Annotated in this window: 86 protein-coding genes and 5 pseudogenes (2 of these 91 running past the window's edge); 46 read left to right on the plus strand and 45 right to left on the minus strand. The window is 67.4% G+C overall.

What is annotated here, in order from left to right; all coding sequences use genetic code 11:
• From JNUCC0626_RS47105 to JNUCC0626_RS47160, 12 genes are all read left to right on the plus strand, one after another.
• Nucleotides 1-493: the end of an MFS transporter gene (locus tag JNUCC0626_RS47105; RefSeq protein ID WP_394617106.1), read on the plus strand. 797 nt of this gene lie to the left of the window's left edge; the window shows 493 of its 1,290 coding nt (coding positions 798-1,290); its start codon lies off the left edge, out of view; the stop codon is at nt 491-493.
• A gap of 305 nt (nt 494-798) precedes the next feature.
• Complete coding sequence (locus JNUCC0626_RS47110) at nt 799-3,321, plus strand: AMP-binding protein (RefSeq protein WP_394617107.1); 2,523 nt, start codon at nt 799-801, stop codon at nt 3,319-3,321.
• A complete protein-coding gene (locus tag JNUCC0626_RS47115) occupies nt 3,318-4,808 on the plus strand; it encodes an argininosuccinate lyase (protein ID WP_394617108.1) in 1,491 nt (496 codons plus the stop codon). Before JNUCC0626_RS47110 ends, JNUCC0626_RS47115 begins: the two co-directional genes overlap by 4 nt.
• Nucleotides 4,808-5,761: a kinase gene (locus JNUCC0626_RS47120; RefSeq protein WP_394617109.1), complete on the plus strand. Its 954-nt coding sequence runs from the start codon at nt 4,808-4,810 to the stop codon at nt 5,759-5,761. Before JNUCC0626_RS47115 ends, JNUCC0626_RS47120 begins: the two co-directional genes overlap by 1 nt.
• On the plus strand, nt 5,748-8,015 hold the full coding sequence (locus JNUCC0626_RS47125; RefSeq protein ID WP_394617110.1) for a pyridoxal-phosphate dependent enzyme: 2,268 nt from the start codon (nt 5,748-5,750) through the stop codon (nt 8,013-8,015). The genes JNUCC0626_RS47120 and JNUCC0626_RS47125 overlap by 14 nt, the downstream gene beginning before the upstream one ends.
• 17 nt (nt 8,016-8,032) lie before the next feature.
• Entirely contained in the window at nt 8,033-9,076 is a 1,044-nt protein-coding gene (ltaE, locus tag JNUCC0626_RS47130) for a low-specificity L-threonine aldolase (RefSeq protein ID WP_394617111.1), read from the plus strand.
• A 180-nt stretch (nt 9,077-9,256) separates the two neighbouring features.
• The gene (locus JNUCC0626_RS47135) at nt 9,257-12,337 is read left to right on the plus strand and encodes a non-ribosomal peptide synthetase (RefSeq protein WP_394617112.1); all 3,081 of its coding nucleotides are present in this window, start codon (nt 9,257-9,259) and stop codon (nt 12,335-12,337) included.
• A 498-nt stretch (nt 12,338-12,835) separates the two neighbouring features.
• Nucleotides 12,836-13,651: a hypothetical protein gene (locus JNUCC0626_RS47140; protein ID WP_394617113.1), complete on the plus strand. Its 816-nt coding sequence runs from the start codon at nt 12,836-12,838 to the stop codon at nt 13,649-13,651.
• 241 nt (nt 13,652-13,892) lie between these two features.
• Nucleotides 13,893-14,912, plus strand: a complete 1,020-nt coding sequence (locus tag JNUCC0626_RS47145; RefSeq protein ID WP_394617114.1) for an LLM class flavin-dependent oxidoreductase — start codon at nt 13,893-13,895, stop codon at nt 14,910-14,912.
• Nucleotides 14,913-15,158: 246 nt separating this feature from the next.
• Nucleotides 15,159-15,821 (plus strand): streptomycin biosynthesis regulator, encoded by a 663-nt coding sequence (locus JNUCC0626_RS47150; protein WP_394617115.1) that lies wholly within the window; start codon nt 15,159-15,161, stop codon nt 15,819-15,821.
• 66 nt (nt 15,822-15,887) lie between these two features.
• Nucleotides 15,888-17,363: a tryptophan 7-halogenase gene (locus JNUCC0626_RS47155; protein ID WP_394617116.1), complete on the plus strand. Its 1,476-nt coding sequence runs from the start codon at nt 15,888-15,890 to the stop codon at nt 17,361-17,363.
• A gap of 7 nt (nt 17,364-17,370) precedes the next feature.
• Nucleotides 17,371-18,600 carry a cation:proton antiporter gene (locus tag JNUCC0626_RS47160; RefSeq protein WP_394617117.1) on the plus strand — a complete coding sequence of 410 codons (1,230 nt, stop codon included), beginning with the start codon at nt 17,371-17,373 and terminating at the stop codon, nt 18,598-18,600.
• Between the two features lie 49 nt (nt 18,601-18,649).
• Here JNUCC0626_RS47160 and JNUCC0626_RS47165 read toward each other — a convergent pair whose 3' ends face one another.
• Together JNUCC0626_RS47165 and JNUCC0626_RS47170 are read right to left on the minus strand one after the other, a co-directional pair.
• Nucleotides 18,650-20,398 (minus strand): non-ribosomal peptide synthetase, encoded by a 1,749-nt coding sequence (locus JNUCC0626_RS47165; protein WP_394617118.1) that lies wholly within the window; start codon nt 20,396-20,398, stop codon nt 18,650-18,652.
• 315 nt (nt 20,399-20,713) lie between these two features.
• On the minus strand, nt 20,714-21,451 hold the full coding sequence (locus tag JNUCC0626_RS47170; protein ID WP_394617119.1) for a chitinase: 738 nt from the start codon (nt 21,449-21,451) through the stop codon (nt 20,714-20,716).
• Nucleotides 21,452-21,849: 398 nt separating this feature from the next.
• On the opposite strand from JNUCC0626_RS47170, the gene JNUCC0626_RS47175 reads away from it, so the two are divergent.
• Nucleotides 21,850-22,755: an aminoglycoside phosphotransferase family protein gene (locus JNUCC0626_RS47175; protein WP_394617120.1), complete on the plus strand. Its 906-nt coding sequence runs from the start codon at nt 21,850-21,852 to the stop codon at nt 22,753-22,755.
• A 62-nt stretch (nt 22,756-22,817) separates the two neighbouring features.
• On the opposite strand, the gene JNUCC0626_RS47180 is transcribed toward JNUCC0626_RS47175, so the two are convergent.
• The 10 genes from JNUCC0626_RS47180 to JNUCC0626_RS47225 all read right to left on the minus strand — a co-directional run bounded on the left by JNUCC0626_RS47180 (nt 22,818) and on the right by JNUCC0626_RS47225 (nt 43,058).
• Nucleotides 22,818-24,305, minus strand: coding sequence for a carboxymuconolactone decarboxylase family protein (locus JNUCC0626_RS47180; RefSeq protein WP_394617121.1), 1,488 nt, complete (start codon nt 24,303-24,305; stop codon nt 22,818-22,820).
• Nucleotides 24,302-36,061: an SDR family NAD(P)-dependent oxidoreductase gene (locus JNUCC0626_RS47185; RefSeq protein WP_394617122.1), complete on the minus strand. Its 11,760-nt coding sequence runs from the start codon at nt 36,059-36,061 to the stop codon at nt 24,302-24,304. Before JNUCC0626_RS47185 ends, JNUCC0626_RS47180 begins: the two co-directional genes overlap by 4 nt.
• A gap of 88 nt (nt 36,062-36,149) precedes the next feature.
• Nucleotides 36,150-37,226: an HAD-IIIC family phosphatase gene (locus JNUCC0626_RS47190; protein ID WP_394617123.1), complete on the minus strand. Its 1,077-nt coding sequence runs from the start codon at nt 37,224-37,226 to the stop codon at nt 36,150-36,152.
• The gene (locus tag JNUCC0626_RS47195; RefSeq protein WP_394617124.1) at nt 37,219-38,337 is read right to left on the minus strand and encodes an acyl-CoA dehydrogenase family protein; all 1,119 of its coding nucleotides are present in this window, start codon (nt 38,335-38,337) and stop codon (nt 37,219-37,221) included. The genes JNUCC0626_RS47190 and JNUCC0626_RS47195 overlap by 8 nt, the downstream gene beginning before the upstream one ends.
• Nucleotides 38,330-38,611 carry an acyl carrier protein gene (locus JNUCC0626_RS47200; protein ID WP_394617125.1) on the minus strand — a complete coding sequence of 94 codons (282 nt, stop codon included), beginning with the start codon at nt 38,609-38,611 and terminating at the stop codon, nt 38,330-38,332. The genes JNUCC0626_RS47195 and JNUCC0626_RS47200 overlap by 8 nt, the downstream gene beginning before the upstream one ends.
• The gene (locus JNUCC0626_RS47205) at nt 38,608-39,471 is read right to left on the minus strand and encodes a 3-hydroxyacyl-CoA dehydrogenase family protein (protein WP_394617126.1); all 864 of its coding nucleotides are present in this window, start codon (nt 39,469-39,471) and stop codon (nt 38,608-38,610) included. The genes JNUCC0626_RS47200 and JNUCC0626_RS47205 overlap by 4 nt, the downstream gene beginning before the upstream one ends.
• A 109-nt stretch (nt 39,472-39,580) precedes the next feature.
• A complete protein-coding gene (locus JNUCC0626_RS47210; RefSeq protein ID WP_394617127.1) occupies nt 39,581-40,264 on the minus strand; it encodes an O-methyltransferase in 684 nt (227 codons plus the stop codon).
• Nucleotides 40,265-40,355: 91 nt separating this feature from the next.
• Nucleotides 40,356-41,153 carry a CPBP family intramembrane glutamic endopeptidase gene (locus tag JNUCC0626_RS47215; protein ID WP_394617128.1) on the minus strand — a complete coding sequence of 266 codons (798 nt, stop codon included), beginning with the start codon at nt 41,151-41,153 and terminating at the stop codon, nt 40,356-40,358.
• Nucleotides 41,154-41,217: 64 nt separating this feature from the next.
• Complete coding sequence (locus JNUCC0626_RS47220; protein ID WP_394617129.1) at nt 41,218-42,144, minus strand: hypothetical protein; 927 nt, start codon at nt 42,142-42,144, stop codon at nt 41,218-41,220.
• 68 nt (nt 42,145-42,212) lie between these two features.
• A complete protein-coding gene (locus JNUCC0626_RS47225; RefSeq protein WP_394617130.1) occupies nt 42,213-43,058 on the minus strand; it encodes a helix-turn-helix transcriptional regulator in 846 nt (281 codons plus the stop codon).
• 102 nt (nt 43,059-43,160) lie between these two features.
• On the opposite strand from JNUCC0626_RS47225, the gene JNUCC0626_RS47230 reads away from it, so the two are divergent.
• Nucleotides 43,161-43,658, plus strand: a complete 498-nt coding sequence (locus JNUCC0626_RS47230) for an SRPBCC family protein (protein ID WP_394617131.1) — start codon at nt 43,161-43,163, stop codon at nt 43,656-43,658.
• Here JNUCC0626_RS47230 and JNUCC0626_RS47235 read toward each other — a convergent pair.
• Nucleotides 43,615-44,154, minus strand: coding sequence for a helix-turn-helix domain-containing protein (locus tag JNUCC0626_RS47235; protein ID WP_394617132.1), 540 nt, complete (start codon nt 44,152-44,154; stop codon nt 43,615-43,617). The two genes, JNUCC0626_RS47230 and JNUCC0626_RS47235, sit on opposite strands and share 44 nt — an antisense overlap.
• Before the next feature lie 88 nt (nt 44,155-44,242).
• On the opposite strand from JNUCC0626_RS47235, the gene JNUCC0626_RS47240 reads away from it, so the two are divergent.
• From JNUCC0626_RS47240 to JNUCC0626_RS47255, 4 genes are all read left to right on the plus strand, one after another.
• Nucleotides 44,243-45,124 carry an alpha/beta hydrolase gene (locus JNUCC0626_RS47240; RefSeq protein ID WP_394617133.1) on the plus strand — a complete coding sequence of 294 codons (882 nt, stop codon included), beginning with the start codon at nt 44,243-44,245 and terminating at the stop codon, nt 45,122-45,124.
• Between the two features lie 99 nt (nt 45,125-45,223).
• The gene (locus tag JNUCC0626_RS47245; protein ID WP_394617134.1) at nt 45,224-46,045 is read left to right on the plus strand and encodes a hypothetical protein; all 822 of its coding nucleotides are present in this window, start codon (nt 45,224-45,226) and stop codon (nt 46,043-46,045) included.
• Nucleotides 46,042-46,347, plus strand: a complete 306-nt coding sequence (locus tag JNUCC0626_RS47250; RefSeq protein WP_394617135.1) for a winged helix-turn-helix domain-containing protein — start codon at nt 46,042-46,044, stop codon at nt 46,345-46,347. The genes JNUCC0626_RS47245 and JNUCC0626_RS47250 overlap by 4 nt, the downstream gene beginning before the upstream one ends.
• A gap of 109 nt (nt 46,348-46,456) precedes the next feature.
• Complete coding sequence (locus JNUCC0626_RS47255) at nt 46,457-46,696, plus strand: hypothetical protein (protein WP_394617136.1); 240 nt, start codon at nt 46,457-46,459, stop codon at nt 46,694-46,696.
• Between the two features lie 83 nt (nt 46,697-46,779).
• On the opposite strand, the gene JNUCC0626_RS47260 is transcribed toward JNUCC0626_RS47255, so the two are convergent.
• The 4 genes from JNUCC0626_RS47260 to JNUCC0626_RS47275 all read right to left on the minus strand — a co-directional run bounded on the left by JNUCC0626_RS47260 (nt 46,780) and on the right by JNUCC0626_RS47275 (nt 49,087).
• Nucleotides 46,780-47,019, minus strand: coding sequence for a hypothetical protein (locus JNUCC0626_RS47260; RefSeq protein WP_394617137.1), 240 nt, complete (start codon nt 47,017-47,019; stop codon nt 46,780-46,782).
• 129 nt (nt 47,020-47,148) lie between these two features.
• A complete protein-coding gene (locus tag JNUCC0626_RS47265; RefSeq protein ID WP_394617138.1) occupies nt 47,149-47,367 on the minus strand; it encodes a hypothetical protein in 219 nt (72 codons plus the stop codon).
• A 518-nt stretch (nt 47,368-47,885) separates the two neighbouring features.
• Complete coding sequence (locus JNUCC0626_RS47270) at nt 47,886-48,218, minus strand: PadR family transcriptional regulator (protein ID WP_394617139.1); 333 nt, start codon at nt 48,216-48,218, stop codon at nt 47,886-47,888.
• Nucleotides 48,219-48,316: 98 nt separating this feature from the next.
• Complete coding sequence (locus JNUCC0626_RS47275) at nt 48,317-49,087, minus strand: hypothetical protein (RefSeq protein WP_394617140.1); 771 nt, start codon at nt 49,085-49,087, stop codon at nt 48,317-48,319.
• 261 nt (nt 49,088-49,348) lie between these two features.
• Here JNUCC0626_RS47275 and JNUCC0626_RS47280 point away from each other — a divergent pair, with 261 nt between their 5' ends.
• From JNUCC0626_RS47280 to JNUCC0626_RS47290, 3 genes are all read left to right on the plus strand, one after another.
• Nucleotides 49,349-49,657, plus strand: a complete 309-nt coding sequence (locus JNUCC0626_RS47280) for a hypothetical protein (RefSeq protein WP_394617141.1) — start codon at nt 49,349-49,351, stop codon at nt 49,655-49,657.
• Between the two features lie 469 nt (nt 49,658-50,126).
• A complete protein-coding gene (locus JNUCC0626_RS47285; protein WP_394617142.1) occupies nt 50,127-50,306 on the plus strand; it encodes a hypothetical protein in 180 nt (59 codons plus the stop codon).
• 115 nt (nt 50,307-50,421) lie between these two features.
• A complete protein-coding gene (locus tag JNUCC0626_RS47290) occupies nt 50,422-50,640 on the plus strand; it encodes a hypothetical protein (protein WP_394617143.1) in 219 nt (72 codons plus the stop codon).
• A 166-nt stretch (nt 50,641-50,806) separates the two neighbouring features.
• On the opposite strand, the gene JNUCC0626_RS47295 is transcribed toward JNUCC0626_RS47290, so the two are convergent.
• The 5 genes from JNUCC0626_RS47295 to JNUCC0626_RS47315 all read right to left on the minus strand — a co-directional run bounded on the left by JNUCC0626_RS47295 (nt 50,807) and on the right by JNUCC0626_RS47315 (nt 58,816).
• Nucleotides 50,807-51,016: a hypothetical protein gene (locus JNUCC0626_RS47295; protein ID WP_394617144.1), complete on the minus strand. Its 210-nt coding sequence runs from the start codon at nt 51,014-51,016 to the stop codon at nt 50,807-50,809.
• Nucleotides 51,017-51,729: 713 nt separating this feature from the next.
• Nucleotides 51,730-55,395 carry a hypothetical protein gene (locus tag JNUCC0626_RS47300; RefSeq protein WP_394617145.1) on the minus strand — a complete coding sequence of 1,222 codons (3,666 nt, stop codon included), beginning with the start codon at nt 55,393-55,395 and terminating at the stop codon, nt 51,730-51,732.
• 183 nt (nt 55,396-55,578) lie between these two features.
• Nucleotides 55,579-57,267: a DUF6119 family protein gene (locus JNUCC0626_RS47305; RefSeq protein WP_394617146.1), complete on the minus strand. Its 1,689-nt coding sequence runs from the start codon at nt 57,265-57,267 to the stop codon at nt 55,579-55,581.
• Nucleotides 57,268-57,572: 305 nt separating this feature from the next.
• On the minus strand, nt 57,573-58,502 hold the full coding sequence (locus tag JNUCC0626_RS47310) for a hypothetical protein (RefSeq protein WP_394617147.1): 930 nt from the start codon (nt 58,500-58,502) through the stop codon (nt 57,573-57,575).
• Nucleotides 58,503-58,681: 179 nt separating this feature from the next.
• Nucleotides 58,682-58,816 (minus strand): hypothetical protein, encoded by a 135-nt coding sequence (locus JNUCC0626_RS47315; protein ID WP_394617148.1) that lies wholly within the window; start codon nt 58,814-58,816, stop codon nt 58,682-58,684.
• Nucleotides 58,817-59,823: 1,007 nt separating this feature from the next.
• On the opposite strand from JNUCC0626_RS47315, the gene JNUCC0626_RS47320 reads away from it, so the two are divergent.
• Together JNUCC0626_RS47320 and JNUCC0626_RS50550 are read left to right on the plus strand one after the other, a co-directional pair.
• Complete coding sequence (locus JNUCC0626_RS47320; RefSeq protein WP_394617149.1) at nt 59,824-60,084, plus strand: hypothetical protein; 261 nt, start codon at nt 59,824-59,826, stop codon at nt 60,082-60,084.
• Between the two features lie 331 nt (nt 60,085-60,415).
• Nucleotides 60,416-60,559: pseudogene (locus JNUCC0626_RS50550) on the plus strand (IS701 family transposase); the annotation flags it as partial.
• A 215-nt stretch (nt 60,560-60,774) separates the two neighbouring features.
• On the opposite strand, the gene JNUCC0626_RS47325 reads toward JNUCC0626_RS50550, so the two are convergent.
• The 7 genes from JNUCC0626_RS47325 to JNUCC0626_RS47355 all read right to left on the minus strand — a co-directional run bounded on the left by JNUCC0626_RS47325 (nt 60,775) and on the right by JNUCC0626_RS47355 (nt 70,413).
• Nucleotides 60,775-61,470 (minus strand): hypothetical protein, encoded by a 696-nt coding sequence (locus tag JNUCC0626_RS47325; protein WP_394617150.1) that lies wholly within the window; start codon nt 61,468-61,470, stop codon nt 60,775-60,777.
• Nucleotides 61,471-61,878: 408 nt separating this feature from the next.
• The gene (locus JNUCC0626_RS47330) at nt 61,879-63,243 is read right to left on the minus strand and encodes a DUF6414 family protein (protein ID WP_394617151.1); all 1,365 of its coding nucleotides are present in this window, start codon (nt 63,241-63,243) and stop codon (nt 61,879-61,881) included.
• On the minus strand, nt 63,240-64,445 hold the full coding sequence (locus JNUCC0626_RS47335) for an ATP-binding protein (RefSeq protein ID WP_394617152.1): 1,206 nt from the start codon (nt 64,443-64,445) through the stop codon (nt 63,240-63,242). Before JNUCC0626_RS47335 ends, JNUCC0626_RS47330 begins: the two co-directional genes overlap by 4 nt.
• Nucleotides 64,446-64,691: 246 nt before the next feature.
• The gene (locus tag JNUCC0626_RS47340; protein ID WP_394622255.1) at nt 64,692-65,114 is read right to left on the minus strand and encodes an SDR family oxidoreductase; all 423 of its coding nucleotides are present in this window, start codon (nt 65,112-65,114) and stop codon (nt 64,692-64,694) included.
• Nucleotides 65,101-65,874, minus strand: a complete 774-nt coding sequence (locus JNUCC0626_RS47345) for a hypothetical protein (RefSeq protein WP_394617153.1) — start codon at nt 65,872-65,874, stop codon at nt 65,101-65,103. The genes JNUCC0626_RS47340 and JNUCC0626_RS47345 overlap by 14 nt, the downstream gene beginning before the upstream one ends.
• 203 nt (nt 65,875-66,077) lie before the next feature.
• Nucleotides 66,078-70,007, minus strand: coding sequence for a hypothetical protein (locus tag JNUCC0626_RS47350; protein ID WP_394617154.1), 3,930 nt, complete (start codon nt 70,005-70,007; stop codon nt 66,078-66,080).
• Nucleotides 70,008-70,122: 115 nt separating this feature from the next.
• Nucleotides 70,123-70,413: a hypothetical protein gene (locus JNUCC0626_RS47355; RefSeq protein WP_430623488.1), complete on the minus strand. Its 291-nt coding sequence runs from the start codon at nt 70,411-70,413 to the stop codon at nt 70,123-70,125.
• A gap of 269 nt (nt 70,414-70,682) precedes the next feature.
• Here JNUCC0626_RS47355 and JNUCC0626_RS47360 point away from each other — a divergent pair, with 269 nt between their 5' ends.
• A complete protein-coding gene (locus JNUCC0626_RS47360) occupies nt 70,683-71,474 on the plus strand; it encodes a hypothetical protein (RefSeq protein ID WP_394617155.1) in 792 nt (263 codons plus the stop codon).
• A gap of 69 nt (nt 71,475-71,543) precedes the next feature.
• Here the strand turns inward: JNUCC0626_RS47360 and JNUCC0626_RS47365 are convergent, their stop codons facing one another.
• From JNUCC0626_RS47365 to JNUCC0626_RS47375, 3 genes and pseudogenes are all read right to left on the minus strand, one after another.
• Nucleotides 71,544-72,722 (minus strand): hypothetical protein, encoded by a 1,179-nt coding sequence (locus JNUCC0626_RS47365; RefSeq protein ID WP_394617156.1) that lies wholly within the window; start codon nt 72,720-72,722, stop codon nt 71,544-71,546.
• A gap of 105 nt (nt 72,723-72,827) precedes the next feature.
• Nucleotides 72,828-73,294 (minus strand): annotated as a pseudogene (locus JNUCC0626_RS47370) (hypothetical protein).
• Between the two features lie 140 nt (nt 73,295-73,434).
• On the minus strand, nt 73,435-73,623 hold the full coding sequence (locus tag JNUCC0626_RS47375) for a hypothetical protein (protein WP_394617157.1): 189 nt from the start codon (nt 73,621-73,623) through the stop codon (nt 73,435-73,437).
• Between the two features lie 502 nt (nt 73,624-74,125).
• On the opposite strand from JNUCC0626_RS47375, the gene JNUCC0626_RS47380 reads away from it, so the two are divergent.
• Together JNUCC0626_RS47380 and JNUCC0626_RS47385 are read left to right on the plus strand one after the other, a co-directional pair.
• Entirely contained in the window at nt 74,126-74,398 is a 273-nt protein-coding gene (locus JNUCC0626_RS47380; RefSeq protein ID WP_394617158.1) for a hypothetical protein, read from the plus strand.
• 74 nt (nt 74,399-74,472) lie between these two features.
• A pseudogene (locus JNUCC0626_RS47385) lies at nt 74,473-74,559 on the plus strand (integrase core domain-containing protein); the annotation flags it as partial.
• 235 nt (nt 74,560-74,794) lie between these two features.
• Here JNUCC0626_RS47385 and JNUCC0626_RS47390 read toward each other — a convergent pair.
• Nucleotides 74,795-77,938, minus strand: a complete 3,144-nt coding sequence (locus tag JNUCC0626_RS47390) for an NACHT domain-containing protein (RefSeq protein WP_394617159.1) — start codon at nt 77,936-77,938, stop codon at nt 74,795-74,797.
• Nucleotides 77,939-78,437: 499 nt separating this feature from the next.
• Between JNUCC0626_RS47390 and JNUCC0626_RS47395 the strand changes: the two genes are divergently transcribed.
• From JNUCC0626_RS47395 to JNUCC0626_RS47405, 3 genes and pseudogenes are all read left to right on the plus strand, one after another.
• Nucleotides 78,438-78,857 carry a Scr1 family TA system antitoxin-like transcriptional regulator gene (locus JNUCC0626_RS47395; RefSeq protein WP_394622256.1) on the plus strand — a complete coding sequence of 140 codons (420 nt, stop codon included), beginning with the start codon at nt 78,438-78,440 and terminating at the stop codon, nt 78,855-78,857.
• Between the two features lie 1,523 nt (nt 78,858-80,380).
• A pseudogene (locus JNUCC0626_RS47400) lies at nt 80,381-80,740 on the plus strand (GNAT family N-acetyltransferase); the annotation flags it as partial.
• A gap of 142 nt (nt 80,741-80,882) precedes the next feature.
• Nucleotides 80,883-81,401: a hypothetical protein gene (locus JNUCC0626_RS47405; protein ID WP_394622279.1), complete on the plus strand. Its 519-nt coding sequence runs from the start codon at nt 80,883-80,885 to the stop codon at nt 81,399-81,401.
• A gap of 111 nt (nt 81,402-81,512) precedes the next feature.
• Here the strand turns inward: JNUCC0626_RS47405 and JNUCC0626_RS47410 are convergent, their stop codons facing one another.
• The gene (locus JNUCC0626_RS47410; RefSeq protein WP_394617160.1) at nt 81,513-81,926 is read right to left on the minus strand and encodes a hypothetical protein; all 414 of its coding nucleotides are present in this window, start codon (nt 81,924-81,926) and stop codon (nt 81,513-81,515) included.
• Nucleotides 81,927-82,699: 773 nt separating this feature from the next.
• On the opposite strand from JNUCC0626_RS47410, the gene JNUCC0626_RS47415 reads away from it, so the two are divergent.
• Nucleotides 82,700-83,116, plus strand: coding sequence for a phosphotransferase (locus tag JNUCC0626_RS47415; RefSeq protein ID WP_394622257.1), 417 nt, complete (start codon nt 82,700-82,702; stop codon nt 83,114-83,116).
• A 62-nt stretch (nt 83,117-83,178) separates the two neighbouring features.
• On the opposite strand, the gene JNUCC0626_RS47420 is transcribed toward JNUCC0626_RS47415, so the two are convergent.
• A complete protein-coding gene (locus tag JNUCC0626_RS47420; protein ID WP_394617161.1) occupies nt 83,179-83,655 on the minus strand; it encodes a hypothetical protein in 477 nt (158 codons plus the stop codon).
• Between the two features lie 194 nt (nt 83,656-83,849).
• Here JNUCC0626_RS47420 and JNUCC0626_RS47425 point away from each other — a divergent pair, with 194 nt between their 5' ends.
• From JNUCC0626_RS47425 to JNUCC0626_RS47450, 6 genes and pseudogenes are all read left to right on the plus strand, one after another.
• Entirely contained in the window at nt 83,850-84,377 is a 528-nt protein-coding gene (locus JNUCC0626_RS47425) for a histone-like nucleoid-structuring protein Lsr2 (RefSeq protein WP_394617162.1), read from the plus strand.
• Nucleotides 84,378-84,582: 205 nt separating this feature from the next.
• Nucleotides 84,583-85,062 (plus strand): hypothetical protein, encoded by a 480-nt coding sequence (locus tag JNUCC0626_RS47430; protein WP_394617163.1) that lies wholly within the window; start codon nt 84,583-84,585, stop codon nt 85,060-85,062.
• A 151-nt stretch (nt 85,063-85,213) separates the two neighbouring features.
• Nucleotides 85,214-87,526, plus strand: a complete 2,313-nt coding sequence (locus JNUCC0626_RS47435; protein ID WP_394617164.1) for an argonaute/piwi family protein — start codon at nt 85,214-85,216, stop codon at nt 87,524-87,526.
• Nucleotides 87,523-88,803: a hypothetical protein gene (locus tag JNUCC0626_RS47440; protein WP_394617165.1), complete on the plus strand. Its 1,281-nt coding sequence runs from the start codon at nt 87,523-87,525 to the stop codon at nt 88,801-88,803. Before JNUCC0626_RS47435 ends, JNUCC0626_RS47440 begins: the two co-directional genes overlap by 4 nt.
• A gap of 300 nt (nt 88,804-89,103) precedes the next feature.
• Nucleotides 89,104-89,964: pseudogene (locus JNUCC0626_RS47445) on the plus strand (GNAT family N-acetyltransferase); the annotation flags it as partial.
• A 478-nt stretch (nt 89,965-90,442) separates the two neighbouring features.
• Complete coding sequence (locus tag JNUCC0626_RS47450) at nt 90,443-91,966, plus strand: hypothetical protein (protein ID WP_394617166.1); 1,524 nt, start codon at nt 90,443-90,445, stop codon at nt 91,964-91,966.
• Nucleotides 91,967-92,639: 673 nt separating this feature from the next.
• Here the strand turns inward: JNUCC0626_RS47450 and JNUCC0626_RS47455 are convergent.
• On the minus strand, nt 92,640-93,134 hold the full coding sequence (locus JNUCC0626_RS47455) for a GNAT family N-acetyltransferase (protein ID WP_394617167.1): 495 nt from the start codon (nt 93,132-93,134) through the stop codon (nt 92,640-92,642).
• A 406-nt stretch (nt 93,135-93,540) separates the two neighbouring features.
• On the opposite strand from JNUCC0626_RS47455, the gene JNUCC0626_RS47460 reads away from it, so the two are divergent.
• Complete coding sequence (locus tag JNUCC0626_RS47460) at nt 93,541-95,649, plus strand: MMPL family transporter (RefSeq protein WP_394617168.1); 2,109 nt, start codon at nt 93,541-93,543, stop codon at nt 95,647-95,649.
• On the opposite strand, the gene JNUCC0626_RS47465 is transcribed toward JNUCC0626_RS47460, so the two are convergent.
• Nucleotides 95,624-95,908, minus strand: a complete 285-nt coding sequence (locus JNUCC0626_RS47465; RefSeq protein WP_394617169.1) for a hypothetical protein — start codon at nt 95,906-95,908, stop codon at nt 95,624-95,626. The two genes, JNUCC0626_RS47460 and JNUCC0626_RS47465, sit on opposite strands and share 26 nt — an antisense overlap.
• Nucleotides 95,909-96,358: 450 nt before the next feature.
• Here JNUCC0626_RS47465 and JNUCC0626_RS47470 point away from each other — a divergent pair, with 450 nt between their 5' ends.
• A complete protein-coding gene (locus JNUCC0626_RS47470) occupies nt 96,359-98,374 on the plus strand; it encodes a hypothetical protein (RefSeq protein WP_394617170.1) in 2,016 nt (671 codons plus the stop codon).
• On the opposite strand, the gene JNUCC0626_RS47475 is transcribed toward JNUCC0626_RS47470, so the two are convergent.
• Nucleotides 98,307-99,551, minus strand: a complete 1,245-nt coding sequence (locus JNUCC0626_RS47475; RefSeq protein ID WP_394617171.1) for a hypothetical protein — start codon at nt 99,549-99,551, stop codon at nt 98,307-98,309. The genes JNUCC0626_RS47470 and JNUCC0626_RS47475 overlap by 68 nt on opposite strands.
• A 14-nt stretch (nt 99,552-99,565) precedes the next feature.
• Nucleotides 99,566-99,985 carry a hypothetical protein gene (locus tag JNUCC0626_RS47480; protein ID WP_394617172.1) on the minus strand — a complete coding sequence of 140 codons (420 nt, stop codon included), beginning with the start codon at nt 99,983-99,985 and terminating at the stop codon, nt 99,566-99,568.
• A 151-nt stretch (nt 99,986-100,136) separates the two neighbouring features.
• On the opposite strand from JNUCC0626_RS47480, the gene JNUCC0626_RS47485 reads away from it, so the two are divergent.
• The 4 genes from JNUCC0626_RS47485 (at nt 100,137) to JNUCC0626_RS47500 (ending at nt 103,775) form a co-directional block, all read left to right on the plus strand.
• Nucleotides 100,137-100,601, plus strand: a complete 465-nt coding sequence (locus JNUCC0626_RS47485; protein ID WP_394617173.1) for a hypothetical protein — start codon at nt 100,137-100,139, stop codon at nt 100,599-100,601.
• A 118-nt stretch (nt 100,602-100,719) separates the two neighbouring features.
• Nucleotides 100,720-101,052: a hypothetical protein gene (locus tag JNUCC0626_RS47490; protein ID WP_394617174.1), complete on the plus strand. Its 333-nt coding sequence runs from the start codon at nt 100,720-100,722 to the stop codon at nt 101,050-101,052.
• 39 nt (nt 101,053-101,091) lie between these two features.
• A complete protein-coding gene (locus tag JNUCC0626_RS47495; RefSeq protein WP_394617175.1) occupies nt 101,092-103,515 on the plus strand; it encodes a hypothetical protein in 2,424 nt (807 codons plus the stop codon).
• Nucleotides 103,515-103,775 carry a nucleotide-binding domain-containing protein gene (locus JNUCC0626_RS47500; protein ID WP_394617176.1) on the plus strand — a complete coding sequence of 87 codons (261 nt, stop codon included), beginning with the start codon at nt 103,515-103,517 and terminating at the stop codon, nt 103,773-103,775. The genes JNUCC0626_RS47495 and JNUCC0626_RS47500 overlap by 1 nt, the downstream gene beginning before the upstream one ends.
• An 86-nt stretch (nt 103,776-103,861) precedes the next feature.
• On the opposite strand, the gene JNUCC0626_RS47505 is transcribed toward JNUCC0626_RS47500, so the two are convergent.
• The 4 genes from JNUCC0626_RS47505 to JNUCC0626_RS47520 all read right to left on the minus strand — a co-directional run bounded on the left by JNUCC0626_RS47505 (nt 103,862) and on the right by JNUCC0626_RS47520 (nt 107,569).
• Nucleotides 103,862-104,569, minus strand: a complete 708-nt coding sequence (locus JNUCC0626_RS47505; protein WP_394617177.1) for a hypothetical protein — start codon at nt 104,567-104,569, stop codon at nt 103,862-103,864.
• A 66-nt stretch (nt 104,570-104,635) separates the two neighbouring features.
• Nucleotides 104,636-104,836, minus strand: a complete 201-nt coding sequence (locus JNUCC0626_RS47510) for a ferredoxin (RefSeq protein ID WP_394617178.1) — start codon at nt 104,834-104,836, stop codon at nt 104,636-104,638.
• Entirely contained in the window at nt 104,824-106,032 is a 1,209-nt protein-coding gene (locus JNUCC0626_RS47515; RefSeq protein ID WP_394617179.1) for a cytochrome P450, read from the minus strand. Before JNUCC0626_RS47515 ends, JNUCC0626_RS47510 begins: the two co-directional genes overlap by 13 nt.
• 337 nt (nt 106,033-106,369) lie before the next feature.
• Entirely contained in the window at nt 106,370-107,569 is a 1,200-nt protein-coding gene (locus tag JNUCC0626_RS47520) for a PucR family transcriptional regulator (RefSeq protein ID WP_394617180.1), read from the minus strand.
• Between the two features lie 160 nt (nt 107,570-107,729).
• On the opposite strand from JNUCC0626_RS47520, the gene JNUCC0626_RS47525 reads away from it, so the two are divergent.
• From JNUCC0626_RS47525 to JNUCC0626_RS47540, 4 genes are all read left to right on the plus strand, one after another.
• Complete coding sequence (locus JNUCC0626_RS47525) at nt 107,730-108,647, plus strand: NAD(P)-dependent oxidoreductase (RefSeq protein WP_394617181.1); 918 nt, start codon at nt 107,730-107,732, stop codon at nt 108,645-108,647.
• On the plus strand, nt 108,644-110,101 hold the full coding sequence (locus tag JNUCC0626_RS47530) for an aldehyde dehydrogenase family protein (RefSeq protein WP_394617182.1): 1,458 nt from the start codon (nt 108,644-108,646) through the stop codon (nt 110,099-110,101). The genes JNUCC0626_RS47525 and JNUCC0626_RS47530 overlap by 4 nt, the downstream gene beginning before the upstream one ends.
• A gap of 151 nt (nt 110,102-110,252) precedes the next feature.
• The gene (locus tag JNUCC0626_RS47535; protein ID WP_394617183.1) at nt 110,253-111,683 is read left to right on the plus strand and encodes an amino acid permease; all 1,431 of its coding nucleotides are present in this window, start codon (nt 110,253-110,255) and stop codon (nt 111,681-111,683) included.
• A gap of 49 nt (nt 111,684-111,732) precedes the next feature.
• The gene (locus JNUCC0626_RS47540; protein ID WP_394617184.1) at nt 111,733-113,112 is read left to right on the plus strand and encodes a DegT/DnrJ/EryC1/StrS family aminotransferase; all 1,380 of its coding nucleotides are present in this window, start codon (nt 111,733-111,735) and stop codon (nt 113,110-113,112) included.
• Nucleotides 113,113-113,574: 462 nt separating this feature from the next.
• On the opposite strand, the gene JNUCC0626_RS47545 is transcribed toward JNUCC0626_RS47540, so the two are convergent.
• Nucleotides 113,575-115,083, minus strand: coding sequence for a non-canonical purine NTP pyrophosphatase (locus JNUCC0626_RS47545; protein WP_394617185.1), 1,509 nt, complete (start codon nt 115,081-115,083; stop codon nt 113,575-113,577).
• A protein-coding gene (locus JNUCC0626_RS47550; protein ID WP_394617186.1) for a beta-ribofuranosylaminobenzene 5'-phosphate synthase family protein crosses the window boundary here: on the minus strand, nt 115,080-115,343 show its end. It continues 714 nt past the right edge of the window; the window shows 264 of its 978 coding nt (coding positions 715-978); its start codon lies off the right edge, out of view; it ends in the stop codon at nt 115,080-115,082. Before JNUCC0626_RS47550 ends, JNUCC0626_RS47545 begins: the two co-directional genes overlap by 4 nt.

Genomic DNA, 115,343 nt, shown 5'->3' on the forward strand with positions numbered 1-115,343 from the left:
GCAGGTGAGTCCCGCGCTGACCGGCGTGGTGATGGCCGGTGGCGCCGTGGGAGGGATCGCGGGTGGCGCGTTCGCCGGGCGGCTTTCCGCGAAGATCGGCTCCGCGCGCATCATCTGGGTCTCGGCGCTGGTCTTCGGGGCGCCGTCGATCCTCGTCGTGCTCGCCTGGCCGGGCTGGGGAGTGCTGCTGGTGCCGCTGGGCTGGGGTGTCGGCTACTTCTCCATGATGGTCTACAACATCGCTCAGCTGAGTTACCGCCAGTCGGTGACGCCGCCGGACATGATGGGCAGGATGAACGCCGCTGTTCGCTGGGTGGTGTGGGGCACGATGCCGCTCGGGGGAATCCTCGGCGGTGCGCTCGGCACGGCGATCGGCGTGCGGCCCACGCTCTGTCTGGCGCTGGTCGGCACGTGGGCGGCCGGCTGGTTCGTGTTCTTCTCCCCGCTGCGCCGCCTGCGCGACATCCCCCAGGAAGTGTCCGAGCCCGCGTGATGTGATCCGGCACCGCGTTTCCGCGGAAAGGCCCGCGCCGGGAACGAGGCGCCGGTGTTCACCGCCGACGAGAACCCCTGTCCGATGTCAGTACGGACAGGGGTTCTCGCGCACTAGCGTGCAGATCATGAGTGGCCACCGCCGTCAGTCCGCAGAACTCCCCGAGGCCGAGAATCGCCGCGGCCGCCGGAACTGAGTTCCCGGCCGGCCATTTCGCGGCACCTCCCGAATTGTCGCCCGGCGAAATGTGCCGTTGCCGTTGCCGGAGACCGCCGGTGGCCCGTCGTACGGAAAGGCTGTGCACTGTGACGGACCACGTCGAGGCAGTCCGCGGTCAGGAGTCACGTGGAGCCGGTCCGAAGTGGACACTTCCGGATCGCCGCGCTCACGAGCTCTTCGAGGATCGCGCGCGCGACACGCCGTCGGCCGTGGCGGCGGTGCACCGGGGCACTCGCTGGACCTACGCGCGGCTCGACGCCGCCGCCGACCGCGTGGCAGGGGCACTGCTCGCGGCCGGACTCCAGCCGGAGGGCGTGGTCGCCGTCATCAGCCACCGCTCGCTCGACTGGCTGGCGTCGATCCTCGGCGTCTTCAAGGCGGGCGGGGTCTACCTCCCGATCGACCCCGCCTACCCCGACGAGCGCATCGCGGAACTGGTGCGGCGCAGCGGATGCCGGGTGGCGTTGGTGGAGGACGGGCTGTCGGCGGTCCGGATCGGGACAGCGGTCGACGTGCTCGCGATGCCGCCGGAGACGGCTGCGGGGGCACGGCCTGGCCGCGTGCCGGCCCGGGGTCTCGCCTGCGCGTACTTCACCTTCGAGTCCGCCGACGCGCCGAAGGGCGCCGCGTGCGAGCACGAGGGCGTGCTCAACCACCTCCTGGCGAAGGTGGACGTGTTCGGGCTCGAGCCGGGGGCCGTCGTCGCGCAGACCACTTCCCACTGCTCCAGCGATTCGTTGTGGCAGGCACTCGCACCGCTCGTCGCCGGTGGCACCGCGGTGATCATCGACCCGGAGGTGATGCTGGACGTGCCCGCGCTCCTGCGCCTGCTGGCGGAGGAGAACGTCGGCGTCCTGCAGCTCACCCCCAGCCACCTCGACGTCATCGTCACGAGGCTCGAGTCGGGGCACCGCGCGGCCGGCTCGCTGCGGATGATCGGCGTCACGGGAGCGGTGGTGGGCCACGGGTTGCTCGCCCGCTGGTTCGACCAGTGCCCCGAGGTGCCCGTGGTGAACGCCTACGGTGCTGTCGAAGCGTCGGGCGACACCACGCACGAGGTCATCCGCGCCGTGGTGGACGGGGAGCCCGTCGCCGTGGGCCTGCCCATCGCGAACGTCTTCGTCGACGTACTCGGCCCGGACGGGCTGCCGGTGGCCGGTGACGCGATCGGCGAGATCACCTTCTCCGGGGTCTGCGTCGGGCGCGGCTACCTCGACGACCCGGACGGCACGCCCGCGGCGTTCGGCACCGATCCGCTCCGGCCGGGACTGCGCCGCTACCGGACGGGAGACCGCGGGCACTGGTTACCGGGTGGACGGCTCAGGTTCGTCGGGCGGCGGGACGAACAGGCGACGATCGGCGGCGTCCGGATCGAGGTCGGCGAGGTCGAGTCGGCACTGCGCCAGGTACCGGGAGTCCGTTCGGCGTGCGTGATCGTGCTGCCCGACGGCCCCGGTGAGCGCCTGGCGGGGTTCTACGCCGGGCAGGCGCCGATTCCGCAGATCCGCGATCTCCTGGCGGAGCGGGTGCCGTCCCACCAACTCCCGGCCGTGCTGCGCTGGCTGCCCGAGCTCCCGTGCACCGACGAGGGCGAGGTCGACAGGCGGGAACTGGCGGATCTCGAGATCAGCAGTGCGAACGGCAACAGCCTGATGCCGCCGCGCACCGGCACTGAACGGAGGATCGCCACCGTGTGGGCGGAGGTGCTGGGTCTTCCGCTCGACGAGATCGGCCGCAACGACAACTTCTTCGCGCACGGCGGGGGTTCCTTGGAAGGACTTCTGCTGGTGGTGCGACTGCGCGGGCTCGTCTCGCTCGTGGACCTCATGGCGAACCCGTCGCTGGCCGACCTGGCGGCGGCGGTGGACGGTGCGTCCACTCGCGACTCGTCGTTGCTGCAACCGCTTTCGGTGCCGGAAGGGGCGAGCGTCGCCTTGGTCTGCGTGCCGTACGAGGCGGGCAACGCGCTCAACTTCGAGGCCATGGCACGCGAACTGTCCACATCGGACGTCGCGGTGTACGCGGTGGAGCTGCCGGGCCACGACGCCGCCCGGCCGGACGACGAACTGGCGAGCCTCGACCGGCTCGCCGGCCGGTTGAGCCAGGAGATCCTCGACCACGTCGACCTGCCGGTGGCGTTGTGGGGCCACGGAACGGGCGTCGCGCTCGCGCTGGAGACCTGCAGGTCGCTGCAGGCGGCGGGAGTCGTGCCGCGGCACCTGTTCCTGGCCGCGGCGGACCCGCGGGAGTCCTCGGGCCGGGAAGCGGCCGACATCGGCGCCTGGTTGCGCGACACCGGCGCGTTCACCGACGTGGACCAGTGGCGGTCGGCCAGGGGCGAACTGATCGAACGCGCCTACCGGCACGACCTCCGCGAGGCGGAGGGGTATCTCGCCTCCTGCACCACGACTCTCGACCTGCCGGCGACGATCATCACGATCCCCCGCGCGCCGGGGGAGAGCGACGCCGCGGCGCGCTGCGCGGCGATCCTCCCCGAAGCGCGGATCACGCGGTTCGAGAACGCGGGGCGTTACGTCGTCCGCAGTCATCCCGCCGTGACGGCGGAACTCGTCACCGCCACGGTCGCGGGGAAAGGCGGCATCCGGTGAAGCTGACCGGCAGACTGGCGGCGGCGCCGGACGACTTCATCAGGCAGGAGTTCCTCGAGCCGCAGTTCCGGCACGAGGTCGTCCATCTCCTGCGCTGGTACGTGCTGATCGAGAAAGCGCTGCTGGGTGAGTACCGCCGCCTCGGCGTCCTGTCGGACGCGCAGGCGGGCCGGCTCGCGGCCGCGCTCGACGGGCTGACCCCGGACCAGCTCACGGCCGGCGCCGCCGGTGCTCTTTCCGACATCGCGCTGGCGATGGAGGTCGAGGTCGGCAAGGCGCTGCCGGAGCCGGTGCCCGCCTGGCACGTGGACCGCAGCCGCAACGACCTGCAGGCGTGCGCTCAGCTGCTGCACGGCCGGGAACAGGTCAGCGACATCGCGGTGCTGGCCGGGCAACTGGCCGAGGTGGCGCTCGAACGCGCTTCTCACGACGTCACCTCTCCCATGCCGGGGTACACGCACCTGCAGGCCGCCCAGGTCGTCACGCCCGGCTTCTACCTCAGCGCCGTCGCCGAGCACGCGCTGCGCTTCTCGTCCAGACTGCTCGGCACCTACGACCGGATCAACCTCTCGCCGCTCGGCGCGGGACCGATGGCCGGCCAGGAACTCGCGTGGGATCGGAACCTGCTGGCGCGGGCGATCGGTTGCCAGGGCCCGGTTCCGCACGCGCTGGTCGCGGTGGCGTCGCGGGACTGGCTGCTCGACGTCGCGGCGGACATCGCGTCCGCGGGGACGGGGTTCAGCAGGTTCCTGACCGATCTCATGGCCTGGGGTTCGAGTGCCTACGGACTGGTCGAGCTGCCGGACGAACTGGCGGGGATCTCCGCCGCCATGCCCCAGAAGAAGAACTACCCGCTGCTGGAACGCCTGCGCGGCCGCACCGGCCACCTGACGGCCTTCTACGTCGACTTCGCGTCCTGCCAGCGGAACACGCCGTACAGCAACATGGTCGAGGTCTCGAAGGAGGCGGGCGTGCACGCGAGCACGATGTTCGCGGCGACCCGCTCGGTGCTCGCCGGGTTCACGCTGGTCGTGGAGAAGCTGCGGTGGCGCACCGACAGGATGCGTGCCGCGGCGGAAGAGGACCACTTCGGAGGCTTCAGTCTGGCCAACGAGCTGACGCTGCGCGCGGGCGTGCCGTGGCGGACCGCTCAGGTCGTCGCCGGGAGGTACGTCAGCGCTGTGCTGGCCGGAGGCAACGGTCACGCCGGTCACGGCGACCCGGCGGCACTCGTCGCGGCGGCACTGGAAGCGGGCCACGTGCTCGACGACCCCGGTTCGTACCTGACGAACTCGCTGGACGTGGACGCCCAGTTGCGCGCGAAGCTGTCGTCGGGCTCGACCAGTCCGTCTTCCGTGGCGGCACTGCTGGCGGAGCAGCGGGAGCGGCTCGGCGTGCTGAGGGAGCAGTGGGACGAGCGAAGGGCCGCGGTGCGGGACGCGATCGCCGCCACCGACGCCTCGCTGCTGCCGGGAGGAGCGGCGTGATGAGTCCGCAACTCTGCACGGAAGCCGCCGGGGGAGGCGGAGTTCCCGTCCGCGCGGTCGCCGTGAGCTCCGCCTTCGGCACGTTCGGCGAGCTGTTGCAGGGCGCTCTGCCCGACGACGGGCCGGACTTCCTGGTGACGCTGCCGATCGCCAGGTGGGCCACCGCCACGTTCGCCTACGAGAGCACGCTGGACGGCGTCGAGGTCTTTCCCGCCACGAAGACGAAGGCGCGCAGGGTCGCCGAGGCGGTGCTGGCCCGTTTCCGCGGGGGTGGGGGATCGCTGAGGCTGAGCGGGTCACTTCCCGAGGGCAAGGGCCTGGCGAGCTCCTCCGCCGATCTGGTCGCGACGGCACGAGCGGTCGCGGCCGCGCTCGGTGTGGACATGCCACCACGGCTCGTCGAGGACCTGTTGCGCGGCATCGAACCGACGGACGGCGTCATGTATCCGGGAGCGGTGGCCTTCGAGCACCGCAACGTCGCGCTGCTGGCCGAACTCGGCGACCTGCCGCCGATGACCATCGTGGGCATCGACGAGGGCGGATCCGTGGACACCGTCGCGTTCAACCGGATCCCCAAGAACTTCACGCCGCGGGAGCGCGACGAGTACGCCCGGTTGCTGGACGAGACGCGGATCGCCGTGGGATCCGGTGACGTGGCGGCGATAGGTCGCGTCGCGACCCGCAGCGCTCATCTCAACCAGCGCCTGTGCCGCAAGCGCACGCTGACCGCGATGACCGCCCTCAGCGCGGAGGTCGGCGGGGTCGGTGTGGTCGCCGCGCACAGCGGATCCGCGATCGGGTTGCTGATACCGAACGACGTCGCGAACTTCCGCGGCCGGCTGGCCGAGGCCATCAACCGATGTGGCCGGCTCGTGCACCGCGAGCGGGTGCAGTGCTACCAGAGCCTGGGTTTCGAACCGACCGGGAGCCGGACTGACAATGATCTTCAATGACCTGGTGGACGCCATCGGCCACACACCCCTGGTGCGGTTGAGGACGGGGCCACCCGACGTGACCGTGCTGGCCAAACTCGAGCTGCAGAACATGTTCGCGATGAAGGACCGGGTGGCCCGCGCGGTCGTCCGGGACGCCCGCGAGAACGGCGTGCTCGCGCCGGGCGCGCCGATCATCGAGAGTTCCTCGGGCACGATGGCGCTGGGGCTGGCGCTGGCGGGCAGCCTGCTCGGCCATCCGGTGCACATCGTGACGGATCCCCGCATCGACGCGATCACCCTCGCGAAGCTGAGGTCGCTCGGCTGCTCGGTGCACGTGGTCGAGGCGATGACCGCGAACGGCTGGCAGAGCGCCCGCCTGGAACGCCTGGAGAGTCTGCGGGAGGAGTACCCCGGCGCGTTCTGGCCGCGGCAGTACACCAACCCGAGGAACCCTCTCGCCTATGCGACGCTGGCGGACGAGCTGGTGGCCGACGCGGGCGGGGTCGACGTGCTCGTCGGCGCGGTCGGCAGCGGTGGATCCCTGTGCGGCACCGCTCGCGCTCTGCGCCGCGCGCTGAAGGCCGCGGGGAGGCCGGAACCGTTGCGAGTGGTCGGCGTCGACGCCGTGGGCAGTGTCCTCTTCGGACAGACGGATCGGCCGGGACGCAGGCAGAGCGGGATCGGCAACAGCCTCATCCCCGGGAACCTGGACTTCGGGCAGCTGGACGAGGTGCACTGGCTCAACGACCACGAGGCTTTCGCGGCGACCCGCGACCTCGCCCGCGACGAGTGCGTCTTCGCGGGCAACTCCTCGGGATCGGTGTACCAGGTGCTGAAGCACCTCGCCCGCACCTCCGCGCCCGGCACGACCATCGTCGGCATCCTCCCGGACCGGGGCGACCGCTACGTCGACTCGATCTACGACGACGAGTACTGGCGGCGGACAGGACTGAACGAGCTCCCCATCAGTGCGGAGCCGCGGCACGTCGCCTACGGCACCGAGGTCGGCGGTTGGTCGTGGGCACAGGTGCCGGCCTCACCGCGCAAACGCCTGGTGTTCGTGGAGTCGAACACCACGGGCACCGGCGTCCTCGCCCTCGCCCGCGCCAGGGATCTCGGTCTGGCACCGGTGCTGCTCACCGGCAACCCGAACCGGTACCCCGGAATCGGTGAGGCCGACTGCGAGATCATCCGCTGCGACACCAACAGCGCCGACGCCCTGGCGGCCGCCGTCCGTGCCCACTTCGACGCCGCCGAGGTCGGTGGAGTCACGACCACCAGCGAGTTCTACCTGGAGGCCGCCGCGACGCTGGCCGAATCGCTGGGGCTTCCCGGAAATCCGCCGGAGGCCGTCCGCGCGTGCCGCCACAAAACGGCGACCCGGCGCCTGCTCGCGGACGCGGGACTGCCGCAGCCGGTGGCGGTGCCGGTGACCTCGGTCGCCGAGGTACCCGCCGCGGTGGCGGCGACGGGCCTGCCCTGCGTGGTCAAGCCCGTCGCGGACTCGGCGTCGACCGGGGTGCTGTTGTGCACCTCCGCCGAACAGGTGCGCGACCAGGTCGCGAAGCTGCTTTCGATCACGCACAACGTCCGCGGGCAGGCCGTGCCGGAGGAGGTGCTCGTCGAGGAGTTCGTCCAGGGACCGGAGTTCAGCGTCGAGACGATCTTCGCGGACGGTGAACTCCGCGTCGTGGGCATCACCAGGAAGTCGGTGTCACCACCGCCCTCGTTCGTCGAGTTGCGGCACGCGTTCCCCGCGCCGCTGGACGAGGACACGACCGGCGAGATCGAGAAGGTCGTGCGCTCGGCCGTCGAGGCGGTCGGGCTGCACCACGGCGCCTGCCACACCGAGTTGCGCCTGACCCCGGCCGGACCGGTGATCATCGAGATCAACGCACGGCTCGCGGGCGGCATGATTCCCGAACTGGTCAGGCTGGCCGGTGGGCCCGACCTGCTGACGCAGCAACTGCGTGCGGCGGCCGGCATGGGCCTGGAACTCCTGCCCGAACCGCAGCGCACGGCTGGGGTCTGTTTCGTGACGAGTCCCGCCGGTGGCCGGATCACGGGCGTGCACGGGATCGAGGAGGCCCGCCTGATCGGGGGAGTGGCCGAGGTCAGGATCTCGCGCGGTCCTGGTGACCTGGTGCGGACCGCGACCGACGCCTACGACCGGATCGGGTACGTCATCGCGTCGGCCGGCTCGGTCGAGGAGCTCGACCGAGCACTCGACTCGGCGCTGGACCGCGTCACCGTCGAGCTGGCGAACGACTGAGGGGAAGACGAACCGACATGATCGAGATGCGCAGCGACACCTTCACGTTGCCCACGGCGCGGATGCTGTCGGAGATGACGCGGGCACCACTCGGCGACGACGTGTACGGGGAGGACCCGACCGTCAACGAGCTCGAGGAGCTGGCCGCGAAGAGCGTCGGCAAGCCCGCCGCGTGCCTGATGCCCAGCGGAACGATGGCGAACCTGGCCGCGATGCTCGTGCACGTGCCGCGAGGCGGGAAAGTCCTCGTCGGCAACGAGAGCGACATCTACCTGTACGAAGCCGGCGGGGCGAGCGTGTGCGGCGGGATCGTGTACGAACCGGTTCCCACGCAACCCGACGGCACGCTCGCGATCGACGACCTGGCGGCCGCTCTGCCGCCGGACCCGGACGATCCGCAGTTCGCGCTGCCCGGGCTCGTCTGCGTGGAGAACACCCACAACCGCATGGGCGGCCGGGTGTTGAGCCAGGGGTACCTCGACCAGCTCAGGAGCTTCGCGACAGACCACGGCGTTCCCGTGCACATGGACGGTGCCAGGATCTTCAACGCCGCGGTCGCGTCCGGCGTGCCCGCGGCCGAGATAGCCGCCCACGCCGACTCGCTCCAGTTCTGCCTGTCGAAAGGCCTGTCGGCGCCGATCGGCTCGATCCTGGCCGGGGAGACCGCTTTCGTCGACAGGGCACGGCGCGTCCGCAAGATGCTCGGCGGCGGGATGCGCCAGGCCGGGGTGTTCGCGGCCGCCGGTGTGGTCGCGCTGACGTCCATGGTCGACCGGCTCGCCGAGGACCACGCGCTCGCCGCGCAGCTGGCGGCGGGCCTCGCGGACGTGGACGGGATCGACGTCGACGCGAACTCGGTCACCACGAACATCGTCCTGTTCCGCGTTTCCGCCGACGGTCTGGACGAGAAGTCCTTCGTGGACGCTGCCGGGAAACGCGGTCTGGCCGTGGGCGAGTTCGGCCACGGCCGGATCAGGGCTGTCACGCATCGCGGTCTCGCCTCCGCGGACATCACCCGGGCAGTGGCGATCGTCGCGGACGTGGTGCGCGCCGCGAGCTGAACACCGCCGGAAACGCTCGTGTGCCGGGGAATGGCCGGGACCCTGCCGTCTGACGGGGTATCGCCACCGATCACGAGAGGTACGTTCGGTTCGCGCAAACCGTTGCGGCCGTGCGGTTTCGCTTTGGCGCGTCATCCCAGGCCCTTCCTGCCGCCCGGCGAGTGATCGGAGATGTGGTCGATGTTCGAGCTCTCGGCTTCGCAGCAGATCGTGTGGCTGCACGAGGAACTCTCCCCCGGCAGTCGGGCGTACAACTTCACGGCCACGGTCGACCTGCGTGGCTCCCTCGACGTTCCGGTGCTGCGCGACGCCTTGTCCGCGGCGCTCGAACGCCATGCCGGACTTCGGCTGGAACTGGTCGAGAGGCCTGGGCAGAACCCCGCACAACGGGTTCGCGAGCAGTGCCCGCCGCGGTGGCGCACCGCCGACCTCAGCGGCGAAACCGATCCCGAAACCGCGTTCGCGCACATGCTGATGGAGGAGGCGCGCACGCCGCTGGACACTTCCGAGGCGCCACTGCTGCGGTGGTGCGTCGTGCGTCTTTCCGAGCGGCACCACCGGATCATCCACGTCGAGCACCACCTGATCCACGACGGGTGGTCGTTCGCGGTGCTGCTGCGCGACGTGTTCGGCGGCTACCGGAGCCGGGTGCTGGGCGAGGACTTCTCCCCGCCGCCGGCGGGATCCTTCGAGGACCACGTGCGCTCGCGGCGTGCGCCCGGCGAGCAGAGCGTCGAGTTCTGGCGTGACGAACTGGCCGGCGCGGACTTCGACCTGCCGATGCCGGGAGTGAGCCAGGTGCGGGCCGAGCGCGCCCGCGACGGAATGCAGCTGCGACAGCCCATCGAACCGGGTGTGGCGACCGCGTTGCGCGCGTTGTGCCGCGAGCGCGGCCACACGCCGTTCACCGCGCTGCTGGGCCTGTTCGCCGAACTCCTGCGCCGGCACAGCGGACGGACCGACGTGGTGATCGGATCGGCGGTCGGCAACCGGCCCGAGGGGTTCGAGTCGACCATCGGCATGTTCGTCAACACCATCCCGTTGCGGTTGAAGCTCGATCCGGCTGCCACCGCGTCGGAGGCGGTGGACAACGCGATCGACACGCTGTTCGGATGCCTGCCGCACCAGGACGTCCCCGTGCAGACGATCACGCGTGCGCTGGAGCTGCGCACCGATGGCGTGAACAACCCGTTGTTCGACGTGGTGTTCAGCTCTCACGACGCGGTGCTGCCCGACGTCGAGGTGCCGGATCTGGACATCGCTCTCTTCGAGGGCGTCAACACCGGCACGGCGCGGTTCGACCTGAACGTCGTGCTCATCCCGGACGACCGGCGCGTCGTGGGCGCCAAAGCGGGACAGGGCGGCATGGTCGTCGTGTGGGAGTTCGACCAGAGCCGGTTCACCCGCGCGGCCGTTCTCCAGCTCCAGCAGCGCCTGCTCGGCCTGCTCGAGGCGTATCTCGCCGATCCCGACGCGATCGTCGCTTCTCTTGACGCCGTGCCGCTGATCGCGCCGGAGGACGCGGGGGAAGCCGGCTGCTCGGTCCTCGACGACTGGCGGCACCGGCCCGCGGACGGGTTGGCGATCATCGCGGGATCCGACCGGATCACCCGCGGCGAACTCGACCGGCGCGTCGCGGACCTGGTCTCCGAGCTGTCCGGCGCCGGGGTGCGGGCAGGGCAACCGGTGGCCTTCGTCCTCCCCAGAGGGGTCAGCTCCGTCGTCGCGCTGCTGGCCTGTCTGCGTCTGTCCGCCGTGTACTGCCCGCTCTCGGTCGACGATCCGCCGACGCGGCTGGAACTGTTGACGCGCAGGCTGAATCCCGCGCTCGTGGTGACGACGGAGAACCACGCGTCGGCGCTCGGCGACCAACCGCCCCCGGTCGCTCTGCTGGACCGGGGTTCCTTCCCCGCCGCCGCGCCGGTACCGGTGATCGAAGGCGACGCGGCCTACGTCCTGCACACGTCGGGGTCCACCGGGGTCCCCAAACCGGTCGTGGTGGGCAGGGCCGCTCTGGCCGGGTACGTCGAGCGGATCGCCGACCGCTTCGAGCTGACCGCGGACGATCGCGTGCTGCACTTCGCCCAGCCGGTGTTCGACGTGGCTCTGGGCGACATCCTGCCCACCCTCCACAAGGGAGCGACCATCGTCGTCCCGGACGTCGACTTCCCGGCGCCGGCGGAACTGGTCGGGCTGATGGCGGACCAGGGGGTCACGGCCGTGACCCTGACCACCAGCCACGTGCTGGCGGCGCAGGACGAGATGTGCGCCGCGCTCGCGGACGGGCGGTGGTCGCCCCGTCTGCTCGTGATGTTCGGCGAACGGCTGCTCGGTGGGGTCATCCGGTCGTTGCGAGATGCCTTCGACGGTGTGTTGCTGAACGCCTACGGCATCACGGAGGCCGCGGTCACGACCACGACGCACGAGATCACCGAGGCGGACCCGGACACCGACGACGTGCCGCTGGGCGTCGAACTGCCGGGCACGAGGATGTACGTGCTGGACAACGGCCACCGGCCGCTGCCGGACGGTGCCGTCGGTGAACTCGCGATCGCCGGGTGGGGCCTTGCCGACGGCTACCGCGGTGACGACGCGACGACCGCCGCCCGGTTCCCCGTGGTCGAGGGCGAACGGGTGTACCTCAGCGGTGACCTCGGCTACCGCGACGCCGCGGGCCGGCTGAACTTCCTCGGCCGGGCGGACAACCAGGTCAAGGTGCGCGGCTACCGCATCGAACTCGAGGAAGTCGAGGCGGTGGCCGCCGAGGCGCTGGACCTGCCCGGCTGCGTGGTCGTGGTGGACCGCTCCGGCGCCGAGCCCCGCCTGGTCGGGTTCTACGTGGGGGAGCAGGACGTCGACGGCGACCTGATGCGCGAGGCACTCGCGCGGCGTCTGCCCGCTCCGCTGGTGCCCGCCGACTGGGCGCGGCTGGAGGCCCTGCCGACGATGCCCGGAGGCAAGACGGACCGCGGCAAGCTGAAGAAGATGGCGGCCGACGTGCGGCCAGCCGAAGAACTGCCGTTCGCCGAGTCCGGTGACGAGGTGCGGAGCCTGGTGGCGCGAGGCTGGCAGGAAGTGCTCGGCCACGACCGCTTCACCGGCTCGTCGGACTTCTTCCGCGTCGGCGGTCACTCCATGCTGCTCGCACGGTTGGCCGCGTGGCTGGAGCTGGAGCTGGGCGGCAGGCCGCCGTTGCACCTGCTGTTCCAGCACACGGTGCTCGCGAAGCAGGCCGACGCGGTGCGGGAACTGGTGCTCTGAGCACGCGACACCCGCGGTGACAGCACTTCTGGTGGTGCGGACGACGTCCGCACCACCAGAAGTGCTGCCGATTTCCCCGCGGAGGCCGGCACCACGTTTCCTGGAATGGCGCCTGGGGCTTGATTGCACTTGTGTCCGCGCATGCGCTCAGCCGGATGAGATTTGAAAGACCACGTTTCAGGCCGTTGTTCACCCGTTCGGATCAGTGTGGGATGGCATTGACTTGTTAGTCTTCCTGCGCATCTGACAACCGTCTGGGGGCGGTGGTTCAATTGCCGGAAGGGTCACCACGCCTGGGTCGTCCTGGGCTTCGCCGTGCAGAGGTTGATCTTTGTCGGCAAATCGGGTGACGCTCTGGTTGAAGTCGCCTCCGCATCCCAGATGGATTGTCCGGAAACGCGGTTTTGGGCTGTTCCTGATAGGCCACGCGTTCCTGCGGTGGAGAGGACTGTCATTCGCAAGCGCATAATCTGAAATCGATCATCTGGGGGGATTTTCGTGCGCGTTGGTGGTTTCGCCCCGGTCGGGTTCGCCGACCGGGAGGTGGTGGACGCCGCATCCGACGGTGCGGCTGTGGTGATGTGGTCGAAAACCGCGCAAGGCGTTCAGGAGCCGGGCGACGTCGAGCAGGTGCGCCTTCGTCCCGAGCAGCAGCTGCGGTTCGGCATCTCGCGGCGGTCGAAGTCTTTCGAGCCGCTGGCCGCGCACGGCGTCGGGTCGTTCGAGGTCATCTCCGGCAACCTGTTCGTCTCGAACTTCACCTCGTCGACGACCTTCGCGGTCGAGAACCTGGAGGGCGGCGCCGAGCTGGTCAAGGTCCCTCCGCGCCGGCGGCGGATGGTGATCCCGTTCGAGATGTCGCGGGTGCTCATCCCGTCCTGGGCCGGGCTCGTCCAGGTCACGGTCTTCGGCAGGCCTCCGGACCAGGTCCAGGACACGGGCGTCGCGGACCACGCGGAGTCCCAGCCGTTCCAGCTCGACGAGAGCAGCAAGTACTTCCTCGTGCTGGTGGCGCTCTGCGAACCGCGGTTGCGCGGGTCGTCCATGGCCGCGGTGCCCTCCGTCCAGGAGGTCGTCGACCGGCTCCGGCAGAACCACCGGTTCCGGGACGCGAACCGCAGCAGCGTCAACTACCACATCGACTACCTGCGCGGCCGGAAACTGCAGGTGGAGCAGTGGGCGATGTACTCGGCCAACGGCCGGATGCACTCCAAGCGCGAGGCACTCGTGTCCTTCGCCCTGCGTTACGACCTCGTCCGGGAAGAGCACCTCAGCCTGCTCTCGTCACCGGTCAAGCCGCCTGCAGCCGCCTAGCGTCGGCTTTGTGAGCCGAGTTTGTTCTCGCGGTCAGGGATGGATCCGCCCTGGCCGCGAGACGTGCGACGTCCGCGGTGGGTCATTCGCGGTGAGCCACACGCTAGCGGTCATCGTGCTGCCCCGGTCCTAACACCTCGCAGGTGCGGAACGGGCGTGTCGTCCACGCCCTGACTTTCGCCAGGACGACTTCCCCACCCGAATCGATAGTCTTTTCCCATTTCGAAGCGAAAGCGGTGGCATGCGCAAATTCGAAGTCGAGGTGGCGATCAACCCGTCATCGGTGGACCAGGCCGTGCGCATCGCCCGGAAGGCCGAACTCCTGGGGGCGGAGCAGATCGGACTCTGGGATTCGCCCGCGCTCTATCTGGATCCGTGGGTGGCGTTGGGCGTGCTGTCCCGGGAGATCAGGTCCGTTCCGATCGGTGTGTGCGTGACGAATCCGGTCACCAGGCACGTCGTGGTGACCGCGAACGCCATCGCCTCCCTCAGCCAGGCGGCTGAGGGAGGGGTGTACCTCGGTGTCGGAACAGGGGACAGCGGGGTCTACAACCTCAACGGCTGTGCGAGCACGATCGCGGATCTGAAGGCGTTCGTGATCGCCGTTCGAGAACTCCTCGAGTCGGGTCGGACCGAGATCGACGGGAAGACCTATCGCATTTCCGTCCGGCCCCGCGGGAGGATTCCGATCTACCTCGCGGCCCACGGCCGGCGTTCCCTCGAACTGGGGGCCGAACTGGGTGACGGGCTGATCCTCGGCCTGGGCCACAGCGCGGACGTCGTGGAACCGGTGATGAACGTCATCGCCGACGTTCGCGCGCGCGTCGGCGGGCGGGTCGAGGACCTGCTGCTGACGTGGAATTCAGGTGGAATGTACGTCGACGACGTTCCCGGGGTGGCCGTGGACCAGGCTGAATGGCTGCTGGGATCGTTCGCCCACCACTTCTCCCGGTTCGGGATGAAGGGAAAGTTCGTCCCCGAGAAATATCAGCGCGGAATCTTCGAGTTGGGCCGGGCGTACGATCTGCGGAACCACGGGAGCTCGACCGCCGAGCAGGTGCGGGACTACCGCAGGCTGGCTTCGGACCTGGGGGTGCGCGACTACCTGATGGACAGGTTCGTCATCGCTGGAACGCCTGCGGAGGTGTCCTCGAGAATCGACGAACTCGCAGGTCGGGGCGTGCGCAGGTTCAACTCGTCCGCCAAGGACGTCGACGAGGTCGCGTCCGTGCTCGAGCTGAGCCGCGGCGTGCGCGTCTGACCTCGCCGGCCCGCGCTCCTGATGGTTATCAGTACGGGTGCGACCTGTCCTCACCTAATCTTCTGGCCGACGTCAAAAAGGGTGGGGGTCGTCCTTCGGCGGAGCAGCGCCGCGTTGCGAAGCGGACGGACAATTCGTCTCCTCGGCGCGCTCGTACCTGAACGGGAGTGGTTTCTCGTGCAAGAACCGCGTGATCCCGATGCCGAATTCGAGAAGCGCAGTGAGGTCGCCGGATCCAGGTGGCCGTTGTCCCCGGCCGAACGGGAGTCGGTCGTCGCGCGGATGGTGGCGGCGCAACCCACGCTGTCCGATCGTTCCATCGCCTCGTCGACCGGCGTCGCCGCCAGGACCGTGGCGGCGATCCGGCGCAGGTCGGTGGACCAGACGTCGCATTCCGCGGTGCGCGTGGGCAAGGACGGCAGGGTGCGTCCGCTGAACAGCGCTGAAGGCCGCAGGAAGGCCGGCGAGGTGTTCGCCCGGCACCCCGGTGCGACGCTGCGGCAAGCGGCGGAGGCGGCCGGCATCTCGGTCGGCACGGCGAGGGACGTGCGTGATCGGCTGCGGCGGGGTGAGGATCCCGTTCCCGAGGGAATGCGGAGCAGGTCGGAACCGGCGACGGTGCGGGAGCTGGTACCGCGGTGCGCGCTCCCACCGCGCCGGGAAGAGGCCGACGCGGCGCGGCTGCTGGAAGGCCTGCGCAGGGACCCGGCGGTCAACCTCACCGAAGCAGGCCGCGCGTTGCTGAGACTTCTCACCTTGCACGCGGTGAGCCACACCAACCAGAAGGACCTCGTGGAGGCCCTGCCCCCGCACTGCTTTCCCCTCGTCGCCCGCCTCGCCAGCAGCTGCGCCGAGAGCTGGACGCGGCTCGCCACGGACTTCGAGCGCCGGGCCGCCGGCATCGCCTGACGGCGGACGAGACCTCTTCGCGTTGAACACAGATCCCGTCTAGCAGAAGGCATCACGATGACCTCGATGCAGAACCCAGAGGACACCAAGGACTTCGACGTCGTGGTCGTCGGCGGCGGCCCCAGCGGGTCGACGCTCGCCACCATGGTCGCGATGCGCGGGCATCGCGTTCTGCTGCTGGAGAAGGAGACCTTTCCCCGCCACCAGATCGGTGAGTCGCTGTTGCCGGCCACGGTGCACGGCATCTGCGGACTTCTCGGCCTGACCGAGGAACTCGTGTCGGCCGGCTTCACGGTCAAACGCGGGGGGAGGTTCCGCTGGGGTGCCAACCCGGAACCGTGGAAGTTCTCGTTCGCGTTGTCGCCGCGCCTCGAAGGGCCGACCTCGTTCGCGTACCAGGTGGAGCGGATGAAGTTCGACCACATCCTGCTGAAGAACGCCGCGCGCAAGGGGGCCGACGTCCGGGAGAACTGCACCGTGCTCGACGTCGTCGACGACGAGACCGGCAGGGTGAGCGGCGTCCGGTACCGCGACGCCGCCGGAGCCGAACAGCAGGTGAGCGCGAAGTTCGTGGTGGACGCCTCCGGGAACCTCAGCAGGCTGCACAAGCGGGCGGGCGGTTCGCGGGAGTTCTCCGAGTTCTTCCAGAACATCGCGATCTACGGGTACTTCGAGGGTGGCAAGCGGCTCCCGGAACCGGAGTCGGGCAACATCTTCTCGATCGCGTTCGACGAAGGCTGGTTCTGGTACATCCCGTTGCGCGACGACCTCACCAGCGTCGGCGCCGTGGTGGCGAAGGAGTACGCGGCCGATCTGCAGGGCGATCCCGAAGCCGCGCTGCGGCATTTCCTCGAGCGGTGCCCGGAGGTGCAGGACCTGCTCGGCGACACGCCCCGGATCACCGAGGGACCGTACGGCAAGGTGCGGGTCCGCAAGGACTACTCCTACCTGAACACGAAGTTCTGGCGGGACGGCATGGTGCTGGTCGGCGACGCCGCCTGTTTCGTGGACCCGGTGTTCTCCTCCGGGGTGCACCTCGCCACCTACAGCGCGCTGCTCGCGGCCCGGTCGATCAACAGCGTGCTGGCCGGCGAGATCGAGGAAGCCGAGGCGTTCACGGAGTTCGAGCGGCGCTACCGGCACGAGTACTCGTTGTTCTACGAGTTCCTGGTGTCGTTCTACGACATGCACGTCGACGAGAACTCGTACTTCTGGCGTGCCAAGAAGGTCGTGAACGTGGGCGACAACGAGCTGCAGTCGTTCGCGACGCTCGTCGGTGGTGTCGCGTCCGACGACTCGGTGCTGTCCACCACGCGTGCCCGGATCGAGTCGGCGTCGAAGGAACTGGGCAACACCGCGAGCGCCGAGGCGGGGGAGGACGTCGGGCAGCTGTTCCACTCCGACGTCGTCGAGGACGTCATGCGCCAGGGCGCCCAGGTGCAGGCCCAGGCCCAGTTCGGCAGTGACTCCCTCGGCGAACTGCCGTTGTTCGACGACGGGTTGGTGCCGTCGGACGACGGTCTCGGCTGGGTGCGGGTCTGAAGTGGACGTGGCGGCCAAGTTCCTGCTGGGCGTCGCGTTGATCCTCGTCGCGGCGCACGGCGCCGGGGCGCTCGCGATCCGGCTGGGCCAGCCCAAGGTGGTCGGGGAGATCGTCGCCGGGCTGGCCATCGGCCCGTCGCTGCTCGGGGCGCTGAGCCCGGCCATCAGCGAATGGCTGCTGCCGGGCGGCGTGCGATCCATGATCAACGGCCTGGCCCAGTTGGGGCTCGTGCTCTTCATGTTCGGCGTGGGGCAGGAGATCGCCACGAGCAGGTCGGTGCAGGACAACCGGCAGGCCGTGCTGGTGAGCCAAGCGTCGCTGTTCGTCCCGTTCGCGGGTGGGGTGCTCCTCGCGCTCTCGTTCGCGGGCAGCTTCCAGGGCGCCGCGAGGAGCGAGCTCGCGCTGGTCCTGTTCGTCGGCGCGGCGTTCAGCATCACCGCGATGCCCGTGCTCGCCCGGATCCTGGAGGATCACGACCTCACCGGTTCCCCGGTGGGCAGGCTGAGCCTGCTCGCCGCGGCGATCGGTGACGTGGGCGGGTGGGCGCTGCTGGCCGCGGCGCTGACCGTGGCGCAGGGCACCGAGCAGGGCTGGTGGACCGCCGTGAGCGCGGTTGTCGTGGCTCTGCTCGTCGTGCTCGCGTTCGGGAAGACCCGCGCGAGGATCACGCGGGCGCTGTCCTCACGGCTGACCGGGACGATCACGCCGCTCGTGGTCGTGGTGACCGTGATGGCGTTCGTCACCGCCGCGCTCGGCGTGCATCAGCTGGTCGGTGCGCTGCTCGTGGGTCTGGTGTGGCCCACGAGTCGCACTCCGGCCGTGCAGGGGCTGATCGCCACGTCGCGCAGTGTCCTGCTGCCGTTCTTCTTCCTGTGCTTCGGTTTTCAGGTCGACCTGACGTCGTTGCGGTTGAACGGCGAGACCGTGCTGCTGCTCCTGGCGCTCTTCGTCGTCGCCGTGGTCACGAAGGTCGCGGGTGCCGGCCTGGCCGCGCGGCTCTCCGGTCTTCCCCGCCGGGAGTCCTTTGTGGTCGGTGTGCTGCTCAACGCCCGCGGTCTCACCGAGCTGGTGGTGCTGCAGGTCGGTTACGAGGCCGGGCTGATCGACCAGCGGTTGTTCTCGATGCTCACCATCGTCGCGCTCACGACCACGATGATGACGGCGCCGTTGCTGCGGCTCGCCGGGGTGCGTCTGGCGCCCGCGCACGAGGTCGTCGGCGCGCGACCGAAGTCCTGATCTCCGTGCCGCGCCCGGCTTCCCGGGCGCGGCACGGACTGTTCGCCGTTCAGCCGGCGAGCGCCGCCGCGAGGTCGCGCAGAGTGGGCTTGAGGAAGAGGTCGCGCGCCCGCACCTTGACTCCCATCGCCCGCTCGAGGTGCTGAGCGATCCTCATCGCGACGAGGGACGAGCCGCCGATGTCGACGAAGTTGACGTCCAGCGGGACGTGCTGGGCTCCCAGCACCGCCCGGCAGGCGCGCAGCACCGCCAGTTCCGCCTCGGTGGTGACGCCGGGCTCTTCGCCATCGGTGCCGTCCCGCAGCAGTGCGCGCAGGGCTTCGTGGTCGATCTTGCCGTTCTCCTTGTGTGGCAAGCCGTCGACGAACCGGATCACGCCAGGAACCGCGGCGGGGTGCAGGAACTCGGCGAGGTGGGCGCGCATCGCGTCGGCGGAGACCGTCCGGTCGTCGGCGAGGACGAACGCGGCGAGGCGGGTGTCCGCGCCGTTGCCCAGCGCGAGCACCACCGCGCGTCGCACACCGTTCACCCGTTCGGCAAGTGCCTCGACGCCGTCGAGCTCGACCCGGACACCGCTCACCTTGACCTGGTTGTCGTTGCGCCCCAGGTACTCCAGCACGCCATCCGGGCGCATGACCACCCAGTCGCCCGTGCGGTACCAGCGTTGCCCGGCGCCGTCGACGGTCGCCGTCACGAACCGGTCGGCCGTCAACTCCGGCCTGCCGAGATAGCCCGTGGCCAGGCAGGCGCCGCCGATCAGCAACTCGCCCGCGGTGCCCCGCGGCACCACCTGCCGGTCTCCGTCCACAACGCACAGATCGGCACCGGGCATCGCGGTGCCGATGGGCGGGGTGACGGCCGCCGAACGGTCAGCCGAACCCAGATCGCAGCTGGTCGCCATGACCGTGCACTCCGCCGGTCCGTAAGCGTTGTGCACCACGGCGGTGACGGTCTCGTGGGGCCACTCGCGCAGACGGTCACCGCCGATGAACAGGTGGCGCAGCGCCGTCTCTGCTGGCCACGGACGGGAGATCACCATCTCGCCCAGTGGGGTGGGCAGCACGCACGCCGTGATGCGGGAACGAACCAGCCACTCGAGCACCTGAGCGGGGTCCTCGAGATCCTCCGCCGCCGCGAGGCAGAGCGCGGCACCGGTCGTCAGCGCACCCCACAGGACCTTCAGGTGGGGATCGAACGCGACGTCGACCGCGAAGCCGACGCGGTTGCCCGCACCAGTCCCGTTGATGTCATGCCACCAGGCACAAAGGTTGCGCAGGGAGGGCTCCGCGACGGCGATCGGCTTCGGCACGCCGGTGGAACCGGACGTCAACACGACGTACGCCGTCTCGGGATCACCGGCCGCGGCATCGTGGAGGTGAACCGCCACCCCGTCGCCTGCCGGCACGGCGACCGTCGTGAACGGCTCCGCGAGCTCACCGAGCCTGCTCAGGACGGCACGTGGCCTGATGTCCGCGTCGGCCAGCGTGGACAAGCGCTTCGCGTCGCTCACCGCGAGATAGGTGGCGCCGAGCCGGCGAACGGCCAGCGCCGCCGCGACGAGTTCGGGACTGCGGCCCAGCGCCACCACGACCAGGTCGCCCGGTGCCACGTGATCGGCCAGCACCTGCACGAGCGCGTCCGATGCCGCGTCCAGCTGCGCGTAAGTCCAGTTCGCAGTCGCGTGCTCGACCGCCACCGCGGCCGGCTGATGCGACACCCAGTGGTCGAACGACTCCAACAACGGTGTGCGCGTGTCACCCGGCGTCGTCCGGACGACGGAGTTCTCCTGCTGCATCATCGAACTTGCTCAACCTTCCTGCGCGGAAACGGCCTCTCCGAGTCGACTGCTCGACCCCCCAGGTCAAAGGTCCGTCTGGCGGCGCTGCGAACTAGATCCCTTGGCGGACAAGGCAGTTCGCCAGGCAACCCGGCACAGAGCAGCGTATCCCCCGCCCGCTGGAACATCACGCTCGTGCAACTGCTGCTCGTTCTCCAGTTGAGCGGTGCCGGCTGCCTTCCAGGCCGCCAGCTGAGTGCTCGGCGGAGTTGCGAAGCCGTGCGGCGCGAGGGCCTGCCCCGGAAGACCGGGGCAGGCCCTCGCGCCGCGTTCGGGTCAGCAGGACAGGTTGTCACCGGTCGGGACACCGAGGATTCCGGTGATCTGGGTGTACTTGTCGATCCGGCTCTGCACCTGCGCCGGGTTGCCGCCGTTGCACTCGATGGAGCCGTTGATGCTGCGGATGGTCTCACCGAACCCGCGGCCGTTGACCATCGCGTCGTGCGGGGTCATCGTGCCGGGGCCGCTCTGGGTGTTCCAGTACCAGAGGCCGGTCTTCCACGCGACGGCCGCGTCCTGCTCGACGAGGTAGGGGTTGCCGAGAAGGTCGATGCCGAGGTTGTCTCCGGCCGCCTTGTAGTTGAAGTTCCAGCTCAGCTGGATCGGTCCGCGGCCGTAGTAGGCGGCCTGGCCCGCAGGACAGCCGTAGGGCTGGCCGGCGTCGCAGTAATGCGGGTAGTTGGCCTGGTTCTGCTCCACGATGTGGACGAGGCCGCCGGTCTCGTGGTTCACGTTGGCCAGGAAGGCCGCGGCTTCCTGCTTCTTCACCGTGTCGTCGCCGGTGTTGGCGAAGCCGGGGTAGGCGTCGAGCGCCGCCGTCAGGCCGCTGTAGGTGTAGAAGCTGTTGCGGCCGGGGAAGATCTGGTCGAACTGGGCCTCGCTCACCACGAAGGAAGCGTCCGCTGTGGACGGTTGGGCTGACGAGGTCGTGGCGGGCAGCACCAGTGCGCCGGTGGTGGCGACGAGCGCGGCCACGGCCACTCCGGCGCGCTTCAGGAACCGGGGTGTCGACATTCGGAACTCCTCTTGTCATGCCGGTCGTGCGCGATACGACCGATCCCGTGTGGACTACGGCAATAGGTATGGACCAATCGTCGAGGCGTGAAACCGCTCTCACGGCAAGTGACCGCGACTGGCCCAGTGATCGCCTCGGCATCTGGCGGTGAGTAGAGAACGAGTGGGCCGAACGGATGACGAACCGGGCCGACCGAAGGAGGTGTTGCTACTTTCTGTAGAGACATCCTGATCGATGCGACACCCGGTCGGACGGCCTTGTGAGCCGGTGGAGCTACCGCGCGGCAGTGCTCAGGGCGAACATTGCGGTGGTGGAGCGCATCGGTGGCTCCCTAGGCTGTGGCGTGGCCAAGCGCCCGTCCGCAGGGCAGCCCAGGACACCGCAGGGGAGTTCCCACTTGACGCGCATCGACGTCCCGGCCGATCTGGCCACCTCGTACCGCAAGAACGGCGGCGAGGCCGAGCGGGAGTGGATCGAGGCGCTGCCGGAACTGGTCGACCGCTTCCTGGACGAATGGGCGCTGAAGCCGGACGGGCAGCCGCGTTCCGGAGAAGCGGCACTGGTGCTGCCGGTCCTCGGCGCCGGCGGACGCGCCGCGCTGCGGTTGCAGATGCCCAAGACCGAGACGAGGGCCGCGTTGATCGGCCTGCGGGTCTGGGACGGCGCGGGCATCGTGCGGTTGCTCGACAGCGATCCGGAGACCTGCGCGATGCTGCTGGAACGGCTCGACGATGCGCGCACCCTCGCGGACGTCGAGAACGACGACGAAGCGATGACCGTGCTCGCAGGGCTGATGCGCAGGCTCACATCGGTGACCGCGCCACGCGATGTGCCGAAACTCGGTGAGATCGCGGCCGAGATGCTGGCGCAGACGCCCGAAGCGAGCGCCGCGCTGCCCAACCCGGCGGACCGGGCGCTGCTGAGCTCGTGTGCCGCGGCGGTTGCCGAACTGGCCGGCGAACCCGGCGATCGCCTCCTGCACTGGGACCTGCACTACGGCAACGTGCTCGCCGCGGAACGTGAGCCGTGGCTGGCGATCGACCCGGAACCGCTGGCCGGCGATCCGGGCTTCGACCTGTGGCCTGCGTTGAACAGCGAGTGGGATGCCGTGACCGCCGACCCGATTCGGGTGGTGCGGCGGCGCTTCGACCTGCTCACCGCCGAGCTGGGCCTCGACCGCGACCGGGCCGCCGGGTGGACGTTGGGACGGGTGCTGCAGAACTGCCTGTGGGACGTGGAGGACGGTGCCACCGCGCTGGAGCAGAGCCAGGTGACGATGGCGGCCGCCATGCGGTCTGTCTGAAGCCGGCGACCCGCTCCCGGCGGACGAGAACGACCGGTTCCGCTACCGCGATCGGCTCAGCCTCACCGGGGCCACCCGCTGGGCAGCCGGATCGGCCCCGCCCACGGCTCCTGCGACACGCGCCACGCGTTGATCTGGAACGAGATCTTGCGGTACTCGCCGCACAACGTGACCAGCTCGATCAGCTCCACCGGCGAGTAGTGCGCGGCCAGGTCCCGCCAGGTGGCGTCGCAGATGGTGGATTGCGCGTGCAACTCGTCCAGCGCGGTGATCAGCAGCTGCTCACGAGGCGACCACCTTCCAGCGCCGACCGGATGGGACAGGGCGTCGATCTCGGTGGCGGACAGGCCCGCGGCGGCGGCGATGGGCAGGTGGTGGTTCCACTGGTAGGCCGCGACGCAGTTCCAGGCGCCACGCAGGATCACGATCTCCCGGTCGCGCGCGGGCAGCACCCCGGTCACCACGCCTCGGGCGATCGGCACGGTCTGTTCGTAGAGGTGCGGGTGGCGCACCAGGGTCAGCAGGATGTTCGGGGTCTGCGCGCGGTGTTCGTCCCAGATCGCGCTCGCCCCCTCGGTGAGCGCCAGCCGTTCGTCGGTGACCGGGTCGCGGTCTGCGGGGGCGTACGGGCGCAGCCGCGGTGGGCGGCGCATGCCCTCGGCGATCTCGGCGGCCAGGGTGAGCGCCGAGGAGCGCGGGGTCGGGGCGCCGCCGAACTCCTGGTAAAGGTGCGCGACCGTGATCGCCAGGTGCTCCGGGCACGCCCAGTCCGCCCAGCGCCACATCGGCAGGTCGACGGCGGTTTCCTCCACCGGCATGCCGCGGTCGAAGCGGCGGCGGGTCTCGACCAGCAGGTGCTCCAGGTAGTTGCGGAAGTCGAGGATTCCGGCGACGGTGGTCACCGGGCCGCGGCCGGGCACCACGACGGCGGGGCGCATCGACGCGAGTTCCGCACACACCGCGTGCCAGCGGGCGGTGGAACCCGACCACTGCGCGGGGTGGGTGCCGGGGCAGAGCAGGTCGCCGGTGATCAGGGTTTCGTCGTCGGGCAACCACACGACGGTGTCGCCCGCGCTGTGGGCGGGGCCGAGGTCGATCAACTCGACCGGCACGGTGCCCAGCTTGACCGTCGTGCAGCTCTCGAAGGGCGTGCTGGGAGCGAAACCCGGCTCCGACAGGTCGAACCCGGCGAGCGTGCGGCGCAGATGGTTGTCCAGCAACGAGTTCGGCTCGGCGGTCACCGGGCCGGGGTCGGCGGCGATCTCGGCCGCGACGCGGGTGCTGACGTGCGCCTCGGCCCCGGCCACCGCGGCGTGCCCGCCGTGCCGGTGCACGGCGGCGTCGGTCACCACCAAGTGTCCGATGTGGACGTGCGGGAGGGCGGAACGAACGGCGTCCAGCAGTTGCTCGGTGTGCGCGCGGTCGCGGCGGGCGTTGACGAGCAACCCCTCGTCGCCGTCGTGCACGACGGCGCTGCTGCCGCGCGCCCAGCGTCCGTCGCCGTCGAGCGACACGAGGGTGTGCTTGCCGATGCGGTGCAGTGCGGTCATCGTGGGGTCCTCGCGTCGTCGGTCAGCGCGTCGAGCCGGTCCCGGATGACACCGACGGTGGCACTCAGGTGTTGCTCGACCATGGTGAAGTGGTCCCCGTCGACGTCGACGAACGCGGGAACGCCCGGCAGGTCGGTGCGCCAGTCCCCGGCGAGACCGCCGAGCGGCTCGCCCGCGCGGACCAGCACGGTGAGCAGACCTGGAGCGGGCCGCCAGTCGAGCAGCAGGCGCTCGGCCCAGGCGAATGCCGAGAGCCGGGTCCCGTCGAACCCGTCGACGACGTGCTCGCGCTCGAAGAGCCCGCGCCACAGGGCCGGGTGCAACGCCTTCTTGGCGGGACTGTCGAGCAGGTAGGTGTCGACCAGCACGACCGCCCGCACCTCCCGCCCGGCCGCGGCGAGGCGGTGCGCGACCTCGTGAGCGAGGACACCGCCGGAGGAGATCCCCAGCAGCACCAACGGTTCCGAGCCCGTCACCGCGTCGGCGAGAGCGGTGATCAGGGCGTCGCGGTCGGCAGGAAGCGGCTCGCCCTCGGCGAACCCCGGCGGGGTGAGCGAGTCGACCGCCCAGTCGTCCGGGAACGCCTCGGCCAGGCCGTAGTGGGCGTGCGGGCCGGTGATCGGCACGATCGGCGCGACGCACACCAGCCTGGGACCGCCGGAACCCGCGCGCAGCCGGTCGGCCGTCACGGTCCACTCGCCGCGGGCGAAGGTGGGCCGCAACGCCGCCACGGACAGCAGCAACGCCTCCGCGCCGTCGTGGTTTCCGGCCTCGACGGCCTGCCGGTGCAACGTCGCGACCAGGTCGGTGCGCGGCTCGGCGCCGCTGTCGACCAGGGTGAGCAGGTGCTCGGCGAGAGCCGACGGCGTCGGATGCGCGAGCACCGCCGCCGTGGGCAACGACACCCCGGTCGCGGCGACCAGCCGGGTGCGCAGGTCGATGGCGATCAACGAGTCGAACCCCAAGGCACGGAACGGAGTTGCCGCGTCGATCGACTCGGCGGTGGCGTGCCCCAACGCGGCAGCGGCTTCGGCGCGCACCAGTTCGACGAGGTGCCGCCTCCGCTCAGCCGGGCTGAGCTGCGGCAGTCGCACCTCGGCAACGGGCTCCTGTGCCTCAGCGAACGGAGAGAGCAGCGGGCTGGGCCGGGCCACGGTGAACGCGGGCAGATAGCGCTCCCAAGCCACGTCCGCGACCACCACCGCGGGATCACCCGAAGCGATAGCCCCGGCCAGACAGTCCAACGCCCGCTCGGCAGGCAGGAACCCGAGCCCACCCCGCACCAGCCGATCGTCCTCGGCACCCCCGGACCGCTGCACGTCCCACAGCCCCCACGCCACCGCAGTGGCCGCGAGCCCGCGCCCCCGCCGACTCTCGGCGAGCGCGACCAGTTCCGCGTCGGCCCCGGCGAGCACCGCGTGCCCACCCGCACCCCACACCCCGGTCGTGGACGTGAACACGACGAACGCATCCACCTCCCCGACGAGCCGATCAAGCGCGTGCGCCAGCTCGACCTTCGCGGCGACAGCCGCCTCGACACCGTCGGCAGCAACCTCCACCAACGGCCCGAGCGCGACCTCCCCGCCGACGTGGAACACCGACCGCACCGGCCGCCCCTCCTCCGACAACCGAGCGATCACGGCCTCAAGCCCACCGGCGTCCACGCCACTGACGATCTCGACGTGGTCCGCGCCGGCGTCGGCCAACCAGCGGTCGACCTCCAGGCCGAGCGCGCCGTCGCCGACCACCAACGCGGTTCCACCCGGCGACCAACGCCGGACGGGAGCAGGAGCGTGATGGAGCCGACGGGCCAGGACGCCGCGCGGCCGCACCGCGGTCTGGTCTTCGCCCGTGGCACCGGACAGCACGGCGGCGAGCAGGCCACCGACCTGGCTGTCCACGATCGGCGGGAGGTCGACTGTGCCACCCCACAACGCCGGGTGCTCCAGTGCCGCAGTCCACCCGACGCCCAGCACACGCGCCTGACGTGGGTCGCGCACCGGGTCGTCGGGGCCGGTGCCGACCGCGCCTCGGGTCAGCGCCCAGACCGGGGCACTCACGTCGAGACGCACGAGTTCCTGGATCAGAGCGATCGTCTGGTCAGCGGCGAGAGTCGAGGCGACGCCGGTGAGGTCGTCCGGGAGGTCCAACGCCTCGCCGGCTTCCAGGGTGGAGTGCCGCACCTTCGCGCCGTGGGCCAGCAGACTGGCCACCACCTCGTCGTCCGCGGGCCCGACCAGCAACCAGGTCCCGCTCAGTGCCACGTCATCGGGCGTGGGCACGGAAGTCCAGTGAGCCCGGTACCACCAATCGTCCACATCGGACCGACGCGGCGTGGCCACGGCCCAGAACCGCTCGCGCTGGAACGAATACGTGGGCAGATCGACCTTCCGCGCGCCCGGGAACACCGTTGCCCAGTCGACGTCGACGCCGTGCGCGTGGGCCTCGCCCAACGAGCGCAGGAACCGGTCCGGTCCGGCGTCGTCGCGGCGCACCGAGCCGATCGCGGTGACCTCGATCCCGGCGTCCTCGGCGATGTCGTGGATGCCCGCCGACAGCACCGGATGCGCACTCGACTCCACGAACGTCGTGTACCCGTCGGCCAGCAGCGCGGACACCGCGTCGGCGAACGCGACCGGCTGGCGCAGGTTGAGGTACCAGTAGCCGGCATCCAACGCAGCGGTGTCGACCGGACCACCGGACACCGTGGAGTAGAACGGAACCGAAGATGCGCGCGGCCGCACCCCGGCGAGCAGGTCCAGCAGTTCGCTTTCCAGTTCGGCGACGTGCGCGGAGTGCGCGGGGAAGTCGACCCCGGCCAGCCGCCAGCGCGGCACCCCGGCCTTCGACAGCCGCCGCTCCAACGCGTCCAGGTCGTCGGAGGACCCGGACACGGTGACCGTGCGCGGCCCGTTGACCGCCGCGACGTCCACCGGCCCGAGCAGCGGCCGCACCACGTCGACCGACTCCATCACCGACATCATGCCGCCGGTTCCCGACATCCGTCGCCGGATCAGCTTGCTGCGCAACGCCGAGATCCGCGCACCGTCCTCAAGGGACAGTGCTCCCGCCACGCAGGCCGCCGCGATCTCGCCTTGCGAATGTCCCACCACAGCAGCGGGTTCCACGCCGTGCGCACGCCACAGTTCCGCCATCGACACCATGACCGCCCACAGCAACGGCTGGAGGACGTCGACCCGCGTGGCAGGCGGCGCATCCTCGTCACCGCGCGCCACCGCCAGGAGTGACCAGTCCACCAACGGTGCCAACGCGGCGGCGCACTCGCTCATCCTCGCCGCGAACACCGGCGACGACGCCAGCAACTCGCGCGCCATCCCCACCCAGAACGCGTCCTGACCGGCGAAGACGAACACCGGCCCACCACGTTCGCGGGAAACGGCCCGCACCACCGAGGGATCAGCCTTCCCCTCGGCCAACGCCGCCAGCCCACGGCGCAACTCGGCCCGCTCGGTCCCGACGACGACCGCCCGGTGTTCGAACGCCGTCCGCGCCGCCGTCAACGACCACCCCAGGTCGGCAGCAGCCAACTCCGGCCGGGCATCGACGTGGGCGAGCAACGCCCCGGCCTGCTCCCGCAACGCCTCCGCCGTCCGCCCTGACACCGTCCACGCCACGGGTTCCGGTACAACTGGCTGCGGCACAACGGTTTCCGGCATGACCGGGGCCTGCTCGAGGACGGCGTGGGCGTTCGTGCCGCTGATCCCGAACGACGACACCGCGCAGCGACGCGGCGCCCCGGTCGCGGGCCACGAGCGTTCCTCGGTGAGCAGCGCGACCGTTCCCGCCGACCAGTCGACCTTCGCGGTGGGTTCGGTGGCGTGCAAGGTCCGGGGCAGGGTTCCGTGCCGCATCGCCAGCACCATCTTGATGACGCCCGCGACGCCCGCCGCGGACTGCGTGTGCCCGATGTTGGACTTCACCGACCCCAGCAGCAGCGGCCGTTCCCGCTCCCGCCCGTAGGTCGCGATCAGCGCGCCCGCCTCGATCGGGTCACCCAGCACCGTTCCGGTGCCGTGCGCCTCCACCGCGTCGACCTGCTCGGCGGCCAGGCCCGCGTCGGCCAGCGCCGCGCGGATCACCCGTTGCTGGGCTGGGCCGCTGGGCGCGGTGAGCCCGTTGGACGCGCCGTCGGAGTTCACCGCCGAACCGCGGACCACCGCCAGCACCGGATGCCCGTCGCGCACCGCGTCGGACAGGCGGGCCAGCAGGAGCACCCCGACGCCCTCGGCGAACGTCATGCCGTCGGCTTCGGCGGAGAACGCCTTGCACCGCCCGTCCGGAGCGAGCACGCGCTGCCGTCCGAAGGAGACGAACACGTCCGGGTCGGCCAGTACGGTCGCACCACCGGCCAGCGCCAGCGAACTCTCCCCGGAGCGCAGCGACCGGCACGCCAGGTGCAGTGCCACCAACGAAGACGAGCACGCCGTGTCCACGGTGAGCGCGGGTCCGTTCAGCCCGAGCGCGTAGGCGATGCGTCCGGACAGCAGACTCGGGTGGGTGCCGATGGTGCGGTACCCCTCCGCGCCGTCCTCGTTCCCGCCGTACGCCTGATGACTGGAGCCGATGTACGTTCCGACGCTGTTGCCGCGCACGGTCGCCGGGTCGATGCCCGCCCGCTCGAACGCCTCCCACGAGGTCTCCAGCAGCAACCGCTGCTGCGGGTCCATCGACAGCGCCTCCTTGGGGGAGATGCCGAAGAACGCCGCGTCGAACCCGGCGGCGTCGTCGAGGAAGCCACCGCCGGTCGTGTAGGTGGTGCCCGGCCGGTCGGGGTCGGGGTGGTGCAGCGCGGGGTTCCAGCCGCGATCGGTGGGGAACGGGCTGATCGCGTCCCCGCCCGCGGTGACCAGGTCCCACAGCTGTTCCGGAGTGCTGACGCCGCCGGGGAAGCGGCAGCTCATGCCGATGATCGCGATCGGCTCGTCGGCCGGAGCGTCGTGGTCGGCGACGATCTCCGCGTCGTCGCCCGCGAGCCGGGCGGCCAGGTGCTCGGCCAGGTCGCGCGGGCTCGGGTAGTCGTAGACGACCGAGCTGGGCAACGTCAGCCCGGTGCTCGCGGCCAGCCGGTTGCGCAGCTCCAACGCGGTGACGGACTGGAAACCCAAGTCGTGGAAGGACTTCCCGGCGGCGATCCCGTCGATCGAAGCGTGCCCGAGCACTGCGGCGGCCTCGCCACGCACGAGTTCGAGCAGCGCGGTGCGGTCGGTCACGCGCGCGGAGGCCGGTTCGGCACGGACGACGCCGCGTGCCGCAGCCAGCGCCACGGTGTCGACGCGCGCCGGGTAGGCGACGGCCGCGCCGGTGCCCAAAGCGGTGTCGAACAGGCGGAGGCCGAGGTCGGGCGACATCGGCAGCAGCCCGACCCTGGCCAGCCTGCCGACGTCGGCCGAGGCCACCATCCCGGCGTCCCACAGACCCCAGGCCAGCGACACGGCGGGCAGGCCGAGGCCGCGGCGGTGCTGCGCGAGTGCGTCGAGGAACGCGTTCGCGGCGGCGTAGTTCCCCTCGCCCGCCCCGCCGACCGTGCCCAGGAACGACGAGTACAGCACGAACGCGGACAGCTCGCGGTCCTTCGTCAGCTCGTGCAGGTGCCAGGCGGCGTCGGCCTTGGGGCGCAACACGGTGTCGAGCTTCGCCGGGGTCATCGACGAGACGACGCCGGCGTCGAGGGTTCCGGCGGTGTGCACAACTGCCGCGAGGTCAGGGATGTCGTCGATCAGTCGAGCGGCGGCGGCGCGGTCGGCGACGTCGCAGGCCACGACCCGCACGCGAGCTCCGAGGGCGGTCAGTTCGTCGGCGAGTGCGCCCGCCGACGGGGCGTCCAGGCCCCGCCTGCTGACCAGCACCAGGTCGCGGAGGCCGTGCCGGGTCACGAGGTGGCGGGCCAGCAGAGCGCCGAGCGCCCCCGTCCCACCGGTGATCAGCGTGGTACCCGACCACGTCACTGCACCTCGGGCGCGCGCCTCGACCAGGCGCAGCGCACGCGGTGCACCGTCACGCACGACGATCTCGGGTTCGCCGGTCAGCGGGGTGGGGCCGTCGGTGTCGATCAACGCGAACCGGCCTGGGTGCTCGTCCTGCGCGGCCCGCACCAGACCCCACGCCGCCGCAGCGGCGAGGTCCGTGGCGCCGTTGGTGCGGAACACCAGCTTCGAGCGCGCGGTCCTGGCGTCGTCGAGCCAGGTCTGGATTTGGGCGAGCACACGTGTGGTGACGGCCCGGACGGCCTGCAGCACCGGCAGCTCAGGCGAGTCCACCGGAACCAGCACGGCGTTCGGGAACGGACCGTCCTGCGCCAGCACGGCGTCGAAGTCGCTGACCGCCAGCTCCGGCCCGGACGGCACCGGCTGCCAGTCCTGGCGCAGCACCCTGCCGTCCACATCGGACGAATCGAACCAGTAGCGGTTGCGCTGGAACGGGTACGTGGGCAGCTCGATCCGCCTGCCGTTCGGCACGAGCGCGTCCCAACGCACGTCGACGCCGTCGGTGTGCAAGCGCGCGACCGCCGTCAGCAACGCCTCTTCCTCGCCGCGGTCCTTGCGCAGCGCGGGCACCACCAACGCCGTCGGTGCGCTGTCCTGGGTGTGTGCGGTGAGGCCGCCGTCCGGCCCGAGTTCGAGGAACCGGGTCACCCCGGCGTCTCCCATCGCGGTCACCGCGTCGGCGAACCGCACCGCCTCGCGCACCTGCCGCACCCAGTAGTCCGATGTGGACAGATCGCCGGGCTCGCCGGTGACCGTGGACACGACCGGGATGGCCGGTGGGTGGAACGTGCACCGGCCCGCCACCTCGGCGAACGCGTCGAGCATCCCGTCCATGGCGGGGGAGTGGAACGCGTGGCTGACCCGCAACCGTTGCGAACGGCCGGTGAAGCGCTCGGCGAGTGCCAGCACCTCCGCCTCGACCCCGGACACCACCACCGCGCCTGGCCCGTTCACCGCCGCGATGGCCACACCGGAAGTCAGCAGCGGGCGCACCTCGTCCTCGCTCGCCCGGATCGCCACCATCGCGCCCTGGGCGGGCAGCGCCTGCATCAGCCGGCCGCGCGCGGTGACCAGCGCACCCGCGTCCTCCAGGGACAGCACGCCGGCCACGTGCGCCGCCGCGATCTCGCCGACCGAATGCCCGACCACGACGTCGGCGCGCACGCCCCACCACTCGATCAGCCGGTACAGCGCCACCTCCACGGCGAACAGCGCGGGCTGGGCGAACTCCGTCCGATCCAGTCCCTCCCCGCTGACCACGGCGTCCCACACCGGCCTGCCCACGACGTCCAGCACCTGGTCGAGCGCTTCGGCGAAGACCGGAAAGCGGTTGCGCAGCTCCACGCCCATCCCGACGCGCTGCGCCCCCTGTCCGGCGAACACGACGCCGAGCAGTCCGTCCGCCCGTGCCACGCCCTCGATGACGCCCGGTGCCCCGTCGGCCACCGCCGCGAGCCCCGTTCGTGCGTCACCCACGACGACCGCGCGGTGCTCGAACCGGTGCCGCTTCGCCAACGACCACGCGAGATCCGCGGGTTCGACGGTCCCGACGAGCGGCAGCAACTCCCGTGCCAGGTCCCGCACGGCCGCCGCGTCCTTGCCGGAGAGCACCAACGGCGCGTCCACCAGGCTCGGCACCTCGGCAGGCAGTACCTCAGCGGGCGGAGCCTGTTCGATGATCGCGTGCGCGTTCGTGCCGCTGATCCCGAACGACGACACGCCCGCCCGTCGCGCCCGCCCGGTCTCCGGCCACGCCACCGCCTCCGTCAGCAGCGCCACCCCGCCCGCAGCCCAGTCCACCTTCGGCGTCGGCTCGCTGACGTGCACCGTCTTCGGCAGCAACCCGTGCCGCAACGCGAGCACCGTCTTGATCACGCCGACCACGCCCGCCGCGGCCTGCGCGTGCCCCAGGTTCGACTTCACCGACCCCAGCAGCAGCGGCTGCCCCTCGCGATCACGGCCGTAGGTCGCCAACAGCGCGTGAGCCTCGATCGGGTCGCCCAGCACCGTTCCGGTGCCGTGCGCCTCCACCGCGTCCACGTCGGCCGGGGACAACCCACCCGCCGCGAGCGCACGCCGGATCACCGCCTCCTGGGCGAGCCCGTTCGGCGCGGTCAGGCCGTTCGACGCGCCGTCGGAGTTCACCGCGCTGGACCGCACGACCGCCAGCACGTCCGACCCGAGTCGCCGCGCCTCCGACAGTCGTTGCAGCACCAGCACTCCGACGCCCTCGGACCACGCGGTGCCGTCGGCGTCGGCGGAGAACGAGCCGCACCGACCCGTCGGCGACAGCCCGCCCTGCCGGGCGAACTCGGCGAACAGGCTCGGCTCGGACATCACCGTCACGCCGCCGACCAACGCCGTGGCGCACTCGCCCGCCCGCAGCGCCAGCGCCGCCTGATGCAGCGCCACCAACGACGACGAGCACGCGGTGTCCACGGTCATCGTCGGTCCGCGGAACCCGAACTGGTAGGCCAACCGTCCGGAGAGGACACTCGCCGACGTCCCGGTCAGCGCGAACCCGCCGTCGTCCGCGCGCAGGCCCGGCCCGTAGTCCTGGTGCATCGCGCCGACGAACACGCCCACCTCGTCGCCGTCGACCACCGCCGGGTCGAGCCCGGCGCGTTCCATCGCCTCCCAGGAGGTCTCCAGCAGCAGTCGCTGCTGTGGGTCCATCGACCGCGCCTCCCGCGGGCTGATCCCGAAGAACCCGGCGTCGAAGTCGGCGGCGTCGTGCAGGAAACCGCCCCGTCCCGGCAGATCGCCGAGGTCCCAGCCCCGGTCGGCCGGGAACCCGGACAGCGCGTCGCCGCCGTCGAGGAGCAGCCGCCACAGGTCGTCGGGAGAGCGGACGTCGCCGGGAAGCCTGCACGCCATGCCGACGACGACCACCGGGTCGTCGTCCAGCGGCGCACTCGGCCGGGCGGTCACCTCGGGCTCGACGCCGCGCAGTTCCGCATCGAGGTGCGCGGCGAGCCGGTCGGGGGTCGGGTGGTTGAACGTGACCGTGGTGGGCAGCGCGAGTCCGGTGTCGGAGCTGAGCAGGTTGCGCAGCTCCGTCCCGGCCATCGAGTCGAAGCCCTGCTCCTTGAACGTCCGCGCCGGGTCGACCGGCCCGCCGAGCACTGCCGCGGCCTGCCCACGAACCCAGGCGGCGACGACGCGCCCGCGTTCGTGTTCGCCCAGGCCGGAAAGCTTGCGGGGCAACGCGGCCGCTGTGCCCTGAGCGGACTTCTCGCGACCGTGGAGAGTGCGTTGGAAGGCGTACGTGGGCAGGGCGACGCGGTGCGCGCCGGGGAAGGCCGGTGACCAGTCCACCGCCACGCCGTGCGCGTGCGCGGACGTCACCGACAGCAGCAGCCGTTCCAGGCCGCCCTGGTCCCGCCGCAGCGACCCGATCGCCACGCCACCGGACTCCTCGATGGAGCCTGCCAGCACCGCGTGCGGACTCATCTCCACGAACACCGCGTGCTCGTCCAGCAACCGCCGCACCACGCCGTGGAAACCGACCGGCTCGCGATTGTTGCGGTACCAGTAGTCCGCGTCCAGTTCTGCGGTTTCCAGCGCACTGCCGGTCACCGTCGAGTGGAACGGCACAGCCGAAATGGTCGGCCGGACCGGAGCGAACGCCGCCAGCAGCGGCTCGCGGGCGCGTTCCACCTGCGGCGAGTGCGATGCGTAGGCCGCACTCACCAGCCGTGCCTTGACCCCTGTCGCGGACACCGCCGCGACCAGGTCCTCCGTCGCCGCCACCTCACCGGTCACCACCACCGACGACGGCCCGTTCACCGCCGCGACCGTCACCCGTCCCTCGTAGCCGGTCAGCCACTCGGCGACCTGCTCCTCGCCCATCGCGAGGTGCGCCATGCGCCCGGAGTCGGCCAGCAGTTCCGCGGCGATCCGGCTGCGCTGCGTGATGAGCCGCGCCCCGTCGTCCAGGGACAGGGCGCCGATCGCGCACGCCGCCGCGATCTCGCCCTGCGAGTGCCCGACCACCGCCGCCGGTCGTACGCCGAACGACGACCACGCCGCCGCGAGCGACACCATCACCGCCCACAGCGCGGGTTGCAGCACCTCCACCTTGGCGAGTGCGTCCGCGTCGCCCAGCACGTCGGTCAGCGACCAGTCCACATAGGACGAGAGCGCCTGCTCGCACTCGGCCATCCGGTCCCGGAACGCCGGGCACGTGTCCAGCAGGTCCAGGCCCATCCCGACCCACTGCGAACCTTGGCCGGGGAAGACGAACACCGGCCGCGGTGACCCGGCGTCGGACCCGCGCGTCACGCCAGGCGCGGGGGTGCCGTCGACGATCGCCCGCAGGCCCGTCCGCAACGTCGCCAGGTCCGCTCCGACGACACCGGCGCGGTGCGTGAAGGCGGTCCGCGACCCGGCCAGCGAGAACCCGATGTCGGCGGGGGAGCCGTCCACCTCCAGCAGTGCCAACGCCTGCGCGCGCACCGCGGCCTCGCTCGTTCCGGACACCGTCCACGGCACCGGTCCATCCACAGAGGACTCTGGTTGCTCGGGCGCGGCCCACGAGGTCAGCACCACGTGGCAGTTCGTGCCGCCGACACCGAACGACGACACACCGGCCACCGCCGGCCCCTCAAGCTCGATCACCTCGCGCGCCACCCGCAGGTTCGTCGCGGCGAAGTCGATGTCGGGGGAGGGGCGTTCGAAGTTCAGGCTCGGCGGGACCTCCTGGTGCCGCAACGCCAGCACCGCCTTGAGCAGCCCGGCGACCCCCGCCGCACCCTCCAGGTGTCCGACGTTCGTCTTGACCGACCCGACCAGCAGCGGCCTGTCCGCGCCGCGCGCCGTTCCGAGCACCGCGCCCAGTGCCGCAGCCTCGACCGGGTCGCCCGCTTTCGTGCCGGTGCCGTGCAGTTCCACGAAGTCCACCGCGCCCGGAGCGATCCCCGCCCGTGCGTACGCCGCGCGCAGCACCGCTTCCTGCGCCCCGACGTCCGGAGAGGTCAGGGTGGCGCTCGCGCCGTCGTTGTTGACCGCGCTGCCCCGGATGACGCAGTACGGCACGTCGCCGTCGGCCAGCGCCCGTTCCAGCGGCTTGAGCACGACCACGCCGCCGCCCTCGCCTCGGACGAACCCGTTGGCACGCGCGTCGAAGGTGAAGCACCGCCCGTCCGGAGACAGGGCACCGAACCGGTCGGCGACCGTCGTTCCGTCCCGTCCCAGGTTCAGCTGCACCCCGCCGACCAGCGCGAGCTCGGACTCCCCGCGCAGCAGGGATTCCACCGCGAGGTGCACCGCCACCAGTGACGAAGACTGCCCGCTGTCCACCACCATGCTCGGGCCGCGCAACCCCAGGAAGTGCGACACGTTGTTGGCGATCAGGGCGCGGCTGGTGCCGGTCAGCGTGTGGCTGCCGATCTCGTGGCCCAGCTTCGCGTGGTCGTCGGCGATCGCGCCCACGAACACCCCGACCGCTTTCTCCCGCAGCGCAGCCGGAATCGTGCCCGCGTCCTCCAACGCCTCCCACGCCAGTTCCAGCAGGAGGCGTTGCTGCGGGTCCATCGCCTTCGCGCGGCGGGCGGGGACGGCGAAGAAGTCCGCGTCGAACCCGTCGACGTCGGCGAGGTAACCGCCCCTCGCACCCGGCCTGCCCGGCGGCGGGTCGGTGAGCGCGTCCCGGCCGCCGCGCAGCAGGTCCCACAGCGCACCGGGGCCGTCGGCGCCCGGCAGCCTGCAGGACAGTCCCACGACGGCGATCTCGATACCGGGCTGGTTCATCGACCCCTCCAGATGCGCGCGGGGTGTCGACCAGAGATCACCGCGCCTAGTCGAGCTTTGGCAGGTGGTGCGTTTGTCGGGGAGACCCCTAGACAGCGTCGGCGAACTCCGCGATGAGCCGCACCGTGTCCGGCAGATCCCGGTGTTCGGGCACCAGGTGCAGGTGCTGCACCTGCTGCTGCGCACCGAGGTCCGCTCCTGCCGTGCAGTCGCACGGGTCTGTGGTGAACCCGGCGAAGCGGTAGGCGATGTCCATCATGCGGTTGCGTTCGGTCGGCCTGAAGTCGGCGACCAGGTGCACCCCGGCCCGGGCCGCGCGGTCGACCAGCCAGTTCAGGATCGCGGCACCGGCGCCGAACTGCACCACCCGGCACGACGTGGCGAGCAGCTTGAGGTGCCAGAAATCGGTGTTCTTGGCCAGCAGCAACACGCCGACGGCACCGTGCGGGCCGAACCGGTCGGACATGCTGATCACCAGGACCTCGTGATCGGGGTCGGAGCACAACTCCCGCAACGTGCTGTCCGAGTAGTGCACCCCGGTCGCGTTCATCTGGCTGGTGCGCAGCGTGAGTTCCTCGACCCGGCCCAGGTCCTGCGGCTCCGCCTGGGCGATCCGCATCTCGAGTTCCAGCGTGCGCAGGAAGTTCTCGTCCGGACCGCTGAACTCGGTCTGCGCGGCGGCACGGCGGAAGTTCGCCTGGTACATCTGGCGCCGGCGGCGGGAGTCCTCGGTGATCGTCGCCGGGGTGAACTCGGGCAGGCCCGGCAGTTCGAGCACCTGCGTGTGCGAGTAGCACCGCACCTCCGGCAGGTGGTACTCGACCTCGGCGCGTTCGGTGGGCCGGTCGTCGATGAACGCGATCGCGGAGTGCGCGAACTTCAACTCGTCGGCGATCGCACGCACGGAGTCGGACTTGGGGCCCCAGTTGATCGCCGGCAGCACGAAGTACTCGGCGACGCCCAGTTCCTCCAGCCGTGCCCAGGCGTGGTCGTGATCGTTCTTGCTGGCGATCGACTGCAGGATGCCGCGCGAGTCCAAGGTCTTGATCACGTCGAGCACCTGCGGGGGCACGTGAACTTCGCCGTCCTCCAGCAAAGTGCCCTGCCACAACGTGTTGTCCAAGTCCCAGACAAGACATTTGACCTGCGACTGGAGTTCAGACATGCGTGCCTCCCGCGGCCATCGCCTGCTCTGCGAGCAACAGCTGACAAATCTCGCTGGTGCCTTCGATGATCTCCATGAGCTTCGCGTCCCGGTACGCGCGATCGATCACCGTGCCACCGTGCGCGGCCTTCGAAGCCAGCACCTGCATCGCGGAAGCGGCCGCCTGCGCGGCGTTGCCGGCACTGACGTGCTTGGCGAACACCGCCGCCATCGCCAGTTCGGGATCACCCGAATCCCAGCAACGGCTGGCGTGCGTGCAACTCAGGGTGGACACCTGCTCGCCGATGAAGAGTTCGGCCAACCGCTTGGCCACCAACTGGTGTTCGACGAGCCGCTTGCCGAACTGGGACCTGTTCCCCGCGTGCGCGGTCGCTTCACGCAGGCAGGCCCGGAGAATGCCGACACAGCCCCAGGCGACGGACATCCGTCCGTACGTCAGCGCGGTGGTGATCACCATCGACAGGTTCTGCCCACCCCCGCCGAGCACCGAGTCGGCCGGCAGCCGCACCGAATCGAGAAGGATCTCGGAGTGCCCGGCCGCCCGGCACCCGGCCGGATGGGGAACGGGTTCGACCCGCACACCAGGCGCGTCCCGAGGCACGACGACCACCGCGGCACCGTCACCGAACCTGCCGACGACCAGGAGCACGTCGGCGTACGCGGCCGCGGTGATCCACGACTTCGTGCCGGTCACCACGACCTCGTCACCGTCGGCCTCGATCACGGTGCCGATGCCCGACAGATCGCTGCCCGCGTCCGGTTCGCTGAAACAGATCGCGGCCAGCCCACCCGTTGCCAGCATCGGCAAATAGGTGCGGCGCTGAGCTTTGTCGCCGAGCCGTCCGATGGTCCAGGCGGACATCCCGTGCGAGGTCTGCACGCTGCGCACCGAACTGCACAGGCTGCCCGTGAAGGCGGTGAGCTCACCGTTCTCCAGGCTGCTCAGCCCAAGACCGCCGTACTCCGCGGACACCTGCGCGCACAACAGCCCACGCGAACTCAACTCGCGCAACAGCGGCATCGGCAGCGCGCCGGCCAGGTCCCAGGCGTCGGCCTGATCGCCGATGAGCTTGGCGATCAGCGCACGTGCGTCGGAGAGGTGATCAGCCATCGCTGTCGGCGCCCTGCAAGCGCTCCACCAGAGCGGTCATCGACCGCACGCTCCGGAAGTTGTCGAGCTTGAGGTCCGAACCGACCACCGCGACCCCGAACGTGCTCTCCAGGTACACCACCAACTGCATCGCGAACATGGACGAGACCAGCCCGCTGGCCATCAGGTCCTGGTCCGGCTCCACAGTGGACTTGAGCTTGGTCTCCAGATACGCCTGCACGGCGCTCTCGACGTTCTCGACGGTGGTGGTCGACATGCTCTGATCGATCGTCACGACAAAGTCTCCCTGTACTGGTAAAAGCCACTGCCCGACTTGTAACCGAGTTCGCCGTCGCGCACCTTCGCCAACAACTGCTCGCACGGCATGTACCGCTGCTCACCGGTTCGTTCGTAGAGCGCCACGAGCGAGTCGGCGAGGTTGTCCAACCCGATGAGATCGGCGGTGCGCAGCGGACCGGTCCGGTGCCCCAAACACCCCACCATCAACGCGTCCACGTCCTCAGCGGTGGCCACCTTCTCGCCCACCAGCCGCGCGGCGTCGTTGAGCATGGGGTGCAACAACCGACTGGTGACGAAGCCAGGTGAATCCCCGACCACAACAGCCCGCCGGTTCAGCCGCCCCAGCAACGCCTGCAGCCCGGCCACAGTCGCGTCACTGGTGTAACGACCCTTCACGACCTCGACCAGGTCGATCAGGTACGCCGGGTTCATGAAGTGCGTGCCCACCAACTGCTCCGGCCGCGGCAACGCCACGGCGAGCTCGTCGACGGGAATGCCGGAGGTGTTCGTGATCAGCGGGACGCCCTCACCGACGACCGTCGCCACCTCGGCCAGGACCTTCGTCTTCGTGTCCTTGTGCTCGAAGATCGCCTCGACCACGGCGTCCACTCCGGACAGTTCGTCCATCGAGGTGGTGGTCACCATCTCGCCGGGCACGCCGTCAGCCGGCAGAGCACCCATCATGCGTGCGTGCCGCAGCTGGAACTCGACCGTGTGCCGGGCCTTGTCGAGAGCGGCCAGATCGTTGTCCAGCACGACAACCCGCATGCCGCTGCCCACCGCGAGCGTGGTGATGCCGACCCCCATCACCCCGGCGCCGACAACAGCGAGCGATCGCTTCTCGGGATCAGCCACCAGCACACTCCTTCGTTTCACACAACCGGCTGCCGCTCATGAAACTCAACCGAAAAGTAGCGAAGGCCAGGGCGGAGCGGCATCGGCTAGCACGCCTCGACTAGCGGTCTCAACAGACATTTCGACCTGTTGAGACTTTGCGCGCCAAGGTGATCCCGTCGGCCATGGGCAGCATCGCCAACTCCACCCGATCGTCCTTGAGCAGGAACGAGTTGAGCTCGCGCACGGCAACGGTGTCCTCATCGTGAACGCCGTCGTCGATCACACGACCGAAGAACACCGTGTTGTCCAAGACGATCAGCCCACCCGGCCGCACCAGCCGCAACGCGTGCTCGTAGTAGCCCCGGTACCCAGCCTTGTCGGCATCCACGAACACCAGGTCGACCGTGCCGGCCCCGTCCTGCTCGACCATCTGGGCCAGCAACTCCTCGGCCGGCCCGACCCGCACCTCGATCAGCTCGGACACACCGGCCCGTTCCCAGTACGGCGCGGCGATCATCGGCCACTTCTCCGAGATGTCCATCGTGATCAGCCGCCCACCAGCCGGCAACGCCCGAGCCATGCAGAGCGTGCTGTACCCGGTGAACGTGCCGACCTCCACCACCGTCTTCGCCTGCGTCAGCGCGACGAGGAACGCGAGGAACTGGCCTTCCTCGGCCATGATCTGCATCGCCTGGCCCATCGGCAGTTCGACGGTCTCCCGTCGCAACTCCGCGAGGATGTCGTCGTCCCTCAGCGACACCGCCCTGACGTAGTCGAGCAATGCGGGTGAGAACTCTGTCTGCTGCGCCATTCTCCCGAGTTTGGGAAAGACCTCACCGATGTCCACCCGTCGTGCGGCAGGACAGGTGAAGACTGGCGGCAATCTCGAATGTGCCGGGAAATCATGTCCGCACGGGCCGGCGCGACGAGATCGCCGCGACCGCGACGAGGAGTTGCACCGCGAGGGCCACGGTCTGCGTCACCGGCGAGTAGGCGTTCAGCACGGCCGCCGTCGCGTTGACTCCGAAGTGGACGGCGATGGCCGAGGGCACCCCGCCCAGTTCGTAGGCGTACCCGGTCAGCATCGCCATCGGGAACACGCTGAGCGAGAACAACAACCCGCTCCAGCTCAGCAGCCCGAAGCCCGCCTGCACGGTTCCCGTCATGAAGAACAACGGCAGGTGCCAGACCGCCCACGCCGCACCGAGAACCAGTCCGACGCGGACGCGCCCCGTCCTCTCCAGCAGGCGCGGGTAGGCCGTGCCGCGCCAGCCCGGCTCCTCGGCGAGCGGGCCGCCGACGAGCATGCTGACGAAGAACGGCGCCGCGCCACCGGCGGTCGCGATCAGCGCCGTTCCCGCGTCCAGGCTCAGCGCCGGACCGCCGAGCGCCTGCGCGAGCGCCGCGCCACCGGCCACCGTCGCGACGGCCAGCGCCAGCAGGGGCAACGCCCAGAACAACCGGGCGTTCAGCCGGAACCTGACGGTGTGGACGGGAACCGGTCCGCGGCGCAGCCTGACCGCGATCGCGCCGAAGACCGGCCCGAACCCGCCGAGCAGGAACGGGATCACCGTCGGGAACGTCGTCGGCGGCTGCCCGAGCACGATCGCGACGAGCCAGCACCCCCACGTGGTGATGAAGGTGACCGCGAAGAACGTGGCGAGGCCACTCCCTCGACCGGCCCGCGCGCTGTCGCCCATCTCTGCTCCTCGGATCGATATCAGTTTCGGGAACATTATCAGATCTGATATCGATGTCGAGCCCTCAGCGCCCGAGGTGCGCCAGCAGCAGGTTCGGGTCCTGAGCGGTGAGGTAGGCGGCGCTCGGCACGTAGACGGTCCGGCCGCGCACCGCGATCGAGGTCGGGCCCTGCAGGCCGTCGGCGGCGGTCAGCACCACCTCGTGCCTGCCGTTCGGCCTGACCAGCGCGACCTCGTTCACGGTGTCCAGCGCGGCGATGATCTCGTCGCCCCTGCCGGTGAACGCGAAGTCGTCGATGCCGGTCAGACCGGTGGCGACGACCTCGACCGCGCTTCCGTTGGAGCGCAACGGGATACGCAGGACCGTTCCCCGGTCGAGGTTGGTCACCCACACCGCGCCGTCGTGCAGCTTGAGGCCGTTCGCGCCGAGGAAACCGTTCGGCTTGAGCTCCTGGCCGGACGACCAGACGGTCGCGCCACCGGTCGTCGGCACCTTCCACACGGCGCCGGTGGAGTCGGCGACGTAGAGGGTGCGGGTGCGCTGGTCGAGCGCGAGACCGTTCGGCAGGCTGTCGGCGGGCAACGGCGCGATGCGGCGCGGTGTCCCGCCCGGACGCAGGCTCCACACGCCGGTGAGGTCCGCGGTTCCGGTGGCGTACAGGAAGTACAGCGTGCCGTCGGACGCGACCGTCAACGGGAAGCCGAGTGCGGGCGTGCCGGTGCCGCCGTCCGCGGGTGCGGGGAGCGTGGCCAGGATCCGGACCTCGCCGCGCGGGGAGATCTCGGCGATCTGCCTCGCCTTGGCGAAGGTGACGTACGCGGTTCCGTTGGGAGACAACACGATGCCTTCGGGCGTCTGCCCCTTGCCCAGGTCGAAGTGCTGGACGATGTGCGGGGCGCACAACGCGGCGGCGTGGGCCGGGGTGGCGGCGAACGTTGTCGCAGCCAGGATCGCGGCGACGAACGCCTTGCGGACGTGCTTCGCGGACATGGTTTCCTCACTGTTTTCGGGCATGCGGCAGCGCCGCACCCTGCTGATGTTGTTGCTGTGCGGCGGTTCTACGCCTGGATGAGGTGAGCGAGCAGCGACAGCGCCGCGTCCGACGGCGAGCCCGGCCGCGCGGTGGCGACGACGATGTTCGGACTCGGTCCGTTGCTCAGGGTCTGCTGCGTGACGACCAGCGGGCCGACGAGCGGGTGGCGCATCTCGTACTCGGCCGTGGCACAGGCTTTCACGCGGTGGTCGGCCCACATCGAGGCGAAGTCGGTGCTCTTCGCGCTCAGCTGCCCGACGAGTTCGTGCAGCGCGGCGTCGTCGGGGTGCTGCCCCGCCACCAGGCGCAGGTTCCCGACCACCGCCTTGGCCTTGCCGTGCCAGTCCGCGTACAGCTCACGCGTGTGCGCGTCGAGGAACACGAGCTGGGCCATGTTCGGGCGTTCCGCGACCCGGTCCACGGCGGTGAAGTCGAGATGCCCCGCGAACAACGCGTGCCCGAGCCTGTTCCAGCTCAGCACGTCGCTGCGCCTGCCGAGCACGATCGCGGGAACGTCCGCCAGCGCGTGCAGCAACTGCCCGGTCGCCTCCGGCACGCGTTCGGGACCGGGCCGGCGCCGGCGGGCCTGCTTAGCGGGCTTCGCCAACGTGTGCAGGTGCTGCCGTTCCGCGTCGTCCAGCCGCAACGCGGTGGCGAGCGCGTCGAGCACCTCGGGTGAGGCGCTCGGGGAGTGTCCCTGTTCGAGCCGGGTGTAGTAGGACACGCTGACCCCGGCCAGCTGCGCCAGTTCCTCCCGCCGCAGCCCCGGCACGCGGCGCCGTTCGCCGTAGGTCGGGACGCCGACGTCCTCCGGGCGCAGCTGCGAGCGCCGCGTCTGGAGGAAGTCCCCGAACCGTGCCGTTCCGCTCATGGAATCGAGTATGGGCTCGGCCGGGTCGGGTTACCTCTCCCAGGCAGGGATACGCAGAGCTGGGAGTGGTCCACCTGGGAGCGTCCCGCTGAAGTGGGTTCCATGAGCATTGTCACCGAACTGGACCCGTCCGACTTCACCTTCACGCGGCACGCGTGGATCGATGCCGTTCCCGCCGACGTCTACCGCCTGATCAGCGACGTGTCCGCGATCAGTCGCTGGAGTCCCAACGCGAGCGACGTCGCGTTCGACGAGGGTTCCGGGCCCGAGGCGGGCGCGTGGTTCAGCGGCCGCAACCGCAGGGACGGCAACGAGTGGACCACCCGGTCACAGGTGGTGAAGGCAGAACCGGGAGCCGTGTTCGCCTACGTGGTCGACGGCATCGTCGAGTGGAGCTGGACGTTCCAGGCCCGCGACGGCGGGACCGTCGCGGAGCAGTCGTGGCGTTTGCTGCGGATGGATCCCGTGCTCGGCGCAAGCCGTGCGGACGTGGAGGCGTTGCGCGACTACATGGCGGCGAGCGCCGAGACCACGCTCACCGCGCTCGCCGACTGGGTCACGAGGAACCCTTCGGCTCGTCGGGCACCACGACGAGGCTGACGACCCTGCGCCGGCGTGCGCCGTCCCGCGCCCCGCCCGTCCGGGACATGACCGCGTGCTGGATCTCCGCGACCATCGCGGCGTGTTCCTCGTCGGTCAGCCACACCGCGGCCTGCTGGTAGACCACGCCGTCCACGTGCGGGTCCGCGTCGGCATGGGCGAGGTAGCGGTCGAAGTCGCCCATGAGCGAGGCGGCGAACGTCGAGTACGACCGCTGGTGGTCTTCCCTGGTCATCGTGGCGCGCGCGTCCTGGTCGACCGTGGCGGCCTCCTTGCGCACCCGGTAGCTGCGCTCGACCGTGCCGCGCACGCGCCGTTCGTCCGCGACCTCCAGGACACCGCTCTCCGCGAGGACCGCGACGTGCCGGTACATGGTCGCCGGCGCGATGTCGGGCAGGCGTTCCCTCAGCTGGGCCGTGGTCAGCGGGTCGGTTTCGAACAACGCCTGCAGGATGCGCATCCGCACGGGATGCAGGAGGAGGTCCGCGGTCGCCATGACCGCATCGTCTCACGTGCGGTAATGTTATCAGAGTCGATAATATTCGTGGCGCCGAGAGACGTGCGGAGCTGGGACTTTGCGGAACTTGGACCTGACGATCATTGCCCGTGACGGCGCAACGCTGGCGGGCACGCTGTCCGTGCCGGACGGACCCGGACCCCATCCGGCCGTCCTGCTGCTGCACGGATCCGGGCGGCTGGACCGCGACGGCAACGCCGGACGGCTGAAGCCGAACCTCGGCCCGGCACTCGCCGAATCGCTTGCCCGGCAAGGAATCGCGTCCTTCCGTTACGACCGGCGCGGAGTAGGGGCGTCCTCCGGCGACTGGCTGACGACCGGGTTCGTCGACAACCGGGAGGACGCCGTCGCGGCAGTCGAAGCTCTCGCGGCCCGCCCCGACATCAGCCGTGTCGGCGTCATCGGGCACAGCGAAGGCGCGTTGCACGCCATGGCGCTCGGTTCCCACCCCGATGTCGCGGCCGTCGTCCTGCTGGCGGGGTTCGCCCGCACCGGCGAGGACGCCATGCGCTGGCAGGCCGAGGCCGTCGCCCGCGGACTGCCCGCGCCGTTGCGACCGTTGGCCCGGCTGGCGATCCGGCGGATGATCCGCCTCAAGGCGCCCGGACCGGACGTAGTCCGCGTCGCCGGGAAGCGCGTGAACGCCCGGTGGACGCGCGAGATGCTGGGCCACGACACCAGGTCCGACCTCGCGCGCGTCCGCGTTCCGGTGCTGGCCGTGACCGGCGAGAAGGACATCCAGGTCGACCCCGACGACCTGCACCGGATCCACGCCCTCGTCCAGGGCGAGACGGAGGTCCAGAGGGTTCCCGAGCTGACGCACCTGCTCCGCCGAGACCCCGGCCGTGCGTCGATGTTGTTCTACCCCAGGCAGTTGCGGCGGCCGGTGGATGCCGAGCTGATCAGCACCACGACGTCCTGGCTCGCCCGCGCCCTCACCTCGGAGTGACGCACAACCCACTGGTTCGGCAGGCTTTCGTGCCCCGTTTGACAAGTCAGGTTTGCAATGCAAACCTGATTACATCTTAATCATGTTTGGGGGAACACGATGAGCGATCCTGGCGAGCTGCTAGACGAACTGGCCGACCTGCGCAAGCGGGCCCGCGACGACCGCCACGGCTACTGGTTTCCGTTGCTGCTACTGGGAATCCTGACCCTCGGGTCACTCCCTCTGTCCCGCACGGACCCGAACCCGACCGACCACCTGGTCGACGGCGGCCCCGGCCCGTGGATCAGCCCGCTGACCCACCTCAGGCTCAAGACCGAGGTGCAGCAGACCCTCGCGCTGGAGCTGTACTGGCTGGCGGCACTGCTGGTGGCCGTGCTCGCGACGGTGTGGTGGTACCGGTGGCGGGCTCAGCGCGTCGGCGTGGAAACCCCGACGGACGGCTACGCGCAGGTCGCGTTGCTGGGGCTGGCGGCTGTGCTGCTCGGGATTCCGTTGAGCAGCAGCGTGATGCACGAGTACACGTTGTTCTACCCGACCCCGTTGCTCGCCGCGATCGTCATGGTGGTGCTGCTGGTGCCGGCGGTGCTCGCGTTCCGCACGAGGAGGCCGTTGCTCGTCCCGGTCGGCTTGCTGCTGACGTCGGTCGCGCTGTCGATGCTGCAGGTGCCCGACGTCGACGTAGATCTCGGCACGGGCGGCGGCGCCCAGTTCATGGCGATCGCGCTCGGACTGCTGACACTGGCATGGGTAGAACGCAGCGTCCTGTGCGCGGTGATCGGGGTGGTGTTCACCGCCTTCGCACTGATCGTCAACAATCGGCCCGTGGAAAACGACGCTCTGGGTGGCGCCACGGGCGTCCTGGTGCTCGCGGCCGTGCTGGTGCTGGGCGGTCTGGGCGCACTGGTGGCGAGGCGAGCGTGACCGAGCACCCGACGGCGGCGCTGGACGACGTAGTCCACCAGCGGCACAGACTGGGCATCCTCACCATCGCGGGCGAGGTGAAGCGAGTGGAGTTCGCGTACCTGAGGACAACGCTGAACCTCACCGCCGGCAACCTCTCACGGCACATCGCGGTGCTGGAGGAGGCCGGCCTGCTGGTGGTCGAGAAGGGCTACGACGGCAAGCGACCGAAGACGTGGGTCAACATCACACCCGCCGGACGCAAGGCGCTCGCCGCCGAGATGGCCGCGTTGCGCGCGCTCCTGGACCGCCACGGCAAGTGACGCACTGGTCCAGTTCGACCGGCAGGAACGGCACGCACAAGGTCTGGGTGCCCGAGCAGTTGCGGCGCCTCCTGGAGGCGGCACGTGGAGAGCGACTGTTCGCGGGTGGGTGCTGGAAGTCGCCACGCGCGTCGTTGCGGGCGTCAAGGTCAGGGCGGGCGGCGGCAAAGGCCAGAAGAGCCGCCGTTCGATGGCGCCGGAGGCGTTCACCATCGCAGCTATCGGAGCCCGCGTCGCAATGATCTGTTTGACGCACGCGAAAACCGAAGGCCCCTCATCTGTGCAGATGAGGGGCCTTCGGTTTGAAATGGGCGATACTGGGATCGAACCAGTGACCTCTTCGGTGTGAACTATGGCACCGACATCGCGCTGACCTGCGGAAACAAGACTTTGCAGGTCAGCGCGGGTTCGTTCAAGTCCATTGAGGACCGTTCAGTCATGTTCAGCGCACGGAGTTGCTCCCTCATCGCGAACTGTTTCGGTGGTGGCTTCCAGCAGAGTCTCGGGGCCGGTGAGTCCCGCGTGCAGCCACGTCCCGGCGGGCACTTGCCGGCCGATTCGGGGGCGGATGGCGCGCAGCAGCACGAGCGCGGCGCACGCGAGCGGAACCGCGCGGTTCGACGTCGTCCAGCTCGACCGGCTCGGCTCGACGTCGACCAGCCCGGCCTGCACGATCGGTTCCCACCCCGCCCTGCGCGCGGCGGGCTACCCGACGAGTTGGGGCGCGACGCACGTTCGAGCGCGTCACCGCGTAACCGACGCACAGCAGAACCAGAGAAACCGATCTGGCCCGCGCACGGCTCAGTGTTCTGCCTGAGGTATGTCGATTGCGCGGCGGGACTTCGCGGCCACGGACCGCTGCTGCGCGGTGCCGCCATGGCGCCAGGTGGTGAGGAGCAAGGCGAGCCGGTGGGGCCTGTCAGGGTCGGCCAGAATCCAGCAGATTGCTGTGATGGGAACCACGATAGCGATGATCAGCAGCGCGGCGCCGATCCAACCGGCGTCGAGGGCGGCGGCCACGGCCCCACCGATGCCTCCAGCAGCACCGATCCTTCCCGCCGCGCGCTTCGTACCCGGTCTCATCAGTCCACCGCCCGATAGGCGGCGGTGCGCAGGGCGATCGCAAGCCGGGGCGCGGCCACCAAGATGATGCTGAGGAACTCCAGCCACCGTCGCATCCGAGGGGCTCCCTGTTCACGAAGATCCAGCATCCAGGCCGCCCACTCCTCCCGGTGCTCATCCCTGAACTCGGCGGGTAGCAGGCGGCTTGCACCTCGGATCGTTCGAGAAGGTCGCGAAGCAGGCTTTTTGGGTGGACGACCCATGGCTGCCCTAGCCGCGAGGAAAGAGGTGACAGCAGCAACAAGAGCGAAGGCGGAACTAACCATGGAAAGCACGTTCAAGACCCGATCATCACTGAAAACGCCGCCGCTAATGACGACCCCAGCAACACCGACGGCAAGAGCCACAAGCATCGAGGACAGGTTGTGCGTGCGGCGCTGTCGCCGTGTGCGCTTCGGCATGGTTCGTGGCTCCTTTCAGTGTCCGGGGTGAGGACGAAGCGACGCAGAGCTGGTGCTGGCAGCGGCGGCGTCGTGTCGTGCAACCGCCTGGTAGGCGAGGGTGGCGCCGCTGCCGGTGAAGCGGTAGTAGCGACGGCGAGGGCGGCCCTGGTCCTCATGGTCAGCAGGGTCTTCCCAGAAGCTTTCAATCAGTCCTGCCTGTTGGAGCCGGTTGAGGATCGGGTGCAGGGTGCCGGTCTTGAGGTTGGTCTCCCGGGCGATGTCGAGGCCGTAGCGCGGGGTCGTCGGGTCCTCCAGCATCGCGCGCAGGACGTTGATCGTTTGCGGTGTCATTCGAGGTCCAGCCATGCCCTAAGTCTACCTAACTAGAGTTGTTAACTCTAGTTAGGTAGATGTGGGCGGGTCTGTGGTGGTGGCTGGCCCTGGCCGGGGTTGATTTGTGCTGTTCAGGGCGTGTGTGGTGGGTGGTTGTTGGTTGAGTGGGGTGGTGGGCCAACGTCCTGCTTGCGTCCTTGCGCACAGGACCGGATGACCATCGCGGCACCGTCGGTCATCCCGGCCTCGAAGTTGAACCACGCCGGCTTGGCGATGCCGGAGTCGCACTTCGGCATGTCGGACGATCTGCGGCTCGTCCATTCGCCCGCAGCCTGGCTGATACCGGCGCCGATGGAAACCCAGTCCCAGGTCCAGAACTGCCAGGTGGAGAAGTGTTCGAGTCTGGCTTCGAGAACGTGGGTCTCGCGGTTGTAGGTCGCCGGGTGCTCGGTCCATCCCGACGGGTCGTCCGAGCGGTAGGCGACTTGCACCGAGCCCTGCGCAGCGGCCTCCCTCAACGCTTCCGGCACCTGGAGGCTCGGCACCGGTCGGCCGATGACCTCACCGCTCGTGCTGAAGTCGACCGGAGCGGACACCGGGCTGTGCCGATCCCAGGGTGACTGGTCGGCATAGGCGGCGGCGACCGGCTTGTCGCCGGTGATCGCGCCGACCGGAACGCTCAGGTGCATGCCGTCGCGCAGGCTGATCGCCTGACCACTGGTGGCTGTCATCCCGGCTGCCGGGGAGTGCTGTTCTCCCGTGTTCTGGAGGAACGCGAGCACCAGGACGGCGACGACGAGGAGTGCTCCGGCCACATACGCCGCTCGGCGCCCGGAGATCGGTGCTCCTCCGCGTTCGGCGGCGGCCAGTCGCCGTTTCTCCTCCGCGTCGATCCGGGCCATGGCGAGCTTCGCCTGCGACTCCGCGGCGTGAGTCAGAACCCGTTTCAGGAGGACCTACCTTGACGAGAGTGCCCGGATTGCTGTCGATCCCGAGTTCGGCGCTGCACGAGGTACGTGGGCAGAAGCTGGTTCTCGGGCCGCCGAAGACTCCGGCGAGTGTGCGCGACGTGCACCTGCCGCTGTTCCTCGTCAAGGAGTTGCTGGCGAATCGTGACCGCAACCCGGACTCTCTCGCTTCGTACTACCCGGTGCGAGGGTGCGTTGCGGAGGCGATCCAACTTCCGGCAGCGGGTCTGGTTGCCAGCGCTGGCGGGCAACGAAATGCAGGGCTGGGCGCCGCTGAAAGAGGGCATGGTTTTTCATGGCCTGCGTCACGCGCAGGAGACTTGGCTCATCGAGGACGACGTGCCGCATGTGCTGAGGCTGGGGCGCAAGCGGAAGCACACCGACGACCGTTACTCGCACGTGACCGAAGCCATGATCAGCAGGATGCTGGCCCAGCTGCAGCTGCGCTGGGAACTCGACGGCGGATGGTCGTGGATCATGGAAGGCAAGGACGAGACCTGGTGACCACTTAGGTGTGTGAAGTCTGATGAACACTTAGGTACAGCGAATGTGTTTTTGGGGCTGTGCTCCCGAATTGCTCCCACGCAACGCAAACGGCCCGCCGATGGAATCCATCGACAGGCCGTCTGAACTGGTAAAACACACAATGGGCGATACTGGGATCGAACCAGTGACCTCTTCGGTGTGAACGGATCCTGTTGGGTATCAGACGGCCTGGCTGGTCTCAGGGTTTGTGTCCTGAGCTGGGTGAATGATCTGATCTTGTCTCGGGGGTATCCCGGTATCTCGCTGGTAGCTGGCCGTCTTAGCTACCGGATCTACTACCGGTTTGGAGCGGGCGTTGGTCACGTCGGTTGCTAATATTGGTCTAGGTGTGCTGTTGCGGCAGGTCGGCGGTCCTTTCTGGGGTCTCCGTGGGTTGCGCTGCATGACCTTGGATTGAGGTTTCGGGATAGGGTCTTTGGTGATCAGCTTGCGGATCTTCGTCACGCAGTCCACGTTGAGGATTGCTGAACTTTTAATCGGTGCGACTTTGGCTGATCATTCAGGTGCTGCCGCGGGTTTCTTGGTTGGTGATGTGCGCTCGACTTCCGAATTGGAAGGGCATGGAGGTGAACTTGATGGCGGCTTCGGAACTCTCATCAGTTTGTGAGTCGAGCGCAGTTGTGGGCTGTGACCATCATTGGGGTTGCGGTTGTGGAGCTGACCTTATTGTTTGGCTTTGGTAAGGTTTTCAGCCTTGGACTGCGTTTGGGTGTGCCCATTGAGTGGCTCTGCTTGTGGCGTCTGCGGTGGGCTTTTCGATTCTCGGCCTGCTGTTGGGCATCAGGCATCTCGTTTTGATCGGTGCGCCTGCTGCGGTGCTGCGCCCGGCGCGGCGACTGCTGATGTTCGCCAGCGCGGTCACTCTCGCGTTGGACAGGGCGGACCCTGTGGTTGCTGGTCACTTCGGCAAGGCGGTGTCGACGTCGGCCCACTGCTCTTGAACAGCTGAGCTGAAGTGGGGCCTGTTTACCTGCAGGCGATCACTGTCAGGGCTATGACGCGACGTGTCGTAGTGGTTTATCTGGGCAGCTCGCTTGTCCGGGCCAAGACGTGGCGCGCGTGCATATCCTGATCTTGAAAGCCCGGCGGGTCGGTCCCACCGGGCTTTCAATTGCTATCGCGACATCGCGGGCAGATCTGGTTGACGATGAGGTCTCCGTGCACGGTGCCGATCTGGTTCACGTCACCGTGCACCCCGCCTGTCACCTGGTTCGTGGCGTCCGACGCGCGTTCCCGCTGGCGCAGAAGCAGCTTGGCGAGTCCGTAGGAGTACCGAACCGAGAAGGTGATCAGACCCGCCACCAGAGCGAGTACCACGCCGGAGACGAGGATCTCTGCCGGATTTGGGCACGCTGAGCTACTTGGTGGTGCTCGAGAAACTTTGGGCGGCTCCGGCGAAGGTCATGCGTGGTAGTCGACGTCGAACTGCTGGACGTTACACAGACCTCAGGGCACACAGACTCATCGACTGAGTCTGAGGGCGGAGCTGACATCGCTCCCACGCCGCCATCGCTCCCATCAGCGCCCCGATCGAAGCCGGCTCCTCGAGCCGTGAGAGCTCGGGGCTAGCGGGGCGACCGCCGGGCCGATGGCGCTGGGGTTCCGAGGCGATGTGCGTGTACGTGGTTACCGCAAGCGCGGGCGTGGGGTTGACGCGCAGGCGGACGTCATTCGTGGCGTGGAGATGTTACTGGTGCGTTCTGGCCTATAGACCGGCCAGAACTGCGTTGAGGGATCAGGACTGGCCGCAGATCTCGACCTCATCGATCAGCGTCCACGCCGTGCCGTGTCGACTTCGATCTTGCCGTACTGGCCGGAGGTGTTCGCCAGTTTGGTCGCCCGGTAGCGCTTGGTCTACATCTTCGCGCTGACTGTGGGGGCGACGAGTGCGAACCTTGCGAAGCGCCGAACTCCAGCACGACCTGACGCTCGGCTTCCGCGCATTGCCTTGGAAGGTCCTCGTATGCTGGCCGCTATCCGTGCGAGGCCTTCGGCGATGGCCGGGATGACTTGACCGTGAGCTTCCGGGCCTAGGTTGCGAGCTTCACATCGAACTTGCCGTTCCGCTTCCGCAGGAAATTGGTGACCACACCAGCCTTTCTGAGATGGCTGAGGATCGTTCGGTGGTCATCGTCCACCGGTAGATCGAACCTGACCTTGTTGCGGTTCGCGAAGTTGCTGTAGGGCTCTCCGAGCGGTGCCAACACGTCGACGGTCTCTGACGCCGGCGGCAACGGTGACATGGTGGCCAGCAGGCGAAGTGTGAGGGTGCGATCGCGGGTGCTGGCGGCAATCCGGTACAGCTGGTCGACGGTGACGGTTCGCTGTCCAGCAACTGCGTAGTTCCCGGCGATGGAGAGGACCCCCGCGTCTTCGTGCGGCAGGTAATGCTGGAGCTCGTCGATGATCTTGTCGCCGATGGGGCGAGGTACCACCTTGCTACCGAGTAGTTCGCCGATGAAGCCAGCGAGCAGTTCAGGGCTCATGAACTCGGGGAACGCTTTGGATTTCACGATCGCGGCCTCTAGGGCCGGCCAACCCGCGCTTCGGAAGTGGGCGAACGCCGCAGCCGAGTCTTCGATCAGCTCGTTCTCGAGCAGGAGCGCGAAAAGGCTGCCGGCAACAGGTTCGACCTCGTTGGGGGCGATGTCTTCCTGGAGGTTCAGGCTTACGGCCAAAGTGACCCGCTGCCGGGGGTCGGGGATCACGTCAGCGGCGTTCAACACCTTGACAGCGACGGTGGCTGCGAGGTCCGGGGTGGTGTCGTTGGTGATCCTTCCGGCCTCCACGAGCAAGCGTGCGAGGGCGCCGTCGATCGTGCCGACCGAGGTGCTGTAGGCCTGCACGTTCGTGGCGGTGGATTCGAAGAGGCGGTGTGCGGCGAGGTCTGGCCAGCACTCTTCGGGAGCGGCATCCAGCTGTTTCAGCCGGCTTTCGAGTGCGGCCATGGAGATGAAGGTCCGGAGTTCGTCGGTCGTCCAGCTGTTGACGACGGTGGTGAGAACCTCGACGACCGCGGTTTCGGTAAGGGCGACATAGGGGGTGAGGTCATCGTGCTTGACCGCTTCGAGGTACTCCCGTTGGCTCGTCAAGCAGTAGTCGGATACCGGCGAGTTCTCACGTACAGAGTCGAAGCTGACGTCTCCGGCGGTGCCGAGAGCGACCCGCAGGTTGTCCGCCGTGAGTGCGTAGAGATGCCAGCCGACGAGCGTGTCCCGCATCGCACTGTCCAGTCCGGCGAGGCGAGAGATGACGACGTCCGCCTTCGCGATCAGCCCCACGACCTCGTTCGTGACGGTCTGGGGCTGAGGAGCAGTGAAGGCTTCCATTTCGAGGTAGTGCTCGGCGATGTAGTCGCGGACTTCGGGCCCGAGCTCGTACTTGGTGCTGCTTGTGCACCCGCGGAGAGCGGCATCGACGAGCGATGGGCGGATGTCTGCTGGGATGCTGTCGTCGCTGATGAGATGTGTGAACACCTGCAGCCATGGGCGTCGACTCAGCAGGGTTGCGAACGCCGGTCGCTGAGCACCGGAGTTGAGGTATGCCTTCAGGAACTCTTGAGCCTCGGCGCCGAAAGCAGATGCGACGGTGGCGGCGATGTCCGCGGCACCGGGATGGTCTCGCTGGAGGAGGTCGTCGAGCACCGCGATGTTGTAGGCGCTGACCGTGTGCAGGAAATCGGGTGGTGCCTCGGTCAGCAGGTTCGCGATGGCCGCAGGGCCGGTAAACGAGTGGTCGATGCTCATCTTGTTGGGCTGCACGGTCTGTACGAGGAAGTTGGCCACGTCGACCCCGGTGAAGTCGCCGTAGAACTGTGCCGCGTAGAGAGTGAAGTTGCGGTCGAGGTACCCGCGGCCAACGAGCTCGCGGGCCAGCTCTGACTGCATGACCTCCTCCACCATCTGAGAGAAAGTCCGTTCACCGTCCTCGGTGGACGACGTGAACCGGTCCTTGCCGACGAGGTCCTGGAAGTCCGCTCCGCGGAGAAGAGCGATCTCGGCGTTGAGGGCCTCGAGTAGGCCTTGGCCTGCTCGTCGATCGAACTGGGTCCAGTCTTCTGGTTCGGCGACTTCGGGAAAGACCTCTGCGATCTGATCGCGGTTGAGCCGTGTTACGTCGACCGGTTGGTACCCCTGATGGGTGGCTTGGACTGTGATCTGGCCGGTTTCGGCTACCTGCGTCCAGAACACTCGCGAGCTCACGCTGTTCTGTTCGTAAAGATCTGAACCGACGACGAATCGAATGCCTGACCAGCCTGCGCTACCGGAGGCGCCTTTGGCGGCCAGACCAAGGGCGACGAGGCGCCTCCCCAGCTTGGTGGCCGCCCTTTCCACTGCTTTGGGCATCGCAGCCCTCGAAAGGAGGTCACGCTTGTGCTTCTCTCGTACATCGATGGCGTGGCGCACCAGGCGTTTGTGGTGTTCGTAGAGGGTGTCGAGGTTGCTCTCTCGCCGTGCGATCTTCTCGAAGTCTCGCAGGTGGAAGTTCTTGTAGGCGACGAGCGCGAAGAGGTTGGTCGCCGTCAGGCCTGGGGCGATCTTGGTCGGGGTGAGCAGGCGCTCGGCGAACACCGCGTACTCGTTGCAGATGTTCTTCAGCAAGCGCATGTCGGTGCCGTACTGGGCGACCAACGCGATGAGGGCTCGGTTGATGTTCTCCTGTACGCCGTGTTCCTTGAGCAGGCCGTCCAGCAGTTCCCGAGCGTTGCGGTGCGAGATGAACGGCACGACAGGGATGACGACGTCGAAGAACTTCGTGCGGTTGGTGCGGATGGTCTCGGCCGCGGCGGTGTCACCGGTTGCCTTCTTCGTGTCGGATCCCAGCTCCTCGAAGAGGCTGTCCTTGATCGCGTAGACGAACCGCAGGGGCACGTCCTTCCTCTGCCGCTTGGCCGTGGCGTTGAGCAGGGTGTTCAGCTCGCGTAGCGCCTCGAAGATGTGGGGGTCGTCGAACCGGTCGAGATCTTCGAAGAGGACGACGTCGTGTGGAGCGGTGTCGAAGAAGTAGACGATCTCTTCCAGGTACTCGTCGAAATACGTTGCGGTCTGCTGGGTCAACTTGACCGTGGCGCCGGCTGCTGAGACGTCTGAAACCGACCAACGGCCGTAGATGAGCCGGCGCAGCGTGGCCAGTACCAGCACGGCCAGGAGAGCGAAGCCCACCCATGCCAGCACACGGATCGTTGTGGGTTGATTAGCTCCCGTGGCCGCGACCTTCGGGAGCAGGTTTAGAAACGCTAGGATTCCGCCGACGACGGCGACCACCGCCACGGCTTCCGCAAGGGCGCGCTTCCAGGACAACGGGCTGATGCGCTTGAAACGGGAGAAGGGGAAGTCATGAGGTGCTGCGCGGTACAGCAGCTGCTTGACGAGCTCCTTCTGGATCCTGTTGGTGAGGGTGGTGGTCTCCGATGTCGGTCCGAGCGTGGAGATCGCCACCCGCAGAGTCTTGTCCTTCTCGCGCTTGTCAACGAACTCATCGAGCACGCTGGACTTGCCCGTTCCGTACCTGCCGGTGAGGGCGATGTTCAGGTTTCTCTTGTTCTGCACCGCTTCTTGGAGAAGGCGAAGATAGGTCCCGTGTTGCTCGGCGACGTACCGCGAGGTCAACGATTCGAGCGACGCCTGCTTGGCCGGTGCGACAGGCGTCGTCGAGGTGGAACCGTCCAGTGGCTTCCCGCCGACCGCGTTGCTCATTCTGGCTCCACCTCGACACGACCTGTCGTCGACTTGCTGATCTACGAGTGTGATCCGCCGGTTCCGGTTCGGTTGTGCGACTCGCCGATACGTTTCCGGCACCGCTCGTCAGCCGGTCTGATGCGAGCTCGCTTTGGTCACCGGTCGTGTGACTCGTGGAAGACCCGGTTGCCGGCTACTGGGTCATGGAATGACAGTCACGTGCGCCGGGAATCCGTAGGTCGTTAGCGTTGTCCACGCGGACACCAGGGTCGACCAGGCGAAGGTGAAGAGGTTGTCCGCCGTGAGTGCCTTGTCGCTGTGGTGGATGGCGAAGACCAGGCTTCCTGGACGTGTTCCCAGCCGACTTGCGCGCTCGGGGTCCCGCTGGGCAACGACTTCGCGGAACTTCTCCCACATCTCGGGGTCGGTGAAGCTCTCCGCCGCGATGAGACCCTGGGCGAAAAGGTGGCTCAGCGGGCTCGACCCGGTGGCCGTGCTCGTCTTCTTGACGTGCACGAGCGAATTGTCAGGGCCTAGCAAGTCGCAAGCTTCGAACCCCTTGCGGTGCGCACGGGTCTTGACGAGCTTCTTGTCCAGGCACAGAAATCTGGAGTCGACGACCGCCACGTGCTCGCTGTACGCGCCTTCGACGACGACGCCGTCTGCGTTCTTGGGGGCGTCTGACCAGGCGGGCAGTTGCCATGGCGGAGGGTTGTCGAACGCCTTGTGCACGACGCGGTCGACGTGGCGGACGTACTCGTCGCCGAGTTCGTACCAGTCGCCGTCGAGCAGGATGTACCGGCCGGACGGGTTGAGCACTTCCGCGGCGATCCACTGCACGGCGGGCATTCCGTCTGTCGCGCTGTGACTGGCTTCGTCGTAACCGTCGATCTGACCGCTGCGCAGCGCTTGCAGCCGTGCCGCCGCGGAGACGTGGCGCAGCGGAGACGCGAGGTGGTTCAGCGTAAGGTCTGCGGTGTCGATCGCCGTGCCGTTCAGGGTTCCTTTGTAACGATGCACCTCGGGGCCGTCGAAGTACTTGGCAGGGTAGGCGACGCCTACCTCGCCCAATGCGGGCTCCGGCTTGGCGAGCATCGCGACGACAGCGCTGTCGAGGACTTCTCGGCGTTCGTCGCGGTTGGACACCCGACGGACCCGGCGCAGCGGGCCGAGTTCCTCGGAAACGGGATGCTCGCGGAGCACACGGCTGATCTCGCGGAGATCGGAGATCAGGCCGTCGCCGTGGACGCTCAGTGGCAACTTGAGTGACTCACCGCATTCGAGCCACAGGCGTGGATTGCGCCGGTACCTCGTCTTGCGCATGTGCGTTAGGTTGACCGTGATGTCGACGCGGGCCATCGCGGTGAGCTGCCGCACGAGCTCGGCGTGCTCGCGCAGACCAAAGCTCCACAACCCCTGTCCACTCGGCACGACGTTGCGGTCCACGCGGGATTTGGCGCTGAGAGCCCACCTGGTGACGTGTCTGATCTCGTCGTCGTCCACGACCCGGACCGCGAAGTCGATGCCGAATCCGCGGTCGATCGTGCTCTCGCGCACCAAGCGCCAGCCCTGGTTGAACGTCACGGTGAACGTCTCGTCGTCGAGGTCTACGAATAGCGCTGCCGAGGCCACGGTGCTGGTGAACGGGAGTTCGACCGTCGTGAGCGTGCGGACCATGGAAGTCCATTCGAGAGGCTCATCGTCCGACCAGCCCTCGACCAGAAGCCCATTCAGGTCGCCCACCCGTACGTCGTGAAGGCGGAACCTGTGCTGGTCGTCTATCGCACGTGCGCTGACGTGGTCACGCAGGTTCTCGCCGCCGAGCAACCGGTACAGGTTCACTCGGCGTGTTTCGGTCGGCGGGTCGGCCAGAGGCTCACCAATCACCACAGCGAGATACTCCGTCCGTCACGACGGCATGTCGTGGTCCGAACGGGCGTTCTGCGCCACTCGATGGTGTGATGGTCGTTGCTGGGCAAGTAGTTCTCTGAGAATGGGACACCAAAGTGGACACAGGTCAGAATTCGGTTCCGCAGATTGCCGGACTCGGCCGTCCATGTCCAACGGTTGGAGGGCTGGCCCTGCGCCGACGTGCACTTCGTCCCTCGCAAACTGACCTTGAACATTGCTCGAATCTGATCAGATCGAGACTTGCCCGCCGCAGGAATTCTGTTTCTGGGTAAGCAAAAACCGGGTCAGGACGCCCGCCGCTTCGACCGCACTGCCATCGCTGCTCCCCAGCGCGCCCCGTACACGAGGCCGGGCAGCAGCCGCCGGAATCGCAGGTGGATCTCTCCCGCCCGGTCGACGGTCCGCTGTGCCCCGGTCGGCTCTACTTCGGACCGCAGCACCCCGTCGAACGCCCGCACCAAGCGCTTGTGGTCGTGTTCGAAGCGCACGCGCAGGTCGAACAGCTCGCAGGGCCGTTCGGGCAGGTACAGGAAGCAGGGGTGCATCGCGTCGCGGTGCGACAGTCGGTACCGCAACGCGAAGTCGTGTTTGACGCCGCGGGCCAGCGGTTCGGCCGGCACGAGCGTGAAGCCCGGCCGGTCGGTGTCGGAGCGGTCGCGGAGCGTGCCGCCGTAGAGCAGGTGCACGTCGACGTCGCGGCGGCGCACCGGGAAGACCGAGGTGAAGTTCAGCGTCTCGACGCCGTCCTGGTCCACGACGACCTGGTAGCGCTCGATCACCTCGGGCTGTCCCTGGTCGAGCACGACGGCGACGCTCAGCTCCGCAATGTGCCAGCTGCCGTCGGTGCGCGGGGCCGTCGTGGCCGCGAGTTCGGCGAGCTGGTCGACGGCCTCGTCTATGCGGCGGCGCACGGTGCGGGAGTCGCGGTCGATGCGCGCGGCCACCCACGTGACGCGTTCCTGGTAGAGCGGCTGGCGGACGTCGGGGATCAGGCCGAACGCGGCCCGCGCCGCGAACTGCAGGTCCTCGGGCAGCTGCTCGACGAGTTCGGTGAGCCGGGTGACGAGCTTCTGCTTCGCCGCGACCGACCCGTCCGCGCTCGTGATTCCGCAGGCGGCGGCGAGCAAGGGTCCGATGCGGTCGACAATCCGGTCCGCGTGCACACCCCGTCCCTTGCGCAGCGTCTTCAGCTCTCTGACCAGGTTCGTCAGCATCTGACCTCCTCTCGGCCTGATGGCTGTACCGAGCCGAGCGCCAGGGTGTTGGGTGTCGGCGTTAACGGCCGTACGCGGGAAGTCTTGCCCCGTGGTTAACACGAGCACTCACCATCCCGCGCACGGCCTTCTCAGTGGTGCGCGACAACACGATCAGGTTGCTAGCGCGGTGGCCTGAGTCAGGCGGCTCGTGACAGCGCGATCCGCCTGGCGTTGTACGCAATCAGAATGCTCGCGCACGCAGCGGCGAGCGACACCTCCAGCGGGTAACCGCGGATCGTCAAGAACGCGGCGAACACCTGGATGGTGATCACGATGACGACTGGAGAGTCAGCGAGCCAATGCCGCTGACCTCGCGGGTGTATGTCTGGCGTGCAGGCTCGATTACTGCCGGACTGATCCATCGTCGCAGACCCCTCATCTTCTTGGCCCAGGCGGGTTATGAGCGTTCAGACGAGCTGTGGCAGGAGTGACAGCTCCAGCCACCTGAACGCCATGAGTGTGCACGGGTTCGGGATCACGCGGTAGCCCCGCTACCCTCTGTAGTTGGCTCAAACGGGGCAAGGGGCCCACCGACTGTCATCGGAGGCCCCTTGGGTGAAACCCCGCCTGGACCAACAGGTCGCGGTTTCGGAGGCGAGCCAGCAGGCCCAACCTCGGCTCTGAGAGTAAGGCCGCCCTGAACGCAGGCCAAAGAGCCGGGTGAGAGTGACCACTTCTTGTCCACATTCGTGTCCACTTTTGGAAAGTGGACACGCCGTGCCGACGTTCGCCCTGGCCAGGCGGCATGTCGTGGGCTGAGCGAAATGGGCGTCGTGGTCGCCTGCTGGACGGTTTCGGGAGGCGAGGGTCACGGGATGCCTGTGCAGTAGCTGGAGGGTCAGGTTACTCGCCAATCGGCCATTGCGACATATGTGCTTGAGGGAGTGTGATTGCCGACTGCCGAGAGTTCAAGAACCTCGGTTGCCAATAATGATCTTCGACCAGGCGGGGTAGAGATCACGCAAAGTAGTTTCGAAGTCATGATCAATATGGCGTCGATACCTGGTGATGTGCGGGATATCGGCCCATGTCAACGATGTCTGCAGTGCGGTGGCTGGACGGCCTTGCGATGGCGATAGTGATGAGTGGTGACCCCGGTCGACCGGCGCACTAGGGCGATCCGGTTCGCTTTATTGGAGCTCATATGGAATTCCATAGGTGCTGAAGGGGTCAATATCGGTGTGCTGATCGCGCGCGTCGTGCCAAGGCCCGCGACGGAAGATTGGCATGGACGGCTGGTCTAGGGTTGCTCGCCTGCTGATGCTTGTGGCTAGGTAGCGTGGAATTGTTCCTCTCGGCGTGTGTGCCGCGTCTCTGTGAGCTGACTGGTCAGCGCCAGTGCATCCGCGACGCCAGCCGATACGCGACCATCGCGCTACGCACCGGCATCCACCCGAAGATTGTCAGCTCGCGGCTGGGGCATGCGACCGTGGCGTTCACCTTGGACACGTACTCGGCGGACATCGAGGACCTGGACCGCGACGCCGCCGAGGCAGTGATTGGTCTGTTCCTGCCGTCCTCGGCGAGGGGGCTGATCTGACGTGGAAAAACGCCGATCTGCTACCACTTCTGCTACCGAAGGCCCCAAAACCGGGTGGTCGCGGTATGCAAAAAACCGGAAAGCCCCCGACCTTCGCAGGTCAGAGGCTTTCCGGCTGTGTGGGCGATACTGGGATCGAACCAGTGACCTCTTCGGTGTGAACTATAGCGACGAGGATGCGCTGACCTGCGAAAACAAGCCTCTTGCGGGTCGGCGCGGTTCCGTTCGGGTCCATTGAGGACAGTTTGGGCACGTTCAATACACGGAGTTGCTCCCAATCTGCTCCCACTCCGTGCTCCCAAGGCTCATCGGCTCTGTCCGTCTGAGGTCGGCGTGCGAGCACGACTACCGCGAACTCAAAGATGGACTCGGCCTGGACCACTCCGAAGGCCGCGCCTGGCTCGGCTGGCACCACCACGTCACCCTCGCCGCCGTCGCCCAGGCCATCTGCACCCAGCTCCGCCGCACCCCCAAGCCCCTGCGGAGGCCTGAGCTTCTACGCGGTCCTGCGCGAACTCCAGGCCTTACTCGCGGTCTGGACAGGCGTCTGCCACACCTGCCGACAACCTGTCCAGACCCAGACGCCCACATCCGCAACGACCCAGGTCAACAACACCTACCAAAGCACTACTACTAGGTGTGCTGGTCTGGACGGTTGTGGCGTCGGAGCGGCAAGGCAAGGCGGCATCGTCAGCTTGAATGCCCGGTCTCGCCGAACTCGAACTGGGCCGACTTTCCAGCTGTGTAGGCGGCCTGAAGGCGCGGCGTTGCGTGGCCAAAGCTTGGGTACAGCAGGTGGTCCTTGGGTAGGTCGTCGCCGCGGTATGGGCACCACCCGATCTGGCCGTGGACCTTCAAGATGATCCGGCCGCAGAGGCCGCAATCCGTCCACCACCAGGGCGAGGTGCCGGGCTCTGCACCTTCTTGAGGGATGATCATGTAGGCAGTGGGTCCGAAGCCAAGTTCCCATTTGGCAGGCCCGGTGAGGAAAGGTGCCCACCCGATGTCGTCGACCCAGCGGTACTCCGGCACATGGTCCACGAACTCGTTGAGGCTCATGTTCGTCAAGCTGGCTGGGGCAGGCAAGTCCACCTCGCCGAAGTAGATGCAGGTCCGGAGACCCGTTCCAGTGCTTAGCGCCTGCGCTTTGCGGACCTCGACGTCGGTCGGGAACTCGCCCTTCACCTCGAACCACATCGCCAGCTCGGTGTTCGGGTAGAGCTGGAAGTCGGGTAGATACGCTCCGGCATCACCGAGACTGAAGCCCTCGGGCTCGTACCGCCATGGGATACCGAGGGTGTCGAAGAAGACCGCCCACCTGGCCTCCCGGCGGGACCTGAACCGGTAGCCGGCGTAGCGAGTCTTGATCGGGGTGATTCGCCCCATGGACCGTCTCCTCGAGATAGGTAAGAGGTCGCGCAGATTGGGTGGGGCGGCCTCACCCGCTATGAGGAGCAGGCACACCTATGGTGATCACGAAGCTGAATACGCTTCGTGATCACCATAGGTGTGCCTGCACGTTGCCATCATGGCTGACTGCCATACCGTGGGACCAGTTTGGCGCGCTGATCCCACTTCGACCGGTGATCGATCCCACCCGTCCGCTGGGATCTTGAGTCGGCGGACAGGATCGCCATGTGGTCGGGGGCGTCTGACGTCAGGTCTGGCTATGGCCTGCTGAAGTCCCGGCAACCGCGGCCTGAGCCCTTTGCTGCTATACCGGTCGGCCCCCACCCAGGACAAGTTGCTTTGACGAGGCCCGGGGCGAGAGTCCGAATGGACTCTCGCCCCCGGCTACCAGTAGATGGCGATGATCTCGGCGTCGATCAGGTTCTCCGCCACGCGTTCTTGAGGAGCGGAAAGGATGTTGCTCACCGGGTTCACCGCCGTTCCGTCGATCTCGAGCCCGTTCCGGTGGCATGCCGTCTGGCGGAGCTGTGCGTGCACCTCCGAGGACAGGAATCTGTCCGCCAGCTTCTCCACGTGCTCCCTGATCGGTTTGAAGGCACTCGAAGCGCTGCCGGCTGAGCGGAACGCGTGCTGGTTCTCGACGGCGAGGACCGACAGGGCGATCGTGTCGTCGGAGCTGAAGGCGAGGGCGAGCTCCTCGGCGATGAGCTCTCCGTAGGTGGTCAGCGCCGCTGTGCGGAGTTCGTCCGTCTTGGAGCCGGTGCTGGAGGTGCCGGAGAAGGCGCCGACCGCCACTGAGCCGAACTCGGCGATCTTCTGGCTCAGACTGGGGTCGATCCGGTTCAGCGAGTCTCCCAGCTTCAGCGGGTTCCACGTGGCGCTGATCCCTCGCCCGTTCAAGCGGCAGAGCACGCGATACCGGGACTGGGTGAACAGGATCCGCCGGATGTCCTTCCAGTACAGATCCCGCTGGGTGTCGCCGACGAGGTAGATCGGCTGAGCGGGGTAACCCGACCCGGCTTCGAGGTCGTCGTGGACGCTCCGGTGGATGATTTTGAGGCCGTGCTCGGTCTGCACGGCGACGTAGTCGACGACGCGGCACTTCAGCGGGATGAGGTTGACCATCATCTTCTCGATCAGGTTGTTGATCGAGATGAGGCCGTCCAACACCTCGGCTGATCCGAACTGGGCTCGCAGCTCTGCGTTCTCGTCGGCGAGCTCCTTCAGCGTGGCGAGGATGTTGCTGAGCTGGAAGATCGCGTCGGTGTCCAGCTCGACCTCAATCTCGGCGAGCTGGCCGCGGTCGAGGTCGGTGGCGGGCACGATCCAGTACTTCTCGGCGGGGTCGCGCTCGTGCGCGAGGATGCGCAACGCGTCGTTGCGGGACGGCCGGCTGGTGATGGGCAGGTTGGCGCGCAACGACATGTCGTTCTTCTCGAGGTCCCACAGGCGTTTGACCAACGCCTGGACGGTGGCCTTGCTGACCACCTGCGCGTTGGAACTGCGAGATGACTCGAAACGCGAGCCAAGACGGGCTTTGAACGGTGCGAAGCCCGCCTCGGCCTGTCCGTTCACCTCTCCCTTGTACGCGGAACCGTTGTTGTCCGTGAACTCGTGGGGAATCGCACCGTCCCGTGAGGACAGCAGGCTGGTGACACTGACCTCGTCGAGGTAGATGAACTCGCGCAGCTCGTTCTTCACCTGCTGTGTCTGTGCGTCGGCTTTCGCCTCGCGTCGCTTCGTCGTCATGGTGCGGTGTCCGCCTTCGGGGTATTGGTCGGCCGACTGGAGGCGATCAGGTTGCGGCGCTTGGCGGCCTGCTCGAACCCCGCGAGGTAGTCCTCTGTGGTGATCGCCTGACGGCCGTCCTTGACGGCGAACAACGCGGCATCGCTCCAGATGGCCGTGAGCTCGGCCGGTGACCAGCCGGACGTCCGGTCCGCCATCGCGCCGTGTGGAAGGTCGCCGGATGTGGCGAGTTTGCGCGCACTCGTCACGAGGATGGCCTCGCGGTCGTCTCGGGAAGGGTTCGGGAAGTGGATCTCCCAGTCGAACCGTCCTGGTCGGCGGAGCGCCACATCGATGTCCTGAGGGCGATTCGTCGTCGCGATCACGATGACGTTGTCGGACTTGTCGAAGCCGTCCATCAAGGTCAGGAACTGGCCGACGAGCCGACGCGACGATTCGTGCGACTCGTCGCCGCGCTGCGGTGCGACGCTGTCGATCTCGTCGAAGAAGATGATCGCCCGCGGTTGGGAGCGAGCGTCCTCGAAGATCGACCTGATCACGTCCTCGCTCTCGCCGACGTACTTGCTGATGATCTCCGGGCCGCTGATCTTGTAGAACACCGCGTCGGCCTGCTGGGCGATGATCCGCCCGAGCAGCGTCTTGCCTGTGCCGGAGGGGCCTGTGAACAGCACTCCCTTGATGGCGCGAGCGCCAATCATCTGCAACTCGTCGTGGTACTGCAGAGGCAATTCGATCAGGTCCTTGACTCGGTCCTTGACCTCCTCGTACCCGCCGAAGTCGTCGTAGGTGAGCGATCCGTCAGGGGTCTCGCGGAGCTTGTCGACGTCGAAGGCGTCGCCGAGGAAGATCTCGTGCTGTCGGATGGGCTTGTCGGCGAGCAGACGGGTGATGCCCAGCCTGTCGGTGCCCTCGACCGTGTTCCCCATGACGATCTCGAAGGCGGTCGGCAGCGGAACGTTCCTGAGGTTGCCGTTGATGTTGATGATCGCTTCGTCGGCGAGCACGGATCGAACGATCCCGATCCACGGGACCTCCGGCCACAGTGCTTGTGGCGCGCGATCGACGGAGTCGAGGTCCGGACTGACGAGAACGACGTCGCCCGCGGCCAGCGGTTCCTCGCCGCCTTCGTCGTCCTCCAACGTGAACAGGTACCCGGTCGGCAGTTCGAGATAGACCAGGCCTTGGTCGTCAACGTGCTTCACGCGCGCGACCGCACGGCGAAGATCGTTCTGCAAAGCTCCAGCGCCTTCCGTCCGACAGCAGGGACCACCTGATGTTAACTGTCAACGGGAGGTGTCGAGTTCGGAGTCCGGCAACGGCCTTGCGGCACAAGCACAGGCTCGTTAGGGCACTCAGGAAGTTCGATGTCCACGGGGGTGGTCACGTGGGCCGTGAAGTGCCGGAGCCCTCGCCGCCGTGGAGAGGGCTCCGGCACGTCTCCGCAGCGATCAACGCGCGAGTCCGCCTCCGTCGACTGGCAGGACCGCGCCGTAGACGCACTTCGCGGCGTCGGTCGTGAGGAACGCGGTCGCCGACACGATCTCGTCAGCCTGGCCGGGGCGGTCCGCCGCGATGCTGTCGATGATCTCCAGGACGCCAGGCTCCTGCGCGTCGGTGCCGAGGGTCACGATGACACCGGGGGAGACGGTGTTCACGCGGACGCCTGACGGGCCGAACTCGGTGGTCCAGGCTCGGGTCAACGACTCGATGGCGCACTTGCTTGAACTGTAGACCGAGGCATTGGGCAGGCCGCGCTGTGCGAGGCCGGTCGAGACTTTGACGATCGTTTCTCGCCTTGCGCGGGCGCCTGCGGCCCCTGGTACTCCATATGACGGCAGGAACTCGCGTGCGCTGGAGCTAGCGGGCGCCAGCTACGTGCAGGGAAGTCACCGACATCGCAATGCCTGCGAGGATCAGGACGCCTCCAGACACCCACAGGGTGACCGAATTGCATGGCGGCATGATGGACGTGATCAACGCCGTGGCGACGCTACTGAGAAAGCAGATCCCCAGGAACAGGCTTGAGTACCGCTTGATGCTGTTGGACCACTGGACGGCGTCGCTCATGCGCGTCCCGGTGTACCGCCATGAGATAAGTCCAAGGACGAGTTGTATACCCACGAGCACGAGGCCAAGTACGTCGATCGCTCCGAAGATGTCGGGGGTTCGGGCGTTGAGGCTCTGATGATCACGCGCTCCTGCATACAGGAACACGAGGACGATCACTGGTAGTACGACCACCATCGTGACTCGCAAGGTCTTTTCGACGCTCGTGTTCGTGGCGACGAGTCGACGCCCACCACTACGGGTCGCGATCAGCATCAACAGCACGGCATAGATCAACAACAGTGCAGAGGCCGCGAATCCGATCCCAGCAACGATTTCAAGCAGCGTGGAGCGGGCACCTTGGGTCTTGTCCCCTGCGATCGCCGCGTAGTTGAGGCTGGTGAGGACCAGGCCGAGAAAGCCGGAGATCAGGGGGCGCAAGGCGTTGTCGAAGGATCTTCCGCTCTTCTTGGCGGCGACTCGGACGGTGACCACCACGGTCACTGCGGTGAAGGCGAAGCCTGCGAGAACGCCCGCGAGCTGTGAGTACAGGGAAGCGATCTGACTGTTGTCCAGCTCGATCATGTGCTCGCACAGCACGGCCGCTCCCTTCGCCGGTGGTTCTCGGGTGTAAGCCGAGTCGGCGGATGAGCTCGTTCTGTTACGGCTCTGGGCTATGTGAGTGACGTGTCCGCTGCACGCGACTGTCCACTTCGAATGGAATAGCCTTGCTTAGATGATCTTGTGTTTGTGGCTGGGCAACGGCAAGTTGTTGTCGAGGATGCCGACTATGAGTCCATCCGCTCCTCAAAGTACCGAGCCTCGAACGCCTGTATTTCCTGAAGTGCGCTGACCAGCTCTTCGAGTTCCTCCTTCAACTCCTCGTCCCGCTCGACCGCAACGGCTTGCTCGGCCTGCAACTTGATTTGTGCGAGTTCAGGAGCGGTCCAATGTGCTGGCCGCATGGCGGTCGCTATGTAGCTGCGAACGTCCTCATGGTGCTCGCTGCCACGATTGACCGTCAGCATCTGTCGTGCAAGGTCCAGGTGAAAGACCGGCCAGGCGCTCACCGCGCTGAGCGCGGCTGCGAGCCCGACCAGTTTGTCCGCCGCCAGGCTTCTCACTTCAGCCCTGAGGCGGTCGGCCTGGCCTTGCGTCATGCCGTCGGCCATAACCAGCCGCATGACAGTCGCCCCAACGTTTTCCTCGTTGCTGACTTTGTCGATCATCCAGCGCACAAGCTCACGGGCGTTGTCACTGAACGTCGCGCTGAGACCTTCGATCTCAACGGGTAGCGCTCTGCCTGACGCGACCGTGGCTTTCAACCTTTCCAGCACGAGGTTCGGATGTGACCGTGCGATGCCGGTTGCGATCTGCTTGGTCGTGTAGTCAGACCATTCGGCTCGCTCGACCAGACTCAGCACCGCTGTCGCGTCCGTCTCGGAAAGGTTGCTGCCCCAAGGGTAACCGTCGTAGTTGCAGGCCCGTTCCAGAACGCCGGCAGCCACGTCTTTCGATACGTCGGCGGTCAGCAGCATGTCGGCCGTTTCGATCGGGAAGTCGTTGAGCAGGGCGTGCGCGCCGAGAAGGTACCGATCTCGAACATGAGGGTCTGGATCGTTGATGCCCTGCTGGAAGATGGTCGTGAACGAGCCTCCACGGTTCGCCCAGCCTGAGTTCGCCATTGCGTTGGCCGCTCCCAGCCGCACCTCTTTGCGCTGGCCGGTGATCTTCGCAAGCCACGCGAGCAGGGCGGTTTCGTTTTGGGTTGTCCAATGGATGAGCAGCCACGACAACTGCTCATCCAAGGGGCCCGGCTCATTCGCGGCGAGCGCGTCCGCGAGACTGGCGGCCAGCTCCGGTCGAGCGGTGACAAGTGCCGAAAGGAAGAACTGCGGCAAGCCGCCGTCCTGACCGAGCAACCGAACCTCGCGCGAGACCTCATCCAACGTCCGGATGATGGACACCGCGTCGCTGTCAAGCGTTGTGAGGCGTGCGACGATCCGAGCGGCCAAGGCGTTGTGTTCCGCGCGTTTGCGCTCGATGCGCTCCCCAATGCTCGCAAGCGAGCGCGCCTGCAGCTCTTCCTCGGAGAGCCCGCTCTTCGCAGCTGCTTCGGCTTCATCTGCGTCTTGCAGTTCGGTGAGCGTCGGGAGTGGCACGCCTGCGCGCGACATCGACGTGACCTGGCCGCGTCCGAGTGCGAACTCGGCCAGGTCGTCGCCGCGTTCATCGAGGTCGGTGATCAAGGTCAACGCTTGGTGTCGAAGAGGAAGAGACATCGCGTGATCTGCCGACCAGGTCACGGTGTGTCTGACCAACCGGCGGAGCACTGCGTGACTGGTGCTCGCAGCAACCTCGACCAAAACAGCGAGCGTGGCCAAATCGTCCTCTTGCCAGGCGAGCACCTCGTCGGGGCCTGGGCTGTGACCAAAGGTTCCCTGCTGCTCTCGCAACGCCTGACCGAGGAGGCCTACGGCGGGACCGGCTCGACGGGGTTCATCGCTGCACGCCTCAGTTCGCAGAATCTCCCGAATTCGATCCCGTGTCGGGCGCGCCCACTCCGCGGATACGGCGTAGGGCTTGAACGCCAGTGAGTTAAGAGCGTCCTGTTCCGTGCGGTAGCCGGCCTTCTCCAGAAGTGGCTTGAGCGCGAAAAGCGGACTCACAACGTCTTGGCTACCTGCGCTTTCGGCAAGCCACGCTTCCACACGCCGAACGATCCGCTCCGGGAAGCTGGGGTCGGGCAAGACCCCGATGTCCGCCAGCTTGTTGACGATAATCCGTTCCGGATGTTCCGGCTGCTGGTGCGGTGGCCTGTGATCGCGGCGCCGCAGCCACCACAGCGCGTCGAGTGCGGTCTCAAGCAACTCTGGATCATAGACAGCGCAACCGCCGTAGAGTTCGGCAAGGACAAAGCGGGTGCGTTCGGTGTTCTCGTCGTCGGACTCCTCAACCCTTGCAAGTACTTCGCCCAGGGCCTGGACCAGGAGACGCGGTTGGGTCGCGGTAAGCCCTTTAAGCGTACGGAGCTCGGCGGGAAGCTCCGCAAGCTCTGTGGCCCGCAGGTCGATGCGGACCGCCTCCCAGACGCCGGGAAACACGGACGGGCCATCCTGCTGAGCGAAGCGCCAATCGAGCTCCGCGATCTGCGAGATCAGTCTCGTCGCGAACCTGGAGCCAAAGATCGTCCACAGCTCGCGGACGAAGCCCGTGTCCGTCTTTCCCACCGCGGCCTCGCGCTCAAGGATCTCGTCGGCCAGCACGTCTGGCGTCACTCGCGTCTGGCCACTCCTCGTAATCAGTACGCCCCTGTCCTTCAGTTGCGCGATGAGCCGAAGAGCGTGAACCGGCTGAAGTTCGCAGAACTTCGCGATGTCTACTGCAAGCTGAGTGTCGTCGTCGTTGACGGAACCGAGTGCGGAGTAGACCGCCAACAACCGACGCGCCGGATTTTCCTCGACGTCGTCAAGGCTCAGTTCTTGGTACCGTGCAAGGATTTGCTCCCGCAGTCCAGCGTCCAGGCCGAGCGGAGTTGTGAGCTCGCCGCGGCGGAGGAGGTTCAAGGCCACCACCGCTACAAACGGGCTGTCGACCGCTTGATTTGCGAAGTACTCGCGTACTGGCCAGCGGATCTCCAGTCCGTCGGACAGCGACGTGACGAGCTCTCTGGCTTCGGGTTTCGAGAGCTGGCCAACGGCGACCTCATGTATCTGGGAGGACGAGTAACGCGCCGCAATCACCTGTGCCCGCAAGGGAACTGTCCCCGTCGGACGGGTCGCGAGCACAAGCTGTGTTCCTGGCACCGTTCGCGCGTACGTCAACAGCGGAGCCAGCGCGGCGGGATCGTGGTGAGCGTCGTCCACGACGACAACGGCCGGAATGTGTGGCAGTTCTGCCATGACGATCGGATTGAGCTGCATACCTGGCGACAGCAGCGTTACGGGAACAGCCGGGTTGAGTCGCTCGAACTCTTCAAGAGCCTCCAAGAGCAGTCGGGTCTTACCTCGGCCGCCCGGTCCGGACACGAGCAAGATCGGCGGCCGGTCGGCGCTGCGATCGATGGCGCGTTCGAACTGTTCGTACTCAGCACCTCGCCCCACCATCGGACCGAGATCGTTCAGCACGGTCTCGGGATTCCGGCGATCGGCCGCGAACGCCGCCAGGCTCAGGAATCCGTCCTCGCCGGGCATCTCCAGCAGCGACTTGCGTTCCGTCACACCCCAGGTGGCGTCGAGAACGTCACGGCGCTTGTGCAGCGGCAGGTCGTCGACGAGCCGGCCCAGACCGCGTCGATCGAGCAGCTGCCACTTCGGGTACTTCTTGATCTCGGCGCGGGCCGCGTCGGAGGCCTCTCCGGAGTAGACCAAGTAGTACTCGTCCGCTACGAAGGTGCATTCGGCTACCGCATCGCGCACTTTCGGTGCAGTGAGACGGTCGTGGCGCTTGCACTGCCAGCCGGCGGATTTGCCGTCGCTGAACGTGCCCTCGAAGTCGATGCCGTCCTGCTTGTCGCCCTTCCTGCCCCATCGCTCGACGCGCACGACCTTGCGCACGCCTGGGCCGCAGAACCTGTGAGCGCTCAGGACGCGCTCGGTGAAGTCCTCGAAGGTGTCCGGCGTCAAGGACTGAGTGGGGACGAGGGTCGGGTTCTTGTCGGGAACCGGCTCGGAGGCGCCATTGGTCGCGACGGGTGGTTCGGCGAAGCCCTCGGCCATTGGAAGAGGTTACGCCGCTTGGCTTCTCGAATGAGTGAACGACGCCGACCACCCTTTGAAGTGGCTTCCTTCCTGTGTGGCCCGTCCGCCTCGGCAAGCTGATGGCCGCAACGGCTCAGGGCTGGATGAGCTCCAAGTCCTCCAACAGGCTCCGGTGCTTCGGCTGCCAGCCGAGGACCTCGCGGGTGTGGGCGCTGGTGGCGGGCTGGTCCAGGGCGAAGATCGGGCCGAACGGTCCGAAGTTCTCCAGCGAGACGGACTGGACCGGCAGGCCCAGACGTACGCCGATGACCGAGGCGATGTCGCGGACCGCGTCGCCCTCGTCGGCGACGGCGTGCCAGGACGTGTCGGCCGGCGCCGATTCGAGGACCAACCGGAACAGGACCGCCGCGTCGAGCGCGTGCACCGCCGGCCAGCGCTGGGTACCGTCGCCGGGTAACCCTCCACGGCAGTGTGGCAGGCCTGGTCATATATGAGATATGAGGACCGTAGGTCGGAGTTGCGGCGATTTGGCCTGGTGAGATCCCTTCGCCCGCGACGCGCCTGCTTTGCCGAAGGTGGACTGCCTGGTCAGCGACCGAAAAGCGTTGGTCCAGATGGGCCTACGACGCATACCGTCAACTGGACGCCTGCGCTGGCGTTGAGCACGATCGCCGGCAATGGACGAAGGTGCACATGGCCACACCTCCATCAGACGAGCAAGGGCTTCAGGCGCCCCTGCAGGGTGAAGACCTCGCGCCGTTCAAGGTCGCGCCCACGGGGAAGTGCTGGTGGTGCGGAGACGTCGCGGACACCCGCGAGCACAAGTTCAAGCGCACCGACCTCGCACGGATGTGGCCGCAGGGCAGCCACCTCGTCTGGGGTGATGGCACACAGACGGCGAACGTCCGCTCGGCGCGCAAGTCCACCTTCGTGAAGTTCTCCGCGAACCTGTGCGGTGCGTGCAACAACACCCGCAGTCAGCCCTTCGACGTGGCGTACGACAAGTTTTCTTCGTACGTGTGGGAGCACCAGGACAGCCTGTGGTGGCGGCGCTACCTGGACATGACCAAGGTGTACGGCGCTCAGTGGGAGGACGGGGCGACGAACCTCGCCCGCTACTTCGTCAAGCACTTGGGTTGCCGCATGGCCCACGAGAACTATCCCGTTCCGGCCGTGCTCAAGCCGTTCCTGGACGGCGACCCGAAGGCCGACAGCGTGCACATGGCTCTGTACAAGGATCCCGCGCTGAGGGCACGCCGCCAGCAGGGCAAGCGGGACGGTATCGACGCGACGGGACTGTTTATCGAGCCGGCCGTCGGCGCGGCCAGCCGAAGTCGAAACCGCCTCACCCGGTACTTCAGCGGACTCACGATCGGGACCGTCGGCGTGGTTTACGTCTGGGACGAGGACGTCGTCGACACCGACCCGTTCTACGTGCACCGTCGTGCCCGGCTGCATCGCCGCGACCACCTCCCGTCGGCGTAGCGCCGTGCCGCAGGTCAACCGCGAGGTGCCTGAGAGGTGCGGTCTCGGGTGGCCACGAGGCTCCCGAGATCACCTCACAGGCGTTACGTGCGTGGGGAACGGCTCACCCGACGGCCATTGCGCTGGAAGACCGATCACGGTGTGAGGTTTCGCCGCGGGGAGTTCGCGCTCGATCCGGCCGTCCACCATCCGCACCGAATCCCAGGTCGGGAGCACGGGTGCGCTCATCGAGCTCGGGCTTGGGCTGTGCCACAGCGTTGGGGCGTTCCTCGGCCACGTCCAGGGCGCCGGGTTGTCCACGACGAGCACTCCGCTCACCCGCTCATGACCGTGGTCGTGTGGAAGCGTCCAATAGCCGTCCCGCAACCGGCCGTAGGTAGACGCCTTGCCTCGATCGACGTACTCCACCGTGTTTCCGTACAGCGCGGTCTCGATGTCCTCGTCGTCTGGGAAGAAGACCGCGAATCCGACCGCTACGACGAACGGCAGGTCGAGCTTGCCGTACCTGCTGCCCTTCTTCTTGACGGCACTGTGGACCAGGTCGCTCTCCCCACCGAACCGCGGCAACGCCGGGTAGAACCCGATCGTCGAGGCGGGGAGACCTCGGTTGCCGGGACTTCTGCGAATGGCGTGGAACGAGAAGGACCAGTCACCCTCCTCCCAGGTGTGACCGAATTTCGACCGGTTGTCCTGTGCACCGTCGGACTCGTCCGGATCCAGGCCTTCGAGCCAGCGCGCCAGGCCTGCCTTGAGCCGCTTCTCAGACGGCTTCGTCGTGCCGATCTTGTTGATCGTGATGTCCAGGCTGAAGTTCGGGCTGGGAACGGCGTTGACCGCGTCGAAGAGGGACATGGTCAACGCGCTGTAGGCGGTGCCCTTCAAACGCTGCGCCGTCCAGACCGCTTCCATGACGAACTGTCCGTCCGAATGACTCACGAGAAAGTCCGGGCGCTTGCCCCGGTCGCCAGCGGCTCGCTCTATCTCGACCGTGCAGCCGGAGCCGATCAGCATCTCGTGCAGGTACAACTCCCACAACGTCGAGCCGACGTTCGTGTCGGAGTTCCGATCTTGAAGCCGACTCCGGAAGCCCGGCCGCACGTCCGCAGGAAGGTGCGACCACCACTCGTTGATCGTCTCGCGCACCTGGTCCCAGAACGGCCCGGCGACCCGGTCGTAGAACTCGGCCTCGGACTCGCTCTCCCGCTTGGAACACGAGTCCGTCCGGCTCCGGTCCGCGTAGATCGCCATGAACCTGATGTTAGACGGGGGAGGAAATCAGGATCGATCGATACTTGGGTGGGGCGTCGTTCTCAACGGCCGCTGGGCGCTACCGGCGTTCCGCGAGAATACGCGTTAGCAGGTCGTTCTCCTTGTACAGCGCCATGTTCGCCTGCCCGATGGCCCACTCGATGTGGTCGCGGGGATGATCGAGACGCCGTCGGTGTCGGCGACGACGAGGTCGCCGGGGCGACGACGATTCCTCCCGCGGAGATGGGTTTTTCCGATGATGCCGGGGCCGTTCTTGAACGGGCCGGCCGGTGTGGCGTCGCGGGCGAAGACGACGAGTCCTTGAGTAGTCAGGGATTCGGCGTCGCGGATGGCCCCGTCGATGATCGCTCCTGCGACACGCTTGTTGACCATGATCTCGCCGATCAGGTCGCCGAGGTGTCGCCCTGGCCGTTGATGACGAGGACGTCGCAGGGCTGGGCGTCGCCGAGGGCGCGGTGGACAGCGAGGTTGTCACCGGCACGGGTGAGGATGGGAAGAGCGGGCCCGACCAGCCGCGTGCTGGCGGTGTTGGGGCGGATTCCGCCCTCCATGACGAGAAGGCGGTCGAAGACGTCGCCGGCGATGGCGGCTGGAACGTCGGCGAAGGTTTCACGAGGTCGGGGGCCGGACGTTCCCAAGGCTCGGCGAGAGTGAGCGCGTCGGTGGCGGTGTTGATGAACATGGAGCTCCTTCAGGTGACGCGGTCGGGGACGGGCTGCACGGCGTTGTCAGGGACCTCACCCGCGAGGGCTTGGCGGATGCAGACGGAAGCGGCATGCCCGACGTCGAGCAGCGATTCCTCGGTCTGAGCTTGTGCGTGCCGAAAAGTACGTCCGCGCAGGTTGTGAGCCTCATCGGATGGCTGGCGGTCGTCGGGCATGATCGCGTCCGTGCTGGTTCGCTTACCTTGCCGTCACCCACGCCTTCGCCGCGCTGCGGCTACTGCGATTGACTGATCGCGAGAAGGACGTCGAGATTCTCGCTCTTCGCCACCAACTCACTGTCTTACAACGACAACTCGGCGACCGAAGCCCACAACTCCGACCTGAGGACAGGGCGTTTCTCACCGCGCTCCTGACGCCGGTGGCCCGCGCAACTCTGCATCGACTCCGTCTGATGGTCAGCCCGGACACGGTGCTGCGATGGCGTCGTGACCTGGTGAAGCGTCGCCACGCCCAGGCGAGCCGGCGTCGAAGGTCTGGGCGTCCGCGCACCGTGGCGTCGATCCGCCGCCTTGTCTTGCGTCTGGCGGCGGAGAACTCGTCGTGGGGCTTATCGGCGCATCCATGGAGAACTTGCCCTGCTCGGTGTCGGGGTCGCTCCTTCGACCGTGGGAGATCCTCAACGCTGCTGGCGTCGACCCGGCGCTACACAGAGCGACCGTGACCTGGGCCGAGTTTCTGCGCTCCCAGGCCGGGGTGGTCCTGGTGATGGATTTCATCGAGACCGTCGCGCTGACCGGCGCACGTCAGTACATCCTCGCCGTTGTCTATCACGCCGGTAGGCGCGTGCGCATTCTCGGGACAACCGCGCACCCAACACATGCCTGGGTGACCAAGGCGGTCCGAAATCTCCTGATGGATCTTGGGGACGCTGGCGGCCTCGCACGGGGCAGGTTCCTCATTCGTGATCGTGACGGCAAGTACCCGGACTGATCGACGAGATCCTCAGGGGCGCCGGGATTGCGACGATCCTGACCGGCGTCCGGACGCCCCGCATGAACGCGATCATGGAACGCTGGGTCAAGACGCTGCGCGGCAAGCTCCTGGACCGCACACTGATCTGGAACGAGGCCCACCTCCGGCACACGCTGAGTGAGCACGAGCAGCACTACAACCAGCACCGCACCCACCGATCACTCGACGCCGCAGCACCCTTACGAGCCCGACTTCAACCCCTTGGGCCTGAACGGGTCGAACGCCTCGCGGTACTCCGACGGGACCGTCTCGGTGGAGTCCTCCACGAGTATCGGCATACCGCTTGACCTGTGCGGACGTAATTCTCGCCACGCACACCGTCGACGGCTGCTCGGAAGGGTAGGAGGTCGGCGTTCAGTCTTTGTCCGCCAGCCGCGCGAGCTCGTCGAGGGTGTCCTCGCCCACTTCGGTGACGCGTAACGTCGTCCAGCGGCCCAGTGGCCAGCTGTCTAGCAACCACTGCCGCGGTGGACGTTGGTGAGCGAGGCTCGGGCAGGCCGTGCGCAGTAGGAGCTCAGGTTGGTCCTGGGCCAGCACCTGTGCTCGTTCGATCTCTCCGACGAGGTTTTCGATCGTCTGCTTGGCTTCGGGGTCACGCGCGATGCGTTGCACGCCGAGACGGGCAATGACGGTGTCGAAGGCTGATGTGGTTCTGAGCTTGGCGATGAGGGAGAGGACGTCGTCCGCATTCTGTGCCGCCACGATGTCCCGCCGGAGAGGAATCGAGCCCATCAGAAAGGCGAGGATTATGAGCAGTGTTGTTCCGGTCACCACCAGGATGAGCGTCGTGACGGGAAGGTTCGTCAGCGCCTGATTGAGTGCCATCGCCCACGCGACAATGATTGCCAGGCCGACAACAACGTAACCGATCTTGTGCATGGAGGGGCGGATCAGCCGGCCGACGGCGAGCAACAGCTGCCATCCGGCCTTGGGCGTGCACTTGCCTTTCAACACCTGGCGGTGGTGACGCAGCCATCGTGTGGAACGCAAGCCACCCAGCACGATCATGATGACGGGGAGTAGCGGCCACAGCACCGCTTTGCTGCCCAAGCCGGTGCGTGCCGACCAGATGACGGCCACCGGCCAGAGCACGGCGTAGACCGTGAGCGCCATGTTGATCCAGATCCCGGTCGTGTTAATCGGGGCTAGGAAAACCACCGAGATGAAGCAGTAGAAGGCGTGCACCGTCAGGGCGGCCGCGATTCCAGCGGCGCGCAGCACCTTGTGCTCGACCAGTGTGCTGCTCGACATTGCCTCGACGAGGCGTCCGCCTCCGCGTCGAAGAGCTGCCAGCGAGAACGCGGCCGAAACAAGCATCACGGAGGTGCCGACGACGAAGGCGAGAACGAGAGAGCCGCCAACCGTTTGCGGGGAACTGAAGTCGTCTACAGCCACATGGCCGAGTGAGACGGCGAAACCTCCGGTCGCGAGGACGACGGCGACCGGAAACGCGATCGTCAGCAGGTGCAGCAGGGTCAGGAACTCCGCTGGGTGGGCGAGGCGCTTGATCTGGGCGACCGTCGAAGCGCGCTTGCGGTACAGGTCGATCGACGCGGCCAAGCCGAGCAGCATTCTCCTGATCTGGGCGCGCAGTGCGGGCGTGAGATCGGGCAGGGAACCCGCGCTGCGGAACGCTCCTTCACGCAGCAGTTCGTTGCGCGAGCGAAATGCCCCGGTCAGTAGTCTCTCGGCAACGGCGGCACTGGCCAGCGGAACGAAGTCGAGCGCGCGACGCTTGTCCAGCCGGTGTCCCCGTTCCCAGGCTCGCACGAGGATTCGGTCTACCAGGGGCTGAAGTGGCTTGCGTGTGGCGTCTTCGCAGCTTTCGAGTCCGGCCGCCAGGATACGCAGCAGGTGCAGGCAGCCGTCCGGCCACTCGAAGTCACCGGTCTCGGCGAGGAACGCGCACTTCGAGAGGCGGGTCGCCGCTTCGGTGAGCAGTGGCGTGGTTTCCCGCGGGCCTTGGATCTGGAGCAGCGTGACCGCTGTTTCCCGCCATTGGTCGTTGTCCAGCAACGACGTGACGGGAACACGATCTCCCGCGCGGATGACGACGCGAGTAGCGAAGTACTCCTGGAACCGCCGGTGGACGAACGAGAACGTGGCCTTGCCTACGGTGTTCACGTCGGTTCGCCCGAGTTTGCTGTATTCGAGTGCATCCAGCACCGTGCCGAGCCAGTGCGGCGTCAAGGTGTCCAATGTGGACGCGGAGGCGAGCAGGCTCTCCCTGGACGGTGTAAGTCCCATGCGCGGCACGGATCCCATCAGGAAGGCGATCTCCTCCGCTCCCGCCCGGACGAAACCGACGTCGATCGAGAAGCGGGACCTGATGCGTTGAGCATCTCGTTGCAGCCGGTGGTTCAGGTAGTCCTCGAAGACCGCGTGGGAGTTGGCGGGGAACTGGCCGCTCGTCCGCATGTGCTCGCACAGCAGACCGAGGAACATCGGGTTGCTCGCGAACGTGGTGATGTCCTGGGAGGCGGTGGCGAGCCCGGAACGCAGTGCCCGGTCGACGGAACGGTCGAGATCGGCGCGCCGGATCAGCCGGTGCTGCTGCCGCTGGGAGAGCCGCAGAATCCGGAAGCGGGTGAACTGGGACAGATCCGGACTGGTGAAGTCACGAGACGCGACGATGCCGCGGCATCGGGTGAACGGTCCGAGGAAGTCGGCGATCGCCTGTGCGTACAGCGGAGCGACCCGGCGAGTGTCCTTCGCGGACAACAGGTCGGGGATCTCGTCAAAGGAGTCGAACAGGAAGAGCCAGGTGCCCTCTTCCAGCCCGCGGTCGAACTCCGCGTCCAGGACCTCCTGGACGTCGCGGCTGTTGACCTCGTTGAGAGTGGCCAGCACGAACGTCCGGATCGCCGCCTCGGACACCTGTTCTGGGCGGAGGTCGAGCTGCTTGAGGTTGATGTATAGCGGGATGGTCGCGTCGACCTTCCTGCTCTTCGCTGCCCGCTTGGCGAGCACACGAGCGAGGTGCCGTAGGGCGATGCTCTTGCCCGCGCCTGGCTCGCCTTCGAGCAGAACCAGCCGGACACTGCTGCGCCGGAGCGCGTCGGAGAGCGAGCGAACGCGGCGCAAGGAGGACCGCCGGAAGGGCAGCATCCTGCGCATCCAGCGCTTGCCCCATGTCTGCTCGATCTCGACCTCAGCCTCGAGTTCCGCGTACTTCTCGTCTCTCCAGTCCTCTTGCAACTCGAGGTGGCGAAGCTGGTTGTCGACGTGCTCGGCGAACATCCGCCGCTTGCGCCGACGTCGGCGTTCGCTGGTCAGACGCCGACCGGCCAGCCATTTGAGGAAGTTCCACACCTCGTGGAAGAACGGCGTGACCGCGCGGCCCGCAGTGACCACCAGTCCGGCCACGAGCAGGCCGACGAAGATCTTCACCGGCCAGCTGGTGTTCGGGTCGGTGAGGTAGTCCCAGTACCTCTTCACCTCCGCGACCAGGTCACCTTTGCCGCCGGGGTCCTGGGCGAGGTCAACCCCAGTCGCCATGTGCGGCTCCGCTCTCCTCGTTCGGCCTGCAATCCGCCGAGCAGAGGAAGGTGGTTCTCACACATCGGGTTCTCGTGGGCCGGTGCCGGCTCGTTCTGTTCGTTCCTGGCCGTCGACCAGAGCTGGTGAACGATAACAGGGAACTGGCGCGAGAAACGTGTCAAAAAGGGGACAGTGGATTCCAAGGCCGGACTTCGTCGTCATTGGTGCTTGCGGGTGATGAGATGTCGGGACGAGTGTCCTTTGAGAACAATTCCGGCGCAGGTCCGCCGGCCTCCCGGTCGGCTCTCGACGTCGTAGCAACCGTCTCCGTCTCGTTGGCGAGCGGTCATGAAGTCGTGCAAACCACCGATTCCATGGCCCCAGTTCTGTCGCCTTCGGGTAACCGGCGAAGCAGACCGCGATCGGGCAGGAGACGCGGCTTGGCGGCAAAGATCCTCTGCTGGTGCAGGCGGCGTTCCCGGAAGTCTTGCTGTGGCGGGCGGTCGGGCCGCTGGCGATGAGGCTCAGCTGCTGCGCCTGGTCGAGACAGGTGCGCAGCCGCGGTGTCGCTGCAGGTAGTGCCGCTCGGTGCCGGGGCGTATCCGGCGATGGGTCGCCGTTCACGTTGCTGAGCTTTTCCCACTGCCAGCACGACGACGTGGCGTACCTAAAGACGTTTGTCCAAGGCGAGTACGTCGAGGATCTCCGGCTGATCGAGCAATACGGGCAGCGGTTCGAGGAGCTGCGGGCGCTCGCCCTCGGCTCCAGCGAGTCGCAAGAGAACCATCGCCGAGGCTGCGGTTGCCGTTCACCCGCGACCGTCAGCGGGCTGGGCGTGGTGTCCGAGTGCGCCTGTCGGACGACCAGCCGACCGGGCCGCGGGCGAGGACGCCTGTACCCGGCTCCCGTTGACGGAGCCGAGTACTCGGCGGCTTGAGCAACGACTACGAACCTGCAGTGACTTGATATGCGGGTCAGGCCTATCGGGTGTGTTTTGATACCCCACAGGATCGTCATGTCGCTTAAGGGATGGCGAGCGCGTTCAGAAACTCGAAACGCATGACGTCATCGTTTCGATGATCGCATTGCGGGACGTTGCGACACGGGGCTAAGGGCCTCGGCTCGAGGGTTAGAACGCTAGTCGGAGGTTTCCGAGCTGATGGTTGTGCCATGCATTGTCCGGAGGCGTTCTTTGCAACCTCAATCGGACTGTGCGGGACTTTATGACGTCCATGCTGTGCGAGCCAGCGCAGACCTCGGGAACGCGTTCGCCTCAGGTGGAGCTGGCCCAACTCCGTACACATTGAGGATCTTGAACGTGACGTTGCCAAGACAGTGATTGGTCTGCTCAAGCTGCCCTCGTCGACGAGGCTGATGTGACGTGCAGCGCGACAGGTTTACTACCACTTTTACTACCTGGGCACCCGGAGCAAGGTGTGATGAGCACCGAGAGATCTGCGATCTGCGCAGGTCAGGGGCTTCAGTTGTGGGGGATGGCGTCGAGAACGAACCTAGTGACCTCTTCGGTAGTGGCGAATGGATCACGGGCTGGAGGGGTGGCAAGTCGCTGACCTGCGGAATCGACGTCCGCAGACCTGAGGTTGGCAGGGTAGTTCTGCCCTGCCAACGCAGACGGCCTGTCGATGGAATCCATCGACAGGCCGTCTGATCAGGTAAAACACACTGTGGGCGATACTGGGATCGAACCAGTGACCTCTTCGGTGTGAACTATAGCCACGAGACCGCGCTGACCTGCGAAAATTAGACTCTCGCAGGTCAGTGCGCGTCCGTTCAGGTCCATTGAGGACCGTTCCGGCACGTTCAATGCACGGAGTTGCTCCCAAACTGCTCCCACCCTGTGCTCCCAAACTGCTCCCACCCTGTGCTCCCAAACTGCTCCCACCCTGTGCTCCCAGGGGCCACTCGCTCGGTCTCGTCTGCGGCCGATGTGCACACTCTGCAGCGCGAGCGAGTGTTCTCGGAACTGCAGGAGGCGTGCCACCGACAACCTGACATCTTGACATCGGTCACAATGGGCAAGGTCTTGGCGATGTTCATGAGGGGGTTTCCATGGCTGTTCACCTGGCAGCGGACGCGCTTGCCGAATTCTGGGCGAGGCGAGCGTCGCGAACGCGGTCTTGGACCTCGCCGGAACCAGTTGGCCGGAGAGCTGGCGGGCGGCAGGAGGAAGCGATGGTGAGCCTCCTCGAAAGCGAGCTTGTCCGTGCGGGTTTGGATCGATCGACTATCCGCAGGGACGAGGCTGTGTCCAGCTCTTCATCGTTTTCCTGATCTGGGGAGGAGTGCGGGCGAGGCAGTGCGCGCTACTGCTCGGCGTCACGTTGCACGCCGGGATCGCACTGCTGATGAACCTGGCCGTGTTCGGTGTTGTGATGATCGGCACGCTCGTTCTGGTCTGCGCTTTGCCGCAGCCGACGGAGGAACAGAGGTATTCGAAAGTTGACCACATCCGTCGCAATCGAACCCTTCGACCCCGATCGGTCTCCTGACACCGATCTGAAGGCCCTGCACGAACTGTGGACGGCCGCTCAGACGGTGGACGTGCCCGACACGGCGGTGACGTACCCCTACGACGTATGGCTGGCCGCTGTCCGGCAGTCCTCGGCGGGACGCGGGGAGCGACGCACCTGGATTGCTCGCCAGCACGACGAGATAGTCGCGTTGCTCGTCGTCTACTTCCTCGATGGCGAGAACGAGGGCGTCGGGCGGGTCACCGTCACGGTGTCGCCAAGGAAGCGGCGTGAAGGAACGGGCACTGCCGCGCTGCGTGCGTTGTTGCCGCAGTTGGACAGCCGCGGGCTCACGGTCGTGGAGGGATGGGACCTGCCAGAGGGCGGTGCAGGCCACCTTTGGGCGACCGCGCTGGGCATGCGCACTGCCAAGGTGACCGTCGAACAGGTGTTGGTGCTCGGCGAGGTCGACCCGGCAGCCTGGGAGGTCGGTGTCGGCCGGGTATCGGGTCGAAGACTGGGTGGGCGCGGCGCCGGAGCACCTGATCGCCTCGTACGCACGCGCGCTCGAGGGTATGCGGGACGCGCCGGTCGGCGAGTCGCGTTACCAGGCTCCCGAGTGGACAGTGGATCGCGTCCGCGCGATCGAGGACGAGCTGCGCGGGCAGGGCGTTGAACGACGTGTGGTGGTTGCGGTGCACGAGGCGACGGGCGATGTCGCGGGCGTGACCCAGATGGATCTGTACTCTGCCGCGCCGACCTGTGGGTACCAGCAGGACACCACCGTGGTGTGGGCACACCGCGGACATGGTCTCGGGGTCTGCGTCAAGGCGTACATGGTCCGGTTGCTGCGGTCCCAGCGCCCGGAGGTCAGCCGGGTCGAGACTACGACGAACGCCGACAACACGCACATGATCAGGATCAACCATCGGATCGGGTTCACCACGACGCGAACAGCTGTGGGGATCAGCGCGGAGATGTCCGAGCTGAGCGAGCTGCTCGGCGATTGATCACGGAACGACGATGAGTGCAGACGAACAGACCCCAGTTCGCCGCTCCGGCGTCGATGGTTCTCCAGTTCGGGAACCATCGACCGGCGTCCCTGGATCTGGTTGTCGGTACTACCCCGCGAACTCGGCCAGCTCTCCGACGCCTACCGTGCTCGCGGGCGGAGAGCTGGCCGAGCTGGGACTACAGCGCCATTGCGGAGAACAGCTCGCTGATCTCGTCCGCGATACCGCTGCCCGCGGCCCGCATGCCTGGTCCACGTCGCCCGCCGCGGTGTGGGCGAGGGCACGACGCAGGCCGAAGCGCGTGCGGGCGCGCAGATCGGACGCGGTGATCAGCGGGATCTGGACCTGCGGAATCGCGGCGGCCTCGACATGCCGGCCGAGGTTGTGGAACGACCATGCCCACGCGATGTCCACCTGATCCACGAGGCTTGTTGTGTTGTAACGGAGTTCGCCGGTGCCCTGTCGTAGTTCGCCGCCGCGGATGAGCGCCTCCTCACACTGAGCGGCGGCACCTGCCAACACGTGACCTTGGGCTTCGAGCAGCGCGGCGGCGGCTTGCAGCGCGGCGGATCGGGACTTGCCTGTAGTGCGAGCGAGCTCGATCGCGCCATGTGCGTCTGCGCTGTGTACGGCGAACTCTGCAGCATGGGCGTACTGGAGACCTGAAAACGACCGCGCACCTCGAGGTGTTCAAGACGACTGCCAGCATCGCGGTCGTGCTCGGAGGGCTCGAGGCCTTCTGTCTCGCGGCTCGTCGCGAGCGAACCCAGGAGGCCGAGCACCGCTCGCGACGTGGGCGCTCAGCGCGGACTTCGTCGCCGTGCGGACCGTCCTGGGCAGCTCCGCCCAGTGCAACCTCGGGGCTCGCCTCGTCGGCGGTCATCATCGGTCTGGGGGAAGCGGACGGAGAGGTGGGTGGGGCATCATGGCCGGGTGCCGAATCCATCACAGCCGCTCGATGTCGATGCTCGGCTTCCGCAGATAGAGCTCATCATCGGGGAAGTGCTGCTGGAGGACGACTTCGGGTCCAAGTCGGCCGCGGACGAGGAGAAACGTGCGGTAGCGCGGCGGTGGTTCGAGAACAATCTCGCCTCGTTCCAACGGCTGATCTGCGCGCCGCCGCAGCACCCTTACGAGCCCGACTTCAACCTCTTGGGCCTGAACGGATCGAACGCCTCGAGGTACTCCGACGGGACCGTCTCGGTGGAGTCCTTCACGAGTATCGGCATGCCGCTTGACCTGTGCGGACGTAATTTTCGGCACGCACAGGTCTGGACCGGACCGCGGTCGACGAGATCTCCAAGATCGCTTCGAGAGCCTCGGCGGTGCTCGACGAGGTCGCGCTGGCGTCGTTGCTCACTGGTGACTTGTGGGCGGCCAACGTCCTGGTGTCGGAGGCCAACGACGAACTTCCGGAGATCACCGGAATCGTGGACCTCGATCGGGTGGAGTGGGGTGATCCACTGGCCGACTGGACGATCTGGATGGCGCGGAAGAAACCCGGCACCGAGCGCGACTCGTTCTGGTCCGGATACGGGGTGCTGGACGAGGAAGATCCGTCCGTGCGGTTCCGGCTCGCCCTGTACGCGGCCAGGCATGACGCGACCGTGCGGCTGGAACGTGCGCGGCTGGGAGACGAAGAGGGCGTCGTGGAGAGCACGGAACAGCTCGCCCGCGTCCTGAAAGCGGTGCGCCAGATGGAGGTTTCATGACGAACACGGTCGAATCGGACAAGCAGGGCGTCGCCACACGTTGAGCGGGTAGGAATGCGCGGTCAGAGCTGTAGCCAGAACCACTGGAGCTGGTCCGCGGGCACGTTCCGCTCCGCCTTCCGCAACGCGTGCGTGGTGCAGTCGCGTGAGGAAAGCAGCGTGATCCTTAGCTTGGTGCCGTCGCTCCACCGCGGGTTCGAGTGCTGGAAGCCATCTCCGATGCCCTGGCGGCCTTGGCCCTGGTTGACGTAGATCTGCAGGCCGCTTCTTGTGCGTGCCCAGTTGCCGGAGTTGTCGCCTGTGTACATATAGCAGGCGTCGAGGCCGATCGGGGCACTCGGTGACCCCGCGCTTCCACTCTGACCGTTCGCCGTCCACGTCGTCCAGCCCGTACCGCTCACGAAGACCGAGAGCACGTTTGTCGGTGTCCGCAAGGCGAGGTAGTGCGCGCCGTTGTCGGCCGAAGCAGGAGCGGCGACCGCGGTGGTGAGCACGCCGATCGTGCTCAGGACTACCGCGGCCTTGACTGTCTTGCGCATGTTCCTGTCCTCCGTGATCTGAATGCTGAAAGCATAGGTCGGAGGCCTGCCGTCGATGACTGCGCGAAAAAAGTGGGGGGAAATCCTTCACGAATCGCTCGGCGAGATGCCCGTGTTGAGCGAGGCAGACGCAGGCGTCTCCGTGTGTAGGCTCTATGGCGGGTCCTGGCGGCGCGCTCGGCACGGATCTGCAGATGAACATCAGGTTCAAGGCGGGTCGCGCCGGAGGTTGCGAAAATCGCGGAGTATCTCGTCGCGTCTGGCGTGTGAGCCCGAAATTTTCGGTATTCATTCAGTTCTTCTTCGGTGGCCGGTGGCGTGGTGATATCCATGCGAACTGGAGTTTGCGACTGTTTTTGGTGGGGGTATCAATGGGGCAGAAGGTGATCGTCCGACTCATCGACGATCTGGACGGTGTCGTGTGTGACGTTGTTGAGACGGTTCGATTCGGGCTCGATGGCGTGAACTACGAGATGGACCTCAGTCCGGCGAATGCACTTCGGTTGCGACAGCGGTTTGCGGCGATCGTGCGCAACGCACGTCGAACGGCCGGGCGGGCCCGGCGGCGCGGGGCGAGTGTTGTATCGTCCCAAAAGGTTGCGGGCAGCGAATGGCAAACGAGGGTGATCCGGGATTGGGCCAAGGCGAACGGATATGCGATTTACCGACGCGGGCGCCTCCCGAAGAGCGTCATCGATGCCTACGTGGCGTCGTGCCGCTGAACCTGTCCAAGTTTGTTCTGCCTGGCAGTGCCCAATCAAGCTTTGGGCGATCGGCTCTTCGTGAATCATCTGCTCGATGATTGGATGTCTCGGCTGTTGCCACAGTTGCGCGCCTGCGGCCGGACCGTTGTCGAGGGATGGGATCTGCCGCGGGGCGGCACCGGTTATCTCTGGGCGACGGCGCTGGGAATGCGCACCACCAAAAGTGACCGTCGCCCAGGTGTTGACGCTCAGCGAGGTTGATCAGGCCGCGTGGAACGTCGGCGTTCCGGCTGGCTACAGGGTCGACGACTGGGTGGGAGCGCCGCCAGAGAACTGGATCGCCTCATACGCGCGCGCTCTCACGGGTATGCAGGACGCGTCGACCGGTGCCTCTCGATATCAGGCTCCTGAGTGGACTGTGGATCGTGTGCGCGCGATTGAAGACGAACTGCGGGACCAGGGCGTCGAACGGTGTGTGGTGGTGGCCGTGCACGAGGCGACGGGTGAAGTCGTGGGGGTCACCCAGATGGATCTGTACTCGGCCGCGCCGACCTGCGGTTACCAGCAGGACACCACCGTGGTGAGGCCACGTCGGGGACATGGCCTCGGGCTGTGCATCAAGGCGCACATGGCCAGGTTGTTGCGGGCCAGGCGCCCCGAGGTTGATCGGGTCGAAACCACGACGAACGCCGACAACGCCTGAGCGGCTGGGCATTGGAGCACCGGTTCACCGGCAGCGGACGTACCCGCCCGCCCCATGCGGCCTTCGCCATGCCGAGGTGACGATGCCGCCTGGACGGCGGGTTGTGTCAGCGCCGCACGAAATTGTCAGGGTGACGTCGTAGCCTCAGCGGATGGGGAACCCAGGAGACCTCTCGACACCGTTGAGTCGCAAGGGGCCGTTGCTGTTCACGAACTTCCTACCTGTCCGGTTTCACGGACAGGTCGTGGCCGGCGTGGTGCCCTTCGAGTCCGCGGACCAGTTGAGCGATCTCCGGGAGCGACTCCAGGCGTCGCACGTCGTTGTCCGGGATCGCGGCGTGGTTCTCTGCGTGCCGGTGGCAGAAGGTGCTGAACAGGTCGGCGAGCGACGAATGATCACGTCTACTCCGGAGGACGTCCTTCTGCAGGCCAGGCTGCTGGAGGAGCGCTTGAGGCGCGTGCTCATCACCGACTGGAAGTACGAGTTGCGGCGCCGGCGCCCGATGCGGTTCGTGTCGAGGAAGGCCGGCGGGGACATGCTCGAGCAGGCGCTGGGTCGCACCATCGGTGGACTCCACGTTCATCCGGAGCACTCCATCGAGGTGCGCCGCAACGGGCCACGAGGATTCCCCGGCGTCGTGATCGGCATGAAGGCGCGCTACGAGATCGACATCCCCGCGGCTGTTCTGCTGAAGCGCGGGGTCGCCGTGGTCGGAACGCATGTGCTGACCGAGTCGGAGATGGCACGAAACTGGCCGGGCCAGGACGTGCACGCGAGGCGCAAGCTCGTCGGTCGCGTGATCGCGGTGGACGGCGACGAGCTGGTGGTGCAGACCAGGGAAGGCGAGGTGAAGATCGACGCCGCGCAGGCGTGGATCGAGTCGAACAAGACCAACTTCCACTCGGTGCTCCGCAAGGTGTGCGGGCGCTCGTTCGACCGCGACCTGGCCGCGCTGGACGGCAAGATCGCCGCGTTCAACAACGCGGAGCGGCGCATCGCGGACACGGACAAGATCGCCAAGGTCGTGCTCGGTCTCGGGGCGCTCGACATCGCCGTGGGCATGAAGGCCCAGCTCGCCATGCCGTTGCGGCTGAGAGGAGACCAGCGGCCACACCTGAGGACTTTGAACGAGCCGACCTTCGTGTTCGACCAGTCCGGTGACAGGACCGATCGATACCCCGACTCCGGGTTGAACAAGTTCGGGCCTTGGGACGCGGAATCGTTCACCCCGAAGGAACCGATCATCGCCGTCGTGGTGCCGCGTCAGTTCAAAGGCAGGGTGGAGACCCTTCTCAGCAGATTTCGGGACGGCGTGCCTGATTCGCCGGCGTTCCCGGCGGGGTTCGTGCGCAAGTTCCGGTTGACGGACTGCACGTTCACTCTGACGGCGTTCGACGGCGCTGTTCAAGACGCGAGCGCTTACAAGCAGGCTTGCCTGACCGCGTTGGAGACCAACGAGAGGATCGACCTCGCGTTCGTCTTCACCAGCGCGGCCCAGGAGCACCTGACGGGAAACGAAAGTCCTTACCTGGTGTCCAAGTCGACCTTCATGAGCCAAGGCATCGCGGTACAGGAGTTCCAGGTCGAGAACATCACCGACCAGGCCGGCATCGCCTACCCGCTGAGCACGATGGCGCTCGCCGTCTACGCCAAATTGCGGGGTACGCCGTTCGTGATCAAGGCCAGCGGTCAGCCGATGGCACGTGAACTGATCTTCGGCATCGGTAGCGCGCAGGTCTTCCAGGACCGCCTTGGCAAGGGCGAACGATTCGTGGGGATCACCACCGTCTTCAGCACCGACGGCAGCTACGTCGTGTCCAACGTGTCCAGAGAGGCGCCGTACGAGCAGTATCAGAAGGCGTTGCTCGACGCACTTCGTGCGTGTCTCACCGACGTCAGGGATCGGGACGGGTGGCGGTCCCAGGACTTCATCCGACTGATCTTTCACGTCTTCAAGCCGTTGAAGGATGAAGAAGCCACTGCGGTGAAGGAGATGGTCGCTGGGCTGACATCGGACTTCGCCGGCGTCGAGTTCGCGTTCGTGAACGTCGTGGACGAGCACCCGTGGATGGTCCTCGACGAGAAAGCGCAAGGCATCAAAGCCGGGCAGGGACGCAAGGGGAAGTGCGTTGCGGACCGCGGCTACGCCGTGCCGATCAGCAGAAGCGAGATGCTGGTGACGGTCAAGGGGCCGCGCGAGATGAAGACCGAGTTGCAGGGTGCTCCGCGGCCGTTGCTGCTCAAGCTGCACCGCGAGTCCACGTTCACCGACATCGACTACCTGGCCGGCCAGATCTTCAGGTTCACGGCCATGTCCTGGCGGAGGCCGTACCCCACCTCGAAGCCGGTGACCATCCTGTACTCCGACCTCATCGCCGGCTTGCTGGGCAAGCTGCGCCACGTGACGAACTGGAACTCCGACGTGGTCTTCGGAAAGTTGCGCTACAGCAGGTGGTTCCTGTGACTGAGCTCCACGACGGCCCCGCCGGAGCCGAGCACTTCGGCGGCCAGCTCCGCGCGTTCACCGACAGGGTCGAGAACGAGACCGTGCCAGGCAGCCTCGACGGTCTGTTCGCACGCCACGTGCTCGGCGAGGGCGCGTCGGTCCGGTGGCGCGTCGAACCTCAGCTCGACGAGTGGCTCACCGTCAACGCCGGCAGGGCGGAAGCCGCATCAGCGCTGGCAGTGCTGGGCTACGTCGTCGACCTGCGGCCGGCCTGCCTCCCCGAAGTGAGCGAAGTGCTGGTGCACGGGCTCGAACGAATGGCCGGCCGCGATCCGTATCCGGGAGATCGGATCACCCCGATGTACTCGGCCGGCATCGTCCTGGGACTGCATCTCGCCGCCCGAGCGGTGCACGACCGCGTGCCGGGATTCGTGGCCTGGCTGCGAAAGTCCTTCAGCCACCCGCTTCGGGAACCCAACGATCTCTGGATCGACCTCATGCACCGGCACGTGCTTGCCGAACTCACCGGCGAGCCCGCCAGGCTCCCGGAGTTGGCAGGGATGACTGACAACGCGCTTGCCGCCGCGTTCTACCTGCTCGCGTCCGGCACCGGTGTCACACGGGACACCCCGGAGGAACTGCGTGCCGCGCGACGGCGAGCCATGCACGTGTTCCTGCGCGCTGATCCCGCTCTTCTGGAGGTCCGGCACGCCGCGCTGTGGCTGCACTTCGCGGAAGCGGTCGCTGCGGCCAGCGCGGACCAGCTGGTCGTCAGCGTTCCCCAGGTCAGTCAGGTGCTCCGGCGGTTCCCACCGGCGATGAAGCGGTGGGTGTGGGACCCCGACCACCACAAGGACCCCAAGCGGTGGCGGGTCGACGCTGAACGTGAAGTGCAGGCCATCCTGTGGATCATGCTCCGGGCCGTCTTCGACGACGTGGTCGACGAGGAGCACCTGCCGAAGCTGGGGCACAGCGCCTACCGCGCGGACTTCGCGCTTCCCAAGCTCGGCTTGCTCGTCGAGGTCAAGTACGTGCGCACCAAGAGCCACTTCAAGGAAGCCGAGCAGGAGGTGATCATCGACTCCGTCGGTTACCTAAAGGACAGTGAGCGCTACAAAGAGATCATCGTGTTCATCTACGACGACTCGTGCTCCACGGAACATCACGACGAAACCAGGCGGGCAATGCTCGACCTGCCGGGAATCGCCGACGTGATCATCGTGTCACGCCCAGGAGCAATCCCCTCGGCGAGGGAGCGCAGCGCCCTTCTGCCTCCAAGCTCTCCCACGCCGTGACCACGAGTGGGCCGTGCTTCGACAACGAGATCGACTTGTGCGGGAGGTGCGCACAGCCCTTGACCAACCTCGGCCCGCTTGTACCTCGCGACACCCGCAGATGCCCAGCCATCCTGCGTTGCTCGTCGGTTCGGGTCAGGAGTGGCTACCCCGCAAACACGAAGGGGCGACGGGTGACCGGGAACGTCGAGCTCGAAACGTTCGATCCCGACCAGGCGGAGCAGACCGATCTGCTGGCCTGGTACGGGTTCGCGATGGCGGTGCGGAAGGCCGAGAAAACCTGATTACGAGCCGCTTCCGTTCGATGAGTGGCTTGCCGATCTGCGCCTGCCCGACGCCGGGTACGGGCCGCGCGAGTTCTGGGCCGCGTGCCGAGACGAGGACCTGGTGGCGACGGCCTCGGTGTACCTGCTGCCGGGCGAGAGCGACCAGGTCGCGTTGACGAGCGTCACGGTCACACCTGACCGGCGGCGTGCGGGCCTTGGCACCGCCGTCCTGCACCTGCTGCTACCGCTGCTCGAGGCGCGGGGCAGGACGGTGGTGGAAGGCTGGCACCTGGCGGAGAACGGTCCCGCGCACCGATGGGCAATCGCCGTCGGCCTTCGCACCGCCAAGACGATGGTGGTCCAGTGGCTCCACGTCGCGGATGTCGATCCGGCGACGTGGGTGGTGCCTGTTCCCGCCGGGTACCGAGTGGTGGACTGGTCCGGCGCGGTGCCGGACGAGCTGGTGGACTCATACGCCCGGGCTCTCACCTCCATGCGCGACGCGCCGATCGGCGTGTCGGGTGTGGTGTTTCCGGTGTGGACGGCCGGCCGGGTGCGGGAGGCGGAGGTGGAACTGCGTGCGAGCGCCATCGACCGGCGCGGTGTGCTCGCGGTGGACGAACTGACCGGTGAAGTCGCCGCCCTGACCCTGCTCGACTTCTACCCGACGTTGCCCACGTGGGGCGTCCAGCGCGACACCGTTGTGGTCTCTTCCCATCGAGGCCGTGGGCTCGGGCTGTGCGTCAAGGCTCGGATGCTGCGATGGCTGCGGGAACAACGGCCGGAGATCGACCGCGTGCACACCGGGACCGGTAGCGACAACGAACACATGATCAGGGTCAACCACCTGCTCGGCTACCGGACGACCGACGTCTCCGTCGGGGTCAACGCTTAGATTTCCGAACTGCGTGATCACCATGGTGAAGTCTCTGAGCAGGAGATCGAGTAGTCGACTCATCCGTCTGCTTTGGACGGGTGCACGCGGAGCAGGCTGGAGCAGAGTGCGGACGGCTGGGTAAGTTGGAACTCCTCGTCGTCGCTCCCCGCTCTGGTGACGTGTCCGGTGGGGGACTCGAAGACGCTTCCTCGGCCGGCAGCGGGCGCTTCCCCGAATCGACCAGAAGGAGCTGAGCGGTGTGACCGACACGCAGCAGGAAAGACCTGACGGGCGTGCCGCCACGCCGGAAACGCTCCGGTTGCGCCGGGCAACGCGCGCCCTTCGCCTTCACCTGGACGAGCTGCCGATCGTCGTTGACCTCGACGTGACCGGAGATCGTTTCCTGGCGGGATTGGCGTTCATGTCCGCGCGGTTGCGGTACGACTGTGCCGAGTCGATGATCGGGGCCGGGTTCGGCGGCACCGTTGTCGGGTCAATGGCGCGCAGCCTGTTCGTTGACGGGTTGCGCTGGCTGTGGATCGGAGACGAACCCGGTCGGCGACGTGGTTTGCTCGGCGACCTCCTGCACGAGCGCCACCGGTTGTGCGTCCTGCTCGAAGAAACCGGTGCCGGCATTGGCAACCAGCCCCGTTGGATGATGCCGCTGCCAGACGTCGCGGACTTGACCGGCGAGTCGTTGAGCTGGCTCGACGCACCGGTGATACCGGGAGACGCAGAACTGCTCGAAGACTTCCTGGCACATCGAGACTCCAACGCGGAGAAAGCATCTGTCGGCCAACATGCTCCGTTGCTTCGCCGGACCCAACTCCTGCTGGACATGTCTGGATTGCGTGGCACCGTGATGGTGCTGGCGCACGCGGGACACGGCAACTACCTGGGTCTGCTGAGCAGCCTCACCGAGGACGGTGCCGTCGGGCACGACCTCCGCCCTGATCATGAGGCTCTCTTCATGCAGGTGGCTGCCGCCGGAGTGACCGCCACCCTGCTGGGCACGGCGACCTCGGTCCCTGAGTTGTGGCCCGAAGAGGTGGCGTTGCAGCCGTACTTGGAGCGGGCGGTGGAGCTGACCGCTGATGTGGCCGCGGCGGCGGTGCCGCTTCATGGATTGGACAGTGCGCGTCGGCCGCCTTCTCAGAGCAAGAGGTCTCACCAGCAGCAGCGCCCCATCGGGCTGCTTCGCGGCGGTGCTGTCCTGTTCTCAGACGACCTGTGGCCGGACATCAACTCAGCCCACCTCGTCGTGCAGGCTGCGGAGGGCTACTACGAGCTGGCTCGAAGCATGGTGTTGGGGCTGTGGGACAACGGCAACCCGACTCTTCACGCGGCGTTGGCTTACGGCGGTGGTCACTCCAACCTGGAAGCCGTCATGGCCACCTACGACCGGACTGGCTCGGCGGCGATCGCCGTGTTCGCCGCCCGGATGCTGATCGAGGAAGCCGCCCGCATGCTGTGGCGCTACACCCCGGCCGACCCCGAGGACGTGAAAACCCGTGCCAAGCAGTACTTCGACGAGTTCAGGGCTCGGCAAAAGTCAACGATCAACACGCTGACAGGGAGCGGGGTGTCGGCGGCGGCCGCCCGGCGCGTCTTCGCGCGCCCGGGCAACGTGACAGTGGAGACGCCTGATGACGTGATCGCCAAGGGGCGGCTGCCTTTGCCGACGATCACGAGCATGCTTCGTGAGATGGGGGAGCCGTTCCCCGAGCCGGGGTGGCTTGAGGTCGCCTACTCGCTGCTGAGCCAGTTCACCCACAGCACTCCCATCGGACTCCTGCACACAGTCCGGTTCCGCGACGGAACCTGGCACGGCAACGAAATCAGCACGGAGTTGCTCGCCCTGACGTTGGATGCCGCGTGCCTGGGCAGCGCTCACGTCCTCGGGATGTCGGCGATCTTGTTGACGGACGCCTCCGACAGCGCGGTCGAGTACCGGCGGGCCCTCCTGAGGCAGGCGATGGTGGTGCATGCGCTCGCGCGAGAGGTGCACGGCTTGGACTAGAGCGGAGTACGGCGGCAGGGCCTGAGACTCTGCCGTTGTAGTGCGGAGGGCAGTCCTCATTGCCTGATGCTGTTCGGCGATGTCAGACCGAGGGAAGGCAGCGTGCACTCAGCGGGGGGACCGCTGGGTACCGTCCGGGTGGGGATTGCCGTCGACCTGCGCCTGAGGCGGCAACGGTCAACAGCTCCTGGATATGGTGCTGAGACTGAGGCGGCAGCCGGCCGCACTGCGCGATCACTCGACGGCTCTGGAGCCTTCTCGGCGACGATCGGGTCGGGAAAGCCGACGCCCACCCGCACAGGTGAGTTGGCAGAGGTGTCGAATGGTCGACGCGAAAAACGCGAGGGACGACCGTCCTGAGCGTGATGAGGAACGACGGCCCAACCGGATGATCAGATCCGAATGGACCGTCGCCTGCCTCGCGTTCCTGACTCAGATCGCGGCGCTGGCAGGCGAAATAAGCGACTGGATCAGGTGACTCGGCCGGGTGGCGTGCACTTGTGCGCGCCACCCGTTCCGGTCGTGCGTAACGTATGTACCTACGATAGCGCAGGGTCGGATCAACGCGTTTCGTCCTTTGTGGACGGATGGGGCGGCGGAACGCTTTTGATTGCGGTGACGCGGTAAAGCAGTCGAGTCGCTCCGCGAGATTCCACGTCCGTCGGATGGCAGTTCAGTGGATCTCGAAGTGCACCACGTCGTCTTCCTCCCACACGACTTCGCCCAGCGCGCGCCAGAGGTCCAGGGCGCCCGGCGAATGGCGGTAGGCGTGGAGGTAGACCGAGTGGTAGGCGCCGTCCGTCCGGGCGAATGCGAGGAGTTCGGTCACCAAAGCACGTGCGAGGCCACGCCTGCGGTGCTCGGGATCGACGTACACGCGCCGAACCTGGGCGGTTCGCCCGGACGGGTAGCGCTCCACGAGCCACTCGGGGTGGCGTGGCCCTCGTGAATCGAGGGCGGCTGTCGCGACGACCGCGCCCTCCTCGTCGGCCGCCACCAGCAGGACATGCCGCTCGGGTGTGAGGTAGTGCCCGGTCAGATCTATGACGTCCTCATGCCACTTCGGTACGTAGCCGGTGCCGAAGTCGCGGTACAGCGCGTTGAGCATCACGGCCCGCGCACTGCCGAGGTCGTTCTCGGTCGCCACCTTGATGCAATAGGGCTGCATTTGCACATCGTAGGCATCAGTGTCGTGGTCCCTGGTGGCGAGGGATTTCGTGCGGTGACAAGCGGTCGAGCCCGTGGACGTGGCGGCTCGTCGGCCTTGGCTTCGAGCCGGGAATGAACGGCTCGGTGCGGTCTTTTGCGGAAGTTGCTCCGCGAAAGAACGAGAAGCAACTGTGGTTAGCCTGAACGGGCGAGGGATGCGGTTTCATTGTGTCACCGTCCGAACGCTCGGCAAGCGCGACGCGGTGAACCGCTGATTCAGGTCATTCCGCCTTTGTCGCAACGTGACATTGAGCCGGTCTTGTCGATGTTCACGCTGTTCGCTTGCGCCGCATGGCAATTCGGGAAGGCCGTCGTCGATGTTCGAGAAATGGGGAACCGTCACTTGTCGTCACCGGTGGTCGGTCTTGGTCGCGACTGTGCTGCTCGGTGTGCTCGGCGGCGTGTGGGGCCTGGGCGTGTTCGACAAGCTCAGCGAGGGTGGTTACGAGGCTCCTTCCAGTGAGGCGGTGCGGGCTGACAAGGTGGCCGAGGAGGCGTTCGGGCGGCAGGACGGCGACCTGGTCATCATTTATCGTGGCGATTTCGCGAACCCGGCCGAGCTCAAGAAGATCGCCGACCACATCACCGGTTTTCCTCGGAGCAAGATGCTCAAGGTCGTCGGCCCGGTCGTGTCTCTGAGCGGAAGGCAGGCTCTCGTCGCCGTCACGCTGAACAGCAGTGACTCCAACGAACAACTCAAGCTTTTCAGCGAGGTCGAATCGCAGCTGCCGGCGCCTGGTTTCAGTCAGCAGGTCGGTGGGCTCGTGCCCACGCAGAAGGCCATCAACGACATGTCGCGGGAGGACCTGAGGCGCGCCGAGATGACCTCGTTGCCGTTGGTGCTCTTGTTGCTCGTGGTCATCTTTGGCGGCCTGGTCGCGGCATCGCTCCCGGTCGTGGTCGGCGGCCTCGCGATCATGGGCGCGCTCGGTGTGCTGCACGCCGTCGCGCTCTTCGTCGAGGTCAACTCGTTCGCGGTCAACGTCGCGTCGTTGCTCGGCCTGGGCATGGCGATCGACTACGGCTTGTTCATGGTCGGCCGGTTCCGCGAGGAACTGGGCAGGGGACGCACCGTGGAGCAGGCGGTGGGTCGCACGGTCGCGTCCGCAGGGCGGACGGTGGTGTTCAGTGCGACCTTGCTGGTTATCGCGTTGGCAGGACTGACGCTCTTCCCCCAGGGGTTTCTGAAGTCCCTTGCGTACGGCGGCATGTCGTCGGTCGCGATCGCCGCGCTGGTGTCGTTGACGCTGTTGCCCGCGCTGCTCGGCGTGCTCGGGCACCGGGTCGGCGGCCTTGCCCTGCCCTGGAGGAAGAAGGCGCCGAGCGAGCGCGGCTGGCGCAAGCTCAGCGGCAAGGTCATGAAGCGGCCGATGTTGTTCGCTGTGCCGATCACCGGTGTGCTGATCGTGCTCGGGGCGCCGTTCCTGGGTGTCCAGTTCGGCCAGGTCACCGAGAAGGTCCTGCCGGAGGGCAACGCCGTGCGCGTCGCCACCGAGACGATCAACCAGAACTTCTCGGCGTTCTCCAGCACCGGCTTCAAGGTCGTCGTCCGGGGCTGCGAGCAGGCCGCGATCCGTGACTACCTCGATCAGGTCGCGGGCGTTGCCGGCATCGGCGAGGTTCGACCGGCGGGCGCGGACATCGAAGTCACGGCCGTGACCGCGGTGTTGAAGCACGACGCCCTGAGCGACGAGTCGAAGCGGGCGTTGAAAGACGTCCGGGCGCTCACTCGGCCTTCCGGAGCGGAGGTGCTGGTCGGTGGTACGACGGCGACGGTCAGCGACTCGCTCGACGCGATCGCCGACGGCCTGCCGTTGATGGTCGCGCTGCTCGTCGGCGCGACGCTGATCCTGATGTTCCTGGCGTTCGGCTCGGTCGTGCTGCCGATCAAGGCCGTGCTGATGAGCGCGCTGTCGTTGTCCGCGACGTTCGGTGTGCTGGTCTGGATCTTCCAGGACGGCCACGGGGCCGACTGGCTCGGCGTCACGCCGGGGCCGCTGGAGTCCGGCATCGTCGTGCTGATGGCGGCCATCGTGTTCGGTCTGTCGACGGACTACGAGGTCTTCCTGCTGAGCAGGATGGTCGAGGCGCGTGGTCAGGGCGCGACGACGGAAGAAGCCGTGACGACCGGCCTCGCGAAGACCGGCCGGGTGATCACCTCGGCGGCGCTGCTGCTGATCGTGGTGACCGGTGCGTTCGCGTTCTCGCAGGTCGCGATGATGCGGCTGGTTGGCGTCGGCATGATCCTCGCGCTGGCGCTCGACGCCACCGTGGTCCGGATGCTGCTCGTGCCGGCCGTCCTCAAGCTCCTCGGCAACGCCGCGTGGTGGTCACCGGGTCCGCTCAAGCGGATCCAGGAACGCCTCGCGCTTCACGACGAGCCGGCGCACGACCCGATGGACGCCGAGATCCGCGCGATGAAGCTCGCTGATACCAGGCGCATCCACGTCATGTCGGGACACCGCCGCGGTTGATCACCGGCGGGTTACCTGAGCCTGGCTGGGAAAGGCCGTCGGGAGCAGCAGGGGGTAGCGCGACCGGTGCTGCCGGCGTGTCCTCAACGTCTACGGTGACCAGTTTGCCCAACACGCGGACCGACACTTTCTTGCCCGTGTGCGGCTTCTTGAGGACGAGGTCCACGACCACGCACGGCACGGTGAGAACAAGGAGAATCACGGCCGCTGCGAAGGCGGGGCCGACCGTCGCGGCGAGGTCGAGGATTGACGCAAACACGCGTGCACACCTGTCCGGAGACCAGACCCGAAGTGCCGGTCACCTCGTCAGGTGGTCCAGCGCGTCCTGCACTCGGCTGTTGTTCGGTGCGCGCCCCAACTTCGGGTGACCCGAGCGACTGACTGAGCCGAGGGGTCTTGGAACGCGGTATCCGTGGTTTACCACGGCGGTGGTGCAATGGTGCGTCGATCTCATTGACTCAGTGCTCAACTGCCAGCCCACGCAGAAGCTCTTCGCGGCAGTCTCCAGAGGAGGAATGCCGCTTCCAGCTCCATGCGTCGGTGTCGGAGTGAAGCGAGGGAAGCGAAGCAGCCGAGAGGCTTGAGAGTCGTGACTTGCGCGCGTTGCTCGTCGGCCTGACGTTGTGGGCCATCGCTGCGGCGTTGTCGACGTGAGGCGGGCTGAGACCGATACCCTGGCCGTTCTGATCATGGTGCTCAGGGAGGGCAAGTGGGGAGCGTCGTCGCCGGGCCGCGTCGTGCCAATCCGTTCCTGAACAGGATCGGTGTCCGGGCGGACATGAACAGCGTGTACGTCGAGTGCGTGGCCCAGGGGCGGTCTTGCCTGTTCTACGTGCACGGTCTGGACGGCATGGGGCGGATGAGCCTGGCCGGCGAGTTCTTCCACCAGCACCAGGCAGACTTCGACGCCTACGTCGAAGTGACCGCGCGTCAGCCCAGCGGGAGGTTGATGCCAGCCGGTGAGATGCTCGGTCAGGCCCTGCGCGGGCTCGGGGTGCCTGAGACCGAGCTGCCGGCGGGGCTGGACGACCGAGGCTTCGCGTTTCAGGCGCGGTCCGCTGGCAGGCGGTTCATGCTGGTGGTCAGGGACGTGGCGGACGTCGAGCAGGTCAAGCTGCTCGTTCCGCATTCCGCGCCGGGCGCCGTCGTCGTGGTGACCGGCCGGGCGATGCTGCGCGGGCTGCTGATGCTCGACTTCGCGGACGTTCCGTTGGGCAGGCTGCCGCGCGAGGACGCGAAATCGTTGCTCACCTCGTCGATCGGGACGGACGACGTGCCGGCGCCGGTGGTCGACGAGCTCGCGGCGATCTGCGACGACGTCCCGTTGCTGATCCGCATCCTCGGTGCCCAGCTACGTCATCGCGGGCCGAGCGCGATCGAACGGCATCTGCGTCAGTTGCGCGCCTCGGACGCCGCGTTGCTCGAACTGGAGCACGCGCAGCGGGTCGGCAAGTTCCTCGAGGTGACCGAGAGTCTGGTGCGCGAGCAGCAGACGGCCTTGCGACGGCTGGCTCTCCTGCCGGGACAGGACTTCGGGGTGGCCACCGCCGTGGTGGCGCTGGACGTGGACGTCGACGCCGCGGAGCAGACGCTCGACGCGTTCGCCGACCGGCACCTGGTGGTCTTGGACAAGAAGCGGGACAGGTACTCGCTGTACCGGATGGTGCGCACGCACGCCCGTCGCACGGCTGACCAGGTCGACGGGCCCGAGGCGATCAAGGCGGTCGTGGAGAGGATCACCCTCTGGCACCTCCGCGAGGCGATTCCCCGTGACGCGGTGCTGGCGGACCGGTGGAGGGTCGGCCGGGAGTTCGAGTTGTTCGCCGCCGAGAACCGGTCGCCTGTTCCGCGTGCTGCCGCCACGGCGTGGTTCGACGCCGAGTGGGAATCGGTCGTCGCCTGCGTGCAGGCCGCGCACGATCACGGCCTGCACGACATCGTGTCCCAGTTGTGCGTCGTGGTGTTCAAGTACCTGCACCTGCACGGGCACTTCGACGCTTGGATCGACTGCCACAACCTCGGGATCCGCTCCACCGAAGTCTCCGGCGACGTGGCGGCCCGGATGCAGCTCACCTCGCAACGAGGTGCGGCGCACCTCTCGCTCGGGAACACGAAGGTCGCCAAGCAGGACTTCGAGGCATCCGGGCGCGCCGCCGCCGAGATCGATCATCGGCTCGGTCTGCAGAGCTCCTGGGAGTGGCGCGGCAAGGCTGCGGCAGCGGAGGGCGACCTGGACTACGCCTTCCACTGCTTCGACGAGTCCGAAGCGGTGATCGCACGCTCCGAGCAGGAGATCCCGCGAAACCAGCGGGCCAGGATGCACGCCTTGCTCGTGCTGCATCGGGCCAGGGCGTGGGCGAAGCTGAAAAACTGGGACCGCGCGGTGGACGCGGCGTCCTCGATCGTGGAGTACTTCGCCGCGAGCGGCGAGACCGACAACCACGCCAAGTGCCTGCTCGTCCTCGGCGATGGCGCGCTGGGGTCGGGTGAGCCCGCGCAGGCTGCGGACTTCTACCGGCAGGCCGCTGAGCTGTTCGCTCACGACCAGGCCTTGCGTGCGCACGCCGACGCGGTGCACAGGTCCGGATCGGCCCTGCGGGTCTCGGGTGACTCCCTCGGAGCGGCTGAGGCGTTCCGGTCGGCCAAGGAACTCTTCGTCAGGCTGGGGGACCGTCGTGCGGACGTGGTGGACGAGCTTCTGCGTGAGCTGGACGCCAGCCGCTGAGCGACACCGTCAGTTGTCGCGTGCCGAGACGAATCGTTGCGGTGCGAGGTAGTTCCTGCCACGCACGGCCGCAGGAGAGCCAGCGGTAGATCGCGGACGCGCAGGCGGCGGCTTCGTCTACACCGGACAGATCCCGCAGGACGACGCCTCGGTCGCGGTGCACGACCTCGGCGGACGTGATGGCGAAGTCGCAGGCCGGTCGATCAGCGAACGCCTGCTCGGCCTCGTGCAGGTGGTCGAGCAGCACGATGGCGGCGCTGCCGTACAGGTCGCGGCGAGGGTGTGCCTGCTCCACCACCAGATGCCGGTCCACCGTGTTCGGCGGCTGGTCGTCTCGAGGGTCGACGTCGGCAGGCCACCTCGTCAGCTCCGCCACGTCGTCGTGCCACTCGGCCGCCACCCACCAAGCCGTCACCGGCAGCCGTTCGGGAACCAGTTCGCGCGCCGAGTACGGCGGTACCAACGCCTGACGTTCCGGCTCACGCAACGCCATGAGGTCGTAGAAGGCCTTCCGCAACACGGCGGCCGACGAACCGGGCAGAGACGTCGCGAGCTCCCGCACCTTCGCGAGCCCGTTGTCCGCGGCCTGTGCCAGTGCGGCGTCGAACTGAGGGCGCAACGCCGCCGCCGGGTCCAGCCAGAACGCGGTGCGCCCCAACTCGTCCATCGCGGACCCTTCGGCGATCTGGTGCTCTGGGAACGAGGCCAGCAAGGTTGCCCGCCCCGCGCACGCCGCGTACCCCGTCACCGCGCCGAAGTCACCGACCACCACGTCGGCCGCCAGCACGGCTTGTTGCCAGCCTTGGGCGGGCGGGATCAGCCGAAGTCCCGCGCGCAGGCAATCGGCCAGCCAGAGCCGGATCTGCGCGGGACCATGTGCGTACCAGGTGTTCGGGTGAAGGACCGCGGCCACGACGTACTCGTCGCCAGGCAGCTCCGCGAGCAACTGTGCGATGAGGGCCGGGCTGCGCCCCAGCAAGGAATCCGGGCCCCAGGTCGACGTCACGACCACGACCTCGGTGTCGTCGTCCGCGCCCAGAGCGCGTCGGTAGTCGCGACGGCGGGGGTGGCTCACCGCCATCCGGTCGAAACAGGGGTCTCCGGCGACCACCGCGGCGTCGAGTGCTTCAGGGACCGCCTCTGCCAGTCGCGCGTACTGCTCGTCGTGCGACAACACGATCGCTCGGGGAACTACCGACCCGCCACGAACCAACCACTCGCGAGACAGACCGTACACGGACCGGTTTCCGGTTTCCGGTTTCCGGTTTCCGGTTTCCGGTTTCCGGTTTCCGGTTTCCGGTTTCCGGTTTCCGGTTTCCGGTTTCCGGGTGAATTCTTAGTGTATCCAATTCCGTGCGAAAGAATCGCGAGTGGGGCGTGGATGTCGTGCAGATTCCCACTATTGTGTACCGACAACGCCAGGTCGAACTCGGTGAGAACCGCCTGCTCCCACGGCATGAGCAGCACTCCCATCGTGGACAGGTGCTCCTCGACCCCGTTGGTGACCGCGGACGCCTGAGGGCAGGTGTAGACGATCTGAACGCGCTGGTCGCTGTCGAACACCGGAAGGATGTCGGCGAACCGGTTGACGGCCGTCACCGTGTGGACCACCGCCAGCACCGTGCGCTCGGTTCCGACGGTCCGCCATCGGGGACCGTGCGGTCCGAGTGGCACCTTCAGCCACCGGTCAGACGACAAGATCCCACTCCCGAGGACGCTGAACTCCCGTTCACCGTACCCCGCCACCCGCTAACGTGATCATGTGACTCCGATCTGGGTGACCGTCCTCGTGGCGGTGATCAGCCTGTTCGCCGCGCTGAGCGCTCAATGGGTCAGTGGCGTGAATCAGCGCAAGCTGGCCCTGATCGACCGCGACACTAAGCGCGACGAGCGCCGCCTGCAGGCTCGCGAAGAAGCCTGCGCGAAGTTCCTCGTGGCCGCACGGGCCCTGCAGAGCGCGGCTCGTGCAGGCGCCGACCTGGACGCGGTCGACGGTCGTCTGACCGTGGTGAGAGAGGCTGCCGCCTTCGTCGAACTGCACGCCCCAGAACTCGCGGACGGCCCGCTGCCCGCCGTGCTCACCGCCGCTGGCCGGTGGCACTCGTTGCAGCTTGGCCACCCAGCGGCGTCGCCGGTGGTCAAGGAAGCGGATGCCGAATTCGAGCAGGCTTTGGTGAAACTGCGCGACCTCATGCGCGAGAGCCTCGGCATTGGCGGTGGCAGGTAGCGAGCCGACAGGCTTGTTCCGCACGGCGCGTATGAGATCGTCGATCGGTGCAACCGTCCTCCGCCGACCAGACGCCGCCACCTGACGTGTCGAACGTCGTGGGCGGCAGGGTGCACGGGTGGTCGTGCAGGCGGGAAGCGCGAACTTCTCGCTCCCCTCGCCGACGACGAAGGCGCGGTCGCGCTACCAGCAGTACGTCCTGCAACGGATCGCGCCCGTCCAGCTGATGGAGCGCGACGGGGAGCTCCGGCAGATCGCGGAGTTCTGCACGGCGCCGAACGTCTCGAGCAGCTACCTCTGGGTGCGCGCTGAAGCGTGGTCGGGCAAGTCGGCGTTGATGTCGTGGTTCGCGCTGCATCCACCGGCCGGAGTCAGGGTCGTGTCGTTCTTCGTCACCGCTCGCCTCGCGAACCAGAACGACAGAGCCGCATTCGTGGACAACGTGTTGTAGCAGCTGCTCGACCTGCTTTGTGAGGAACAGCCCACGTTGATGACCGACACGACCCGCGAGTCGCATCTCGCCGGTCTGTTGGAGGACGCGGCGATGCGCTGCGAGGAGCGTGGCGAACGGCTGGTCCTTCTCGTCGACGGCTTGGACGAGGATCGAGGAGCGGAGACCCACAGCATCGCCAGGCTGCTGCCCATCTCTCCTCGCGCGGGGATGAGAGTCGTCGTAGCCGGCCGCCCGAATCCGCCCATCCCTTCGGATGTCCCGACGAACCACCCCTTGCGGGACCCCGCGATCGTGACTGCGCTGAGCCGCTCACCTCACGCCGACACGGCCCGCGAGCAGATGGAACGCGAGCTGAAAGCCTTGTACAAGGGGGAATCCGGTGAACGGGACCTCCTGGGCCTGGTGACGGCGGCGGGCGGCGGACTCAGCGCGGCCGACCTCGCCGAGCTCGCGGGCGAGAGTGCGTGGGACGTCGAGGATCGTCTGGCCACGGTGGCTGGCCGGAGTTTCACCAAGCGAGAGTCCCCGCGCCACCCGGTCTACCTGCTCGGCCACGAGGAGCTGCAGGTCGCGGCGCGCGGAATGTTCGGAACTCAGCGTCTGGCCGACTACCGCCGCCGGGTCGACCTGTGGGCCGACGACTACCGGGAACGGCAGTGGCCGGAAGGAACACCCGAGTATCAGTTGCAGGGGTACTTCAACATGCTGTCCGCTGCCGGGGACGTCGAGCGGATGGTTCAGTGCGCCGTCGATGCGAAGCGACAGGACCGCATGCTGGACGTCTTCGGCGGTGACGCACTCGCGATGGAGGAGCTGTCGGCCGCCCAAAACGCGCTCGCCGCACGCGCTCCCATCGACCTGCGTGCCCTGACTCGGATGGCAGTGCACCGGGAATTCCTGTTGGGGCGCAACAGCAACATCCCCGCCAACCTGCCGGAGCTGTGGGCGGTGCTCGGGCAGGTCAACCGGGCAGAGTCGACCGCGTCCTCCTTCAGCGACGGTTCCGACCGGACACGCGCCCTCACCAGGCTTGCGATCGTCCTGCGGCGTTCGGCGGCCGTTGTTCGGACTGAGCACGTCGTTGCCGCGGCCCGTCAGGCCATCGGCGTTGTCTCGCTCCCAGACGAACGAGCTCAGCTCCTGACAGCGTTGAGCGGTGACGACGAGCGGGCCGAAGACGACACGACGAAGTTGAGTTTGCTGACGGCGGGCGCCATTCACGCTTGCTGCGCTGCAGGTGCGCACGACCGCGCCTCGCGTTTGGCCGCACAGATAACCGATTCCGGCGAACGGTCGGCTGTGGTGTCCGCCGCGATGTGGACACTCGTCGAGGAGCAGCGATTCGACCGGAGCTCAGCACGCAGAAGACTGGTCCCTTACGAGTGGTTCCCCAACACGAAAATCGTCTGGACTGAGAGCGACTTTCCGGCAAGGCCACCAGAGATCGGTGAACTGATCGACGGGCTCTCGGAACTTGCCGGCCGTGACTCGGACCGCCTGTCGCTGCTCCGAACAGAGTTGACCGCACTCCGCAGCTCATTGAGTCAGGCCGACGCAACGACCTCCTTGGTTCGTGCCTGTATCGCGTTGGGTGAGACCGCGCTGGCCGAGAGTCTGCTCCGATCGATCGAAGATCGGTCCAGGGCACAGTTCGACGTACTGCGGAGTCGGGAGCTTCTCAGACGCATGGCGCTGGCCGGAGTGCGCACACGCCGGCTGGACATCGTGAAAGAGTTGTTCGCGCATGCCGAACTCGATGACCACATGGTTGCTGTTCACGTGGTTGAGGCGCTGGCCGCGGCCAGTGACATGGACAGCCTCGATCGCGGTCGGCAGGAGCGCCCGGTCAGGGGAGCGTTGGACGCATATGAACTCGCACGTGTCAGGGCTGTGGCCCGGGAGGTGCCGGACACTTGTTCACGTGCACGAGCCATCACCGGAGTTCTGCGTTACTCGATCAACGCGGGTGACTTGGAGTCCGCGGCCCAGTTGGTGGAATGGTCTTCAGCGCTGGCAGCCAGTACGCGCCCTCGAAGTGAAGCCGTTGAGCGTCTGGTTGCGGTAGCTGTCGAGGCCGCCAGAGCGAACCTTCCGGCGGAGGCGCTCGCGCTGGTGGAGAAGGCACGGGACTTCGCACGGACAGAACGCTTTTCTGCTGCTGGTCATGGGCCGTTGCTCGTCGACGTCGCCAGAGCCGCCGCCGAAATCGGTGCGATCGATCTCGCCGGCAGGTTGTTGCTGGAGGCGGATCACGTACGTCACCAGTTGGGCGGCTCCGCAGAATCGGTGCTGTCGTTCGCACTTCTGGCACACCGCGTTGGACAGACGGATCTAGTGGAGTCCTTCCTGCGACGAGCGGAGCGAACAGCGAACACAGAGGCCAACGATGCGGCGCGTGCGTGGTGGCTTGCTCGGACGGCTCTGGCTTGCGATTCATGCTTCGTCGCGGGCTCCCGCTGATGCCACGCAAGAAGCTGCTGTTCACGATCGTCGAGTGCGATGCGGAAGAGCCCTGCCGGGTCAAGTGGAAGGTCCTCAACCGCGGGTCCGAGGCCGAACGTCTCGACCAGGTCCGAGGGCAGATCGTCGACTCGACCAGGTCCAGGACGCGGAGCGAGGTAACGACCTTTCACGGCGACCACTACGTGGAGTGCTACGTGATCAAGGACAGCGTGGTCGGTGCGCGCAGCCACATCAACGTGCCGATCAAGTCGGCTTGACGTGATGTCGTTCGTCGAGGAGGCGCGGTGCGGGCGTTCCGATGACGGTGGAACGCCCGCACCGCTTCAACGGTGGAGGCAGCTCGTCATCGCCAGTCGCAGCCGGCGCCGCGCGAGCGGAGTTCTGTGAGGTGCCAGCACTTGTTCTCGTTGTTGACGAAGGTTGTCACGCCGCCACCACCGTGGCCGCAGCCGACCAGCTCCATGCCCTGCATGGCAGAGGCCGGGCGGCCGTCGAAGCTGATGAAGAAGTGCTTGCTCACAGCGGGGTCCAGCCAGATGTTCGCGCTGTTCTTCCGCTGAACGTTGAACTTCTTGGGGTTCGCGAGGGTACACGCGTCGCTGTAGGCGGTGAACTCCATCGAGTGGGTGTCGCCGTCGAGCTTGAAGTGGTACAGGCGGCAGTTGCCCTTGTCGGGTGCACAGGAAGGGCTACCGCCGTCCGAGGGCGGGTTCGCTGCGGACGCCACGCCCGAACCGCCCAGGCCGATGGCGGCGACCACCGCGACCACGCCGACGAGCTTGGGAATCGACTTCAGAAACACGGGACCACCTAGATTGTGTCCAGAACGAGCGATGTCGCGGACACGGTAGTGTCGGCCCGGCTCGCGGTGCCGGTTCGCTTTCTGTTTTCCTAGTATTTCTAGAGGTTTCCGTGCGGTTGTGGAACCGCACTGGTGTGATTGTCGGCTGTGTTCGAACCCAATGTCTGTTGAACGTTTAACTGTCCGGTTTTTCGTGATGGTGAGGAACTTCCCGGTCGGGCTCGTCGGGAAGTGGGTCAGGCTGCCCACTGCGGACGTGGTGCCAAGCGGCCGTGAACCGAGTGGCGCCTGCCGTCGGTGATCATCCGGCGCGGATCAACGGATCGTGATCGCGCTCGCCGGGCACAGACCTGCCGCTTCTTTCGCGGTGGACTCGTGCTCGGCGTCCGGGTGTTCCACCAGAAGCACCACGGTGCCGTCCTCTTCGGACTGGTCGAAGAGGACGGGGTCTGTCAGGGCACACATCCCGGAACCGCAGCACCTCGAGCGGTCGACGGAGATCTTCACGCCGACCACGCCACGGGCAGCGAGTGGACTCCGTAGACGCCCATGTTCTCGCGCATCGGCACGTCTTCCGGCGCGATGTCGAGGTGGAGGTCGGGGAACTCCTGGAACAGCTTGGCGAACGCGCTCTTCATCTCGATGCGGGAGAGCTGCTGGCCCAGACATTGGTGGATGCCGTGCCCGAACCCGACGTGGCCGGTCGCGGGGCGCCGGAGGTCGAGTTCGTCGGGGTTGCCGGGGAACCTGTCGGCGTCGCGGTTCGCCGCCGGCAGGTGCATGAGCACGGTGTCGCCGGCCTTGATCAGGTGGCCGTCGATCTCCACGTCCTCGGTCGCGGTGCGCATCGGTCCGACCTGCAGGATCGACAGGTACCGCATGAGCTCCTCGACGGTGTTGTCGATGACCTCCGGTTCGTCGCGGAGGATCTTGAGCTGGTCGGGGTGCTGCAGGAGTGCGAACGTACCGATGCCCAGCATGTTCGCCGTGGTCTCGTGTCCGGCGAGCAGGAGCAGCAGCGCCATGTTCGACGCTTCCTCGTCGGTTGGCTCCCCGGTGGCCAGCAGGTCGCTGATCATGTCGTCGCCGGGGTTCTCCTTCTTGCCGGCGACCAGCTCGCGCATGAACACCTGGATGCGTGCGAGGGCCGCGCGGGTTTCCTCCGGCGCCACCTCCAGGCTCAGCAGCTTCGCGGTGTCCTCCTGGAACCTGTGCCGCTCGTCGTAGTCGACCCCGAGCAGCGCGCAGATCACCAGTGACGGCACCGGGAGCGCGAACTCCGTCACGAGGTCCGCTTTGCCGCCCAGTGACCTCATGTGCGCCAACTGGTCATCGACGATCTTGCTGATCCACTCGGACAGCTGGCTCATCCGCCGGACCGTGAACTGGCCCTGCAACAGCTTGCGCAGCCGGGTGTGCTCTGGCGGGTCCTGGAAGACGAAGATCCCCGGCTCGATCTCGTGTCCGTCCCCGGAGTCCCTGGCTTGGAGCTGATAGTCGAACACGTGCTGGTTCTGCGGCTCGGTCGTGAACTTCGGGCTGCCCAGGATCTCGCGCACCTGGCGATATCCCGTGGCCAGCCAGCCGAGGTGGCCGTCAGCGAACCTCAGCCTGCTGAGGCGGGCCTGCTCGCGGATCTTGGTGATCTCGGCTGGCGGGTCGAACGGCTTCTGACGCGCGAAAGGCAGTTCTTCGAAAACAAGTTCGTTCATCGCACACTTCCCAGTGCTCTCAACAGGACTTTGTTTCGACGTTAGTGATCTTTTACGGCTTGCTCGGTTGTCTCCATGAACTGATGAGAATTAACCGAGGATTACGGACAGTCGTCGATCAGGCTCTGTGAGTAGCGGGGGAGTGATCTTTTCTCGGGGCGCACCCTTGGCGCGACTAGTGGTGTGGCTCGGAACGTTGCCGGGGAATTCGCGGTCAGACGGGTGCATCGTGGTGCCGCCCCCACGGCCTCGTACACGTTGTACGGGAGCGTGGGGGCGGCACCACGATGCACCCTGCTGAGCGTGGATTACCTCGCCAACGTTCCGAGACGCACCACTAGATCTGCGGGCGAGTGCTCCAGCGGCGCAGTTTGAGCGAGAGGTGGAGCTCGAGCCGTGCGGCACCGACGAGCGGGTCGCTGCCGATGATTTCGCGGATCTTGCCGATGCGGTAGTAGAGGCTGGTGCGGTGGAGGTGAAGCAGGTCGGCCACTTCCTGAATCGTGCCCGGGGAGTCGTAGATCGTTTCCAGGGTCCGGGCGAGGGCTCCTGTGCTGTCCTGAGCTCGAATCGCTTCGAGCATAGGAGAATCCCCGAAGTCGTGATCGCCCGGTGCGATGATCCGATAAGGCCCGATGTCGTCCCAACGCGTCACCGGACCGAGTTCAGGCTCGACGACCGCCACCTGTGCGGCCACCGCGGCGCGGCGGTAGTGGGACGGAAGCGCTTCGGCCGCGGAGATGCCGGTGGAGACGCCGGTCGCCAGGTGTTCCTCGTCCTGTGTTCTCTGGCCGGTGATCGCCTCCGTGAGCCACGTGTGGGCGATCGATCCGGGGTCGGTGTCCCTGTCGGCGCGCAGCAGCAGCACGACGTGGGTGTCGTGCACCACACCCGCGAGGACACCGGGTAGCCGTGCGACCACCTGTTGTGCGGCTACCCGAACTTGGGCCGACTGCGTCCATGTGCGGCCGCCGCTCGTGGCGAACATCGACACGGCGAGGTGGAGACGTTGTGCGCCTCGGACCTTGATGTGCTGCTGCACCCTCTCCTGTGCGGCGGTGTCGCCCTGGTACGCGGCGGTGAAGTCGTTCTCCCTGGCGCGCCGTTCGTCCAGATGCGGGGACGCCGATTCGTACAACAAGGCCGAGAGGACCTCGACCTGATCGGATATCACCCCGACGCCGGCGAGTGCGATCTCACCGGCGTCGTCAGCCTTGTCCGGTACGAGCACGAACAGCAGGCCGACGCGGACTCCACGGCTGATCAGCGGAACGCAAACGCGCGCGTTCATCCCGAGTGCCGCGTTCGCGGGTATCAGCATCGGCGATGCGGCCCGCCAGGCGCCGTGCCGATCCTCCCAATCGCGGACGTCGGCGGGCGCGCGCCGCTGGAGCAACGCCCGGACTCGGGCGTCGTCGGCGCCGCCGTGCTGGGTGCTGTAGGCGACCAGACGTCCGGTCAGGTCGTCGAGCGAGACCCCCGTGCCGAGCCGGTCGGCGATCTCGTCGATCAGATCCTGCGCCTCAGAGGGGAACAACACACTCCTTGTGGCCACGCCGCGGCGCCGGGCACCGGGTTTCTACAAATGTCGAGTGCGCAGTGTGTCACCTCTCGTCATTTGCTCGTCGTGGCCCCGGTCACACCTGCCTAGCGTCTGCAAGCACGAACTCCGGTCGGCGCCACAGCGACGACCGTTGGTGATTGGAGAGCAATTCGTGACCCAAACCGTGGGCTTCATCGGCCTGGGCAACATCGGCAGCCGGGTACTGGTTCATCTGGTCAAGGCGGGCCATGACGTCGCCGTGTTCGACCTGGACCAGGTGGCGGTGGACCGCGCGGTCGCCGCAGGGGCCCGCGCCGTGGAATCGGCAGCAGCGGCCACCGCAGGTTCTGACGTCGTCTTCCTCAGCCTGCCGACACCGTCCATCGTGGACCGAGTGGTCGAGGACATCCTGCCGTCCGCGTCGCACGGTCTGGTGATCGTCGACCACAGCACCATCGACCCGTCCACGAGCCGCCGTCTCGCGCTGCGCGCTCAGGAATTCGGGGCCTCGCTTCTCGACGCACCCGTCAGTGGCGGCGTGCAGGGAGCCGAGGCGGGAACCCTGGCGGTGATGATCGGCGGCACTCCGGAAGCCGTGCAGTACGTCCGGCCGTTGCTCGACACTTACGCGGCCAAGGTCGTGCACGTCGGTCCGTCCGGCAGCGGGCAGGCGCTCAAGCTCGCGAACAACCAGATCACCGCGACCAACATCGTGGCGCTGGGCGAGGGGCTCAGCTCGGTCGTGGCGGCCGGAGTCGACCTCGACATCGCAGTGGAGGTTCTCAGCGCGAGTTCGGCCAACAGCAACGTGCTGAGCGGTTACTTCCCGCGCACGCTGTTCACGGCCGAGCGGCCGACGGGCTTCGCCCTGGACTTCATGCACAAGGACCTCGGTCTGTTCCTCGACGCGGCCTCGCAGGCGAAGCTGCCCACCCCGGTGACCGGTCTGGTCCGGGACCTGTTCAGCATCGGCCAGCGGGACGGCCGCGGCGAGCAGGACTTCACCAGCGTCGTGGAGTTCTACGAGGACTTCACCGGCATCCGCCTGCAGACCAAGGAGAACCCCAAGTGACCACTGTGGACGACACCGCTCGCAAGCAGCTCCAGCTGATCGGCGGTTCCTGGGTCGAAGCCGCTTCCAGCGAGTGGATCGCCGTCGAGAACCCCGGCCGGCGCGAGACGATCGCACTCGTGCCCAGCTCCGGCGAGCCCGAGGTCGAGGCCGCCGTCGCAGCGGCCAAAGCCGCGTTCGGCCACTGGCGGTCGCTCCCCGCACGCGAGCGCGGACAGCTGCTGACCCGGATCGGTGACAAGATCGCCGAGAACGCGGAGGAGCTCGCCCGGCTCATCGCGTCGGAGACCGGCAACGCGATCCGCACGCAGGCCCGCGGTGAGGCGGCCAGTGGTGCCGACATCTTCCGCTTCTACGGACAGATCGCGTCGGAGCAGAAGGGCGAGACGCTTCCGTTCGGCGACGACCTGCTGAGCTACACGGTCCGCGAACCGCTCGGCGTGGTCGGCGCGATCGTGCCGTGGAACGCGCCGGTCACGTTGTCCTCCCTCAAGATCGCGATGGCGTTGGCGATGGGCAACACGATCGTGCTCAAGACCGCGGAGCTGGCTCCGCTCGCCGTGCTGAAGCTCGCCGAGTGGGCCGACGACATCCTCCCGTCGGGCGTCCTGAACGTGCTGACCGGCACGGGCGAGGCCGTGGGGGAGCCGCTGAGCGTGCACCCCGACGTGGCGAAGCTGACCTTCACCGGTTCCACGGGTGTCGGTAAGAAGATCCTCGCCGCCGCGGCGGACCGCATCGTGCCGGTGACGCTGGAACTGGGCGGCAAGTCGCCCGCCATCGTGTTCGCCGACTCCGACAACGACGCCACGGTCGACGGTGTGATCGCGGGGATGCGGTTCACCCGGCAGGGCCAGTCCTGCACCGCGGGGTCGCGCCTGTACCTGCACGAGGACATCTTCGACTCGTTCCTGGAGAAGCTCGTCGCGAAGCTCGCCGGGCTCAAGATCGGCGACCCGCTGGACGAGTCCAGCGACATCGGCGCGATCGTCAGCGAGAAGCAGTACGACACGGTGTGCCGGTACATCCGCTCCGGCATCGAGCAGGGCGGCAAGCTGATCACCGGCGGCCCGGACCGCCCGGTGGACGGCGACGGCTTCTACGTGGCGCCGACCATCTTCGTCGGCGCCGAAGAGGGCTGGGACATCACCAAGGAGGAGATCTTCGGGCCCGTGCTCGTGGTCATCCCCTGGCGTGACGAGGCCGACGTGATCGCCAAGGCCAACGACAGCGACTACGGCCTGGCCGGTTACGTCTGGTCCAAGGACATCACGACCGCGATCCGGACCGCGAATGCCCTCGAGGTCGGCTGGGTGCAGATCAACCGGGGCGGCGGCCAGCTGCCCGGCATGTCCTACGGCGGCAACAAGCAGAGCGGCATCGGCCGGGAGTACTCCGTCGACGGCGCTCTCGCCAGCTTCACCCAGGTCAAGAACGTCACCATCGCGCTCTGACAAGTAGATCCGGCGTCCGCGCCGTCGCAACTGCCGGGCGTCCCGGCCCCCGCCGCTACCGGTCCTGACGAGAGGACCGGCAGCGGGTCAGCCGGTGACGCCCGGCAGTTGCCGTCTCCGCTCCCCATCCACTTCGGACAAAGGCACCGTCATGACAGATGCCCGCTCAGCAACGGAGCTCAGCGATGATGGCCTGGCACAGGGCCTCACCACACGTCACATCCGCATGATCGCCATCGGCGGTGCCATCGGCGTCGGCCTCTTCCTCGGATCTGGCAAAGGCATCGCGTACGCAGGACCCGCGCTGATCGCGGTGTACGCGATCACGGGCCTGTTCATCTTCATCATCATGCGGGCTCTCGGCGAGCTGCTGATGTATCGCCCGGTCACCGGAAGCCTCGCCGAGTACGCCCGCGAGTTCCTCGGCCCCGCGTACGGGTTCATCACCGGCTGGGGGTACTGGATCACCTGGACCATCATCGGCATGGGTGAGCTGACCGCGTCAGGCATCTTCATCAGGTACTGGTTCCCCTCGGTACCTCAGTACCTGATCGTGTTGATCGGCTTGCTCGCACTCGTCGCCCTGAACCTGGTCAAGGTAGGCGTCTTCGGTGAGGCCGAGTTCTGGTTCGCCTCCATCAAGATCATCGCGATCGTCGGCCTCATCGCCGGTGGCACCGCGGTACTCCTGTTCGACCTCGGCCCGGCCGGCCAGACCGGCGGCCTGAGCAATTTGTGGGACCACGGAGGGTTTGCGCCACAAGGCCTTCCCGCGGTTCTGCTCGCGTTCCAGATCGTGGTGTTCTCCTACCAGGGCGTCGAGCTGATCGGAATGACGGCCGCGGAGACCAAGGACCGCGAGCGCGTGCTGCCCCGCGCGATCAACTCGGTCCCGTGGCGGATCGGCGTCTTCTACCTCGGCACCCTGATCGTGCTCCTGTCGTTGTTCCCCTGGGACCAGTTCAGCGCTGCGGAGAGCCCGTTCGTCAAGGCGCTCGCGCACGTGGGGCTGCCAGCGGCGGCGAGCATCATGAACTTCGTCGTCACCGCGTCCGCACTGTCCGCCTGCAGCGCCGGGCTGTTCAGCAACGGCCGGTTGCTCAAGAAGCTCGCTGCGGACGGCCTGGCGCCCAAGCGCTTCATCAAGACCAACAGCGGCCACGTTCCCGCCGCCGGGGTCATCGCGTCCGGTGCGGTGATGTTCATCGGTGTGCTGATCAACGCGGTCGTGCCGGAGAAGGCCTTCGTCTACATCTCCTCGGTCGCCACGCTCGGCGCGATCTGGAGCTGGGGCGTCATCGTCGCCTGCCACCTCGTCTACCGGCGCCGCCTCAAGCGGGGAGAAGTCCGTTCCAGCAGCTTCCGCCTTCCCTTCGCGACGCCGTTGTGCTGGATCACCCTCGGATTCCTGGCCTTCGTCACCGTTCTGCTCGCCTTCGACCCGGCTCAGCGGATCGCGCTCTACGCGCTGCCGATCTGGGCTCTGGTTCTCGTAGGCGGCTATCAGTTGGTCAAGCGCAGGCAGGGCGCGGCAGACGGGCCGGCCCCGGCCGCCGTACCCGCGCTCGACTCCGTCGACTGATGCGAATTCACATCGTGCACTCCAGCACCGTCCACAGGAGATCGGATCGATGAAAGCCGGTATCGCACCGGACACCTCGGCAATCGCGCCGTGGGCCTCCGCTGCTGCACAGGAACGCTTGCGCGGCCTCGAAAACGCACACGACGAGCGCGCCAGTGCCTATGTCACCTCGGCTGTGACCGAGACGATCGCCCGTCATCGACGACGGGCCGACGACACCGGAATTCCGCTCTACGCAGGCACGAACGTGCTCTCCCCGAACGTTCTGGCGGCACACGACACGGGGCTGTCCACCCGGCCCGCTTTGGGCTGGCCGGGAGAGAAGCTGCAAACCGGGACCCAGGACATCGAGCACCTCGAAGTCGTTGCGATGCAACAGGTCGCCCGTTCTTTACGGGCGAGGTACGCCGAAGTGCGGTTCGTCACCGCGACGATGGCCAACCTCGCGACTTACATCGCGTTCGCAGAGCCTGGCGACACGATCGCCGTGCTGTCCCCGGAGGCGGGCGGGCACGCCAGCCATCAGGGAGCCGCTGGCACGGCGGGTGTCCGCGGGCTGAAAGTCGAACACCTGCCCTACTCGGCAGGGGCTTTCGACGTCGACGTGAGCGCTGTGGAGGAGTTCGTGCGCTCCGTACGCCCGAGGATCATCCTGGTCGGTGGAAGCGTGACCCTGTTCCCTCACAACCTGGAGCCGATCAAGGCGGCGGCACGCAAGATCGGCGCGGTGGTCGTCTACGACGCGTCCCACACCGCCGGCCTGATCGCCGCGGGACTGTTCCAGGACCCGCTCGCCGAGGGCGCCGACGTCGTCACCTTCTCCACGTACAAGACCTATGGAGGACCGGCTGGCGGCGCTGCCGTGACGAACGATCCCGAGCTCGCTGAACGACTCTCCCACGCTGCTTACCCGGTCCTGCTGTCGAACTACGATCCGGCTCGGCTGGGTCCGCTCGCGATCGCCGCGTCCGAGGCGGTCGAGCAGTCACCGGCCTGGGCCGTTCCCACGACCGAGTACGCCGCCGAACTGGCGGCACGGCTGGACTTCGCCGGTCTGGCGGTGGCCGGGCGTGGCCGCCACTACAGCCGGACCCATCAGGTCGTGCTGGACGTAGGCTCCTTCGGCGGCGGTCCCGATGTGGTGCGGCGACTGGAAGGCGACGGGATCCACGCCGGCGCCTGCCGGTTGCCCTGGCAGCACCCGGCGGCTCCACCGCAAGGGGTGAGGCTGGGCAGCCAGGAGTTCGTTCGCCGCGGCGCCGGGTTCGACTCGATCCCCGAACTCGCAGAGCTCGTCGCGCGCTCGGTGATGGGGCCGGACCGCGTACCGGATCCGGGCGCCGCTCACCGGCTCCGGGCACGGATCACCAGGGACCTCTGGGGCCGACCCGGCGGTGCCGCGCAGCTTCGGGACGAACGGCCGCTCTGACGGTGATCGGTTGGCATCGCTCAGATTCGTGCGCATCCGGCTGTCACGGCCTGGCTGGTCGCTCCTCTGGTTTCTCGACAGTCGGACGGAGGACGCGGTGAGGGGCTGACTGAATCAGTCTCACCGTTCGAGGAACACAACGGTCGGTCCTGGCTGAATCGGCAGCCAGGGCCGACCTCACGCGCTTTTCGTCAGGGTGTCGCGTTGCCAGAGGGGGAGGACACGCCTCCATTGTCCTCTTGGGATGGTGGAGCTTCCGGTGGACGAGGACGCGGTCGACCGTGCGTTCCGGGATTCTTCGGAGTTTTTTCCGTCTGGCGCGGACGTGTGCGCGGATCTGTCGCGCCTACCATGTGGGCAGCAGCTGCGAAGCTGACGTCACCTGCGGGGTGGCGTCCGCTGGCTGCCGGGCCCCATGACCTCCGGCAGCCAGCGGCAGGCTCCGGCGGGGGTGCAAGCTGATCACTTCGGCGCGTAGCGGTTGTGCCGCCGTTTGCTGGTCGTGGGCGGTGTCATGTCGACGAGTTCTTGCACCAGAGTTCCGCGACCAGTGAGCTCCAACGCTCCGTCGAGGGTGACGGTGGAAGTCACCAGGTCGGGGAACTCGATCAGGAGCTTCTCGAGGTCTCCTGCGTCGAGCGCTCTGCGGACTGCGTTCCGCCGGCTGGTCAGAGCGGGCTTGCCGAACTCTCCGTCTTGGGCGACAACGGCGCGTGCAGCCGCGTCCAGGAGCTCACTCACGCCTTTAGTGTTGCCGATGTAGCAGTCCGCGATGACGTCGGCGTACTTGGCGGCGCCGTACTCCATGTCACGTGCCGAGTCGTTGGCGAAGGTCTGCGGGGCGACGTCATCGCCTTCTCGCACGCGCTCGATGATCCTCACGTGCCTGGACATGTCAGTGGCTTCCACGAACCACACGACGCAGCGCCTGCCTGCTTCGTCGGCCTTCTTCTTCAGGTACAGCAGGCCTTCCAGCGTCCGGGCCCCGGTGTAGACGAGCGGGCCGTCTCCCCGTTCGAACTCAGGCCACACGGCCAGGCGTTCCACGGCGTCCCGGCCGCACCTGTCGAACAGCTCGTCCGCGAGTTCGAAGCCGGATCGCCCGTTGATTCCCTGCTGGGCGGCCAGTTTCGCGACCAACGCACTGCCTTCGAGGTGTGGCAGGTCGTGGGCCATGGTGAGGTAACGGCCGATCGTGGTCTTGCCCGCTCCGATCTTGCCCACGACGACGACGAGGCTGTCCACCCTGAGATCGGACACCAGGCTCATCTGCCCGGGCACACGCGTTCTGCGGCGCCTGAAGAGGGATCCGGCCGACTTGCCGACCGCCTGGTACTCCTGCAGCCGGACGGCCACCGCGTGGAGGCATCGTTCGCGGTAGTCGAACTTCCGGGATTCCTCGTAGCTCATCGCGGCCAGCGGCCGGTTGCCGCCGGCCGGGACGAACCAGGAGCTGAAGTCGCGCTTGCCGAGCCACGGATACGCCACGTTGCTGTCGCCGGTGGCGGGGACGTCGGCGACAGCACCCGTCTGGACACCGGAGAAGAAGACGAACCTGCCCAGTTCCGGAACGTGCAGAGCGATGTCGGATCTGACCGTCGCGGTGCGGTCACCCCCAGCGTCCTCGATCTGCGCGACCAGTTCCGCGTGCGTGGTACCCGCGAACCATTCTTTGGTCTGCTGTCCGGGAAACTCGTCGGCGGACTTGCTCAGCGCGTGGATGCGAACGGTCGTGTCCTCGATGAACACGATCCTGGGCCCGCCGGCCCGGTCGATGATCTCCCTGAGCCCCACGCTGAGGAACTCTTCCCGCTCGAGCCCGTACGGCTCGGTGTACTCGTTGCGGTGCGTGAGCATCTGGGCGACCTCGAAACCGTGCTGGCGCAGGACGAGCCGGGCCTGCGCCAGCTTGCCGAGGTTCGACGTCGCGAAGTAGATGGTGGTCAGCACGGAGTCCTCTGGAATGGTCAACTTTCACGCACCTCGCAGGAGGCTCCGCTGGTGCGGAACTCGAACGGGCCTGCGGCTGAGCATCCGTTCAGGTCGAGGCCGATCTCGGTCACCGCGGTGGCGGCGTCGTGCACCAGGAACACCGCGGGGCCGAGGCTGCTCAAGCCCGCTGCGAGTCCGAGTTCCCACGCGTCGGCGATGACCTGCCGAACCGACTCCGGCTGCGCGGCGATCTCCGCCTGCTTGAAGCCGCGGCGCTGGTAGCCGGCGAGACTTCGCGC

Source organism: Lentzea sp. JNUCC 0626, assembly GCF_043632865.1.
GTDB lineage: Bacteria > Actinomycetota > Actinomycetes > Mycobacteriales > Pseudonocardiaceae > Lentzea.

Excerpts from the sequence above, each read along its gene's own strand:
- JNUCC0626_RS47360 (WP_394617155.1), top strand. The coding sequence starts at position 70,683 with ATGGCCACACCTCCATCAGACGAGCAAGGGCTTCAGGCGCCCCTGCAG.
- JNUCC0626_RS47210 (WP_394617127.1), bottom strand. The coding sequence starts at position 40,264 with ATGGCGCAGCAGACAGAGTTCTCACCCGCATTGCTCGACTACGTCAGG.
- JNUCC0626_RS47125 (WP_394617110.1), top strand. The coding sequence starts at position 5,748 with ATGATCTTCAATGACCTGGTGGACGCCATCGGCCACACACCCCTGGTG.
- JNUCC0626_RS47145 (WP_394617114.1), top strand. The coding sequence starts at position 13,893 with ATGCGCAAATTCGAAGTCGAGGTGGCGATCAACCCGTCATCGGTGGAC.
- JNUCC0626_RS47170 (WP_394617119.1), bottom strand. The coding sequence starts at position 21,451 with ATGTCGACACCCCGGTTCCTGAAGCGCGCCGGAGTGGCCGTGGCCGCG.
- JNUCC0626_RS47245 (WP_394617134.1), top strand. The coding sequence starts at position 45,224 with ATGAGCGATCCTGGCGAGCTGCTAGACGAACTGGCCGACCTGCGCAAG.
- JNUCC0626_RS47235 (WP_394617132.1), bottom strand. The coding sequence starts at position 44,154 with ATGGCGACCGCGGACCTCCTCCTGCATCCCGTGCGGATGCGCATCCTG.
- JNUCC0626_RS47435 (WP_394617164.1), top strand. The coding sequence starts at position 85,214 with ATGGGGAACCCAGGAGACCTCTCGACACCGTTGAGTCGCAAGGGGCCG.
- JNUCC0626_RS47225 (WP_394617130.1), bottom strand. The coding sequence starts at position 43,058 with ATGAGCGGAACGGCACGGTTCGGGGACTTCCTCCAGACGCGGCGCTCG.
- JNUCC0626_RS47420 (WP_394617161.1), bottom strand. The coding sequence starts at position 83,655 with ATGCGCAAGACAGTCAAGGCCGCGGTAGTCCTGAGCACGATCGGCGTG.
- JNUCC0626_RS47155 (WP_394617116.1), top strand. The coding sequence starts at position 15,888 with ATGCAGAACCCAGAGGACACCAAGGACTTCGACGTCGTGGTCGTCGGC.
- JNUCC0626_RS47390 (WP_394617159.1), bottom strand. The coding sequence starts at position 77,938 with ATGGCGACTGGGGTTGACCTCGCCCAGGACCCCGGCGGCAAAGGTGAC.
- JNUCC0626_RS47500 (WP_394617176.1), top strand. The coding sequence starts at position 103,515 with ATGCCACGCAAGAAGCTGCTGTTCACGATCGTCGAGTGCGATGCGGAA.
- JNUCC0626_RS47190 (WP_394617123.1), bottom strand. The coding sequence starts at position 37,226 with ATGTCTGAACTCCAGTCGCAGGTCAAATGTCTTGTCTGGGACTTGGAC.
- JNUCC0626_RS47540 (WP_394617184.1), top strand. The coding sequence starts at position 111,733 with ATGAAAGCCGGTATCGCACCGGACACCTCGGCAATCGCGCCGTGGGCC.
- JNUCC0626_RS47535 (WP_394617183.1), top strand. The coding sequence starts at position 110,253 with ATGACAGATGCCCGCTCAGCAACGGAGCTCAGCGATGATGGCCTGGCA.
- ltaE (WP_394617111.1), top strand. The coding sequence starts at position 8,033 with ATGATCGAGATGCGCAGCGACACCTTCACGTTGCCCACGGCGCGGATG.
- JNUCC0626_RS47275 (WP_394617140.1), bottom strand. The coding sequence starts at position 49,087 with ATGGCCCGGATCGACGCGGAGGAGAAACGGCGACTGGCCGCCGCCGAA.
- JNUCC0626_RS47195 (WP_394617124.1), bottom strand. The coding sequence starts at position 38,337 with ATGGCTGATCACCTCTCCGACGCACGTGCGCTGATCGCCAAGCTCATC.
- JNUCC0626_RS47425 (WP_394617162.1), top strand. The coding sequence starts at position 83,850 with ATGAACATCAGGTTCAAGGCGGGTCGCGCCGGAGGTTGCGAAAATCGC.
- JNUCC0626_RS47325 (WP_394617150.1), bottom strand. The coding sequence starts at position 61,470 with ATGGGGCGAATCACCCCGATCAAGACTCGCTACGCCGGCTACCGGTTC.
- JNUCC0626_RS47270 (WP_394617139.1), bottom strand. The coding sequence starts at position 48,218 with ATGGCTGGACCTCGAATGACACCGCAAACGATCAACGTCCTGCGCGCG.
- JNUCC0626_RS47330 (WP_394617151.1), bottom strand. The coding sequence starts at position 63,243 with ATGACGACGAAGCGACGCGAGGCGAAAGCCGACGCACAGACACAGCAG.
- JNUCC0626_RS47165 (WP_394617118.1), bottom strand. The coding sequence starts at position 20,398 with ATGATGCAGCAGGAGAACTCCGTCGTCCGGACGACGCCGGGTGACACG.
- JNUCC0626_RS47220 (WP_394617129.1), bottom strand. The coding sequence starts at position 42,144 with ATGTCCGCGAAGCACGTCCGCAAGGCGTTCGTCGCCGCGATCCTGGCT.
- JNUCC0626_RS47350 (WP_394617154.1), bottom strand. The coding sequence starts at position 70,007 with ATGGCCGAGGGCTTCGCCGAACCACCCGTCGCGACCAATGGCGCCTCC.
- JNUCC0626_RS47495 (WP_394617175.1), top strand. The coding sequence starts at position 101,092 with ATGACCGACACGACCCGCGAGTCGCATCTCGCCGGTCTGTTGGAGGAC.
- JNUCC0626_RS47345 (WP_394617153.1), bottom strand. The coding sequence starts at position 65,874 with ATGATCGAGCTGGACAACAGTCAGATCGCTTCCCTGTACTCACAGCTC.
- JNUCC0626_RS47375 (WP_394617157.1), bottom strand. The coding sequence starts at position 73,623 with ATGCCCGACGACCGCCAGCCATCCGATGAGGCTCACAACCTGCGCGGA.
- JNUCC0626_RS47310 (WP_394617147.1), bottom strand. The coding sequence starts at position 58,502 with ATGCTGACGAACCTGGTCAGAGAGCTGAAGACGCTGCGCAAGGGACGG.
- JNUCC0626_RS47395 (WP_394622256.1), top strand. The coding sequence starts at position 78,438 with ATGAGGCTCAGCTGCTGCGCCTGGTCGAGACAGGTGCGCAGCCGCGGT.
- JNUCC0626_RS47365 (WP_394617156.1), bottom strand. The coding sequence starts at position 72,722 with ATGGCGATCTACGCGGACCGGAGCCGGACGGACTCGTGTTCCAAGCGG.
- JNUCC0626_RS47300 (WP_394617145.1), bottom strand. The coding sequence starts at position 55,395 with ATGAGCAACGCGGTCGGCGGGAAGCCACTGGACGGTTCCACCTCGACG.
- JNUCC0626_RS47135 (WP_394617112.1), top strand. The coding sequence starts at position 9,257 with ATGTTCGAGCTCTCGGCTTCGCAGCAGATCGTGTGGCTGCACGAGGAA.
- JNUCC0626_RS47450 (WP_394617166.1), top strand. The coding sequence starts at position 90,443 with ATGGCGCGCAGCCTGTTCGTTGACGGGTTGCGCTGGCTGTGGATCGGA.
- JNUCC0626_RS47180 (WP_394617121.1), bottom strand. The coding sequence starts at position 24,305 with ATGACCGCACTGCACCGCATCGGCAAGCACACCCTCGTGTCGCTCGAC.
- JNUCC0626_RS47515 (WP_394617179.1), bottom strand. The coding sequence starts at position 106,032 with ATGAACGAACTTGTTTTCGAAGAACTGCCTTTCGCGCGTCAGAAGCCG.
- JNUCC0626_RS47455 (WP_394617167.1), bottom strand. The coding sequence starts at position 93,134 with ATGCAGCCCTATTGCATCAAGGTGGCGACCGAGAACGACCTCGGCAGT.
- JNUCC0626_RS47215 (WP_394617128.1), bottom strand. The coding sequence starts at position 41,153 with ATGGGCGACAGCGCGCGGGCCGGTCGAGGGAGTGGCCTCGCCACGTTC.
- JNUCC0626_RS47185 (WP_394617122.1), bottom strand. The coding sequence starts at position 36,061 with ATGAACCAGCCCGGTATCGAGATCGCCGTCGTGGGACTGTCCTGCAGG.
- JNUCC0626_RS47120 (WP_394617109.1), top strand. The coding sequence starts at position 4,808 with ATGAGTCCGCAACTCTGCACGGAAGCCGCCGGGGGAGGCGGAGTTCCC.
- JNUCC0626_RS47230 (WP_394617131.1), top strand. The coding sequence starts at position 43,161 with ATGAGCATTGTCACCGAACTGGACCCGTCCGACTTCACCTTCACGCGG.